Origin of the sequence: Streptomyces sp. NPDC048664 (assembly GCF_040650555.1) — a bacterium.
Classification (GTDB): Bacteria; Actinomycetota; Actinomycetes; order Streptomycetales; family Streptomycetaceae; genus Streptomyces.
The window spans coordinates 283,521-393,765 of sequence record NZ_JBEZHK010000001.1 but is presented as its reverse complement, the minus strand read 5'-3'; the positions used below and the strand labels follow the sequence as shown (position 1 = coordinate 393,765).

The following is a 110,245-nucleotide window of genomic DNA, read 5'->3' as shown; positions in this document are numbered from 1 at the left end:
GTTGATAGGCCAGATCTGGAAGCACGGTAACGTGTGGAGGTGACTGGTACTAATAGGCCGAGGGCTTGTCCTCAGTTGCTCGCGTCCACTGTGTTGGTTCTGAAACCACGAACAACCCCATGTGCCACACATGGTGCGGTTGACAGTTTCATAGTGTTTCGGTGGTCATAGCGTGAGGGAAACGCCCGGTTACATTTCGAACCCGGAAGCTAAGCCTTACAGCGCCGATGGTACTGCAGGGGGGACCCTGTGGGAGAGTAGGACGCCGCCGAACAAATTGTGGGAAGACCCCGCACCTCATGGTGCGGGGTCTTCTGCGTTTATGATCAATTTCATGCGCTACGACCTCGTCATATTCGACAACGACGGTGTGCTCGTCGACAGCGAGCCCATTTCCAACCGGGTGCTGGCCGCGTACCTCACCGAGCTCGGGCATCCCACGACGTACGAGGACTCGATCCGCGACTACATGGGATCGGCCATGCACCGCATCCACGAACTCATCGCGGAACGCACCGGACGAGCGCTGCCCGAGGACTTCGACGACGTCTTCCACACGCGTGTCTTCGACGCCTTCGAGCGGGAGTTGAAGCCCGTCCCCGGCGCCGCGGAGATCCTGGAGAAGCTGTCCGCCGACGGAGTCCCGTACTGCGTGGCGTCGTCCGGCAGCCATGAGCGGATCCGGGTGGGGCACCGTACGACCGGACTCGACCGGTGGTTCGAGAACGAACGGATCTTCAGCTCTCAGGACGTGGGCAAGGGGAAGCCGGCACCGGACCTGTTCCTCCACGCGGCGGAACGCATGGGTGTCGCGCCGGGTCGGTGCGTCGTGATCGAGGACAGCCCGTTGGGCGTCCAGGCCGCCGTCGCCGCCGGGATGGACGTCTACGGGTTCACCGCGATGACCCCCGCCTCCCGGCTGGCCGACGCCTCCCACCTGTTCTCCGCCCTGGGCGAGTTGGCTGACCTGCTGCGATGAGGCCGGGCCTGACCGGAGCCACCGGGAGGCCGCTGACATTTGTCATGCCGGGCTCCGGACGATCGTTTCTACTGCCGGACCCCCGACAGCGGCGAAGCTGAGGGCATGACGACGAACACGGCATCCCAGGGTCAGAACAAGAAGAACGCCTTCGCTCCGCTGATCGTGGACGTGGCGCTGCCGCTCGGTGCGTACTACCTGTGCAAGGACGCCCTCGGCCTGAGCACCTTCGCGGCGCTCGCCTGCAGCAGCGTCGTCCCGGCCGTGCGGACCCTGTGGGGCGCGGTCACCGAGCGGAAGCTCAACGCGCTCGCCGCCCTCATTCTCGTCGTGAACGTCGTCGGGCTGGTCCTCAGCTTCGTCTCCGGCGACCCGCGACTCATGCTCGTCAAGGACAGCGCCGTCAGCAGCACCATCGGCATCGGGATCCTGGTCTCGGTGGCGCTCGGGAAGCCCATGATGACCGCGGGCATGAAGCCCTTCCTGGTCAAGGGCGACGCCACCAAGGAAGCCGCCTGGGAACGGCTGATGACCGGATCGCCGGCCTTCCGGCGCTCGGAGCGGATCTTCTCCCTCGTCTGGGGCGCGGTGCTGCTCGGCGAGTGCGTCGTGCGGATCGTCGGCGCCTACACGCTGCCGGTGGACACCATGGTCTGGCTCGGCACGGTGATCATGATGGGCGCCATGGGCCTCGGCTTCGTGGTCGGCGGCGCCCTCGGTGCCGGACCGATGCACGAGCAGCTCCTGGCCGAGCTCAAGAAGGCCGACGCCCAGGAGCCCGCGTACGCACTCGCCCGGTAGGACCGGCGGCGAAGCCGAGGCGAAGGTGAGCGGCATTCATCTTCTACTGGATCTACCCAGCAGTAAGCAGGGGCCCTACGCTCGCCGCCATGACCGATGTGCTGCGGCGCGGTAGGGCCTCGCTGGCGTTCAGCTTCTTCGCCCAGGGCGTCGCCTTCGCCCTGCTCGTGACCAGGATCCCGGCCATCCAGGACCGATACGGGATCTCCGACGCGCTGCTTCCCGTCTTCCTCGCCGCCGTGCCGGTCCTGGCGGGCGTCGGCAGCGTCACGACCGAACAGCTCGTCAAACGCGTACCCCCCAGCCGGGTACTGCGCTGGTCGCAACCCGTCGTGCTGCTCGCCCTCCTCGCGGCGGGCGCCGGCAGCGGCATCACCGAGATCGCCGTGGCGCTGGCCGCCTTCGGGCTGGCCGTCGGCGCTCTCGACGCCTCCATGAACATGCTGGGGGTCAGCCTTCAACGGGCTTACGGGCGCAGCATCATGCTGGGCTTCCACGCGACGTGGAGCCTCGGCGGGATCGTGGGCGCCTCGCTCGCCTGGGTGGGGGCGCACGGGCATCTGGCGCTGTGGGTGTCGTATCTGCCGGTGGTCGTGGTCCTGCTGCCGGCGGTCCTCCTCGGCAGCAGGTGGTACGTCGACGGGGGCCGGCCCGGACCCGCGGCCGGCTCGGCCGGCGAGGCCGGGGCGCCGGTGCAGGCGGGGGCGCTGGTGTTCCGGCTGCTGCTGCCGCTGTGCCTGGTGATGACGTTCGCGTACATCGGCGACTCGACCGTCTCCAACTGGAGCGCCAAGTACCTCCAGGACACGCTGGGCAGTTCGGAGCAGCTGGCGACGGTTCCGTACAACGTCTACATGGTGACCACCCTGCTCGGCCGGTCCCTCGGGGACTTCGGCGTACGGCGGTTCGGGGCCGCGGCCGTCGTACGGCTCGGTGCGCTGGTCGCGGCGCTCGGCTTCGCGGTGGTCGCGGGAGCGCCGGGGGCGTGGACCGGGATGCTCGGCTTCACCCTGCTGGGCCTGGGCCTGTGCGTCCTCGTACCGCAGACGTTCGCCGCGGCCGGACGGCTGTTCCCGGAGGCGTCCGACGCGGCCGTCGCACGCCTGAACATCTTCAACTATGTCGGCTTCCTGGTCGGTTCGCCGCTCGTGGGCGCGCTCGGGGACGCCTGGAGCTACCGGGGGGCCATGCTCGTGCCGATGGCGCTGGTCCTGCTGACGCTGGTGTACGCCCGTTCGTTCTCGGCCGGTGGCGCCCGATACGGTGACGGGCATGAGCGGCCGCGCACAGCTGATGTGGGACGAGGCAGTAACGGGCTATGACTTCGGTCCGGATCATCCGATGGATCCGGTCAGGCTCGCGCTGACCAGGAAACTCGTCGACGCCTTCGGGCTGGACCGGGACATCGAGGTGGTCTCGGCGAAGCCCGCGGGTGACTCGACGCTGCGGCTCGTGCACCGCGAGGACTACATCCAGGCCGTGAAGGCGGCCTCGGCCGACCCCGGTGCCGCCGACGGCTCGTACGGGCTCGGCACCGTGGACGATCCCGCGTTCGCCTCGATGCACGAGGTGTCCGCCCTCATCGCGGGCCAGTCCGTGGGGGCGGCGGAGTCCGTGTGGCGCGGGGACGCGCTGCACGCCGTGAACTTCGCCGGCGGACTGCACCACGCGATGCCGGGCGCGGCGTCCGGGTTCTGCGTCTACAACGATGCCGCGCTGGCCATCGCCAGGCTGCTGGAGCTGGGCGCCGAGCGGGTCGCGTACGTCGACGTGGACGTGCACCACGGGGACGGGGTGCAGGCGGCGTTCTGGGACGACCCGCGGGTGCTGACCATCTCGCTGCACGAGTCCCCGAGCACGCTCTTCCCGCAGACCGGCTGGGCGACGGAGACGGGCGGGCCGGGGGCGGAGGGCAGCGCGGTGAACGTGGCGCTGCCCGCCGGGACGGGGGACGCGGGGTGGTTGCGCTCCTTCCACGCTGTCGTGCCGGAGCTGATCGCCGACTTCCGGCCGCAGGTGCTGGTCACCCAGCACGGGGCCGACACCCACTTCGAGGATCCGCTGGCGCATCTCGCCGTGTCGCTGGACGCGCAGCGTGCCGTGCAGTTGGCGTGCCACACGCTGGCGCACGAGCACGCCGAGGGGCGGTGGGTCGCGCTGGGCGGGGGCGGGTACGCGGTGGTGGACGTGGTGCCGCGGTCGTGGACGCATCTCGTCGCCATCGCGGCGGGGGTTCCGGTCGAGCCGGTGACCGTGATTCCGGAGAGCTGGCGGCAGGAGGTGTACGCGCGGACGCGGCAGCTTGCGCCGGGGCGGATGACCGATGGGCGGTGGCCGGTGCTGTACCGGGACTGGGAGTCGGGGTACGACCCCGCCGACCGGGCGGATCAGGCTGTGCTGGCGGCTCGTCGGGCGGTGTTCCCCTTGCGGGGGTTGCTGACCTGACCGCGCGGGGGCCGGTGTGGGGGTGGGGCTTTTGCGCAGTTCCCCGCGCCCCTTGTCGGGTGCGTCGTGGCTGGTCGCGCTGTTTCTCGTGCTCCTGAGTGGGGTGGCCCGTTAGGCCGACTGTGGGGTGTTTCTGGGTTCTTGGGGTGTTGGGCCGGGGGCTGCGTCAGCATCGCTCTCGTGTTGAGCACCGGAGCCCTGCGCGCCCATCTGCTGGCCTCTCGCCTCGCCGGCCCCGTGGCCACGACGAGGGAGAGCAGCCTGCGCAGCTACCGGGCCTTCGTCGCCCGGGACCCCCGCGTGCTGATCGGGCTGGATCCCGAGTGGACCTGGAGGCAGCGCGATGTGATCGAGCTGATGGCGTACAAATGCGGGGTCTCGGCCGACCCCCGCTGCGTCACGGGCCATGATGTGATCGACCCCGAGCGCACGCTGGAGGGCCTGGAGGCCTTCGCGGAACGCATCGCCAGGGCCGCGCGCGAGCAGGCGGCGGTGCTGTTCGGCACCGGCCACCCGCATCGCCTGCTCGGCTTCTACGTCGCGCTCGCGGACGCCCTGTCGGCGGGGGGATGTACTGTCCTCACCCCGGCACAGGGTCGCCGTGTCGACATATTGACCCGGTTCGGACTACGCACATACACCCTCGACTACGTACGGGGCGTGGCGTTCGTGCGGAGCCCGAAGCCCGGGGGAGCCGGTTGTGAGCCCGGCGCGCACACGCACTCGCCGCTGCCGGTCCGCACCGCGCTGGCCGCCGCCGCGGAGGCCGGCGGCCCGCTGCCGCAGCTGGTGATCGGGGACCACGGCTGGGTCTGCGGAGCAGGTCAGCTGGGGTTCGACGCGATCGGCCTGGCCGACACGGACGACCCGGCGCTCTTCGTCGGGGAGGCGGAGGGGCGCGTGTCCGTCGTCGTGCCCCTGGATGACGCTGTGCGGTCCGATTACTACCGACCGCTTATGCGCTATGTACTCGATCGAGCGTGTCTGTCACAGTAGGCCGCCGATACCATCCCCTCTTCCCCACTCGCATCACCCGCCCCTACATTGGGGAGTGAGCACGCAACGACGAAGAGTCACCGGAAGGGGAAGCCGGTGGCCGTCGAGTGCGGAAGGTTCAGGTGTGTCATGGCTGCAGCTGGCGAGAGGCCTCTGAACGAGGTTCAGTTCCTGACCGTGGCGGAAGTCGCCTCGGTGATGCGCGTATCGAAGATGACCGTGTACCGGCTGGTGCACAGCGGTCATCTGCCGGCGATCCGGGTGGGGAGGTCCTTCCGGGTGCCGGAGCAGGCGGTTCACGAGTATCTCCGCGAGAGCTACGTGGGGGTGGAGACAGCCTGACAAGGGCCCGGTGGAGCCCCTCGGGGCCTCGCCGGGCCATCTCCACGTCACCTCGATTACGACCTCAGCTCCCGGGCGGGTAGGCTAGCCCCTCGTAGGTCGTATGGGCCCATGGCGCCCAGCACCGAGTGATGAGAAGTGAGCGAGGGTAGTCGTGGGCTCTGTTATCAAGAAGCGGCGCAAGCGGATGGCTAAGAAGAAGCACCGCAAGCTGCTCAAGCGCACGCGCGTTCAGCGTCGTAACAAGAAGTAAGACGCGAACGTACGCGTGCGAATGCGCGTCGTGGCCCCCTGCCTTCCGGTGGGGGGCCACTGCGTTTTCCGGGCACCCGCGCGGCAGGGGTTGGACTTCGGCCACTCTGGCCGTAAGTTCACGGCTGCGGTCACGTCACGCATCGGGTGGTCATCACAGCGCAACATCGAACCGCTAAGTTGGCCCCTACGGGGAACGCGGCACTACGCGGACACTGGACCGGACTGGACGGGACGGGAAGAGAGGCGCTGATCTTGGGCAAGGTCGTGCTCGTGACCGGGGTGGCTCGCCGCCTCGGGGGCCGGTTCGTACGGCGCATCCAGCGTGACCCGGAGGTCGACCGCGTCGTCGCGGTCGACGCGGTGCCCCCCGAGCACCATCTGGGCGGCGCGCACTTCATCCGCGCCGACATCCGCCAGCCCGCCATCGCCCGCGTGCTCGCCGAGCACTCCGTGGACACGGTCGTCCACATGGACGTGACGGGCACCCCCCTGGGCAGCGGCAGCAGGGCCACGGTCAAGGAGACCAACGTCATCGGCACCATGCAGCTGCTCGGTGCGTGCCAGAAGTCCCCGACGGTGAAGCGACTGGTGGTGAAGTCCAGTACGAACGTGTACGGGTCCGCGCCCCGCGACCCGGCCGTCTTCACCGAGACCACCCCGCCCAAGTCCCTGCCGAGCGGCGGCTTCGCGAAGGACACCGTCGAGGTCGAGGGGTATGTGCGGGGCTTCGCGCGCCGTCGTCCCGACGTCGCCGTCTGCGTCCTGCGGTTCGCCAACATCCTGGGCCCGGGCGCCGATTCGCCGCTCGCCTCGTACTTCTCGCTGCCGGTGCTGCCCACCGTCCTCGGCTACGACCCGCGCCTGCAGTTCGTGCACGAGGACGACGTCGTCGACGTGCTGCGGATCGCCTCGCACGAGCCGCGCCGCGGCACCCTGAACAGCGGCACCTTCAACGTGGCCGGCGACGGCGTGCTGCTGCTGTCGCAGTGCGCGCGGCGGCTGGGGCGTCCCACCGCGCCCCTGCTGCTGCCGGCGGTCACCTGGATCGGCTCCGCGATGCGCACCCTGGGCATGACGGACTTCTCGCCCGAGCAGATCCGGCTGCTCACCCATGGCCGGGTCGTTCGGACGCAGCAGATGCGTGAGACGCTCGGGTACGAGCCGGCGTACACGACCGCCCAGACGTTCGCGGACTTCGCGCGCAGTCGCGGGCCCGGACTGCTGCCGCCGGAGGCCCTCGCGGGGGCCGTCGACCGGATCGCCGCACTGCCCGTTCTGGGCGGTGGCCACCCCCCGACGCACAGCGCCAACTGAGGAGCGGAGCAACGATGGCGGACGCCAAGGTCATTCCGTTCGACGACGACCGGTCCCGCGGGGCTGCCGTGCAGCGGCCCCCGCGCCGCCGCGGCGGCGGGAGTCGGCGCGGGGGTGAGCCCGGGGCGGTCCGCGGGGTGCAGCCCCTGCCGGCCCCGCAGCTCCCGCAGGATGATGGTCCTGTGACTCCTGCGACCTCTGCGACTTCAGCGACGTCCGTTCCGCCGGTGGCGGCCGCCCAGCAGGCCTCGGCCGCGGCGCCGTCCGAGCGGGGGGCCGGCGTGGGCCTGGAGCAGCGCGTCGCCGCCGGCCTCGCCTTTCTGCGCCGCCGTCTGACGGGCGACTACGAGGTCGACGAGTTCGGCTACGACGAGGAGCTCACCGACCAGGTCCTGATGTCCCTGCTGCGCCCGGTGTACGAGAAGTACTTCCGCGTCGAGGTGAAGGGGATCGAGAACATCCCGTCGAAGGGCGGGGCGCTGATCGTCGCCAACCACTCGGGCACCCTGCCCATGGACGGCCTCATGATGCAGGTCGCCGTGCACGACAACCATCCGGCGGGCCGCCATCTGCGGCTGCTGGCGGCCGACTTGGTCTTCATGCTTCCGGTGGTCAACGAACTGGCCCGCAAGGCCGGCCACACCCTGGCCTGCGCCGAGGACGCCCAGCGGCTGCTGGAGCGCGGCGAGGTGGTCGGGGTGATGCCGGAGGGCTTCAAGGGCATCGGCAAGCCGTTCGGCGAGCGCTACAAGCTCCAGCGCTTCGGCCGCGGCGGTTTCGTCTCCACCGCGCTGCGCGCCGGCACGCCGATCATTCCCTGCTCGATCGTCGGGGCGGAGGAGATCTACCCGATGATCGGCAACGCGAAGACCCTCGCCCGGCTGCTGGGCTTCCCGTACTTCCCGCTCACCCCGACGTTCCCCTGGCTGGGACCACTGGGCGCGATTCCGCTGCCGACGAAGTGGATGATCCAGTTCGGCGAGCCGATTCCCACGGACGGCTATCCGCCGGAGGCGGCCGAGGACCCGATGCTGATGTTCAACCTGACGGACCAGGTCAGGGAGCAGATCCAGCACACGCTGTACAAGCTGTTGGTGCAGCGGCGGTCGGTGTTCTTCTGAGGAGTACGAGGCGGTACGAGGTCGGGGGCACCCCCCGTGCGTGGGTGCCCCCGACCTCTTTCCGTGCCGCTCCTACCTGTTCTCCTCGCCGTTGATGCCCAGCCCCGGCAGGAGGCCCGGCAGCAGGGGAGGCAGCGTCACGTCCGGCCCGGAGGACGGGCTCTGGCTGGTGGACGGGGTGCTGCTGGCACTGTCCTTCGGCGGGTCGAGCAGTCCGCCCGTGCTGCCGCCCAGCAGGCCGTCGTCCGCGCTCCTGGAGGCAGACGGCTGGGGCGAGCCGCTGCCGCTGCTCCGGTCGCCGGGGGCGGAGCCGCCGGTGGGGCTGGGAGTGGCCGGGCTGTCCGTGCCCGCGGAGCCGGTGGTGGCGCCCGGTGTGGAGCTCTGGGACCGGCCGGCACCGCCGTGGGACGGGGACTGCGGAAGCAGTGACCGCAGCGGGGCCACTTCCTGGTCTATGGCTTCGAAGACCGACGTCACCTGCTGACTGACGTCGCCGAGTTGGACGGGCAGCCGCTCACGCAGGGTTCCCCAGGTCTCGCGGTGGGACTGGGAGAAGCTGGAGAGGGCCTGGATGGGGGCGAGTGACCCGTCCTGCTCGTAGGCCTCGTGCAGCAGGCGATGCCCTTCGGCCGCGTCGTGCTGCACGCCGGACAGGGTGCGGCGGATCTCGCCGAGGGACTCGTGGTCGAGGTGGCCACCGCGCCCGCGCTCCATGAGCCGACGGGCCTCGTTCAGCCGGGTCGACGCCTGGTCCAGGTAGATCTGCCCGCGGTCGCTGTCGCCGTCGGCCATGCCGAGTTTGACGTCCTCGATGCCGCGTTTGAGGCCGTAGAGCGAGTCGCCGGGCAGAGCGTCGGAACTGGCTGCCGCGACCCCGCCGAAGGAGGCCGCCGCCACGCCGACGCTGAGCCCGCCCGCGGCGAGGGTCTTGCTGAGTCGTGAACGCGGTCGCAGCTTCCCCAGCGGGCTCGCGCGGTGCGCACCGCCCCTGGCCCGGTGGGACCGCTGGCCGGGCACCGACGGGTCCGCCGCTTCGCCCCCTGCGGCCTCCTCCTGCAGCATGGCCTCCATGGCGGCCACCAGCCGCGCGCGCTGGACGACCTTCACCTCGGGATCGAGCCCCGGCCTCGGCAGATCGTCGAGCCGGGTCGCCAGGGCCAGTAGAAGGCCCTGTTCGCTCCCTTCCACGGCCGCCGGTGCCGGATCCGGTCCTCCGGATCCGGGCTGCTCGGCCGCCGTGCCCCGGTCGTCGGACTGGTCCTCCAGGGCCTGGGCGAAGGCGTTCGCCCGCCGGTGCGCCGATACGTTCGCGATCACTGGCGGCACCTCCTCTCATCATGACGGTCGACTCCCCAGGGGATCCTGAGGGTTGCACTCCTTGACCGCATCCACACGATCGAGTGGCAGAGATCGGCCAGGGGTGACCACAGGGAGCCTGTATCCCGCACAACGAGCGGCTCGGCACTTGGGTTACGGACGGCGGATGATCGGACCGCGAACTCAACGGGCATGTACGGAAGGTGAGTTGAAGTAGCAGAGAGTGTGCGGCGGCCGAGGGCCGCTCAGCGGGCGTCCTCGGGCAGGAGTCTGGCCAGGGTGCGGACGGCCCGGTACTGGAGGGTCTTGATCGCGCCCTCGTTCTTCCCCATAACCCTGGCCGTCTCGGCGACGGAGAGCCCCTGGAGGAAGCGGAGCGTGACGCACTCCTGCTGCTGGGGGTTGAGCCGTCGTACGGCGTCCAGCAGCGCGGCGTTGGAGAGGGACTCCAGGACGGAGTCCTCCGGGGACCGCTCCACCTCGTTGGCGTCGAGCATCTCGCCGGTGGTGACCTCCAGGCGGAACCGGCTCGACTTGAAGTGGTCGGCGACCAGGTTGCGCGCGATCGTCACGAGCCAGGCGCCGAAGTCGCGGCCCTGCCAGGTGAAGGTGCCGATGCGGCGCAGGGCGCGCAGAAAGGTCTCACTGGTGAGGTCCTCGGCGGTCGCCTTTCCCCCTACCCGGTAGTAGATGTAGCGGTAGACGGTGTCGCTGTACTGGTCGTACAGGCGCCCGAAGGCGTCGGCCTCGCCGGCCTGGGCGCGCTCGACCAGTTCCATCATGCGGGCGCTGTCGCTGTCCGCGGCCGGTCGGCGTGCGGTTGTGGTGGTGGCGGCCGTTCCGGAGCGCCCCCGTCGGCCGCCGACCGCGGCGCGACCGTCGGCCAGTGCGTAGCACGGGCCGACCGGGGCGGCGGTGGCGAAGGCGGGGACGGCCCAAGCGGTGGGGACGCAGCCGCGCAGCAGGTCATGGACCGTTGCGCGGAGCGTAGCCAGGCCCGAGGCGTCAACCCCGACATGTGGGTACACGAGACTCCCAGAGGCAGAGCTTCCATCACGTACAGTGCGGGACCTTTCACCCGTCGTAGCGACGGAGGGGTACCGGATTGCGTCTGAGGAGAATAACGCTTAGTGCAGGCGGCGCTACACCCAGTTGCTCAAATCTTCGATTACAGCGCTTCTCTGGTCGCTTCCCGCCCGTCCAAGTGCCGCAGAATGACTATTTGTTGACCGAATCGTTCCGGGTTCCGTATGGGTGCGGGGCGTGTTGCGGTCGGGTGGGCGCGGCGCGAGTGGTGGGGCGGGGAAAGGGGTAAGACCCGCAGAATGCGGGCGCGCCGCGGGAGGGAAACGCAGAGGGACACAACCCGAGCAAGGACGTCACTTTCCGGCCACACCCGACCACGGCAACCCCTCACACAGAGTCACACCTCACCGGGCGAGGGGCGCAGGGAACTGCGCGAAAACCACGACGCACCCGCACCCGACAACGCACGTGAAGCCCCCGATTCAGGGGCGCGGGGAACTGCGCGAAAACCCCAACGGACCTGCACCCTGCAACGCACGTGATGCCCCCTGTCAGGGGCGCGGGGAACTGCGCGAAAAGCCACAGCGAACCCGCACCCGGCAGCGCAGGTGCACTCAGCCCCCCCCAGACCCCCAGCCCCCGCCGGCCAGGCGCTAGCGGCGCCGCCGGTGCAGCGCGATCGCCGCCACCGTCCCCCCGGCCACCGCCCCCACCCCGGCGGCCGCCGGCAACCCGACCTTCGCGGCCTTGCGGGCCGTGCGGTAGTCGCGCAGCCGCCAGTCATAGGTACGGGCGTGCTTGCGCAGCTTGCTGTCGGGGTTGATGGCGTAGGGGTGGCCCACCAGCGACAGCATCGGGATGTCGTTGTGGGAGTCGCTGTACGCGGCGCAGCGCGCGAGGTCCAGCCCCTCCGCCGCCGCGAGGGCCCGCACCGCCTCCGCCTTGGCCGGACCGTGCAGCGGCTCGCCCACCAGCTTGCCGGTGTAGACGCCGTCGACCGACTCCGCGACCGTGCCGAGGGCGCCGGTCAGGCCGAGGCGCCGGGCGATCACCGTGGCGATCTCCACCGGGGCCGCCGTGACCAGCCACACCGGCTGCCCGGCGTCCAGGTGCGCCTGCGCCAGCGCCCGCGTGCCCGGCCAGATCCGCTCGGCCATGTACTCGTCGTAGATCTCCTCGCCGATCGACATCAGCTCGGCGACCCGATGGCCCTTCACGATGGACAGCGCCGAATCCCGCGCGTCCTGCATGTGCTCGGGGTCCTCCACCCCGGCCAGCCGGAACCACGCCTGCTGCCAGGCGAACCTCGCCAGGTCGCGCGTCTCGAAGAACTTCCGCTTGTACAGGCCCCGCCCGAAGTGGAACAGCGCGGCGCCCTGCATCACGGTGTTGTCCAGGTCGAAGAACGCCGCGGCCCGCTCGTCGCCGAGGACCGGGAACTCCGGTTCCCGCGCCTCGTCGGTGCCGTCGTGCGCGGCGGCGTCCTGTGTGGACTTGCGCGCGGCCTCCGCCGAGGCCTCGCCTGCCAAAACGCTCCGCGCCGTGGCGGAGCGCCTACGGGGAGTGAGCCATCCGAGAGCGGCCATGTCGTGAGCATAGCCAGTCTGTTCGGTGGTTCCGGAGTCGAGAGGTTCGGGGGGTGTGAACTCTCCGCGACCGTGTCGTTAAACAGGCGGTCCGCGCGGCGTGGCGGCGGGGCGCGAGCCGCCCGTCCGGGGCCCCGGGCCGGACGCCCCCTCCGGTGCTCCGCCGAGTGAGAATGGCCGACATGAGTCCTCTCTTCCGCCGCACCGCCGCCCGCAGCCCCCAGGAGCGGCTCGTCACCCTGATCCGCAAGCCCGGCTGTCACCTGTGCGACGACGCGCAGAGCGTGATCGAGAAGGTCTGCGGCGAACTCGGTGTGCCCTGGGAGCGGAAGGACATCACCGAGGACGAGGAGCTCCACCGCCGCTACTGGGAGCAGATCCCGGTCGTCCTCGTGGACGGGGAGCAGCACACGTTCTGGCGCGTGAACGAGGATCGCCTGCGCAAAGCCCTCGGGTGACCCGGCCCGGTCGGAGCCGGCCGGCTCCGGCCGGGTTCGCGCCGCCGGAATCTGACCAGCCAGTACAAGTGGCTGGAAAAGTCGCTTAGGATCGTCGGCGACCAGCCGTGGGGGGCGGGATCGTCAGAGGAGAGTGTGCGGTTTTGCCCCCAGAAGAAAAGGAACGGCGGCGTGGATGCGCCGGTTCCCGATCAGTGCGACGGGGGTGCGTGACCCCGGTCACGTTGGCCGGGCAAATCGGACACAATCTTTGTGCACGCGTTCACAAAGACATAGCCTGCATTCGACGGGGCGGTCCGGGGACGTGTGACCGCCCGCAGCCCCGCTCTACCCGCAGGAGCACCGTGGCAACTGGCCGAACTCACCGACCGGCGACCCGCAGCCGAGGGATTCCCGAGGCCACCGTCGCCCGTCTTCCGCTGTACCTCCGAGCCCTGACCACGCTGTCGGAGCGCTCGGTGCCCACGGTCTCCTCCGAGGAACTGGCCGCCGCCGCGGGAGTCAACTCCGCCAAGCTGCGCAAGGACTTCTCCTACCTGGGCTCCTACGGGACGCGGGGTGTGGGCTACGACGTCGAGTATCTCGTCTACCAGATCTCCCGTGAACTGGGTCTCACCCAGGACTGGCCGGTTGTGATCGTCGGTATCGGCAACCTCGGCGCGGCGCTGGCCAACTACGGCGGGTTCGCCTCGCGCGGCTTCCGGGTCGCGGCGCTCATCGACGCCGATCCCCACATGGCCGGAAAGCCGGTGGCGGGCATCCCGGTCCAGCACACCGACGACCTGGAAAAGATCATCGAGGAGAACGGCGTCTCCATCGGCGTCATCGCCACCCCGGCCGGCGCCGCGCAGCCCGTCTGCGACCGGCTCGTGGCCGCGGGCGTGACCTCCATCCTCAACTTCGCGCCGACCGTGCTGTCCGTCCCGGACGGCGTCGACGTACGCAAGGTCGACCTCTCCATCGAGCTCCAGATCCTCGCCTTCCACGAGCAGCGCAAGGCCGTGGAGGTGGCCCCGCCCGACGGTCTGCCGGCCGCCGCGACCACGGAGTCCGACCAGGGACCCGACGGGGACCGTCCCGCCGTGATGCCGGCATGAGTCTCCTCGTCGTAGGGCTGAGCCACCGCAGCGCCCCGGTCAGCATCCTGGAGCGGGCCGCGCTGACCGGCGACACCCAGGGCAAGCTGCTGCAGGACACGGTCGCCGCCGAGCCGGCCGCCGAGGCCGCGCTGCTCGCCACCTGCAACCGCATCGAGCTGTACGCCGACGTCGACAAGTTCCACGCCGGTGTCGCCGAGCTGTCCACCCTGCTCGCCCAGCACAGCGGGGTGAGCCTGGACGAGCTGACCCCCCATCTCTACGTGCACTACGAGGACCGGGCCGTCCACCACCTGTTCTCGGTGGCCTGCGGACTGGACTCGATGGTCGTCGGCGAGGGCCAGATCCTCGGCCAGATCAAGGACTCCCTGGCCACCTCGCAGGACCAGCAGACCGCCGGACGCCTGCTGAACGAGCTGTTCCAGCAGTCCCTGCGGGTCGGCAAGCGGGCCCACTCGGAGACGGGCATCGACCGTGCCGGGCAGTCGCTCGTCACCTTCGGCCTGGAGCAGCTGACCGACGGCGCCCCGGTCGAGAGCTGGGCCGCGGGCAGGCGGGCCCTGGTGATCGGCGCCGGTTCGATGTCCTCCCTGGCCGCCGCGACGCTCGCGCGCGCCGGGATCGCCGAGGTCGTGGTCGCCAACCGCACGCTGGAGCGGGCCGAGCGCCTCGCCCGGATCCTGACCGAGAACGACGGCACGCACGTGTCCGCGCGTGCGGTACCGATGGACACGGTGCCGGACGAGCTGACACGTGCCGACGTCGTGGTCTCCTGCACCGGCGCGACCGGCCTGGTCCTGACCGCCCAGTCGGTGGCGCGGGCGGTCGAGGGGCGCGTGGGCGAGCCCGTGCGCATCCCGGAGACCCGCGCCGTCGTACCGCAGGCCGAGCAGGGCGCCGCGCCGCAGGACGGCGAGCGCGGCACCGGCACCGGCCTCGGCGCCGACGAGGACTGCCCGCTCGACCTGTCGGCCGTGCAGAGCACGGCGGGCTTCTCCGTGCTGGGCGAGTCGGCCGTCGCCGGGATGGCCGCCGCCGAGCTGGAACAGCACGCGGCGTGGGTCGACAAGGGCGACCGGGAGCGCAGCGGCCGTCCCGCCGCCAGCGCCGTCCTCGACCCCGAGGCGGAGGCCGAGGTGATCACCGCGCTGGCCGCGACCGTGGCCACCGTCGGCCGTATCCCCGAGCGCCGCCGCCCCGAACCCGTGGTGCCCGCCCCGCGCCCCGCGCCCGTGCTCTCGATCCTCGACCTCGCGATGCCGAGGGACGTGGACGCCGCGGTGCACCGGCTGCCCGGGGTGCGGCTGGTCGACATCGAGTCGCTCGCCGAGGCGTCCGCGGACGCCCCCATGGCCGCCGACGTCGACCAGGTCCGCCGGATCGTCTCCGACGAGGTGGCCGCGTTCGGCGCCGCCCAGCGCGCCGCGCACATCACCCCGACCGTGGTGGCCCTGCGCACCATGGCCGCCGACGTCGTGGCCGGCGAGATCGCCCGCCTGGAGGGCCGGCTGCCCGGCCTGGACGACAAGCACCGCGCGGAGATCAACCAGACCGTGCGGCGCGTCGTGGACAAACTGCTGCACGCGCCGACCGTACGGGTCAAGCAGCTGGCCGCCGAGCCCGGCGGAGCCGGATACGCGGACGCGCTGCGCACCCTGTTCGACCTCGACCCCGAGACGGTCGCCTCCGTCTCCCGCGCCGGGGACAGCAACACCGCCGAGACTGTCGAGAACGCCGAGAACCGAGGGCGAGCATGAGTGAGCCACATGAGCCACAGGGGAGCGCACCCCCTCAACCAGGGGCACTGAGGCTCGGGACCAGGCGCAGCAAGCTGGCCATGGCCCAGTCCGGGCAGGTCGCCGAGGCGGTGCGCCGGGTGACCGGACGGCCCGTGGAGCTCGTGGAGATCACGACGTACGGGGACACCTCCCGCGAGCACCTCGCCCAGATCGGCGGCACCGGTGTGTTCGTGACCGCGCTGCGCGACGCGCTCCTGCGGGGCGAGGTCGACTTCGCGGTCCACTCCCTCAAGGACCTGCCCACCACGCAGCCCGAGGACCTGGTGCTGGCCGCCGTCCCGCCGCGCGAGGACCCGCGTGACGTGATGGTCGCGCGGGACGCCCGCAAGTTCGCCGACCTGCCGCGCGGCGCGCGCATCGGCACCGGTTCGCCGCGCCGCATGGCGCAGCTGAACGCGTACGCGCGCACCCACGGGCTCGACATACGGACGGTCGCGATCCGCGGCAACGTCGACACGCGGATCGGGTACGTCCACGACGGCGAGCTGGACGCGGTCGTCCTCGCCGCCGCCGGACTGAACCGCATCGGCCGGATCGACGAGGTGACCGACTTCCTGTCGGTCGACACGGTTCTGCCCGCCCCCGGCCAGGGGGCACTGGCGATCGAGTGCACGGCGGCCAACGCCGACCTCATCGCCGCGCTCGCCGAGCTCGACGACCCGCACACGCGGGCCGCCGTGACCGCCGAGCGGTCCCTGCTCGCCGCCCTGGAGGCCGGTTGCAGTGCCCCCGTGGGCGCGCTGGCCGACCTTCCGCCCCTCTCGGCTCCGCTGGAGCGGGGGGACGGCCAGGCCGACGAGCAGATTGTCAAGGAAATGCGCCTGCGCGGCGTCGTCGGTACGACCGACGGCCGCACGCTGGTGCAGTCGTCCACCACCGGTCCCGTGCCCGGGACGCACGAGCAGGCAGTAGCGCTCGGCCGCGAACTCGCCGCCGAGATGCTTGCCCAGGGCGCGGCCGGTCTGATGGGGGAGCGAGCACAGTGAGCCCCACCACCCTTCCCACCGGCCTTGAACACGGGCACGTCACCTTCCTCGGTGCCGGACCCGGGGATCCGGGGCTTTTGACCCTGCGCGCCGTGGAGGCGCTGGCGAACGCGGACGTCGTCGTCGGCGAGCACGACGTCCTCGACGTGGTGCGCGCGCACACACGGACAGGCGTCTCCTGGCTGCACACCGACCCGGACCCCGCCACAGGCGTGTATCCGGGCGTGGGCACCCCCCAGCTGACGGTCGTTGACAGCACGTCAACAGCCGCTGCTGTCCCCGCGTTGAGGGATGCGGCACATCTTGTCATGGAGGCTGTGAGGAGCGGCAAGCGGGTCGTCCGAGCGGTCTCCGGGGACCCCGGCCTGGACGCGCACGCCGCCGAGGAGATGCTGGCGTGCGCCACCGAGGGCGTGCCCTTCGAGGTCGTGCCCGGCGTCGCGACCGCCGTGGGCGTGCCCGCCTACGCGGGTGTGCCGCTGCGGGACGCGCAGGGCGTGGACGTGCGGTTCGTCGACGCCAAGACCGCCTCGGACCGCTGCTGGACCGAGGTCGGCGCCTCCGACGGCACCGTCGTCGTCTCCACCACGCTGGACTCGGTGGCCGCCGCGGCCGGCGAGCTGGTGGCGGCGGGCCGCAAGCCCGACACCCCGCTGACGGTGACCGTCGCCGGCACGACGACGCGGCAGCGCACCTGGACCGCCACCCTCGGTTCGATCGCGCAGACGCTGAAGCAGGCGAAGGTGCTGCCCTCGCCCGAGGGCGGCCGCCCGGTGATAGCCGTGGTCGGCGAGCGTTCCGCCGCGGCCCAGCGCGACCAGCTGTCGTGGTTCGAGAACAAGCCGCTGTTCGGCTGGCGGGTCCTGGTCCCGCGCACCAAGGAGCAGGCGGTGTCGCTCTCCGACCAGCTCCGCTCGTACGGCGCCGTGCCGCACGAGGTGCCGACGATCGCCGTGGAGCCGCCGCGCACGCCCCAGCAGATGGAGCGCGCGGTCAAGGGTCTGGTGACGGGCCGCTACGAGTGGATCGCGTTCACCTCGGTCAACGCCGTCAAGGCGGTCCGGGAGAAGTTCGAGGAGTACGGGCTCGACGCGCGTGCCTTCGCGGGCATCAAGGTGGCCGCGGTGGGCGAGCAGACGGCGCGGGCCCTGGTCGAGTTCGGTGTGAAGCCGGACCTGGTTCCCAGCGGGGAGCAGTCGGCCGCCGGCCTGCTGGAGGACTGGCCGCCGTACGACCCGGTGTTCGACCCGATCGACCGGGTGTTCCTGCCGCGCGCCGACATCGCCACCGAGACCCTGGTGGCCGGGCTGATCGAGCTGGGCTGGGAGGTGGACGACGTCACCGCCTACCGCACGGTCCGTGCCTCGCCCCCGCCGGCCGAGACCCGTGAGGCGATCAAGGGCGGCGGCTTCGACGCGGTCCTTTTCACGTCCTCCTCCACGGTCCGCAACCTGGTGGGTATCGCGGGCAAGCCGCACAACGTGACGGTGATCGCCTGTATCGGCCCCGCCACGGCGAAGACGGCCGAGGAGCACGGTCTGCGGGTCGACGTCATGGCGCCCGAACCGTCCGTGCACAAGCTGGCGGAGGCGCTCGCGGACTTCGGTCTCAAGCGCCGTGCCGCGGCCCTGGAGGCCGGGGACCCGGTGACCCGGCCGAGCGAGCGGCGCCCCGGCGCGCGCAGGCGGCGTACGACCTGACGCGGTGAAGCGCCAGACGGCACAGGGGCGTCCCCGGGTTCGGGGGCGCCCCTGTGCCGCGTTCCCGGGAGCCTCCCGGCGGGGCCTCCCGGCCCGACGGGCCGTCGGCAAAAGGACCCCGGCGGCGGGCGTAGCGTAGAAGGCATGACGAAGTACGGTTCCTTCCCCGGTAGCCGTCCCCGGCGGCTGCGCACCACGCCCGCCATGCGCCGTATGGTCGCGGAGACCCGGCTGCACCCCGCCGACTTCATCCTTCCCGCCTTCGTGCGGGAGGGCGTCAGCGAGCCGGTGCCGATCGCCGCGATGCCCGGCGTCGTGCAGCACACGCGGGACAGCCTGAAGAAGGCGGCCGCCGAGGCGGTGGAGGCGGGAGTCTCCGGGATCATGCTGTTCGGTGTGCCGGAGGAGTCGAAGAAGGACGCGGCGGGGACGCCGGGCACGGACCCGGAGGGCATCCTCCAGGTGGCCATCCGCGACGTGCGCGCCGAGGTCGGCGACGACCTGCTCGTCATGTCCGACCTCTGCCTGGACGAGACCACCGACCACGGTCACTGCGGCGTCCTGGACGAGCAGGGTCGGGTCGACAACGACGCCACGCTGGAGCGGTACGCCGAGATGGCGCAGGTGCAGGCCGACGCGGGCGCCCATGTGGTGGGGCCCAGCGGGATGATGGACGGCCAGATCGGCGTCGTCCGAGACGCGCTCGACCAGATCGGACGCGACGACGTCGCGATCCTCGCCTACACCGCGAAGTACTCCTCCGCGTTCTACGGCCCCTTCCGCGAGGCCGTCGGCTCATCGCTCCAGGGTGACCGCAAGACCTACCAGCAGGACCCGGCCAACTGGCGCGAGTCCCTGCGGGAGCTGGCCCTGGACCTGGAGGAGGGCGCCGACATGGTGATGGTCAAGCCGGCGGGTCCCTACCTCGACATTCTCGCCCGGGTCGCGGACGAGGTGGACGTGCCGGTGGCGGCGTACCAGATCTCCGGCGAGTACTCGATGATCGAGGCGGCGGCGGAGAAGGGCTGGATCGACCGCGACCGCGCGATCATCGAAACCCTCACGGGCATCAAGCGCGCCGGCGCCCGCTCCATCCTCACGTACTGGGCCACGGAGGCGGCGCGCAAGCTGGCGTGACCCCGTCGTCGGTGGAGCCTCACCCGCTCGTGCCGAACCACAGGTCCGCCAGGGCGTCCAGGCGGGGTTCCTTGGGGGTGGGGAGGATCTGGAGGTAGAGCGGGAGGTCGCTGTACACGTGCAGGAGCGTGTAGGCGAGGAGCTGGCGGGGGTCGTGCGGGGCGCGGCCGTAGGCCTCGTGGAAGCGGCGCAGCAGGCGGGGGTCGGCGCAGGTGATGAACAGGCCCACGCTCACGAAGTCGTAGGCCGGGTCGCCGATCATCGCCGGCTCGAAGTCGAACAGGCCCGTCAGACGGCGTCCGTCGCGCATGTCGACGGTCAGATGCTCCCGCATGAACTCGGTGTGCAGCAGCACCCGTTCGCCTGAGGCGGGCAGGGACACCGAGGCCAGGAACGCCGGGATGCGGCTCAGCCACGGCTCCCGCACCCCGCCCGCCGCATGGTGTTCCAGGGCCCGGGCGCGCCGCCGGGCCAGGAAGGCCTCCCAGTCCACGGGGCCCACCACGTCCGACAGCGGCTTGTGGTCCATCGCGTGCAGCGCGGCCAGCATCTCGGCCGACTCCGTGACGACCCGGTCCTGCTCCGCCGCCGTGAACCGGTGCCACACCTCGGCCACGCTGTAACCGGGCAGCCGGGACATCAGGACGAAGCGCCAGCCGTTGCCGCACTCGTCGGTGGCGAGCAGGCGGGGTGTGGGCAGCGGGAGTTGACCCCACAGGTGGGACAGCACCCGCGCCTCCCGGACGGCCTTCGCCACCTCCACCCGCGGATACAGCTTCAGTACGAGGTCCCCGCCCACCGCGTAGACGGGCAGGGACCCCTGGTCGAAGCGGCGCACCGGCAGCCCCACCAGGCCCAGTTGACCGCAGATGTCGAGGACGGCCGGGCGGAGCACCGCCTCGTCGTCGGCTATCGCTTCCAACTCGTCGATCGTGTCCACGCTCGGCAGCATGCGCCGCATGCTAGGGCTCACCGGTGCCGTGCGCGGGGCGAAAGCGGTTTGTTCGCCCGTCCGTGTCAGACCGGTGAGCGGAGCGCCCTCAGTCCCACCAGAAGGACCACACGTGCCGCCCGAGCAACTCCTCCTCGGCGTAGGCGCGCAGGGAGTCGTGGTAGCCCTGGGTGATGTTGTCCGGGCAGAACGCGAAGTGCTCGGCGGCGACCGCCTCCGCCTCCGCGGCCGTGGCCGGCGGTGCCGCGACCGACAGGACGAGCCGGTCGAAGGTGAGGGCGAGGACCCGTATGCCGAAGCGGTCCTCCCAGGAGCGGAGCACCGAGCACAGGACGGCCGTGTCGCTCTCGTAGTTCATCGGCCCCGTCCAACCGATGGCCGCCGGAATGTCCGCCGAGCGGCGGGCCGGCACCAGGGCCAGGCGAGGGTCGTGGAACCACGATCCCGAGTCCAGCAGCCCGTCCACGACCTCGGCGGCCCTGCTGTCGGGGTCCGCCTCCAGCTTGAGCGCGGCGGCCGCGCCCGGCCAGTCGGCCCCGTACGGCTCGAGGATGTCCTCGATGTCCTCGCCGTCCGCCTCGCCCTCCCAGAACTCGGCCAGCAGCTCCGCCCCGTCGTGGTCCCCCGGGTACGACATGGAGCCGGGCGCCAGGTTCCACTCCCGCGGCCCCCCGTGCGGTCCGCCCACGTCCAGGAGCACCGGCAGCAGCCCCACCCGTACGCCGCGCGCACCGAGCCGCGCCCAGTTGCCGGACGAGGCCGTGCGCCCGGCGTGCCACAGCAGCGGCTCGGGCCAGCGGCCCTCGTCCGTGGTGTCGATCAGTGCCCCGGGCGGGAGTTCCAGCCCGAGCGCGCGCCCACTCGGATCGGACGCGAGGCCGGGCAGCGGATTGGGAAGTGTCGCCATGTCGGGTGACTGTAGGCGCCCCCACTGACGACTCCCCCGCAGGGGCGTCTAACCAGCCGCGTAACCGGTGAAGGCCGCCCAGCCGGCGGGGCTGATCCGGAGGGTGGGGCCGTCCTCGGGGTTCTTGGAGTCACGGATGTGGACGGCGTGGGAGCAGGTGGCGACCTCTACGCACTGGCCGCCTTCGCTGCCGCTGTAGCTGGATTTGCGCCAGGTGTACGCGACTTCGAGGCACTGGCCGCCTTCGTCACCGCTGTAGGACGACTTGAACCACTGGCGCGCTTCGGTGCTCATTACTCTCCTAGCAGGCGGTCGAGCAGGCCCATGGAGCGCTGAGGCGTCAGAGCCTGTGTCCGCAGCATCGCATATTTGCGTGCCAGGATGGACACTTCGTCCGCGTCCGAGATCCACTGGCTACCGCGCTGTGTCTCGGCGTAGGCGAGGTGCTGGTGGTCCGGGGTTTCCAGGAGGGTGAACGGGCCGTTCAGGCCTGCATGGTCCGGGCTGTCCAACGGCAGGAACTGGAGTGTCACGGCGGGGAGTTCCGCGACCGTGCGCAGATGGCGGAGCTGCTCCCCCTGCACCTCCGGGCCGCCGATCCTCAGGCTCAGCACCGGCTCCCAGACGACGAAGCTCAGCGTCGGCGGAGTCTTGCGGAAGAGGATCTCCTGGCGTTCGAGCCGCGCGGCCGTCTTGGCCGTCACCTCGTCCTCGTCGTAGGCGGGCACGCGGTTGCGCAGTACCGCGCGGGCGTACGCCTCCGTCTGGAGGATGCCGGGGATCACCAGCGCGTCGTACCAGGACAGGGCGATCGCCGCGTACTCGTGGTTGATGTACGCCTCCACGTAGAACGGGAACGGGTCGATGTCGGGCAGCTCCTGCGCCCCGGCCGTCAGCGTGCCCTTCGTGTCCAGGATGTCGTCCAGGACCCCGGCCGTGTCCGTCGGCAGGTTCCGGCGGCCCTGTTCGTACGACGCGATCGTCTCCTCGTCCGCGCCGAGCCGGACGCCCAGCTCCCGTTGGGTGAGGCCCGAGGCCCGTCGTGCCCTGCCGAGCTGACGGCCCAACATCGTCATGGCCGTGGAGTTCCTCTTCCGCGGCTGCTTCCTGGGTGTCATGCCGGTTCAACTCCCCGTGCCGCCCGCGCGTGACGCTCTGGGTGCTCGTACACATCTCGGAGAACCCGTACAAAAACCGGTGTACGGGGTGGCGCACTGCCTCACTCTAGTCACGCACAGCGACACTCGTCCCGTGATCGAGACAACCCAACTGCCACCCCTGCGCGAGCGGTTCTTCCCGCGCGAGCGCCGTTCCGTGCCCGCCGCGCGGCAGTTCACCCACGAGACGCTCACCGGCTGGGGGCTCGCCGGCACCGAGCGCGGCGACGACATCCTCCTGTGCGTCAGCGAGCTGGCGACCAACGCCCTGCTCCACGGGGTGCCGCCCGGGCGGCAGTTCCTGGTGTTCCTGCGGTACGACGGGACCCTGCTGCGGCTGGAGGTGCACGACAGCGGGCCCGGCACCCCGCGCCTCGCCGATCAGGCCGACGAGAGTGAGCGCGGGCGCGGGCTGCTGCTGGTCGCCGCGCTCGCCGACAAGTGGGGAGTCGGCGAGCGCGCGCTGGGCAAGGTCGTGTGGTGCGAGTTCGCCTCCGCACCCGGGCGGGACCTCAGGAGGTGAGGGCGTCGGCGGCGCTCGTCAGCCAGTAGGTCGACGTCAGCTTGCTGTCGTAGTACACGCCCTTGGCGGGCAGGGAGACACGGGCCGAGGCGCCGCCGTCGCTGCCGGGGGTCGTCCCCTGGAACATGACGGCCAGGCTGTGGCCCGTGGTGCCGTTCTCTCCGCTGCCGTCGGCGGCGGAGAGGAGCACACCCGCGTAGCCGGACTCGCCGGGCGCCAGCGTGGTCACGGCCTGCGGCCGGCTCTCCTTGAACGCGCCGGGCGCCCACTGCATCTCGTCGAACCGCAGGTAGGGGTAGTACATCAGGTTGCACGGCTTGGACCCGATGTTCTTGGCGGTGAGCAGCATGTGGTTCAGGGGGCGGGACACGACCTGCGCGGTCACCCTGATGTCGGCGCCGTTGCAGATGGCCGAGACCGCGGAGGACGATCCGCCGCTCTGGCCGCCCTTGCCGCTTTTGCCGCCGGACGCGGAGGTGCCCGAGGAGCCCTTGCCCGTCCCGGCGTTCGCGCCCGTTCCGGTGCCGCCCGTGGAACCGCCGGACGTGGAAGCGGAGTCCGTACCTGTGCCGGTGCTCCCCGCGCCCTGCCCGGACGTGCCCTGCGACACGGACGACGCAGGGGGCACCGACGCCTGCCCTTCGTCCTTCGTGCCCGTGCCGTCGTCGCACGCCGTCAGCGTCAGTGCCGCGAGCGCGGCGGTGGCGAGCAGAGCGGTACGGGTGCGGGTGCGGGCGGTACGGATGGTGCGCATGGCGGGCGGTCCCCGTTCGTGGGTCGGGTGGGTGTACGTCGCCCAGCCGGTGGGCGGGGGCGGCGTGCTTGGATGACAAGAGCGTGCGGGGGGCCTTGTCCCGGCCGCCAGACCCTGCGGGCCATCAGGGACACTGGGACGCCTTTGGCGCCTCTGAGCTGCGAGAACGACCTGTCCCCGGGACGCCGAACGGGACACGAGGAGTGGAGGAACGGTGCCGGGGGTGGACGAGGCTGCCGAGTTCGGGCGCCTGCTGAGGGGCCTGAAGGAACGTTCCGGACTGAGCTACGGCGTGCTGGCCAAGCGGCTCCACCTGAGCACGTCGTCGCTGCACCGGTACTGCAGCGGGGAGGTCGTGCCGACGGACTACGGGCCCGTCGAGCGGCTGGCCCGGCTCTGCAGGGCGTCGCCGGAGGAACTGGTCGAACTGCACCGCTGCTGGGTGCTGGCGGACGCGGTGCGGGACCGGAAGGCCGGCAAGGGGAACGCCGTACGGGAGGCGGGGCGCGGGAGCGCGGTGGGGGCCGTGGCTCCGGACGCCCCGGAAGCCGTCGCCTCCGAGACCCCCGAGGTCCCCGAACCTGGGGTGACCGCTCCCGAGCCGAGCGCCTCCGCACCGGTAGCCCCTTCGGTTGCCGAGACTCCTGCGACTTCTGAGGTTCCCGAGCCCCACGCGTCCCGTGCCCCCCGCACCCGGCGGGGACGTCTTCGCCCGGCCGTGCTCCTTCCCCTCGGCGCGCTCGTCGCGGTGGGCGCCGTCCTCCTGGCGTGGCAGCCCTCCCTGGGCCTGGGCTTGGGCGGGGGCGACGCGAGGCCCTCCGCCGCGGCCTCGACCGCCGGGGCGGGCAAGGAGACGGACGGCATACCCGGGACCCGGCCGGGGGAGCGGTCCCCGGGCGCGACGTCCGGTGCCGCCGCCGGGGCCGCCGTCCCGCTGACGTACAACGCACGCCCGTACGCCTGGGAAGACCCCTGCAGCCAGCACTACCTCATCGACCGCTCCCCGGAGCACGTGTCGCCGCCGCCCACCGAACAGGACGCACCGGGCTGGGTGTCGGCGTTCGGCGCGGTGTCCTCGGGGGAGCAGTACGTCGCGCTCACCCTTCAGGGCAAGGGCGCCGAGACCGTCGTCCTGGAGCATCTGAACGTGCGGGTGGTGTCGTCGGGCGCCCCGCTGGCGTGGAACGACTACAGCATGGGCGTCGGCTGCGGCGGCGGCGTGCCCTCCACGGCGTTCGACGTCGACCTGGACGCGGGCCACCCGGCCGCCAAGCCCGCCGGGGGCCAGCGCGACCTGCCGCTGAAGGTGAGCGAGTCCGACCCGGAGGTCTTCTCCGTCCTCGCCCGGACCACCGCGCACGACGTGCGCTGGTACCTGGAACTGGAGTGGTCCAGCGGCTCCCGGCACGGGGTCGTGCAACTCGACGACCACGGCAGGCCGTTCCACGCCAGCGGCGGCGCGGGCCGGCCCGGCTACGACTTCCCGCTCGGCGCCAACGGCTGGATCAGCCGGACGTCCCCCCAGTGAGCCGGACCCGGGTGAGCTTGTCGGGGTTGCGGATCAGCCGGATCGCGCTGATGGTGCCGTCCGCCGCCAGGTCCAGGCAGGCGACCGTGTCCAGACGGGTAGCCGAGGTGAACAGATGCCCCGGCTCGCCGTTGACCAGCACCTCGCGCACACCCGCGTCCGGTACGGGGACGGAGAGGACCCCGAGCAGCCAGCGGGCGACCTTGTCGGCGCCGTGGATCGGGCGCAGCGCGGCACGGACCTTCCCGCCGCCGTCCGTCCAGGCGGCCACGTCGGGGGCGAGCATGGCCATCACCTGGTTGATGTCCCCGCCCAGGCACGCGGCCTGGAACTCGGCGGCGACCTTGCGCCGTACCTCGGTGGGGGCGTCGTAGCGTGGCCGCCGGGCCCGCACATGGGCGCGGGCCCGGCTGCCGACCTGGCGCACCGACGCCTCGGTGCGGTCCAGCATCCCGGCGATCTCGGCGAACCCGAAGTCGAACACCTCCCTGAGGACGAACACCGCCCGCTCCAGCGGCGACAGCGTCTCCAGCACCACCAGCATCGCCAGGGAGACCGCCTCCGCCCGCTCGACGTCGCCACCGGCGTCCGGCTCGGTCACCAGCGGCTCCGGCAGCCAGGGGCCGACGTACGACTCGCGCTGGACGGCGGCCGACCGGGCCCGGTTGATCGCCAGGTTGGTGACGGTGCGGCAGAGGTAGGCGCGCGGGTGCGTGACCGACGCGACGTCGACGGCGCTCCACTTGAGCCAGGCGTCCTGGAGGATGTCCTCGGCGTCCACGACACTGCCCAGCATCCGGTAGGCGACACCGAACATCACCGGCCGGTGCTCCTCGAAGAGTTCAAGCGCGCTCACGCAGGTGACGGTACCGCGCAGCGATCGGAGAAGCCCTGGCCGGTCAGGCCGAAGGCGCTGTTCATGCGGGAGCGCAGGTTCTCCACGGCGACCATGGCGGTCAGCTCGACGAACGCGGGCTCGCCGAGCCGCTCGACCAGCCGGGCCGCCAGGTCGTCGGTGACGGACGGCTGCGTCTGACACATCGCCTCGGCGAACTCCATGACGTCCTGCTCCAGTGCGGTGAACACCTCGCGCTGCTGGCGCCAGGCCGGCACGGCGCGCAGCTTCTCGGTCGGCACGCCCTGGTTGTGGGCCTCCCAGTAGCCGAAGTCGGTGCACCAGGAGCAGCCGATCGCATGCGCACTGGCCATCACCGCGAGCGTCTTGAGCCGCGGGTCCAACGCGTCCCACTTGGCGAGCGACAGCTCGAACCGCAGGTCGCTCAGCATGACCTTGCGGTTGTGGGCCAAGGCCCGAGCCGGGTCGAGGACGGTGCCGTAGGTGCGCCTGGAGTACCACTCGCCGATGCGGTACAGCAGGGTGCGCGGCGGATCGAGCGAGACACGGGCCATGGGGTCGCCTCCGGTCGGACGTGTGCGTTCCTGGGTCACCGGAGAAGACAGAAGAGGCCGCCGGAGTGTGACATGTCTGGCGGGTCTCGGGCGCGACCGTGCTCTGAACTGTGATGCCCCAGGCCGTACGTGCTGTGCACGTCGGGCCTGGGGCATCATCGGGCTCAGAGCTTTGCCGGTGTCCTGATGCCCAGGAGGGCCATGCCCTCGTGGAGGGTGCGGGCCGTGATGTCGCACAGGAACAGGCGGTTCTCGACCTGTGCGGGCGTCTCGGCCTTCAGGACCGGGCACTTGTCGTAGAACGACGTGTACAGCGACGCCAGCTGGTAGAGGTACGCGGCCAGCTTGTGCGGCGCGTACTCCCGGGCCGCCTCCGCCACCGTCTCCGCGAACTGGTCCGCGTGCAGGCCCAGCGCGCGCTCGGCGTCCGACAGGTCCAGCTCGGGGTGCGCGGACGGGCGGACCTCGCCGGCCTTGCGCAGGATCGACTGGATACGGGCGTAGGCGTACTGGAGGTAGACCGAGGTGTCGCCGTTCAGCGACACCATCTGGTCCAGGTCGAACTTGTAGTCGCGGCTCGCCGACGTCGACAGGTCCGCGTACTTCACCGCGCCGATGCCCACCGGGGTGCCGCGCTCGGCGATCTCCTGCTCGGACAGGTCCTGCGCCTTCTCCCGGACGACGGCGCTGGCGCGCTCCACGGCCTCGTCCAGCAGGTCCTGGAGCTTGACCGTCTCACCCTCACGGGTCTTGAACGGCTTGCCGTCCTTGCCCAGCACCGTGCCGAACGCGAGCTGCTGCGCGGTCACGTCGTCGTTGAGCCAGCCCGCCCGGCGGGCCGTCTCGAAGACCATCCGGAAGTGCAGCGCCTGCCGCGCGTCCACGACGTACAGCAGGGTGGTCGCCTTCAGGTTGAAGACACGGTCCCGGATCGCGGACAGGTCGGTGGCCGCGTAGCCGAAGCCGCCGTCGGACTTCTGCACGATCAGCGGGACCGGGTTGCCGTCGGGGCCCTTGATGTCGTCGAAGAACACGCACAGGGCGCCCTCGGAGCGCACCGCGACGCCGGACTCCTCCAGCAGGCGGCAGGTCTCGTGGAGCATGTCGTTGTAGCCCGACTCGCCGACGATGTCGGCGTCGCGGACCTCCATGTCCAGCTTCTCGAAGACGGAGAAGAAGTAGATCTTCGACTCGTCCACGAACTTCTGCCACATGGCGAGCGTGCGCGGCTCACCGGCCTGGAGGTCGACCACCCGGCGCCGGGCGCGCGTCTTGAACTCCTCGTCGGAGTCGAACAGCCTCCGCGCGGCCTTGTAGAGGCGGTCCAGGTTCGACATCGCCTCCTCGCCGCTGATCCCGCCCGCCTTGTGGTCCAGCTCGTGCGGGTGCTCGTCCAGGTACTGGATGAGCATGCCGAACTGGGTGCCCCAGTCGCCGATGTGGTGCCGGCGCACGACGCTCTCGCCGGTGAACTCCAGCAGCTTGACCACGGCGTCACCGATGACCGCGGACCGCAGGTGCCCGACGTGCATCTCCTTCGCCACGTTCGGCTGCGCGTAGTCGATGACCGTCGTGCCCGGGTGCTCCGCGAACGGCACGCCGAGGCGGCCCTCGGGGTCGGCGGCACGGGCGGCGAGGGTCTCGGTGATCGCCCTGTCGGTGAGCGTGATGTTGAGGAAGCCGGGGCCGGACACCTCGACGTCCCTGATCAGGTCACCGGCGACGACCTGCGCCACGACCTGGGTCGCCAGCTCGCGCGGGTTCGCCTTCGCCTTCTTGGCGAGCGCCAGGATCCCGTTGGCCTGGTAGTCGGCCCGGTCGCTTCGTCGCAGCAGCGGGTCCGCACCGGCGGCCTCCGGCAGGGCGGCCGTGAGGGCGGTGGCGAGACGCTGGTGGACAGAGGCGGTGAGGGACTGGACCGAGGCCATGGGGTGGATGCCGTTCTCCTCGTGCGTACGGATAGACACGGCCAGTATCCCATGGGGGGTAAAGCGGTTTTCCCGCGCTCGGGCGGGGTCCGGCGCGTGTGGCGCCCCGGGGTGAGGGCGATCACGGTAAGGGTTTGAGAAGGGGTTTTCGCGGATGACCGGGCGGCAGGGACAATGGAGCGGTCAGCCGTGTGACCACACCGGTTGGTTCGAGGGAAACTTCCAGGAAAGAAGGACGTGCCGATCGTGGCTCAGAGCACCGAGACCACCGACTGGGTCTCCCGTTTCGCGGATGAGGTCATCGAGGAGTCGGAGCGTCGGGCCCCGGGCAAACCGGTCGTCGTCGCCTCGGGCCTGTCCCCCTCCGGACCCATCCACCTGGGCAACCTGCGCGAGGTCATGACCCCGCATCTCGTCGCCGACGAGGTCCGCCGCCGGGGCCACCAGGTGCGGCACCTCATCTCCTGGGACGACTACGACCGCTACCGCAAGGTGCCCCGGGGCATCGACGGTGTCGACGAGTCCTGGGCCGCGCACATCGGCAAGCCGCTGACCTCGGTCCCGGCCCCCGAGGGCTCCGCGTACCCGAACTGGGCCGAGCACTTCAAGGCCGCCATGGTCGCCGCGCTCGCCGAGATGGGCGTCGAGTTCGACGGAATCAGCCAGACGGAGCAGTACACCTCGGGCACTTACCGCGAGCAGGTCCTGCACGCCATGAAGCACCGGGCCGACATCGACGCGATCCTGGACCAGTACCGGACCAAGCCCAAGGCCGTCGGCAAGAAGCAGCAGCAGAAGCCCGTGGACGAGGCGGAGCTGGAGGCGGCCGAGGGCTCGGGCGCCGCCGCCGAGGACGACGGCAGCGCGGGCTCCGCCGGCTACTTCCCGTACAAGCCGTACTGCGGCGGCTGCGGCAAGGACCTCACCACGGTCACGTCCTACGACGACGAGACCACCGAGCTGGCGTACACGTGCACGGAGTGCGGCTTCGCCGAGACCGTGCGGTTGAGCGAGTTCAACCGCGGCAAGCTGGTCTGGAAGGTCGACTGGCCGATGCGGTGGGCGTACGAGGGCGTCGTGTTCGAGCCGAGCGGCGTCGACCACTCCTCGCCGGGCTCCAGCTTCCAGGTCGGCGGCCAGATCGTCGGGATCTTCGGCGGGCAGCAGCCCATCGGCCCGATGTACGCCTTCGTGGGCATCAGCGGCATGGCGAAGATGTCCTCGTCCAAGGGCGGCGTGCCGACGCCCGGCGACGCGCTGAAGATCATGGAGCCGCAGATCCTGCGTTGGCTCTACGCCCGCCGCCGCCCCAACCAGTCCTTCAAGATCGCCTTCGACCAGGAGATCCAGCGGCTCTACGACGAGTGGGACAAGCTGGAGGCCAAGGTCGCCGACGGCTCCGCGCTGCCCGGTGACGTGGCCGCGCACACCCGGGCGACCGGGACGGCCGCCGGTGCGCTGCCCGCCACCGCGCGCCCGCTGTCCTACCGCACCCTCGCCTCCGTCGCCGACATCACCGCCGGGCACCAGGACCAGGCGCTGCGCATCCTGTCCGAGCTGGACCCCGCGAACCCGCTCGGCTCGCTGGACGAGGCCCGGCCGCGGTACGACAAGGCCGAGGCCTGGATCAACACCCAGGTCCCGGCCGACCAGCGCACCATCGTGCGCGCCGAGCCCGACGCCGAGCTGCTGAAGTCCCTGGACGAGCAGGACCGGGGCTCGCTGCGCCTGCTGCTCGACGGGCTCGCCGAGCACTGGTCGCTGGACGGGCTCAGCCACCTCGTCTACGGCGTCCCGAAGGTCCAGGCCGGCTTCTCCGCCGACGCGACGCCCAAGGAGCTGCCGCCGGAGATCAAGACGGCCCAGCGGACGTTCTTCGTGCTGCTGTACACCCTGCTGGTCGGCCGGGACACCGGCCCGCGCCTGCCCACGCTGCTGCTGGCCGTGGGCCAGGACCGGGTGCGGACCCTGCTGGGCGCGTGACGACGCGCTGACGGCCCCGGGCCGAGCGACACGAGGCCCCCGTACGGTGCGATGACGCCGTACGGGGGCCTCGCGCTGTGCGCGGCGGCCTGTCTCCCCTTCTTCTTGTCCGCCTGACGAACCGATGGAGTGTGCCGAGCATGCGTGTCCGGATCCTTCCCCGTCGATCGGCCGTGGCGCTCGCGCTGTCGGTCGCCGCCGCCCTGTTCGCCGCCACGGCCTGTGCGAGCGGTGGGCACCCGGGGGAGGCGCCGCCCTCGTCCGGGGGCCCGGCCAAGGGCCCCGCCGAGGTGGCGCCTCCGCCCGTCCACGCGGGCTTCGACTACCAGCTCGGCGGCCCCTCCACCCCGCCGGCCGGGGTGTCCGTCGTGGTCCGCGACCACACGGCGCCGCCCGCGCCGGGGAAGTACAACATCTGCTACGTCAACGCCTTCCAGGCCCAGCCGGGCGCGGAGAAGGAGTGGGACGCCGATCTGCTGCTGCGCGACACGGCGGGCAAGGTCGTCATGGACAAGGAGTGGGGGGAGGCGATGCTCGACGTCCGCACCGGCGCCAAGCGCGAGCGGATCGCGCGGAAGGTGAACACCTGGATCGACGGGTGCGCGGCCAAGGGCTATCGGGCGGTCGATCCGGACAACTACGACAGCTACACCCGTGTGCCCCGAGGGCTGCTCGCCGCGGACGACGCGAAGGCGCTCCTCTCCCTGCTGGCCGCCCACGCGCACGCCAAGGGCCTGGCCGTCGGCCAGAAGAACACCCCGCAGCTCGCTGCCGCCCGCAGGACGGTCGGCGCCGACTTCGCGGTGGTGGAGGAATGCGGCCAGTACGACGAATGCGGGGACTACGCCGCGGCGTTCGGCGACCACGTGCTCGTGATCGAGTACACCGAGGGCGGCATGAGGAAGGCGTGCCGGGGCTGGGGCGACAGGATGAGCATCGTCCGACGGGACCTGGACCTCGTGCCCGGCGGCGACAAGGGCCATCTGCGCGAGACCTGCGACGAGGTCGGCTGAGGGCTGTCCCGTAATCCCGCGCGCCCGCTGGGGATTGCGGGACCGCCCTCAGAGCCGGACAGCCCCAAGGACTGCCGCCCATGCGCCGCAAGGGTGTAGCGGGGCCGTAGGCGGTCGCCGGCCGGATGTGACACGCGTGAGGCCGGGACCCGGGTCCCGGCCTCACGCCGCGCCACCGGCGCTACGCGATGTGGTCCTCCATCAGCTCGCTGTTGAGGCGGGCGGCGAACTGGTCCATGTACTGGTTCAGTTCACGGGACTTCAGGCGCAGCCCGTAGGCGGCCTCGACGTTGGCGGCGAAGGCGCCGGGCGTCGGCATGCCCTCGCCCGCGATCGACTGCCGGAAGACCTGGTACAGCTCCTCGTCCGAGGGTGTCGCCTCCTGCACGCCCTCGCCCATGGGGCGCATGCCGCCGGCCCCGTTCGGCACCTGGAACGGGGGCTCGGTCGCGTCGGTCGCCTCGGAGTCCTGGGGCCGGGGGGCCGCCGTCTGCTCCTGCGCCTGCCCCTGCGCCTGCCCCTGCGCCTGGGCCTGGGCCTGGGCCTGGGTCTGCTGGGTCTCGGCGTCGGGTTCGGGTGAGCGGGGCTGGGGCACGGGGATGTGCTGCAACTGGTTCTCGTACCACCAGGGCTGGTCCTGCTGCTCCGGGTCGTACGAGGGCGGCTGGAAGTTCGGGTCGTAGCCGCCGTGGTACTGCTGCGCCTGCGGATGCGTCTGGAACCACTGGCTCGACGCCTCCGCGCCGGCCGGGGGCTGCCCCGGGGCTCCGGAGGGCTGCGGCGCTTGGGGTGCCTGCGGTGCCTGCGGTGTCTGGGGTGCCTGGGGCGGCTGCGGTGCCCCGGACTCCAGCTCGCCGGCCGCGGGCGCGGCGGCCGGAGCGACCGCGACGGTCTCGGGCTGCGTGGCCGCGACGGCCGGGATCAGCTGCGGCTCGATGCCCGCCGCCGCGAGACCCGAGGGGGCCGTCTCCGCCAGCGGGACGCCGTAACGCGCCAGGCGCAGCGGCATGAGCGACTCCACCGGAGCCTTGCGGCGCCAGGCGCGGCCGAACCGGGAACGCAGCCGGGCCTGGTAGACGAGACGTTCCTGCTCCAGCTTGATCACCTGCTCGTAGGAACGCAGTTCCCACAGTTTCATCCGGCGCCACAGCAGGAACGTGGGCAGCGGGGAGAGCAGCCAGCGGGTGAGGCGCACGCCCTCCATGTGCTTGTCCGCGGTGATGTCCGCGATCCGTCCGACCGCGTGCCGGGCCGCCTCGACCGCGACCACGAACAGCACCGGGATCACCGCGTGCATCCCCACACCCAGCGGGTCCGGCCAGGCCGCCGCGCCGTTGAACGCGATGGTCGCCGCCGTCAGCAGCCACGCGGTCTGACGCAGCAGGGGGAAGGGGATGCGGATCCAGGTCAGCAGCAGGTCGAGGGCCAGCAGGACGCAGATGCCCGCGTCGATGCCGATCGGGAAGACATAGCTGAAGTCGCCGAAGCCCTTCTTGAGGGCCAGGGCGCGTACGGCGGCGTACGAGCCCGCGAAGCCGATCCCGGCGATGACGACGGCACCGGTGACCACCACGCCTATGAGCACGCGGTGCATCCGAGTCAACTGCAGTGGCGCGGCCACCTGGACTCCCCTCCCTTTGCGTGTTGTTGCGCGCAACAGGGTGGCACATGCCTGCCGCGCACGGGTGGCCGGTTCGGGTGGAACCCGGTCCGGTCAGTCCTTCTTCGCGGCCGAAGCGGAGGCGGACGGCGACGCGTCCTTCGCCGAGCCCTTCGCAGCGCTGTGGGACGGGTCCGCCGACGCGGACTTCGACGGGGACGCGCCCTTCGACGGGGCCTCGCTCGCGCCGCCGTCGCCGTGGTTGGCCGCCGTCACCGCGGACACGGCCTCCTTGGCGGCCCGCACCGCCGCCTTGGCCAGGTCGTCGGCGTCCGGGGTCTTGTCCCCGGCCAGGCCCGCGCCGTTGTAGTCGACGCTGATGACGACGTTCTGGGCGCGTGCCACCACCGTCTGCTGCTTGAAGGCGCCTTCCTTCTTCTTCAGGTCGTAGCGCACCGCCGTCGCCTGGTCGCCCACCCCGGTGGCCGCCTCCGCCTTGGTGTTCTTCGCGCCCGTGGCGGACTGGGCGTCCTTCACCTGGTCCGCGTAGTACTCCTGCGCCCGCTTGTTGCCGTCGCCGCGCGCGGCGTCCGAGTCGAAGCGCAGCAGGGATATGTTCAGCCAGCGGAACTGCGAGCCCTTGACGCCGTTGTTCTGCAGGCTCGTCCACGAGCAGCTGCCACGGTCGGACGGGTCGTTCGACGACCCCTTCTTGCCGGACTTGGCGCTCTTCGGCACCAGGTCGCCCAGTGTCTTGCCGGACACCGCCGAGCACGGGTCGGGCAGCTTGCCGTAGACGGCCGGCCGCACCGCGGGCGCCGACGAGGTGCTCTGCGAGGGCTGCCCCGCGGAGCTCTGCTGCCCGGTGCCGCTCGGCGTGGAGCCGGCGTCGGAGGACGAGGAGGAGGAGGAGCAGCCGGCGGCGACGAGCACGGCCGGCACGGCCGCCGCGCAGACGAGGAGGCGGCGAAGGCCGGCGCCCCGGCGGTCCGGCCGGCGCTCGCCCTCACCGAGGGGATCGAGCCGGTCGCGCTGATCTCGCTGGTCGAGCTGGTCTCGCTGTGCAGGTCGGTGCATGGTTCCTTCACTCAATGACGCTCGTGGATCGTGCGGTCGGATCGGGTCCGAGGGGCCACGGTACGCGGTGGTGACGTGTGCGGTACGGGGTTCGGTTCCCTGGCCGGCCGTGGACGCCGGGGTCCGTCAGCCGAGCGAGCCGTCCAGCTGCTGAGCCAGTTTCCTGGCCTTGTCCTGCATGTCCTTGCTGTCCGGGACGGTCGTCGTGGTGGCCGGCTGCTCGTCGTACTCGATGGTCACGATCACGTTGGACGTGCGGAACACCACAGTCACCGTGCGCTGCTGGGTGGTGCCGAGCCGGTCGTCCAGGAACGCCTCGTCGCCGAGGTCGTCCAGCGTCCGCGGCTGGAGGTCCGCGGGGGGTCCGGAGGGGGTGGCCGTGGACGGCGAGGCGGACCCGGAGGGCGCGGAGGCGGACGAGGAGGGGGTCACGGACCGGGACGGCGGCGGGGAGGACGACGAGGACGCGGACCCGGAGGGGGTGCCGCCGGCGTCCGCCGTGCCGCTGCCGCCCGGGGCGCCGCTGGTCGCGCTCGCGTCCGGGATGTTCGCGGCCTTCGCCTTGCCCGCGTACACCTGGTCGGCCCGGTCGTCGTCGGAGACCGTGTTGTCGTACGACACCACGCGCTCGAAGTCGACGGACAGGTGGTCCGTCGCGGAGCCGGACTCGGCCTTCCAGCGGCAGGCCGAACGCCGGTCGTTGTTGTACGTGGGCACGGCGTCGCCCTGGTAGGCCCGGTCGCGCTGCTCCTGGTCCGGCGTCTGCCTGATCCCCGGCAGGAGCGCGTCGAGGGTGTCGTGCCGCACCGCGGCGCAGGCGTCGGACAGGCTGCGGTACCGGCCGGGCTGGGCCGCGGGCGCGCTCGCGGTGGAGTCGCCCGCCTTGGAGTCCGGCGCCGCGTCGCCGCTGCCGGAACCGCCGGTGCAGGCGGTCAGCAGGGCCGCGAGGAGGGCCGCGGCGCCCGGTACGTACGCCTTCCGCTGCACGGTGAGGCTCCTCTCGACGGCGTCGGGGTGGGGTGTGTCCGCTGCTTATTCGGTTGCCGCACGGGGCGGCACCCTGGAGACAATGTGTATCGCACGCACTGCCGTGGATGCCGGTCCGCTGTCCGTTACGTAGACCTGTGCTCCGGTTTTGCGTTACAAGACTTTTGTTTTACTTCTGTTGGTTGCCGGGGGAATGAGGGTGAAATGTCATACATAGAGATGCCGGGGGCGAAGGTACCCATCCGGATGTGGACGGACCCGGCGACGGTCGAGGACGTCGCGCTGCGGCAGCTCCAGAACGTGTCGACGCTGCCGTGGATCAAGGGCCTCGCGGTGATGCCGGACGTCCACTACGGCAAGGGCGCGACGGTCGGCTCCGTGATCGCCATGCAGGGGGCCGTGTGCCCTGCGGCGGTGGGGGTGGACATCGGGTGCGGGATGTCGGCGGTGAAGACGTCGCTGACCGCGAACGACCTGCCCGGCGACCTGTCACGGCTGCGGTCGAAGATCGAGCAGGCGATCCCGGTGGGCCGGGGCATGCATGACGACCCCGTGGACCCGGCAGGGTTCCACGGCCTGGCCACGGCCGGGTGGGACGGGTTCTGGGGGCGGTTCGACGGCGTCGCGGAGGCGGTGCGGTTCCGGGAGGAGCGGGCCCACAAGCAGATGGGCACGCTGGGGTCGGGAAACCACTTCGTGGAGTTCTGCCTCGACACGGAGGGCTGCGTCTGGTTGATGCTGCACTCCGGGTCCCGCAACATCGGCAAGGAGCTCGCCGAGCACCACATCGGCGTGGCGCAGAAGCTGCCGCACAACCAGGGCCTGGTCGACCGGGACCTCGCGGTCTTCGTCTCGGACACCCCGCAGATGGCGGCCTACCGCAACGACCTGTTCTGGGCGCAGGAGTACGCCAGGTACAACCGCACCCTCATGATGGCGCTCCTGAAGGACGTGGTCCGCAAGGAGTTCAAGAAGGCGAAGCCGCTGTTCGAGCCGGAGATCTCCTGCCACCACAACTACGTGGCCGAGGAGCGGTACGAGGACATGGACCTGCTGGTCACCCGCAAGGGCGCGATCCGCGCCGGGGTCGGCGAGTACGGCATCATCCCGGGCTCCATGGGCACGGGCTCGTACATCGTGAAGGGCCTCGGCAACGAGAGGGCCTTCAACTCCGCGTCGCACGGTGCGGGCCGCCGGATGAGCCGCAACGCGGCCAAGCGCCGGTTCACGACCAAGGACCTGGAGGAGCAGACGCGGGGCGTGGAGTGCCGCAAGGACTCCGGTGTCGTGGACGAGATCCCGGGCGCGTACAAGCCGATCGAGCAGGTCATCGAGCAGCAGCGGGACCTGGTGGAGGTCGCGGCGCACCTCAAGCAGCTCGTCTGCGTCAAGGGCTGAGCGGTTCCGGGTCCCGGGGAGACGGGGGGACCCGGGACCGGTCACTTCAGGGCGGCGCCGGGGTCACAGTTCCCGGTGGACCTTGGTGTTCGAGGCCTGGGCGCGGGGGCGCAGGACCAGGAGGTCCACGTTGACGTGGCTGGGGCGGGTGATCGTCCAGGCGATCGTCTCCGCCACGTCCTCGGCGGTGAGCGGCTCCGCCACGCCCGCGTAGACCTTCTCCGCCTTCTCCGTGTCGCCGCCGAAGCGGGTCAGGGCGAACTCGTCGGTCTTGACCATGCCGGGGGCGATCTCGATGACGCGCACCGGCTTGTCGACGATCTCCAGGCGGAGGGTCTCGGCGAGGACGTGGGCGCCGTGCTTGGCGGCGACGTAGCCCCCGCCGCCCTCGTAGGTGCCGTGGCCCGCGGTGGAGGACACGACCACCACCGTGCCGTCGCCGCTCGCCTCCAGCTTGGGGAGCAGGGCCTGGGTCAGGTTCAGCACGCCGATGACGTTCGTCTCGTACATCGTGCGCCAGTGGCCCGGGTCGCCGGTGGCGACCGGGTCGGCGCCGAGCGCGCCGCCGGCGTTGTTGACCAGGACGCCGATGGTCTGGAACGCGGTGGCGAACTCGTCCACCGCCGCGCGGTCCGTCACGTCCAGCTGGTAGGCCGTCGCCGAGTGCCCGGCCGTGCGGATCTCCTCGGCGACCGCCTCGATGCGGTCCTTGCGGCGCGCGGTGAGCACGACGCGGTAGCCGGCTTCGGCCAGCGCCCGCGCGGTGGCGGCACCGATGCCGCTGCTCGCCCCGGTGACGACGGCGATGCGGGATGCGGGGGCGGGCATGGGGTGCTCCTCGGGTCGGCGCGGGGCATACGGGCGGTGCGGTGCGGGGGCCGGTACGGCGGCCCTCCTGACGACCAGCCTAGGTCGTCGCCCTCAGGCGCCGCTTCTCGGTGCCCACATGATCATGGCCATGCCCGCCAGGCAGATCAGGGCGCCGGTCACGTCCCAGCGGTCCGGGCGGTAGCCGTCCGCGACCATGCCCCAGGCCAGCGAGCCCGCCACGAAGATGCCGCCGTACGCGGCCAGGATGCGGCCGAAGTGCGCGTCCGGCTGGAGGGTGGCGACGAAGCCGTAGGCGCCGAGCGCGATGACGCCCGCCCCGATCCACAGCCAGCCGCGGTGTTCCCGCACTCCCTGCCAGACGAGCCAGGCGCCGCCGATCTCGAACAGCGCGGCGACGACGAACAGGGTGATCGAGCGCAGGAGCAGCATGCGGTCACTGTCGCACGCCGCCCGCCCCGGGCCGTGGGTCACCTGCCCGGCGGCGCCTGCCGTGCCGGTCGCGTGGCATACATGCGGTGAGACCAGGGCGTACGCGGACGATGTGACGGGAGTGGCGGCAGTGGTGGCAGCGGCGAGCAAGGCGTGGGTGTCCGGCGTGGTGGGTGCGGTCCTGGCCGCGGGGTCGGCCGTGCCCGCGGTGGCCCTGCCGGGCGGGGCCGGGCTCGGGCTCGCGTATCACGGGTACGTGGACATGGGGCGCGGCGAGGTCAACGTACGGCTCACCCCGTGGAACAGCGGTGCCGCGCCCGTCGTCGGCGCCACCGTGCGGCTGCGCTGGTCCGTGCCGCTCGCGGACGAGCAGCGGCTGCCGGACGGCTGCGAGCGGCACGACGCCACGAGCGTGGTGCTGTGCCGTGCGGGGGCCGTCGCCGGGCACGGCAGGGGCGCGGAGATCCATGTGCGCGTGCGGCTCGCGGATCCGACGGCCGACGAGGTGAGCATGGAGATCGACTCCCTGGCGGCCGGGGACGCGGCGGACCGGGACCCCGGCGCCGACCGTCAGCAGGTGGTCGTCCTGGAGACCGGGGTCCGGTACACCTTCTGAGCCCCCGGCTGCCGGGTGTCGGGCGCGGAATAGCGCGGAGGGCTCTGTCGTTCCGAGTGTATAGTTGAATTATCAACCACTCGGAAGGTGTGAGCGGACATGCAGTTCGGGATCTTCAGCGTCGGTGACGTCACCATGGACCCGACCACGGGGCGGACGCCGACCGAGCGCGAGCGGATCAAGGCCATGGTCGCCATCGCGCTGAAGGCCGAGGAGGTCGGCCTCGACGTCTTCGCCACCGGCGAGCACCACAACCCGCCGTTCGTGCCGTCCTCGCCGACCACCATGCTCGGCTACATAGCCGCGCGGACCGAGAAGCTGGTCCTCTCCACCTCCACCACCCTCATCACCACCAACGACCCGGTGAAGATCGCCGAGGACTTCGCGATGCTCCAGCAGCTCGCGGACGGTCGGGTGGACCTCATGACGGGGCGCGGCAACACGGGCCCCGTCTACCCCTGGTTCGGTCAGGACATCCGCCAGGGCATCAACCTCGCGATCGAGAACTACGCCCTGCTGCACCGGCTGTGGCGCGAGGACGTGGTGAACTGGAAGGGCACGTTCCGCAGCCCGCTCCAGGGCTTCACCTCCACGCCCCGCCCCCTGGACGGCATACCGCCGTTCGTCTGGCACGGCTCCATCCGCTCCCCGGAGATCGCCGAGCAGGCCGCGTACTACGGCGACGGCTTCTTCCACAACAACATCTTCTGGCCCGCCGACCACACCAAGGCCATGGTCGAGCTGTACCGGGAGCGCTACGCGCACTACGGCCACGGCACCCCCGAGCAGGCGATCGTGGGCCTGGGCGGACAGGTGTTCATGCGCAGGAACTCCCAGGACGCGGTGCGCGAGTTCCGCCCCTACTTCGACAACGCCCCGGTCTACGGGCACGGGCCGTCCCTGGAGGAGTTCACCGAGCAGACCCCGCTGACGGTGGGGTCGCCGCAGCAGGTGATCGAGAAGACGCTGGCCTTTCGCGCGTACGCGGGCGACTACCAGCGCCAGCTCTTCCTGATGGACCACGCCGGGCTGCCCCTGAAGACCGTGCTGGAGCAGATCGACCTGCTCGGCGAGGAGGTCGTGCCGGTGCTGCGCGAGGAGTTCGCCAAGGGCCGCCCGGCCGACGTGCCGGACGCCCCCACCCACCGGTCGCTGCTCGCGGCCCGGGGCTCCGCCGAGGAGGTGGCCGCGTGAAGCTCGTCGTCGTCTCGGCGGGGCTGAGCGTCCCCTCGTCCACACGGCTGCTGGCCGACCGGCTGGCCGCCGCCGTGGCGGAGCGTGCCCCCGTGGACGTCCGGGTGGTCGAGCTGCGCGACCTCGCCGTGGAGATCGCGCACCACCTCACCAACGGGTTCCCGGGGCGGGCCCTGGCCGAGGCCCTGGACGCGGTGCGGCGGGCCGACGGGCTGATCGTCGTCACCCCGGTGTTCGCGGCGTCGTACAGCGGACTGTTCAAGTCCTTCTTCGACGTCCTCGACAAGGACGCGCTGGAGGGCAAGCCCGTCCTCGTCGCGGCGACCGGCGGCACCGCCCGCCACTCCCTGGTCCTGGACCACGCCCTGCGCCCGCTGTTCTCCCACCTGCGGGCCGTCGTCGCCCCGACGGGCGTCTACGCGGCCTCCGAGGACTGGGGCGCCGAGGGGCTGCCCGAGCGGATCGCACGGGCGGCGGGGCAGCTGGCGGGCCTGATGGGCGCCGCGCCGCCCGCTCCCCGGGAGCCCGAGGGCGCGCACGGCTTCCGGGTGGTGCCGTTCGAGGAGCAGCTGGCGGCGCTGGCGTCGCGCGCCGGGGGCGGGGCGTCGTAACCGCCCCGACCGCCCGCCGGACGGACCGGCGCGGCCGACCGCACCCGCCTCGGGCCCCAGCGGTGAGATGCCGGTAAGAAGGGGGCTGGGGACTGATCCACCCGCGGGTGCGGCGCCTGGGGCTTGGCAGACTGGTGGGGTGACCCAGACCGTGCTGCTCGCCGAGGACGACCGCGCCATCCGCCATGCCCTGGAACGCGCGCTGACGCTGGAGGGTTACGAGGTGAACGCGGTGGCCGACGGGGTGGAAGCCCTCGCCCAGGCCCACCGCACCCAGCCCGACGTGCTCGTTCTCGATGTGATGATGCCCGGCATCGACGGCCTCCAGGTCTGCCGGGTCCTGCGCGCCGAGGGCGACCGCACCCCGATCCTGATGCTCACCGCGCTGGTGGAGACCGCCGACCGGATCGCGGGCCTGGACGCGGGCGCGGACGACTACGTGGTGAAGCCGTTCGACGTCGAGGAGGTGTTCGCCAGGCTGCGGGCCCTGCTGCGCCGCACCCACGGCGCCCCCCTCGACCAGGCCAAGGAGGAGGAGAAGATCCCCACCGGCCAGGTGTCCGTCGCCGGACTGCGCATGGACGTACAGGCGCGCCGCGCCTGGCGGGGCGAGCGGGAGCTCGAACTCACCCGGACCGAGTTCGACCTGCTGGAACTGCTCGCCCGCAACGCCGGCATCGTCCTCGACCACGCCACCATCTACGACCGCATCTGGGGCTACGACTTCGGCCCCGGCTCCAAGAACCTCGCCGTCTACGTCGGCTACCTGCGGCGCAAGCTCGACGAACCGCAGGCGCCGGCCCTCATCCACACGGTGCGCGGCGTGGGGTACGTCCTGAGGGAGGACTAGTGCCTCCCCCCTCCGCACCGGGCGAGCGGCCGGGCGCCGGATTCTGGCTGCGCCTGTGGCGGCGCCTGCCGCGCGGGATCCGGGCCCGGCTGCGCCTGCGGTCCCGGCTGCGGCAGGTGTCCTCGCTGCGGACCACCTTCACCGTGTCGTTCGCGGCCGTCGCCGCCGGTGTCACCGTCCTCGTCGGCTTCCTCAGCTACGACGCCGCCGCCCGCCTGGTGCGGGTGGACCAGCAGACCGTCTTCGCGCAGGTCGTCGCCGACCTCCAGGACCAGGTCGGCGAGAAGCAGCTCAAGCCGGACGACTTCGCCATCTCCGTCAAGGACCACGACACCCCGCGCGACGACATCATCCGGCCCGCCCGCACGGTGGTGCAGGTCCTCGGGCCGGGCGGTTCGGTCGTGGACCACTCCAATCCGGCGCTGCCCGTCGGCGGCGACGACACCCGGATCGCCGAGGCCGCCACGGCGGGCAAGCTCGTCGAGCACAAGAACGTCGACGTCGACGGGGACGTCTACCGGGTCGCCACCGTCGCGCTCGGCCGCGGCAAGGGCGCCGTGCAGGTCGCCCAGGAGCTCAGCAGCACCGAGGACCTGCTGCGCAGCCTCCAGCAGCGCACGGCCCTGCTGATGGGCGCGGTCGTGATCGCCGCCGGCCTGTTCGGCTGGTGGCTCGCCCGCCGCATCACCCGGCGGCTGGTGCGGCTGGCCGGTGCCGCCGAGGACGTGGCCCGCACCCGGCGGCTCGGCAACATCGAGGTGCCGGTCACCGGCAACGACGAGGTGGCCCGGCTCGGCCGCTCCTTCGACCGGATGCTCGGGCGCCTGGCCCAGTCCGAGGAGGACCAGCGGCGCCTGGTCCAGGACGCGGGACACGAGCTGCGGACCCCCCTGACCTCGCTGCGGACCAACATCTCCCTGCTGCGCCGGATCGACGAGCTGCCGCCGGCCGCCCGCGAGGAACTCGTCGCCGACCTGGCGCTGGAGTCCCGGGAGCTGACCGACCTGGTCAACGAGCTGGTCGACCTGGCGGCCGGGCAGTCGGACACGGAGCCGGTGCAGCGGCTGTCGCTCGCCGATCTCGCGGAGGACGCGGCGACGATCGTGCGGCGCCGCACCGGACGCGACATCGTCGTCCACGCGCGGGGCGACACGACGGTCGACGGTCGGTCCACGTCCCTGCAACGGGCGGTGTCGAACCTGCTGGAGAACGCGGCGAAGTTCGACCGGGACGGTGAGGCGCCGATCGAGATCGCCGTCACGGGCCCCCGGCGGCCGCTCCCGCACGAGGACGCCGCCGAGCCGAGGACCGGGGTGCGGGGCGAGCCGAGGAGGACGCCGCAGGCCGGCGGCGTCCGGGTGGAGGTGCTCGACCGCGGGCCCGGCATCGAGGAGGTCGACCTGCTGCGCGTCTTCGACCGCTTCTACCGTGCGGCGGACGCGCGCAGCCTGCCCGGTTCGGGGCTCGGCCTGTCGATCGTGCAGGACGTGGCCGTCTGGCACGGCGGGGCGGCGTTCGCCTCCCGGCGCGAGGGCGGCGGGGCCGTCATCGGCTTCACGGTCCGGAGCGGGGGCGCGGCGAGCGGCGAGGAGGCCCACCGGCGCCGCCGATGAGGGCGCTTGCCGGGCCGGCGGTGAGGCCGGGTTCGGCGGCGAGGGCCGGGCTGGCGGCGAGGGACAGGCGGGCGCTGAGGGCTGCACCGGTGGTGAGGGCGGGTTCGGTGGTGAGGGCGGGGCCGGTGGTGAGGGCCGGCTGGGGTTGTGGGCCGGACCGTTGGTGAGGGCCGGGCCGGTGGTGAGGGACAGAGGCCGGTGGTGAGGGACAGAGGCCGGTGGTGAGGGCCGGATCGGTGGCGAGGGGGGCGCCGGTCGCGTTCAGCCGACATGGACGCGGGGGCGGCGGGTCGGGTCGGGTTCGGCCTCGCGCAGGACCTCCCGGGTGACGGGGGCGACTTCGCCCTGGCCGAAGAGGAAGAAGCGCAGGAAGTTGGCGAACGGATTGCCCTCGGTCCACTCGAAGTAGATGTGGGGGATGCAGCCGGTGGTGTCCCGCACGTGCAGCATGAACGCGGCCAGGGCGTTGGGGATGGACGCGGACTCGAGGCTGAGGACGCGGTAGCGGCCGTGGAGCACCTCGCCGTGGACGGTCAGACAGCTCTCGAACTCGGAGGGGTCGCCGATGGTGACCTCCAGGAAGACGAGGTCGTGTTCGGGGGTGAGGTCGTTGTCGGCGCGGATCTGCTCGATCTTGGAGCGGTATTCGGTGAGGTCGCGGTTGTCGGGTTCGTTGGCGATGAAGCGGATACGGCGGCTGGCGGTGTCGCGGACGAAGCGTTCGGCCATGGAGTCGAGGGCCACGCTGGTCACCCGGAGCTCGAAGGAGCGCGCGAGGCGGGAGAGCAGGGAGATCAGGATGATGCCGGCGATGAAGCAGGCACCGATCTTGACGCCGTCGGGGCGTTCGATGACGTTGGCGACGGTGGTGTAGAGGAACACGGCGGCGATGGCCGCGAAGGCGACGGTCCAGGCGCGTTGGCGCGCCTTGCGGGCGGCGATGGTGACGGCGATGGCGGCCGAGCTGATCAGGACGAGGACGCCGGTGGCGTAGGCGCCGCCCTGGGCGTCGACGTTCGCGTCGAAGATCCAGGTGACGAGGAACGCGATGAGGATGAAGACCAGGACCATGGGGCGGACGGCCCGGGCCCAGTGGGGGGCCATGCCGTAGCGGGGCAGGTAGCGGGGCATGAGGTTGAGCAGGCCGGCCATGGCGGAGGCGCCCGCGAACCAGAGGATGGCGATGGTGGAGGCGTCGTAGAGGGTGCCGAAGGCGTTGCCGAGGTAGGTGTGGGCCAGATAGGCCAGGGCGCGGCCGTTGGCCTGTCCGCCGGGCCGGAACTCCTTCTCCGGGATGAGGAGGGTGGTGATGAAGCTGGTGGCGATGAGGAAGACGCTCATGACGACGGCGGCCGTGGTCAGGAGCTTCTTGGTGTCGCGGATGCGGCCGGCGGGCCGTTCCTCGGTGTCGGCGGGTCCGCCCCTGACGTGCGGCATGACGGCCACGCCGGTCTCGAAGCCGGACAGGCCGAGGGCGAGCTTGGGGAAGACGAGGAGCGCGACGCCGACCATGACGAGGACGTCGCCGTGCTGGGCGGTGAGGGCGGTGCCCCAGTCGGTGACGACGTGCTCCGCGGTGGCCACGTGCCACAGGCCGGTGACGACCACCACGGCGTTGAGGGCGAGGTACAGGGCGACCAGGGCGAAGGCGACGCCCACGGCCTCGAGGAAGCCCTTGAGGAAGACCGCGCCGAGCAGGGCGACCAGGACGAGGGTGATCAGCGTCTGGTGGCTGTGGAGGGCGGAGGTGAGATGGGGGTTCTCGACGAGGTGGGTGGCGGCGTCGGCGGCGGAGAGGGTGATGGTGATCAGGAAGTCGGTGGCGGCGAAACCGAGCAGGGTCAGGACGAAGAGCTTGCCCTGCCAGAAGGACAGCAGGCGTTCGAGCATCGCGATCGAGCCCTCGCCGTGGGGGCTCTCCTCGGCGACGCGGCGGTAGACGGGAAGCGCCCCGGCGAGGGTGACGAGGACCAGCACGAGGGTGGCGATCGGGGAGAGCAGCCCCGCGGCGAGCGCGGCGATACCGGGCTGGTAGCCGAGGGTGGAGAAGTAGTCGACACCGGTCAGGCACATCACCCGCCACCAGCGCTGCCCCTGGTGGCCCACGGGTTCGGGAGCCGCGTCCTGGGCGGGGGCGGCGTGCGGGCCGACCTTCGCCATGTCGGACAGCCCCTCCAGCATCCACGCCCGCAGACGCCTGGGACGGTCCTGCTCGGCGGCGGCCGTCGGCGTGCTCTTTCGGCGTGCTCCGCCCACGTGCTCTCGCTCCCTCGGCACACGGCGTGAGGCATACGGGGTGAGGCATACGGCGCTGCTTCGGCCTCGGCTCCCGCTCCCACCAGCCTAGGCAGCGGGCGCGCAGGCGCCACCGGGGCGTGCGCGGGCAGGGCGTGCGCGCGGGCTCAGTGGTGTCCCGCCACCCGGTTCCCCGGCTCGCCCCTGCGCACCGATCCCGGTGCCCGCCCGGCGGGCCGGGCCGCGGCACGGGCCGAGGACGTCAGCTGCCAGGGCACGCTGATCACCATCACCCCCGGTGTGAACATCAGACGGCTCTTGAGCCACAGCGCCGACTGGTTGTGCAGCAGGTTCTCCCACCAGTGGCCGACCACGTACTCCGGGATGAAGACGGCGACCACGTCGCGCGGGCTCTCGCGGCGGATCGAGCGCACATGGTCGAGGACCGGCCGGGTCACCTCGCGATACGGCGAGTCGAGGACCTTCAGCGGCACGCCGATGCCGTACTCCTCCCACTGCCGCTCCAGTTCGGCCGCCTCCCCGCGGTCCACCGCGACCGTCAGCGCCTCCAGCCGGTCCGCTCTGAAGGCCCGCGCGTACGCCAGCGCCCGCAGCGTCGGCTTGTGGACCCGCGAGACCAGGACGAGCGCCAGCACCCGGGAGGGCAGGGTCAGCTCGTACCGAGGGTCGGTCACCGCGAGTTCCGCGGCCGTGGTGTCGTAGTGCCGGCGGATGCCCCGCATCATCACCCACAGCACGAGGACCGCCAGCACCGCGAGCCAGGCACCCTGGGTGAACTTCGTGGCCAGCACGATCACCAGGACCAGCCCCGTGACCACGGACCCGACGGAGTTGACGGCCCGCGCCCGGTGATGGCGGCGGCGCGCCCTGGTGTCGTGGGTCGCGCGCAGTTCGCGGTTCCAGTGCCGGACCATGCCCAGCTGGGAGAGGGTGAACGCGGTGAACACGCCGAGGATGTAGAGGTGGATGAGGCTGGTGACGTTCGCCCGGAACCCCCACAGCAGCAGCCCGGCGACGACGGCGAGCGCGAGGATGCCGTTGGAGAAGGCGAGGCGGTCGCCCCGGTTGTGCAACTGGCGGGGCAGATAGCGGTGGTGGGCGAGCAGGGAGGCCAGCAGCGGGAAGCCGTTGAAGGCCGTGTTCGCGGCGAGGATCAGGACGAGCGCCGTGGCCGCCTGGATGACGTAGAAGCCGACGCTGTGCTCCCCGCCGAGGACCGCCGCCGCGAGCTGCGCGATCACCGTGCGCTGCGTGTAGGCGTGGCAGTCGCCCTTCAGGCCGGTCAACCGGCAGGAGTCGGTGGCCACGTGGACGTGCGCGAGCAGCGCCAGCGCGGTGACCCCGGCGAACATCGCCAGGGCGAGGGCGCCCATCGCGGCCAGGGTCGCCGCCGCGTTGCGCGCCTTCGGTACGCGGAAGGCGGGCACACCGTTGGAGATCGCCTCGACACCCGTCAGCGCCGTGCAGCCGGAGGAGAACGCCCGCAGCACCAGCATCGCCAGGGCCACGCCGGCGAGGCCCGTGGTGCCGGGCTCGGGGGTGACGCCGTAGCGCGCGGTCTGGGCCAGGGGCGGGTTCCCGCCCGCGTACTGGATCAGGCCGGTGACCACCATGAGCAGGACACCGCCGGTGAAGAGATAGGTCGGCACGGCGAAGGCCCGCCCCGACTCGCGGACGCCGCGCAGGTTCGCCGCGGTCAGCAGCGCCACGAAGGACAGCGCCGACAGCACGCGGTGCCCGGCGAGTTCGGGAACCGCCGAGATGATGTTGTCGACCCCGGAGGCGATCGACACGGCCACCGTCATGACGTAGTCCACGAGCAGCGAGGCGGCCACGAGCAGCCCCGCGGAAGGGCCGAGGTTGGTGGACACCACCTCGTAGGAGCCGCCGCCCGTCGGATAGGCCCGCACGACCTGGCGGTACGACAGCACCACCACCGCCAGCAGCACCACCACCCCGATCGCGATCCACGGCGTGAAGTGCAGGTACGCCAGCCCGCCGAGGGTGAGGACCAGCAGGATCTCCTGGGTCGCGTACGCCACCGACGACAGCGGGTCGGAGGCGAAGATCGGCAGGGCGAGCCGCTTGGGCAGCAGCGTCTCGTGCAGCTCCTCGCTGCGCATGGCCCGGCCGATCACCAGCCGCTTGAGGATCTCCGTGATGGTGGGCACGGCCGGAGCGTAAGCCGCGCGGCGGGAGCGGGACGGCAGCGACCCGCACGGGGTGCACGGGGGCGCACGGGGGCGGAACGCGGGCTGCGGGCGGGGTCGTGGCCGGGGTCGTGGGCGCGCGCCGAACGCGGTTTCCCGGACCGGGAAATGAGGCGAGGGTAAGAAAATCAGGCCGGCCGGTGACCCGCCCACCTGCGCTTCTGACGCTGGGTAGCCGGATTTCGGTCGCTCTCCGTCGCGGTGCGTCACTCTCCGGGTCGCCACCCGTTCGGTTCCATGTGAGCCTCGAAGGAGCGCGCGCCGGGGGAGTCCATCACTGGGGGATCTGTCGTAGGACAGGAGAGAAACGTGAAACTCACACTTCGCACCCGTTCCAGCCGAGCGCTCGCCGTCTGCGCGGTCTCCGCCGCGCTGGTCGCCTCCGGAGCGACCGCGGCGTTCGCGGTAGACCCGGTCGTGCCCAACACGGACAACTCGTCCCAGAGCTCGTCCGACACCGGCTCGCTGGTGACGAACCCGGGCCGCGCGCTGGCGGCGGCGATCATCGTCAAGACCGACCGCACCCAGGTCAGGTCCGGTGAGCTGGTGACCCTCTCGGGCACCACCCGGGGCCTGAAGATCGGCAGCCCCGTGGTGCTCCAGCACTTCGACGGCGTCAAGTGGGTCAACCTGCCCGACCGCGCGATGGTCAGGACGGGCTCGACCTACCGCCTGGCCTTCAAGCCCACCATCCGGGGCAAGCAGCAGTACCGGGTGATGGTCAGCAGGACGATGTCCCTCCCGGTGTCGATCAACGTGATGTGACGTCACGCTGAGCCGACCCCATGAGGTCGAGGGGTGCCCCGGTCCCGGGGCACCCCTTCCTCGTGCTCCCGCTCTAGTCGGTCTCGCCGCAGAACGTCGTGGCTGCGAGGGCCGCTCCGGCCTTGAAGCCCGACTCGTAGTTCGGGTCCACCGCCGTCAGGCCCTGCGGCAGCTTGGCGTCGCAGGCCTTCTTGACCGCCGCGAACCCGTCCGAGAAGCCCTTCTTGAACTGCTTCTTGGCGTCCTGCTTCTCGCCGTTGTCGGTGGTCTTGGCGCCGGGCGTCTTACCGCACTTGACCGTGCCGTCCTTGTCGCCCGTGATCGTGTAGGTGCCGGGGTTGAGACCGCTGAAGGAGATGGCACCGTCCGTGACCTTCGAGAAGCCCCCGCCGTTGCCGCCGGAGAAGGAGACCCCGTCGGACTTGAGGCCCGACGCGAGCAGCGTGAACTTCGGGTCGCCGGGCTTGGAGTTGGCCGCGTCCTGCGTGAGCAGGCATCTCGCCTTCGCCGGAACGGCGGCGGGCGAGTGCGCCGGCCCGCTCGCGGCGTGTGCGGCGGCGACGGGTGCGAGGGCCAGTGACGAGACCACCAGCGGGGCGAGTACCGCGAGACGACGAGTACGGATCATCGTGCATCCTCCCAGGGCGGGACGAGGACGGCCCTTGCTGTGGCCGCCCTGCTTGCGAAAGGCACGCCGGGAAGAGGGCCGGACCGGGGCGGCCGGGCCCGCATGGTCGCGATCGGGGACCGGATCGAAGACGTAGGGGATCGCACACGCCGAGGGCGGTGCGGGGCGGCCCTTGCCTGCCGCCGGGGGCTTCCACACGGTCAGCGTCGAACCGGTGTGCCATCCCTCCCCATGCTCCGACTCCGGGGTGGAGGTGTCCACCGGAGCCTCGGGGGCCGGGTCCGGGGGGCCTGCGAAACGGTGCCCTCCCCCCCGGTGTCGCGGGCCCGCGGAGTGTGCGCAGGCCGGTGTACCGGCTCAGTGCCGGGGCCTACTCCACTTCCACGCCGTAGTCGACGACGAGTTCCTCCAGGCCGCCTGCGTAGCCCTTGCCCCCGACGACGAAGTCCCAGTCGCCGTTGGACCTTCGGCGGAACGAGCCGAGTGTCAGAGCGGTCTCGCCGGGCCGGCCGTCGGAGACGTCGAGCCGCCCCAGCTCGGCCATCCTCGGGTCGAGGAGCCGGATGCACGCGTCCGTGAAGCCGGAGAGATCCGCGTGGGGATTGACCTCCGGGTCGACGGCGGCCACGAGCACGAACCTGTCGGCCGCCTCCGGCAGCGCGTCGAAGGCCACACAGATCGCGGCTCTGTCAGGCGCGGTGGGAGGAAGAGCCCGCACGGTCCCGTCGGGCGTCCGCTGGTTGTTGAAGAAGACGAAGTGGTCGTCGCTGAGCACACGGTTGCCGCGGCAGACGAGCGCACACACGTCCAGGGCGACGCTTCCGGTCCACGACATGCCCAGGATGTTGTAGTCGACGGGCAGACGCGGGTCCGGAACCGTCGGCGTCCGCCGCGCCGCGGGGCGGCGGGCACCGTCACCCAGGCGCCCACGGAGTCCATGGCGGTGCAGCAGGTCGACGAGCTCGGTGCCCGAGATCAGTTCCAGGGGCTTGCCGTTGGCGAAGGTGTGCGAGCCAGGTCCGAACCTCGACGTCGTCACGAGGACACCCTTGTTGGCTCCGGTGTCCTGCACGGTGCCGTACAAGTCGCGTACGGCGGTGGGCGGCACCGTGTTGCGGTAGCGCTTCACCTGCACGACGATCTTGCCGCCCCGGATCGGTGTCGGATCCACCGCGTCGACGTCCACCCCGCCGTCGTTGGAGCGTTGGGTAGTGACCGCCCGCATCCCCATGGCGCGGAACAGGTCGGCGACAAGGTCCTCGAAGTGGATCGGGTCCATCTCGTAGAGGTCGGGCTCCTCGCCGCCGCCGTGCGCGACGACGTGGTTCCCCACATCCGACGGCCGGCGGCTCGGCCGCACCGGTGCGAGTTGGTCGGGGCGGGTCGAGAGCTGCCCCCGCAGGGCATCGGCAAGGCAACTGCAGGCGTCCACCTGCGCCAGGTGCAGGTCCTGGAACGTCGAGCGCGGAGCCATCACCGTCGCCAGGTAGAGGTGACCCGGTCGGCCCGTGGTGGGGTCGTGCCCGTCCACGAACCCGTTCAGGATCACGGAGTCGAGAGCGCCCGTCCCGTCCGCGGCGAAGAGTTCGCGCAGGGTGAGCAGTACGCACTGCGCGACGACCTCCCGGTACAGGGCCCGGCGCTGACCTACCGGCCGAGGGGTCTCCTTGTCCTGGTCCACGCTGGGCATGTACCGGACCGACTTGGCTTCCGGGACGATGCTGTAGGCAGGCAGTTCCCAGTCCAGTACGAGTTGCCCGGCCGCCGGGTCGTAGGCCGCCAGCACCTGCCGTGGGAACCCCTCCGGCCACGCCGACGAGGCGTAGAGGGCGGCGGAGAAGTACTCGACCACGGAGTCGGGATCGCGGCGCCTCACCCCGTCGGCGAGTTCGGCGACGCCGACGTTGTGTCCTCGCACCTCGGCCAGCCGGGTGTCCGCCCACTGCTGGTGGTCCCGCTGGTATGCCGCCAACCGGTGCTGACGCTCGGCCTCGGCCGCCTGAGCCGCGCGCCAGTCCCGCTCGAAGCGCTCCTGGGCCTCGGCGTGTGCCTGGGCGCGGCCTTTCGCCGTCCAACCGGTCTGTGTCTGGTAGTGATCGAAGCTCGGCATGGGTACGGGCTGTGCCAACGCGCCCGGAGCGAACGGCAGGATCTCCTCCGGCCGTATGAGGGAGGAAGTCCTGAAAGCCGGCGCCTGGCATCCCGCGGCGAGGAGCCCCTGCAACGACGCTACCTGTGCGTCCAGTTCCTCCGTGCGCCGCAGTGCCTCGGCCTGCCGGTACTCGCGGTGGCTCTGGGCGGCACGCCGCTGGAAAGCACGCGCCTGCTGCTCCTCCTGTCTGCGTCGTCGGGCTTCCGCCTCCGCCTGGCGCTGCTGCTGCCTCTGCATCTCGGCCCAGACCCCGACCAGGCCACTAGAGCGACGACCCATATGGCGCAAGCCCTCCCCAAGGCAGGGTGGTTGTCCCCACAACCACCGGTAAAGGGACGACTCTATCCAGCGACAGCGGCGACGCACATCCGTCGCGGCACCACCTCGTGGGGTGGAACGGCCGAAGCATGGACCATGGCAGCGTGACGAAGCCGATGAACGACCCCCTGGTCGAACAGCCAGCCCCTGAGCCGGAGTTCTCCGCGTATCAGCAGGCGATGCGCGCGAGGCTCCTCGCGGCCCCCGTGGTTCCCGCGCCCGAGCCGTGGCGGCGCGTCGCCTGCGCCCCGGTCGGTGGACTGCTCGGGATCGGCTTCGCTTCGCACCCCGACAGCGGCCACGATCTCGTGATGGTCGTATCGGGCGACGGGCACGGACTCTTCGACGCCGTCACGGGCGAGAGGATCGCACGGGAGCGCGATCCCGACCCGGACGGCAGCACTCCGGAGGCGACCGCCGACCTGTCCTGCCCCGGGCTGGGCCCCATCGCCGGAGGCAGGGTGCGGATCGCCGGGCTCTTCGGCGGAGGGCTGCACGCCGGCACCGGGGACGGCTGGGCCGTGCAGGTCGTCGCCCCGGACTGGCCCCGCGACCGCGTCCTGCTCTCTCGTGGGAGCGCCTTGCCCCACTCCGGCCCCCACGCAGAGCGGTGGTGGCACATCCTCCACGCCGCCTACTCCGAGTTCCGGGCCGCCGGCTTCTCGCCCTCCGGGCAGACCCTCGCCGTGGCGACGAGCAGCGACCTGTCCCTGTGGACGCGGCGGACGGACGACCGGGCACGGAAGCCGTGACCGTCCCCGTACGCCGCCCGCACCGCACCGCCTCAGCCGTCAACCGGGAGTCCGCGTGAGTGATCACCCAGGCCGGCAGACCGAGAAGCCCTTCCTGTACGTCGTCGTGTGCGCGTCCGGCATCGCCGGCGAGGTCGGCACGCTCATCACCGCCGCGCACGAGCGGAACTGGGATGTGGGCGTCGTCGCCACTCCGCAGGGCCTCGGGTTCATCGACGCCCGCGCGGTCGAGACGCAGACCGGGTTCCCGATCCGGTCGGCCTGGCGCGCCCGGCGAACCACGGCCGTTGCCGCCCGCCGACGCCATCGCGGTGGCGCCCGCCACCTTCAACACGATCAACAAGTGGGCGGCGGGCATCTCCGACACCCTTGCCCTCGGCATCCTGTGCGAGGCGTACGGCTTCGGCATCCCCGTCGCCGCCCTGCCGTACCTCAACTCCGCCCAGGCCGCCCACCCCGCGTACCGGCAGAGCCTGGACCGGCTGCGGGCGATGGGTGTCCTGATCGGCTCCCACGAGCCGCACCGGCCCCAAACCGACGGCGGCGGCCGCTTCCGCTGGCAGGAGGCCCTGGACCTGCTCACACCCCGACTGCCCGCCCGGCAGTGATCAGCCACCACCCGGAGGGCGGGGCCCGAGAACCCCGCCCGTAGCCGCCGCGGCTCGACTCAGGGCCACACCAAGCAGTAGGGCTGGTGGCCGGCCTCGTGCAGTCGGTGGGAGAAGTCCTGCCACTCGTGGAGGAGCTGGTAGACGTTGAACGCGTCCCTCGGGCCGCCGCGGTCCGGGACCGTCGACCAGATGAACGCCGCCGCGCCGACCGCTTCCTCGCCGATCCCGCGCAGCGGGTCCACGACCGTCATGGGGAGCTTGACGACGGCGTAGTCGGGGTGCAGGACCACCAGTTCAAGCGGCGGGACCTTGTTCAGCGGCACGCCCTCGATGCCGGTGAGGACCATCGCGGCCATCGTCTCCGGCTTGATCTTGGTGAACATGCCGCCCATGCCCAGTTCGTCGCCGCCGAGTTCCTCGGGGCGCATCGAGATCGGGACGCGGGCCGCCGTGGCGCCGTCCGGTGCGCCGAAGTACTTGTATGTCACCCCCACCCGACCACCATTTCCGCTTCCTGAGCTGAGCCGATCCACCCTACGGTTCGCATGGTCCATGCCATCCATACGCGAGGACCGCTCGATTCGCTCAGGTCCGCTCTGTGCCCCCTGCGCACCCCGGGTCGGGCGGGTCTCCGCCGTCTCCTCCGCGTCGCGCCGGTGCCTTCCCCGCCGGGCACGCCGAGGACCGAGGTCATCGGTCCCCTCGCCCAGTCCGCCACCGCGATGCATATCTCCACCCGACTGCTGTTCTAGGCCGCGTGGCCCCCGCCGCGCAACCCGATCATCGTGTCAGTGACCTCCCCCACGGCCGCCCGCCGAAACGTGCGTCTAAACACCTGTCCGCGGGATCTTCGCAGCCTCTGACACCATGGCTCGTGTGAGCTATCCGTACGAAGCCCCAGTTTCGCAGACTCTTTTCGAGCGCGCGGCGGCCGTCACGCCCGGAGGCGTGAACTCTCCGGTGCGCGCCTTCCGCGCCGTGGGCGGTACGCCCCGGTTCATGGTGTCGGGGGACGGCCCCTGGCTGACCGACGCCGACGGCCGTGAATACGTCGACCTTGTGTGTTCGTGGGGGCCCATGATCCTCGGGCACTCCCACCCCGAGGTGATCGCCGCCGTCCAGGAGGCCGTCTCGCGCGGCACCTCCTTCGGCACCCCCGGTGAGGGCGAGGTCGCCCTCGCCGAGGAGATCGTCGCCCGGGTGGCGCCGGTCGAGCAGGTGCGCCTGGTCTCCAGCGGGACGGAGGCCACCATGTCGGCGATCCGGCTGGCCCGCGGGTTCACCCGGCGGGCCAAGGTGATCAAGTTCGCCGGGTGCTACCACGGTCACGTCGACTCGCTGCTGGCCGCGGCCGGGTCCGGCCTCGCCACCTTCGCGCTGCCCGACACCCCCGGCGTCACCGGTGCCCAGGCCGGCGACACGGTCGTCCTCCCCTACAACGACCTCGACGCCGTACGGGCCGCCTTCGCCGCCCACCCCGGCGAGATCGCCTGCCTGATCACCGAGGCCTCGCCCGGGAACATGGGCGTCGTGCCGCCGCTGCCCGGCTTCAACCAGGGGCTGAAGGACCTGTGCCGCGAGCACGGCGCGCTGTTCATCTCCGACGAGGTCATGACCGGCTTCCGTACCAGCCGGGCCGGCTGGTACGGCGTGGACGGGGTCGAGCCCGACCTCATGACCTTCGGCAAGGTCATGGGCGGCGGCTTCCCGGCCGCCGCGTTCGGCGGGCGCGCGGACGTCATGGCGCACCTCGCCCCGGCCGGCCCCGTCTACCAGGCGGGCACCCTGTCCGGTAACCCGGTCGCCACCGCCGCGGGCCTCGCCCAGCTGCGCCTGCTCGACGACGCCGCGTACGCCACGGTGGACGCGGTCTCCGCCGAGATCCAGGCGCTCGTCACGGGCGCCCTCACCAAGGAGGGCGTGGCGCACCGACTCCAGCACGCCTCGAACATGTTCTCGGTGTTCTTCACCGAGAGGCCCGTGCACAATTACGAGGACGCGAAGAGCCAGGAGTCCTTCCGGTTCACGGCGTTCTTCCACTCCCTTCTCTCGCAGGGCGTCTACCTGCCGCCCTCGTCCTTCGAATCCTGGTTCGTCTCCACCGCTCACGACGAGCGGGCGGTCCAGAAGATCGCCGACGCCCTTCCGGCGGCGGCCCGTGCGGCAGCGGAGGCCACAGCAGCATGAGTGACATCACCGTCGTCCATCTGATGCGACACGGCGAGGTGGCCAACCCCGACGGGGTGCTGTACGGGCGGCTGCCCGGCTACCACCTGTCCGAGCTGGGCCGGCAGATGGCCGACCGGGTCGCCGAGCACCTCGCCGAGCGGGACGTCACCCATGTCGTCGCCTCGCCGCTGGAGCGGGCTCAGGAGACGGCCACCCCGATCGCCAAGGCGCACGGCCTCGACCTCGCCAGCGACGAACGCCTCCTGGAGGCGGGCAACGTGTTCCAGGGCAAGACCTTCGGGGTCGGGGACGGGGCGCTCAGGCGCCCCGAGAACTGGAAGCACCTCGTCAACCCGTTCAAGCCGTCCTGGGGCGAGCCGTACGTCGAGCAGGTCGTACGGATGATGGGGGCGCTGGACGCGGCCAAGGACGCGGCGCGCGGGCACGAGGCCGTGTGCGTCAGCCACCAGCTGCCGATCTGGATCGTGCGCAGCTTCGTGGAGAAGCGCCGGCTGTGGCACGACCCGCGCAAGCGGCAGTGCACGCTCGCCTCCCTCACCTCGTTCACGTACCAGGGCGACAAGATCGTGTCCGTGGGGTACTCCGAGCCCGCCCGGGATCTGGTCCCGGCCCATCTCCTCGCGGGCGCCAAGCCCGTGAAGGGGAAGAACAAGGCGTTCGGGGCTTGAGGAAGGACCCTTGAGGGAAGCCTGAGGGGAGCCCGGAGGAAGCCCGGAGAGAGCCATGGGGGAGTCCCGTGGCAGGCGTCATGTGACGTACGCCAAAGTGCATGTTTCGTCACAAGGCGTGTTCAGGCTCTTCATGTGAGCTTATTTTCGTAAAATCCAGCCCAGGGGGGCGGGTTGAACGGAACCTGTGGCTCTCATGTGCCCTCTCAGTGGGTGACCACCGAGAGGGCGCGATGAGATGGGGACGCGATGCGGGACATCAGTCGGCGAGGACTGATAGGACTCGGGGCGGGCGCGGCGGCAGCGATGGGGCTGTCCGCGTGTGGCTCCGACCACCATGACGGCGCGGCACCGGGCAGTGGTTCCGGCGGAAAGAGTTCCGGCGGCGCCGACGCCCCCACGGCCACCGCGAAGCCCATCGGTGACGGCTCCACCGCCGACACCGGCAAGCAGCCGAACCAGCCCGGGAAGCCGGTCCCCCTGGAACCCGGCCAGACCCCGCCGCAGTTCGTCGTCTTCTCCTGGGACGGCGCCGGCGAGGTGGGCAACGGGCTCTTCCCCCGCTTCCTCGACCTCGCCAAGCAGCACGGCGCGCACATGACCTTCTTCCTCTCCGGGCTCTACCTGCTGCCGGAGTCGAAGAAGCGCAAGTACCTGCCGCCGAACAACGCGCCGGGCGCCTCCGACATCGGCTATCTCACGGACGAGCACATACGCCTCACGCTCAAGAACGTCCGCCGCGCCTGGCTCGAAGGCCATGAGATAGGCACGCACTTCAACGGCCACTTCTGCGGCGAGGCCCACGGCTCGGTGAAGTGGTGGACGCCCAAGCAGTGGCGCAGCGAGATCGAGCAGGCGAAGGCGTTCGTCAAGGAGTGGCGCACCAACACCGGGTTCACCGATCTCGAACCGCTGCCCTTCGACTACGACAAGGAACTGGTCGGCGGCCGTACGCCGTGCCTGCTCGGCCAGGACAACCTGCTGCCGACCGCCCGCGAGCTCGGCTGGCGCTACGACGCCTCCTCGCCCGGCGGCACCCAGGTCTGGCCGGTGAAGCGGCAGGGCGTGTGGGACTTCCCACTCCAGTCCATACCGTTCCCGGGGCACAGCTTCCAGGTGCTGTCCATGGACTACAACATCCTGGCCAACCAGTCGAACAACTCGACCCACGCGCCCCCGGCCAACTACCCGGGCTGGCGCACCCAGGCGACCAACGCGTACATAGCCGGATTCGACCGGGCGTACAAGTCGAACCGTGCCCCGTTCTTCATAGGCAACCACTTCGAGAAGTGGAACGGCGGCATCTACATGGACGCCGTCGAGAACGCGTTCAAGCACATCGCCCGGGAGAAGGAGAACGGCGCGGACGTGCGGCTCGTCTCCTTCCGGCAGTTCGCGGACTGGCTCGACGTCCAGCGTCCGGAGGTCGTGAGCAAGCTGCGGACCCTCGGGGTGGGGCAGCAGCCGACGGGCGGCTGGAAGCAGTTCCTGGGGGCGCCCTCCTCGGACCCGTCGAAGGCTGCCTGAAAAGCGGGTTTCCGCCCGCGAGGGGGGTGCGCAAGATCCCCGGATCGGACATGCGAAACTTTTCACATGAGTGCCGCCTTCCGCGCCCCCCAGCGCCTGAACCGCACCCGTAGCCGTAGCCGCCGACGTGCCGCCCTGGCCGGCGCCGGGGCCGCCGTCGCGGCGCTCGCGCTGGCCGCCTGCGGCTCCGGCGGCGTCTCCGGGGGCGGCGGCAACACCAACTTCGTCACCGGCAGCGACGGCATCGCGACCGTCAGGAAGGGCGAACGTGCCGCGGCCCCGGACCTGTCCGGCGCGACGATCGACGGCGGCAAGCTCGACCTCTCCGCCTACAAGGGCAAGGTCGTCGTCGTCAACGTCTGGGGCTCCTGGTGCCCGCCCTGCCGTGCCGAGGCCCCGAACTTCGTCAAGGTGGCCAAGGACATGGCGGGCAAGGGCGTGCAGTTCGTCGGGATCAACACCCGCGACACCAGCGCCGAGCCGGCCCGCGCCTTCGAGAAGCAGTACGGGGTGACGTACCCGAGTCTGTACGACCCGACCGGCAAGCTGATGCTCCGCTTCAAGCGGGGCACCCTCAACCCGCAGGCGATCCCCTCCACCCTGGTCATCGACCGGGACGGGAAGATCGCCGCGCGCACGCTGCAGGCCCTCAGCGAGGACAAGCTGCGCGAGATGCTCAACCCGGTCGTCGCGGAGAAGTGACGTGACGGCAGTGACCCCCCTCGCCGCCGCGGCGGCCACCACCGGCGCCGGCCTCAACGACACCGTGCTGAACGGCGGCCTGCTGGTCGCCCTGCCCCTCGCCCTGCTCGGCGGGCTCGTCTCGTTCTTCTCCCCGTGCGTGCTGCCCCTCGTCCCCGGCTACCTCTCCTATGTGACCGGGGTCACCGGAACCGACCTGGCCGAGGCCCGGCGGGGCCGGATGGCCACGGGCGCCGCCCTGTTCGTGCTCGGCTTCACCGCCGTCTTCGTCTCCGGCGGCGCACTGTTCGGCTACGCGGGCGACTCGCTCCAGGAGCACAAGGACGTCCTGTCCAAGGTGCTGGGCGTGCTGATGATCGCCATGGGCGTGTTCTTCATGGGCCTGATGCCCTGGTTCACCCAGCGCGAGTTCCGCTTCCACCGGCGGCCGGCCGCCGGCCTCGCGGGCGCCCCGTTCCTCGGCGCGCTCTTCGGCATCGGCTGGACGCCGTGCATCGGCCCCACCCTCGCCTCCGTGCAGGCGCTCGCGATCGACCAGGCGAGCGCCGGGCGCGGGGCCGTACTGACCATCGCGTACTGCGTCGGCCTCGGCCTGCCCTTCGTGATCGCCGCGGTCGCCTTCCGCAAGGCGCTCGGCGCGTTCGGCTGGGTCAAGCGCCACTATGTCTGGGTGATGCGCGTCGGCGGCACGATGATGATCGTGACCGGTCTGCTGCTGCTGACGGGAGCCTGGGACAGCATCATGCAGGACATGCGGAGCTGGTCCGACCACTTCAACGTGAGGGTCTGACCCATGAGCGACAGCGACACACGGAGCACCGACGTGCACAGCGACAGCGACGAGACCGTCAAGACCGCCGAGGCCGCGGAGCCGCTCGGCAGCGGCACCGACCCGGATCTCGGCGCCGCCGGCTCCCAGTTGTCCACCGCTCCCGTCGAGACCGCCATGCCCGGCTCGTTCGGAGGCTCCCGCGCCCCGGGAGCCAAGGGCTGGATCGTCTGGAGCGCCCGCGAGACGATCGGCTGGGCCCGCTGGTTCTGGCGGCAGCTCACCTCCATGCGGGTCGCCCTGATCCTGCTGTTCCTGCTCTCCCTCGGCGCGATCCCCGGTTCGCTGATCCCGCAGACCGGTGTGGACGCGCTCAAGGTGCGGCAGTTCATGAGCGACCACGACATCCTGGGGCCGATCTACGACAAGCTCGGGCTCTTCCACGTCTACAGCTCGGTGTGGTTCTCCGCGATCTACATCCTGCTGTTCGTGTCCCTCATCGGCTGCATCGTGCCGCGCACCTGGCAGTTCGTCGGCCAGCTGAGGGCACGGCCGCCGGGCGCGCCCAAGCGGCTCGGCCGGCTGCCCGCCTACGCGACCTGGCGGACCGACGCCGAGCCCGAGCAGGTCCGCGAGGCCGCGCTGAAGGTGCTGAGGCAGCGCCGCTTCCGGGCCCATCTCGACGGGGACGCGGTCGCCGCCGAGAAGGGCTATCTGCGCGAGGCCGGCAACCTGGCCTTCCACATCGCCCTGATCGTGCTGCTGGTCTCCTTCGCCTCCGGCCAGCTGTACAAGACGGAGGGCTCCAAGCTGGTCGTCGAGGGCGACGGCTTCTCCAACACGCTCACCCAGTACGACGACTTCAAGTCGGGCAGCCTCTTCTCCGACGACGACCTGGTGCCCTTCAGCTTCAACCTGAAGAAGTTCATCGGCACCTACGAGCGCACCGGGCCCAACAAGGGCACCCCGCGCAGGTACCAGGCGGACGTCACCTACAGCGAGGGTGCGTACGGCAAGGACAGGGCGACCTCGATCAAGGTCAACGAGCCGCTGGAGATCGGCGACGCCAAGGTCTACCTCGTCAGCCACGGGTACGCGCCCACCGTCACCGTGCGGGACGGCAAGGGCCAGGTCGTCTACCACGACGCCGTGCCGCTGCTGCCCCTCGACGGCAACGTGACCTCGCAGGGCGCCATCCAGGTCCGCGACGGCTACCGCAACGCCCAGGGCAGGTCCGAGCAGCTCGGCTTCTCCGCGTTCTTCGTGCCGACGTTCGCGGGGGCGGGCAAGGGCACGATGTTCTCCCAGTTCCCGGCCCTCGACTTCCCGGTGCTGGCGCTGAGCGGGTACCACGGTGACCTGGGCGTCGACGCGGGCATCCCGCAGAACGTGTACCAGCTGGACACCAAGAACCTGAAGCAGTTCAAGGACTCCAAGGGCAAGATCCTCGCCTCCCGGCTGCTGCCCGGCGAGACGATGACCCTGCCCGGCGGCAACGGCTCGATCACCTTCGACAAGGACATCAGGCAGTGGGCCCAGTTCCAGATCGTGCAGCAGCCGGGCACCGACTGGGCACTGGGCGGCTCGATCACCGCGATCCTCGGCCTGGCCGGCTCCCTGTTCATCCAGCGCCGCCGGATCTGGGTGCGCGCGAGCACCGGGGACGACGGTGTCACCGTCGTGGAGATGGCCGGCCTCGGCCGCAGTGAGTCCGCGAAGCTCCCCGAGGAACTCGGGGCGCTGGCCGCCCTGGTCCACGACCGGGCTCCCACGAGCCCCTCCGGCTCCAGCCCCGACACGGGCCCGGACGCCGCCCCCGACACCGCCCCCGGTACAGAGCCGGAGGGCGGCCCAGACGCCGACCCCGATCAGGAGCCGGGCGCCGATACCCCCGTACCCGCCGCCGAAGGGGCTCAGGAGAAGTGACCCTCGCCACCGCCACCAACGAACACCTCGCGAACCTCAGCAACACACTGATCTACTCCGCGATGGCCGTCTACACGCTGGCCTTCTTCGCGTACATCGCCGAATGGCTCTTCGGCAGCCGCAGCAAGGTCGCCCGCACCGCCCAGGCGCTCACCGCCGACGCCCCGCGCACGGCACAGGCGCCCGCCGTCACCGTCACCAAGGCGGGCGGCACGGCGGTGCTGGAGCGGCCCAAGGTCGTCACCCGCGCCGCAGCCGGCGCCCGTGACGTGCCGGACGGCCCCGGCGCGCACGGCGGCGACGAACAGGGCGACCTGTACGGCCGGATCGCCGTCTCCCTCACGGTGCTCTCCTTCCTCGTCGAACTCGCCGGCGTCGCCGCCCGCGCGGCCTCCGTGCAGCGGGCGCCGTGGGGCAACATGTACGAGTTCAACCTCACCTTCTCCACGGTCGCGGTCGGCGTCTACCTCGTGCTGCTCGCGCTGAAGAAGAACGTGCGCTGGCTCGGCCTCTTCCTCGTCACCACGGTCCTGCTCGACCTCGGCCTCGCCGTCACCGTGCTGTACACGGCCAGTGACCAGCTCGTCCCCGCGCTGCACTCGTACTGGCTGTACATCCACGTCTCCACCGCCATCTTCTGCGGCGCGGTCCTCTACGTCGGCGCGGTCGGCACCCTGCTCTACCTGTTCAAGGACGCCTACGAGACCAAGCTGGCCGAGGGCGGCACACCGGGCACCTTCGCCACCTCCGTCCTGGAGCGGCTGCCCTCCGCCGGCTCCCTGGACAAGTTCGCCTACCGCGTGAACGCCGCCGTGTTCCCGCTGTGGACGTTCACGATCATCGCGGGCGCCATCTGGGCCGAGTCCGCCTGGGGCCGGTACTGGGGCTGGGACCCCAAGGAGACCTGGGCCTTCATCACCTGGGTCGCCTACGCCTGCTACCTGCACGCCCGCTCCACCGCCGGCTGGAAGGGCCGCAAGGCCGCCTACATCGCGCTGATCGCCTTCGGCTGCTGGCTGTTCAACTACTACGGCGTCAACATCTTCGTGGGCGGAAAGCACTCCTACGCGGGAGTCTGAGCCCCCACCGGCGTCCGCACCAGGCGCCGAGCCACCGTGCACCACGGCATCGAGCCGCGGCCGGCACCGCGGCTCGGCGCCTGAGTCATGACGGGGGCAGGCACTCCTTCGCCGGAGGCTTCCCCTCCGGCCAGGCGATCCGCACGAAGCGCGAGCCGCCCGACGAGGTCAGCTCCACGATCGGTACGGCCTTGTCGTACGGGTTGGCGTGCACGTCGAGGCAGATCCAGCCGCTGGCCCCGTTCACCCGCTGCGAGCCCTTCATCAGCGGCCACTCGTTGACCACGTCCGCCAGTTCGGGCGCCGTACGGCCGCTGGGCGTGGCCTCCCGTACGCCCTGCACCGCCAGCCAGGTGGCGTCGTACGCCGTGATCAGCTGACCGTCGTCCAGCGACACCGGCCCGATCGGCCCGACCGGCTCCTTCGCGCCCTGCGCCACGAGCCGGTCCAGGGCCGCCGCGTCCGCCGCGCTGCCGCCCGTCCGCGCCGGGTCCCTGCGCCACGCGTCCGGATGGGCCAGGGCCGTGTACCGCACGGACAGGGTGGAGTTCAGGGCCGTCCAGTCGAGCTTCCTGTCGCCGATGAGATACGACCCCTCGTCGCCCGTCAGCACCGTCAGCCGGTGGTCCACACAGCCGCGCGCGCCCAACGCGTTGACGAACTGCCGCAGCTGGGTGTGGCGCCCGGCGAACAGGATCGTGTCGGTGGTCTTCGGGGTGTCGCACACGAGCTGGGTGATCTGCCGGAACTGGTTCGCCGTGGTGCCCTCCTGGGTCCGGTCGGCCGGAGGGGTGAACGGCTGCGCCTGGTAGGGCGATCCGGTCGTCAGCTTCTCGAAGGCGCTCTGCAGGGTGCGGGTGTACGGGTCGCCCGGCTTGTCGTACACCAGCAGCGCCCGCCCGGCCGTGACCTGGGCGAAGGAGGCGAGGGCGCGGGCCGAGTCGCTGTTGGTGGGCGCGACCCGCGCGAGCCCGGGGTACGGGTCCTTGCCCCCCTGCCCGTTGGCGAGGGAGTCGGCCGTGATGGACGAGCCGACGACGGGGATGCCGCGGTGGGTCAACTCCTTGACGGCGGCCCGGTTGTTGTCGGTGCTCAGCCCTATTCCGGTGACCGCCCGCAACCGGTCCGGGCCCTTGGCCATCGTCGTCAACCGGTCCACCACGTCCCGCCAGTGCGCCCCGTCCCGACCGGTGTTGGCGAGCACGAGCCGGATCGCGGGCGTCTGCCCGGTGGAGTCGTGGTTGGCGCGGTACTGCGCGAGATAGGCGCCCTGGAGCTCGTGCACCGTGTCGTCGACGCTGTCCGGGTCGGTCTCGGTGAACGGCTCGAACAGCGCGACGGTGACGTAACTCCCGGGCTTGAGCCGGCTGTTCTCCCGGTCCACCGCCCGGGCGGTCGGGGCGAACTGCGGCACCCCGAAGTCGTACGCCGTCGTGGACACCCCCACGCAGTCGTCGCTCCCCTCGGGCCGGGCCACCCCCTCGGCGCACGAGCGGTCCTCCTGGGCGAGCCGGAGCACCGCCAGGACGGCGGCGGCCAGGACCACGGCGGTGAGCAGCAGCGCCACATAGCGGCGGAAGCGGATCTCCCAGACGTCCTCGCGCAGCCACCGCCACCATCGTGCCGCCATCACCGGCCCCCGTTCCTGTCTCTGTCCCCGTCGTCGTCCTCGTCCTCGTCCCGGCGTCCGCCCCCGCCGGGTCCGCTCCCGTCCTCCGTGTCGCGTGGAACGCGCAGCGGCCGGCCGGCCAGCGCGTCCGAGGGCCAGTCCCGGGAGGCCCGCCACAGCAGGGAGGTGCCGCCCGGGCGCAGGTTCGACAGCTGCTCCAGCTCGAAGCGCAGGCGCTCGGCCACCTCCGGGTCGGGCAGCACCAGCGGGTCGGTGAGCTGCCACACCGCGTGCAGCAGGCGCCGTACCCGCAGGTGCAGGGCGGCGTCCACGCCGTCGGGCGGCTGGTGGTCCGCGTCGCGGCGGCCGAGCGCGACGGCGATCCGGCGGTCGTGTCCGCTGGCGTCGTGGCCCTCGTGATCGTGCGCGTGGTAGTACGGCGCGGACGCGATGAAGAGGAGGGACGCCAGCCAGCGGCGGACGCCCGGGACCTCGGCCCCGCCCGACCCGCCCGACCCGCCCGACCCGCCCGACCCGCCCGGGCCGGGCGGGCCGGGCGGTCCGTGGAACGCGTCCCGCAGCTGTGCGACGGCGACGTCGGCTTTCCCGAGGGCCAGTTCGTGGTAGACGCGGTAGCGGGCCGCGGTCGTGGAGTGCTGTTCGGCGTAGTGGTCGACCAGTGCCCGGTGGGTGGCCCGCCACTGGGCGTGGTCGGGGTCGAGGTGGTGCAGCCGCAGCAGGAGCAGCGCCCGCAGGAACGGGTCGCCGACGAACTGCCCGGCCGCCGGCAGCCACCCCTCCTCCGCGAGCCGCTGCTGGAGCCCGAGCACCCCGGCCGCGCCGAAGTCGTCCGGCAACCGGTCCCGGGCCAGGGCCAGCGCCGAGTCCTGGTCGTGGGCGGCGGCCAGCACGGTCAGTTCGTCGAGCCGCCCGCCGGGCACGAGCCGGTCCAGCAGCTCCTGGTAGGCGGGGCGGCCCTCGCGGTCGTCGCGCAGGGCGACGTCGGCGGTGAGCAGGGCGCCGAGGGACGCGGCCCCGCGGGGCAGGTTCTGGCGCGCGGACTCGGCGAGCAGGGTGATGCCGAGCGGGCTGCCGACGGTCAACCGGTGGGTGGCGTGCGGGAGGTCGGGCGGCATCGGCAGGCCCTGGCAGGCGGCGCCGACGAGGTGCAGGGTGTCGTCGGGGGTCAGCGGCGGCAGCGCCACCAGCAGGGCCCGGGAGGACGGGGAGGGCCCCGGCTCCCACCCGCTGTCGCGGGAGACCTCGGCCAACGTGCGGCGGACGGTGTTGCGCAGGGCCGGATGGGTGTGCCCGCGCAGGGCGGACAGGAAGACGACCTGGTCGCGGATGCCCGCCGCGCGGTCGCGCAGCACGTACTCCAGCAGACCGCGTCCGGCGGGCGCCTGCACGTTGTCGATCAGGACCACCGGGCGGCCCAGCCGGTGCGAGCGCTGCATCACCCCCGCGTACGCGTCCTCGACGTCGGCCAGCAGGGCCCGGACGAGATGGCGCTCGGCGTGGGTGCGGGAGTCACCGCCGGCCCGGAAGTGCCCGGACAGGAGGATGAGGCCGAGTTTCGGGTTGCCGCCCGCGTTCGGGTAGTCCCGGTACCAGGTGGCCGCCCTGCGCAGCCGCCGGTGCGTGGGGGAGACGCCCTCGCTGAACGCCTCCAGGGTGGCCTCGATGATCGGTTCGACCACGGGCCCGGTGTGCGACATGGACGCGATGAGCTTGGAGACCACCTTGCTCGCCCAGCGTCCCGCGAAGCCGTCCAGGAAGGAGCGGGAGTCGTTGAGCAGCAGGATCCGCTCCGCCTCCTGCCGGATGCGCGGCACGTCGCGGTCGCTCCAGCCGCCCGCCGCGACCGCCAGCAGCCCCGAGGCCAGCCGGGGGAACCCGATCCGGCGGGCGCCGGTCACCGGCTCGGCGAGCTGTTCGGCGACGGTCGTCAGCGCCTGCGCCACCGGCGACCACGCGTCGGCCGGGCGGTCCGGCGGCGGCCCGCCGAACTGCTTCTCCTCGCCGTCGATCAGCGCCACGGGCGTGTGCTTCTGGTAGGCGTCCCGCACCTCGGCCAGCGTCGCGCTCTTGCCGAGGCCGCGTCCGCCCGTGAACACCACGAACGGCAGATCGCCCTCGTGCTCGTAGGCGGTCGAGCGGATCTGGTGCGGGCGCAGACCGATCAGTCGCGCGGCGAGTCCCGGAGGCTCGGTGTCGAACAGCGGCCCCCGGCCGTGCAGCCCTGCGTGCACCGCATCTCCCCCTGGCGCGGTCCGATCCGATCCGATGTGCTGCTGTGAGGTCTACCAATACCAGGGTAAAAAGGGGGAGTTGCTTCGGACTAGAGCGCGGTATGACCATTTGGGTTACGAACGTTGCGTATCAGCTGTCTACACGCGATCGCTTTGTTGCGACGTCATGCCGTCTTCGACTCTCCGGGTGCCGCGCCGGGTGCCGCGCCGGGTGTCGGCGTTGCCCCGGGGCCGCCGCCGTCGGAGAGTGGGGGCATGGACCGGGCACAGGCACGCGCGTGGCTCGCCACCGCCCTCACCGAGGCCCGCGCGGGCCTCGCCGAGGGCGGCGTCCCCGTCGGCGCCGCGCTCTACGGAGCGGATGGCACCCTGCTCGGCCGCGGCCGCAACCGCCGGGTCCAGGACGACGACCCGTCGACCCACGCGGAGACGTCCGCCTTCCGCGCGGCCGGGCGACAGCGCTCCTACCGCGGCACGACGATGGTGACGACCCTGTCGCCGTGCTGGTACTGCAGCGGCCTGGTACGCCAGTTCGGCATCTCCCGGCTGGTCGTCGGCGAGGCGCGCACCTTCCACGGCGGCCACGACTGGCTCGCGGAGCACGGCGTGGAGGTGCTCCTCCTCGACGACGCGGACTGCCGGACGCTGATGCGCGCCTTCATCCGGGACGCGCCGGAACTGTGGAACGAGGACATCGGCCGCGACTGAGCACCCGCCCCCCTCGGCACCGCCGGCGGGTCAGTCCTTCGGGTCCTCGCCGCGCTCCCGCCGGCGCAGGTCCTCCTCGCGGCGGCGCAGATCGGCCTCCCACTCCTTCAGCAGCGCCTCGTCCTTCGCGTCGCCCTTCTTCCCGCTTGCGCTCCCGTTCCCGCTCCTCAGCGAGTCCAGGAACTCGGGATTGTCGTCCGGCGCGACCCACCGCGCCTCGTCCGCCGCGTGCGCACGGGGACCGCGGGGCCGTGCGGAGGCCGGGGAGCCGTCCGCCGGGGCGGTGCGCGTCTTTCCGGCGACGAGCCAGGCGACGGGGCCGACCAGCACCTCGCCGAAGAGCAGGATGACGATGACCCAGATCACCTTCGGCAGCCCCCGCACCCGCTCCTCGGGCGTGTTCAGGCAGTCGATGAAGGCGTATATCCACAGCCCAAGGACCAGCAGGTAGGGCAGATACCTGAACATGGCGGTGCGATCCCCCAGGAGGCGGTGAGCCGGCGACGGAGCACGGGAAGGACGGCCCCGGTGACGGGGCCAGGGTAGCCCTTGCCCGATACTGGAACGCATGGCTTACGACGATCTTCGGTCCCTGCTCAGGGCGCTGGACCGCGAGGGCGACCTCAAGCGTGTCAAGGTCGAGGTCGACCCGTATCTGGAGGTCGGGGAGATCGTCGACCGGGTGCAGAAGGCCGGTGGCCCCGCGCTGCTCTTCGAGAACGTGCGCGGCTCGGACATGCCGTTGGCGATGAACGTCTTCGGGACCGACCGCCGACTGCTCAAGGCGCTGGGCCTGAAGTCGTACGACGAGATCTCCGGCAAGATCGGCGGACTGCTCAAGCCGGAGCTGCCGCACGGCTTCGTCGGGGTGCGCGAGGCCTTCGGCAAGCTCGGCGCGATGGCGCACGTGCCGCCCAAGAAGGTCAAGGGGGACGGCGCGCCCGTGCAGGAGGTCGTGCTGCGCGGCGACGAGGTCGACCTCGACGCCCTGCCCGCCCTGTTCACCTGGCCGCAGGACGGCGGCTCCTTCTTCAACCTGGGGCTCACGCACACCAAGGACCCCGCCACGGGCGTCCGCAACCTCGGGCTGTACCGGCTCCAGCGCCACGACAAGCGCACCATCGGCATGCACTGGCAGATCCACAAGGACAGCCGCAACCACTACCAGGTGGCGGCCCGGCGCGGCGAACGGCTCCCCGTCGCCATCGCCTTCGGCTGCCCGCCCGCCGTGACCTACGCCTCCACCGCGCCCCTGCCGGGCGACATCGACGAGTACCTCTTCGCCGGGTTCCTCGCGGGCAAGCGGATCGAGATGGTGGACTGCAAGACGGTCCCGCTCCAGGTCCCGGCGCACGCGGAGGTCGTCCTGGAGGGCTGGCTGGAGCCGGGCGAGATGCTCCCGGAGGGCCCGTTCGGCGACCACACGGGCTTCTACACGCCGCAGGAGCCGTTCCCCGCCCTGACGATCGACTGCGTGACCATGCGGCGGCGCCCCCTGCTCCAGTCGATCGTGGTCGGCCGCCCCCCGACGGAGGACGGCCCCCTCGGCCGGGCCACCGAGCGCTTCTTCCTGCCCCTGCTGAAGATCATCGTGCCGGACATCGTGGACTACCACCTCCCCGAGGCGGGCGGCTTCCACAACTGCGCGATCGTGTCGATCGACAAGAAGTACCCCAAGCACGCCCAGAAGGTGATGCACGCGGTCTGGGGCGCGCACATGATGTCCCTGACCAAGCTGATCGTGGTCGTCGACTCCGACTGCGACGTGCACGACCTGCACGAGGTCGCCTGGCGTGCCCTCGGCAACACCGACTACGCCCGTGACCTCACGGTCGTGGAAGGCCCCGTCGACCACCTCGACCATGCCTCGTACCAGCAGTTCTGGGGTGGCAAGGCGGGCATCGACGCGACGAGGAAGTGGCCCGAGGAGGGCTACACGAGGGACGGCGGCTGGCCGGAGATGGTGCTGTCGGACCCGGACACGGCGGCGAAGGTCGACCGCCGCTGGAAGGAATACGGACTGTGACCAGCGCCGCCGCCATCCCCCAGCCCGGACGCACCAAGGCGTTCCTGCGCCTGGTGATGATCGAGCACTCCGTCTTCGCGCTGCCCTTCGCGTACATCGCCGCGCTGACCGCGATGTACGAGGGGGACAGGAGCGTCCACTGGGTGCGACTGCTCCTGGTGACCATCTGCATGGTGGGCCTGCGCACGTTCGCGATGGCGGTCAACCGGATCATCGACCGCGAGATCGACGCCCGCAACCCCCGCACCGCCCACCGCGAGCTGGTCACCGGCGCGATGTCGGTGAAGCACGCCTGGACGGGTGCGCTGATCGCCGTGGCGGTCTTCCTCGGCTCGGCCGCCCTGCTCAACCCGCTCTGCCTGGCGCTCGCGCCCGTCGCCGTGATCCCGATGGTGGTCTACCCCTACGGCAAGCGGTTCACGAACTTCCCGCAGGCCATCCTCGGCCTGGCCCAGGCGATGGGTCCGGTCGGCGGCTGGCTGGCGATCAGCGGCACGTGGTCCTGGGACGCGGTCGTCCTCGGCCTCGCCGTCGGGATCTGGATCGGCGGCTTCGACCTGATCTACGCCTGCCAGGACGTGGAGACCGACCGGGAGATCGGGGTCATGTCGGTCCCGGCACGCTTCGGCATCCCGGCGGCGATCCGGGGCGCCCGGGTGTGCCACGCGCTGACGACGGCCCTGCTCGCCTGGTACGGCGTGGCCACCGGCGCGGGCGTCTTCTTCTGGCTGGGCCTCGCGATCGTGGCGGGAGCCTTCGTCTACGAGCACAGGATCGTGCGCCCGCACGACCTCAGCCGGCTGAACAGGGCGTTCTTCAGCGTCAACGGCTTCATCGGGATCAGCCTCTTCGTGTGCGCGCTGCTGGACCTCGTGGTCCGGGGCCTGACGGTCTGAGCACGGCCGGGTCCGCGATGGCGCCCCCCTTGGCCGAATCCTGTCGGACGGCGCCGGATAGGCTCGTGCCGTGAATGCAGCCACGCCAGGACAGACGCCGCGTACGCCGTGGGTCGTGGGCGTCTCCGGTGCCTCCGGGACCCCGTACGCCGCCGCCGTCCTGCGCGCGCTGCTCGCCGCGGGGGAGAGCGTCGACCTGGTCGTCTCGCGCGCCTCGCGGCTCACGCTGCTCGACGAGACGGGGATCGCGTTCCGGGACGCGCACTGGCGGGACGATCTGCGGGAGTGGCTGGAACGCGGCGCGGACGGCAAGCCGGGCGCGTTCACGGTCGACGTCGACGGCGATCGCGTGCGGCACTGGAGCGCCGGTGACCTGGCCGCCGGACCGTCCTCGGGCTCCTACCCGGCGAAGGGGATGCTGATCGTGCCCGCGTCCACCGCCTGTGTGGCGGGCGTGGCGCTCGGGCTGTCCAAGGACCTGCTCCAGCGGGCCGCGAGCGTCACGCTCAAGGAGCGCCGGCCGCTGGTGGTCGCGGTGCGGGAGACCCCGCTGGGCGGGCAGACCCTGCGGCAGCTGGTGGCGCTGGACGAGGCGGGCGCGGTGGTGCTGCCCGCGTCCCCGGCGTTCTACGCGGGGGCCACGCACATCCAGGACCTGGTGGACTTCGTCGCAGGGCGGGCCCTGGACGCCGTGGGCGTGCCGCACGGGCTGTACCGGCGCTGGCGGGGCGAACTCGGGGGCGGCTCCCGGTCCGACGAGTAGACACCGGGCCGGGCGCGGTCCCCCGGTGTGCGCGAGGCGGGCGGACGCGAGGCGGGCCGCCCCGCACGTCGGGCCATCGATCGTATGAAAGATTCACAGGGGCCATGCCCTGAGTGCCTTGATTTATCTATATAAGCTTGCGGGAACGCTGAACAATGAAAGGCTTCGGATCTATGGATGCCGTTGACAGGCAGCTCATCCAGGCCCTGCGCGAGAACGGCCGGGCCTCCTACGCCGAGCTCGGCCGGCTCGTGGGCCTCTCCGGGCCCAGTGTCACCGACCGTATCAACCGGCTCGAGGCGGCCGGGGTCATCACCGGCTACCGGGCCACGGTGGACGCCGCCTCCCTCGGCCTGGGGGTCACCGCGCTGATCGGCATCTCGCTCTCCGACGCCACCGACCACGAGGACGTGGCCCTTCGGCTGAGGGACCTTCAGGAGATCGAGGACTGCTGGTTCATCGCCGGCGACGACTCGTACATGCTGAAGGTGCGGGCGAGCGACGTGGACGGCCTGGAGAAGATCATCCGCCGGCTGTCCGGCACCAAGGGCGTCTCCCGGACGCGCACCACGATCGTGCTCTCCACGAAGTGGGAGAACAGGGTGGGTGAGCTGCCGGAGGAGGTGTAGGCGCGAAGCGCCGGTGGGGCCCGCCCGGCCGGGGGCGGGGGAGTACGGTGGGGCGAGCTGTCGGAGAAAGGTGTGGGTATGGACGTCGGGCTCAAGCGCGAGCTGGAGGAGAAGGTCCGCTCCGGTGAGCGGCTGACCCGTGAGGACGGCATCGCGCTGTACGAGTCGGACGACCTCGCCTGGCTCGGCGGTCTCGCGCACGAGGTGCGCACCCGCAAGAACGGTGACGTGGTCCACTTCAACGTCAACCGCCACCTCAACATGACCAACGTGTGCACGGCGTCCTGCGCCTACTGCTCCTTCCAGCGCAAGCCGGGCGAGAAGGACGCGTACACGATGCGGATCGAGGAGGCGGTGAAGCTCGCCAAGGCGATGGAGTCGGACAACCTCACCGAACTGCACATCGTCAACGGCCTGCACCCGAACCTTCCGTGGCGCTACTACCCGCGTTCCCTGCGCGAGCTGAAGGCCGCCCTGCCGGACGTCTCGCTGAAGGCGTTCACGGCGACGGAGATCCACCACTTCGAGACCATCTCCGGGCTGTCGGCCTCGGAGATCCTGGACGAGCTGATCGACGCCGGTCTGGAGTCGCTGACCGGAGGTGGCGCGGAGATCTTCGACTGGGAGGTCCGGCAGCACATCGTCGACCACCGCACCCACTGGGAGGACTGGTCGCGGATCCACCGCCTGGCGCACGAGAAGGGTCTGAAGACCCCGTCGACCATGCTCTACGGCCACATCGAGGAGCCCCGCCACCGCGTGGACCACGTGCTGCGGCTGCGTGAACTCCAGGACGAGACCGGCGGCTTCCAGGTCTTCATCCCGCTGCGCTACCAGCACGACTTCGTGGACATGAAGGACGGCAAGGTCCGCAACCGCCTCCAGGCGCGCACCCAGATGGCGACCGGCGCGGAGGCCCTGAAGACCTTCGCGGTGTCCCGTCTGCTGTTCGACAACGTCCCGCACGTCAAGGTCTTCTGGGTCATGCACGGCGTGCAGACCGCCCAGCTCGCGCTGCAGCACGGCGCGGACGACATGGACGGCTCGGTGGTCGAGTACAAGATCACCCACGACGCGGACAACTTCGGCACGCCGAACAAGCTGACCCGCGAGGACCTGCTGGACCTCATCCGCGACGCGGGCTTCCGCCCGGTGGAGCGGAACACGCGCTACGAGATCATCCGCGAGTACGAGGGCCCGGACCCCGCCCGCCGGGACGCGCCGCAGCCGATGCGGGTCTGAGTTCCCGCCCGCCTTCCCCGCCGCGTGGACAGGCCCCGTCGCCCCGTGCGACGGGGCCTGTGCCGTTCCGGGGGTGAGGGGTGTCATAGAGGCTTGAGGGAAGGGTGATGTAATAGGTACTCTCCCGTCATGCCTCTTACGTTCACCCTTGACCCGGCCGTCACCCCCGAGCTCCGCGACGGTGTCCTGGAGTTGTGGGCGGACGTGTCCAACGCCGGTGGCGCCGTGGGGTTCGTGGCACCGGTCACCGTCGAGGAGATACGTCCGGCGCTGGTCAGGCAGCTGGCCGAGATGAGCGAGGGGCGCACCCGGCTGCTGGTCGGGCACGACGAGGACGGACGGGTGGCGGCCACCACGTTCCTCACCCCCAACGCGCACCGCCTCCTCACCCACTGGCTGTGGGCCTACACCGTGATGGTCCATCCACGCCACCAGGGCAAGGGGTACGGCCGCGACCTGATGGCGGCGGCGGCCGACGCCGCACGCGGCCTGGACGGCGTCGACGCGATACGGCTCAGCTGCCGGGGCGGGCTCGGCCTGGAGCGGTTCTACGCGTCCTGCGGCTACAAGGAGGTCGGCCGGGTGCCCGGCGCGATCCGGGTGGCGCCCGGGGACGACCGCGACGAGATCACCATGCTGCTGCCGCTGCTCTGAGCCGCTCGGCGAGCGGCGCCCGCACCCCGCACCCCGGTGCAAGATCGGGCATACGGCGTGCTTCACTGGACGGTGGCCTTTGGGACACCCGCGTTCTCGCCTCTGCTCGGAGGCGGGGCTCCCGGAACGGAAGAGTGGATTGAGATGCTCCGCTACACACTGATGCGCCTCGCCATCCTCGTGGGCTGCCTCGTGGTCGTCTGGGGCCTCGTCTACACGGGCGTCGCCCCGCGCGGCCTCGGCGACTCCAACGGCCTCTGGATCCTGCTGCTCGCCCTCGTGATCTCGGCGCCGATCAGCTTCGTGGTCCTGCGGGGCGAGCGCGACCGGGCGTCCGTGCAGGTCGTCGCGCGGGTCGACCGCATGAAGGCGAACCTCGACGCGAACCGCAGCCAGGAGGACGAGCCGGCGACGGCCGACGCCCCCAAGGCCGGGACCCAGGCGTCGTAACCGACTCCGCTCACCCTCCCGGGTTCCCGCCCCTGTCCGGTGCGCGCCGTCTCAGCCGATGGTGACTGCCGCCAGGGCTGCGGCGGATGGAACACCTCGTCGGCCCACCGGCGCCACCCCGGCGGTGCCGTGCCGGGCTCGCCCCTGATGCCGTGCGCGCCCCGGAAGCGGACCGCGTCCCGCTGCCGCCGTCCAGCCGGGCCAGGCCCGTTCGCGCGCCGCGGAACGCCCAAGGCGCCTGCCGTGGAGGGGTATTCGGGCCCGAGTGCGGCGGTGTGGGGAGCGCGCGAGGTTCGGGTGTGGTTCGCTGCGGGGGTGACCGAGGACCTGGAGAGCGTCGCGTTCGCGTCCGCCGAGGCGTTCGAGGCCTGGCTCGGCGAGCACCACGCCGACTCGCCCGGCATCTGGCTCAAGCTGCGCAAGAAGGGCCCCGGGGTCGTCGCGCTGGACTACGCGCAGGCGCTGGACGTGGCCCTCTGCTACGGCTGGATCGACGGCCGCAAGGCCGCCCTCGACGAGCACTGGTGGCTCCAGCGGTTCACCCCGCGCAGGCCGCGCAGCACATGGTCCAAGGTCAACCGGGACAAGGTGGCCGCGCTGACCGAGCAGGGCCGGATGCGTCCGCCGGGGCAGGCCGAGATCGATCGCGCCAAGGCGGACGGGCGGTGGGACGCGGCCTACGACGGCGTGCGGACCGCCACGGTGCCCGACGACCTGGCGGCCGCCCTGGCCGCCGACCCGGCCGCGGCCGCGTTCTTCGAGACGCTGGACCGGCGCAACCGCTTCGCGATCCTGTACCGGGTCCAGGAAGCCAAGAAGGCCGAGACCCGGGCGCGCCGGATCGAGAAGTACGTCGCGATGCTGGCCAAGGGCGAGAAGCCGCACCCGTAGAGCCCCTGGCCCGGACCGGTCCCGGTCCCCGATCGGGTCCGGTCCGCACGAGGCGCGCGGCGGCGGCGCAGGCTCCACAGCCCCGGCCCCGTACCCTCCCGGAACCCGCACAGGCTCGCCACGCGCGAGCCGTACGATCGCGGCCTGACCGGCGGTAACAGCGAGCCGCGACCGCCGACCGGTGAACATCCCGGTGCGTACCGCCCGTACCTCATGCAGCAACAGCAGTGCGTGGCTGCCGTCCCCAGGAGCTGCCCCATGCCCATCTCGTACTCGTCGGCGCCCCATCCCGCCGCCCCGGCCGAACCCGAGCCCGAACTCGCCCTCGATCTCGACCGCGACGGCGGGCCCGTGCTCATGGAGCCGAGGACGCGGCGGCTCAACGGCGAGGTGCGGGAGGCGTACGTGCCCCCGCTGGTGCCGCGGGTGACCCACGGCTCGCTCGCCGACCTGCCGTTCGAGAACGCGGACGAGGCGCCGGGCCACCGGGCACTCAGCCGCCGTGACGCGGACGGGCGTTGGACGGACGTGACGGCCGTGGAGTTCGCCGACCAGGTGCGGGCGCTGGCGAAGGGGCTGATCTCCGAGGGCCTGATGCCGGGCGACCGGATCGCGGTGATGGCCCGCACGACGTACGAGTGGACGCTGCTCGACTTCGCGGCCTGGGCGGCCGGCCTGGTGACCGTGCCCGTGTACCCCACCTCCTCGCTGTTCCAGACGCGGTGGATCCTCCAGGACTCCGGTGCGGTGGCCCTGCTCACCGAGACGGCCGACCAGGCCGTGGCTCTCGGCCCCGAACTCGGCCACCTGCCCGGGCTCCGCCACATCTGGGCGATCGACCAGGGGCATGTCGAGCGCCTCGCGGAGCTCGGCGACCGGGTCCCGGACCAGGAGGTGGACGTACGCCGGGGCGTCCTCGGCCCGGACACCCTGGCCACCCTCATCTACACCTCCGGCACCACGGGCCGCCCCAAGGGCTGCGCGCTGACCCACGGCAACTTCCTGGCGGAGGTGGACAACGCCACCGAACTGCTCGACCCGGTGTTCAAGGGGAGAGGCGGCGACGAGCCGTCCACGCTGCTGTTCCTGCCCCTGTCGCACGTCTTCGGCCGCATGGTGGCCGTCGCCTGCGTCCGCGCGCGGGTACGGCTCGGGCACGCGCCGAGCCTGACGGGCGAGGACCTGCTGGCCGACCTGGCGAGCTTCAGGCCCACCTTCCTGCTGGCCATCCCGTACATGCTGGAGAAGATCTACAACAACGCGCGCGCCTCGGCCGAACGCGGCGGCAAGGCGGTCCTGTTCGACCGGGCGGCCGGTGTGGCCCGCCGCTACGGCGAGGCGCTGGAGGCCCAGCAGCACGGCACCGGGAACGGGCCGGGCCGCGCCCTGAAGACGGCGCGCGCCTTCTACGACCCGCTGCTCTACCGCCGGATCCGCAACGCCCTGGGCGGCCGGGTCCGCCATGTCATCTGCGGCGGTTCACCCCTCGGTCGCGGCCTCGCGGCCTTCTACGCGGGCACCGGAATCTCCGTCTTCGAGGGCTACGGGCTGACCGAGACCACCGGCGCGGCGACGGTGACACCCCCGCTGCGGCCCCGCCTGGGCACCGTCGGCTGGCCCCTGCCGGGCACGAAGGTGCGTATCGCGGCGGACGGCGAGGTGCTGCTCTCGGGCGCGCAGGTGTTCCGCGGCTACTGGGACCCGCACGCGGGCGGTGTGGTCCCGGCGACCCCCGACGGCTGGTTCCCCACGGGGGACATCGGCCGCCTGGACGACGAGGGCTATCTGACGATCACGGGGCGCAAGAAGGAGATCCTCATCACCGCGGGCGGCAAGAACGTCGCGCCCGCCCCCCTGGAGAACTGGCTGCGCTCCCACCCGCTGATCTCGCAGTGCCTGGTCCTCGGCGACGGCCGCCCCTATGTGAGCGCCCTGATCACCCTGGACCCGGAGGGCGTCGACCACTGGCGCCAGATGAACGGCAAGCATCCGGTTCCGCCGGAACTGCTCATGGGGGACGAGGAGTTGTACGAGGTTCTGCGGCAGGCCGTCCAGGAGGCCAACAAGCTGGTCTCCCGCCCCGAGTCGATCCGCCGCTTCACCGTGCTGCCGGTGGACTTCACCGAGGAGGCCGGACAGGTGACCCCGTCGATGAAACTGCGCCGGGAGGCGATCCTTCGGGACTTCGCCCCGCAGGTGGAGGAGCTGTACGCCCAGTAGGGGGACGGACGGCGGTGCCGCGCGGGGCGGGGCGCCCCGGGGGAAATCACCCGCTTGCCGCGTCCGGTTAGCCCAGCCGGATTCCGCGGGGCGCGGGGCTGCCGGATGCGGGTGCCCGGTGGCGCGATCGGCCACGGCGGGCCCGCGGGTGGCAGCCGGCCGTACCTGGTCCTCCCCGACGGAGTCGGATCGCGCGGCGGGTGCAAAGGACATATCCATGGATTGCCGACCCCGCCGAGAAGGGAGCCCCGCGCGATGAGCTCAGACGGCGAAGTGACCGCTTGTCCGTTCGATTTCAGTGACGCCATGGAGTTCGACCCCGCCCTGGCCGCACTGATGGACCGCGAGTCCATCACCCGCATCCGGCTGCCCTACGGCGACGCCGACGCCTGGCTCGTCACCGGGTTCGACGCCGTGCGCCGCGTGACCACCGACCAGCGGTTCAGCCGGGCGGGGATCATGGGGTTCGACTATCCCCGGCTGACCCCCGAGCCCATCGTCTCCCCCGAGTCGATCAACGTGATGGACCCGCCCCACAGCAGCCGCCTGCGCCGTCTGGCGTCCCAGGCCTTCACCAAGCGGCACGTGGAGCTGATGCGGCGCAGGATCACGGTGCTGGCGGACACCCTGCTGGAGGAGATGGCCGAGCAGGGCCCGCCCGCGGACCTGGTCCACCACCTGTCGAACCAGCTCCCCCAGCAGACCATCTACGACGTCCTCGGCATCGGCCGCGAGGACTGGCCCCGGATGCAGCGGAACGCCCACGACCTGCTCGCCACCGGCCCGGACAGCCGCGAGAAGGCCGCGCAGGCCAAGGCCGACCTGCGCGCGTACTTCGGCGACCTCGTGGAGCGGCGCCGGCGCACCCCCGGGGACGATCTGATCAGCGCGCTGGCCGCCGCCAAGGACGGCGAGGACGCCCTGGACGACCAGGAGCTCGCGGTCATGGCGCTGACCCTGGTGCTGAGCGGGCAGGACACCGCCACCTGCCAGATCAGCAACATCGCCTACCTGCTGCTGACCCGCCCCGAACTGGTCGAGCACCTCAGGGAGCGGCCGGAGAGCCTGACGGAGGTCATCAACGAGCTGCTGCGCGTCATCCCGTTCCGCAAGGGCGTCGGCATCCCCCGGGTGGCGCTCCAGGACGTGGAGATGGAGGGCGTGCTGATCCGGGCCGGCGAGTTCGTCCACGTGTCCTACCTGGCCGCGAACCGCGACGCCGAACGCTACCCGGACCCGCATGTCATCGACCCGGCCAGACCCCCGGCGCCGCACATGACGTTCGGCTGGGGCGGACACCGGTGCATCGCCGTGCCGCTGGCCATGGCGGAGCTGGAGGTGGCCGTCGGGCGGCTGCTGGACCGGTTCCCGGGGCTGCGGCTCGCGGTGCCGCCCGAGCGGGTGCGCTGGGACACCGAGACGATCCGCCGCTTCCCGCACGAGCTGCCCGTGGCCTGGTAGCCCGGCGGCCCGTGCGCGTCACCCGACTGGAGGACGCATGCCCCGCCGGTGCTCGGGCAGACGAACAGTGCACGAGAGAGACGGTGGCACAACACGGAGGTCTCAAGGTCGACGCCCCGGCGAGAGGAGGGCGTATGGGCATAAAAAGCAGGAGCCCCCTGCGCCGAACCGGCGCGCGGGGCTCCTTGGGTACTGCTGTCCGTTCCGAATCCCGGCACACGGGCTCAGGGAGCCGAATGCCGGGAACCGGAGTCCGAAACTCCGAGACCGAGGGCTCAGATGGCGGTGACGTTCTCCGCCTGCGGGCCCTTCGGGCCCTGGGTCACGTCGAAGCTCACCTGCTGGTTTTCCTCGAGCGAGCGGAAGCCGTTCGCGTTGATCGCGGAGTAGTGGACGAAGACGTCGGGACCGCCGCCTTCCTGGGCGATGAAGCCAAAGCCCTTTTCGGCGTTGAACCACTTCACGGTTCCGGTAGCCATAAGCCCTCCTTGGGCCCAAAGGGTTGCCCTGCTCCAGAACCTGCAAGTGTGAAAACTGAAGCGCCGCACAACTGCATGTCTCTGAAAACGACGAGAGCCCGCGGTCACATGCTCCGCAGGCTCTGTACTGCAAGGAAACCAAACTGCAACTTGCGGCGAGCCTAGCACGCAGGCAGCAGGAAGCAATAGAGGTCAAGATCACTTCACCCGGATGTTTGAGTGGGTGGTGAGCCGGGTTGACGACCCGCGTCGCTTCGTAGTCGCGGAGGTGGACACCAGTGGTCCGCGGGATATCCGGAATCCTCGTGCGGAGCCGTCCGCACCCTGGGGCGAGCACCGTATCGCATGGGGGCTAGTCTCGCGATGTGGACAATTCTCGCAACCGGCCGCGCGTCGGTCACATCCAGTTCCTGAACTGCCTGCCCCTGTACTGGGGGCTCGCGAGAACCGGCACGCTCCTCGATATCGAGCTGACCAAGGACACCCCCGAGAAGCTCAGCGAGCAGCTGGTGCGGGGCGACCTCGACATCGGCCCCGTCACCCTCGTCGAGTTCCTCAGGCACGCCGACGAACTGGTCGCCTTCCCCGACATCGCGGTCGGCTGCGACGGCCCGGTGATGTCGTGCGTGATCGTCTCCCAGGTCCCCCTGGACCAGCTGGACGGCGCCAGGGTCGCCCTCGGCTCCACCTCGCGGACCTCCGTCCGCCTCGCCCAGCTGCTGCTCGCCGAGCGGTACGGCGTGACGCCCGACTACTACACGTGCCCGCCCGACCTCAGCGTGATGATGCAGGAGGCCGACGCGGCGGTCCTGATCGGCGACGCCGCCCTGCGCGCCAACCTCCACGACGCCCCGCGCTACGGCCTGGACGTCCACGACCTCGGCACCCTGTGGAAGGAGTGGACGGGACTGCCGTTCGTCTTCGCCGTGTGGGCCGCGCGCCGCGACTACCTGGAGCGTGAGCCGGTGATCACGCGCAAGGTCCACGAGGCCTTCCTCGACTCCCGCAACCTCTCCCTCGAGGAGGTCGGCAAGGTCGCGGAGCAGGCGGCCCGTTGGGAGGCCTTCGACGAGCGCGTCCTCGAACGCTACTTCACCACGCTGGACTTCCGCTTCGGCGCCCCGCAGCTCGCGGCGGTCACCGAGTTCGCCCGGCGGGTCGGCCCGACGACCGGATTCCCGGCGGACGTCTCGGTGGCACTGCTGGAGCCGTGACGCCGCGAGTCCGCGTGCCGCCGGACCCGACGCACTACCCTGCTGGGAGTCGTACGGGGGAGGGGTGGAGGCCATGCGGCCGCTGGAGGAGGGCGAGCCCACCACCGTGGGGCCCTACCGGCTGCTCGGCCGGCTCGGGTCCGGCGGGATGGGACGCGTCTACCTGGGGCGCAGCACGGGCGGGCGCACGGTGGCCGTCAAGGTCGTCCACCCGCACTTCGCCCAGGACGAGCAGTTCCGGGCGCGCTTCCACCGCGAGGTGGACGCCGCGCGCAGGGTGGGCGGCGCCTGGACCGCGCCGGTCCTGGACGCCGACCCCGAGGCGCCCGTGCCGTGGGTCGCGACCGGCTACGCGGCGGGCCCCACCCTGGCCGCGGCGGTCACGGACGGCGCGGCGCTTCCGGAGCAGTCCGTGCGGGTGCTGGGCGCGGGACTCGCGGAGGCTCTGACGGCCGTGCACGGGCTGGGCCTGGTGCACCGCGACGTGAAACCGTCGAACGTCCTGCTCACCCTGGACGGGCCGCTCCTCATCGACTTCGGCATCGCCCGTGCCATGGACAGCGCCGCGTCGCTGACCTCGACGGGCGTCTCGGTCGGCTCGCCCGGCTACATGTCCCCCGAGCAGATCCTCGGCGAGGGCGCCACGGGCGCGGCGGACGTCTTCTCGCTGGGCGCGGTGCTGGCGTACGCGGCCCTGGGGAAGCCGCCGTTCCCCGGCGACACCTCCGCGGCGCTGCTGTACAAGGTCGTCCACACCGAGCCCGAACTCGGCGCTCTGCGAGGCGAACTGAGGGAGCTGGTCGGCGCCTGCCTCGCCAAGTCCCCGGCCGCGCGGCCCGCACCCGAGGAGGTGGCCGGGCGGCTCGCGCCGCGGGGCACCGCCCGTCTGGTGTCGGCCGGCTGGCTTCCGGGCCGCCTGGTGGAGCAGCTCAGCCGAAGCGCCGTGCAGCTGCTGAACCTGGAGGCGGGTCAGGCGGAGCCCTCGGGCCCGGTGGGGTTCAGCAGGGTCTCGGAGGCGGGGCCGTCCGCCGTCCCGGAGTTGTCCGCCGCCCCGCAGCCGTCCTCCGGCCCGGCCCCGGCCACCGACCGCGCCGCTGTCGACAAGCTCTCCGTGAGCCTCGCCGCCACCTCGGATCCGGGCGCCGCGGGCCGCGGCCGACGGGTGAGCTGCACCGTCGCCCTGGCGATCGCGGGGGCGTTGGCCGTGACGGTCGGAGCGGGGCTCGTCCCGGGACTGGGGCTGTTCGGCAAGGGCGGGGCGGGCGGGGCCGGCGACGCGTCCCGGGTGCCCCGTTCCCCGGCCGCGACCGCCGAGGGCACCGCGCCGTCCGCCGTGCCCGGCCGCTACCTCGGCACCTGGGAGGGCGACGCGACGGCACTGGGCGGCACCCTGCCGATGGGCACCTTCCGCGTCACGATCCACCAGGCGGCCGCGGGCGAGGAGTTCGGGACCCTGCGGCAGACCGACCAGCTCGGCGGGGACTGCGACGACGTGCTCGTCCTGAAGAAGGCCACCAGGGCCCAGCTCTACGTGACGAGTGTGGCCGAGGCCGGCAACCGGGACGTGTGCACCAAGGGCCGGCACCTCGTACGCCTGACCCCGACGGGCACCGACCTGCGGCTTCAGATGAACAACACCGAGGCGGGCAACCCGGTGGCGCGGCTGACACGGGTCGGGTAGCCGCGCCGCGCGGGCGCCCGTCTCAGGAACGGAGCCGCGTCAGGGTCACGGACCTGGACGCCCCCACGACCGTGGCCCGGAACAGCGTGCCGGCGAACTCGACCGTGTCTCCGGTGGCGACGTCCTGGTAGTCGGCCGCGGGGATGCCCGCGCAGGACGCCCCGAGGTGGGCGGTGCCGTCGGCGGAGCTGACGAAGTAGACCGCGATCGACCAGCCGGTCGGGAACTGCCGCCGACCGCCGTTGGTGACCAGGGGCAGCGCCTGGCCCTCGGCCGGGAATCCCCGCCCCGCGGCCGTCAGCGCGGAGCGGTTGGTGGTGTAGCACAGCCCGTCGTCGGCCGAACCGCCCGAGGAGCGCGTGGACGCGGGCTCGGCGGCCAGCGCCGCCCTGGCCTCGGCGTCGTCCGGTGCGAGGACGACACGGTAGGAGCAGATCTGGCGGACGGTGTAGGCGTGCCCGGACACCGTGAGCCGCGCGCCGGTCCTGACGGTCCACTGCCGCGCACCGGAGCGGTAGCGCGCGCCGTCGGCGAGGGTGGCCGTGCGCGTCGTGCCGTCGGCGCTTGCCCCGGTGTACCGGACACCTCCGCCACCGGGCAGCGTGAAGCCGCCACCGCGCAGGACGTGCGGCATGCCGGCGGCCGCCGTGCCCACGCACAGCGGGCCCTTGTCCCGCGCCGGTGAGGCGTCGGCGGAGGGGCCCGCCGCCGGCTTCCGCGACTGGCAGCCGGCCAGTGCCAGCAGGGCCACGGCGAAGCCCACCGCGGCGTGCCCCCGCATCCGCCCGTGCCTACGCGGACCTGTCGCCCTGAACACCGTTGACCTCCTGGTCGTCGTCGCTCTCCCGGCCGCCTGTCCGGCCGGTGCCGTCCACCCCGTCCACCCGCTCCAGTTCGACGCGGGTCCGGTAGTCCACCGCCGTGACACGCCAGGTGTCGCCCGTGATCTCCACCGGGTCGCCCGGCGTGAGGTCGTCGTACTCCGCGACGTGCCGCCCACCGCACGAGATCCGGATGCGGGCGTGCACCCTCGGCTCGGCGAAGATGGACGCGACGACGAGATGGGCTCCGCCCTCGTGCTCGACGGAGTACGGAACGTGGTAGCGCAGCACCCAGCGCCCGTCGAACGCGAGCGGATACTTCACCTGGTCATGCTCGGACACGTCACTCACCTGTGGTCGTCATGGGGCGTCGGGGAACGCCGTCAGTGGCCGCCCGCGGCGGCCTTGTCCTTCTCCGTTGCCTGGTGGTCCAGTTCGTCCGCCTGCTGCTCCCAGCGCCGGGCGTCACCCAGCAGCGAGGTCGCCATGACGCTCAGCGTGTTCCGCCGCTTCTGGAGTGTCAGGGTGCACTGGTCGGCGAAGGGCCCGAGCCAGATCGCCCCGCTCCCGGGGCCCGTGCCGCGCGGCGTGGCCTTCTTGACGGCCTGGTCGAGATAGGGCCCCAGCCGGCCCGCCAGCGCGCGTGCCTGCCGCGCGCACTCACGCAGCCTCTTCGCCCGCGCCTTCAACTCAGTGGTGTCGACGCCCTGCGGATGCCCCATGTGCCGCCCTTCCCCCGTCGGTCGACCCTGTTCATGACGGGGTCCAGAACATCGCCGGTGAGTATACGGGCGGCTTCGCCGCCGCCTCGGGCTTCACGGGGCGTGGAAGGCCTCCGGATTGTGGAAGTACTTGTCGAAATCCTCCTGCGACACCTCGATCGGGGGAGCGCTTTTCTTTCCCCAGGGATTGCCGAGGATGATTTTCCCGTCACCGGTGAATCCGCGTACGTAATAGGCGTGATTGGTGACATAGCTGCCACCGAACGAGGCGGGGTGATTCTTGTCCAGATCCTCGTCGTCCGGTGAGGAGACGGTGATGACCTGGCCCGAGTCGAATTTCTTCCTCAGGGTGTCGATGTTCATGTCTTCGTGCTTGCCGATGCCCAGGAATCCGCCCGTTTCCAGGTCCTCTCCGCCGTGTCCGGTGAGATACGGTGCGGACCGTTTCGGGTCGTCCCCCTCTATTCCGCCGTAGCCCTTGTTTCCGTCCTCGTCCGTGTAGCTGAGGGCGAAGGCCTTCTCGTAGTAGGCCGGCCACGTCTCCCCGTTGCCGTAGGCGCTGAGCGGGGTGCCGTTGCGGTCGCTGGGCAGCTCCGCGGTCATGGTCACCCAGTGGTAGTCGCCGCCCTGGTTCCAGACGCGGACGCTGACCGTGCCGTTCGGGTTCTGCCTGATGCCGTCCTGGACGAACTGCGGGTCCTTCTGGGCGAGTCCCGCGAGCGAGGCCATGTACCAGCAGTCGCCGAACTGGCGCTGGTTCACGTCGTCCACCGAGACGCCGTCGTCGAACAGCGGGTTGGTGGGCGTGGCCCAGCGGATCCCGTCGTTGGTCTGGCCGTTCTGGTCGTTGCCGTGGTTCAGGTACGCGTTCGAGTTGGTGAAGTCCGGCTGCACCTGCGGGAACGCCGTCGTGAACTTGGCCATGTTGTCCTGGCTCACCTTGGACAGCATCAGGGCGACGGTGTCGCGGCACCGGTCGGCCGGCAGGCCGTACAGGCCGAACCCGAACACCCCGAGCCCGCCGCCGGTGTCGCCGATGAGCCTGTTGTAGTCCGCCAGGTCCTGGGGCGACGCCTTGGCGACGACCGAGTCGAGTTCGGCCGCGGTGAGTCCGTCGAGTTCCTTGGAGACCCGCTGCAGTTCCTCCTGGTTCCCGGTGATCCCGAAGTGCGCCGACCCCAGCCCGTGCAGGTCGTCGTAGGCGTCCTGGATCCTCTTGGCGTCGGGGGCCTTCTCGTCCAGGAAGACGGTGTCGTCGCCGACCGGGTAGCCGTGGTCGGCCAGGTCCTTGGCGCCCTTGAGCTGCGCCAGGCGGCGTTTCATCGACGCCTGCATGTCGCCGAGTTCGCCGCCGAGGGAACCGGGCAGCTGCCGGTGCCCGAAGAAGGGCATCGGTATGAGGTCGCCGACGAGGTTCTGGAGATCGGGGTCGTACGACGCGCGCTGACCGGGAGGGAGGTTCTGCTGGACCGCGGTCATGAGGGTGGCGAGCTGGGTGTGCAGCGAACCCGAGTTCCGGGCCAGCGCGTCCAGGTCCTTCGCGAGCGCGTCGACACCGTCGGTGTCGAATCCCCTGAACTCCGTCATGTACCGCCCTTCCCCCGTCGGTCGACCTGTTCAAGACGTGGTCAAGAACATCGCGGCGAGTATACGGTCGCCCCGTTTCCCTCGGGCGGCGCATTCAGCGGCTTGTCCATCAATGTCCCGATCCGCTGTTTTTCGCCGCAGGGGCGTCGCGGAACTCGTGTATCCGGGGGTGGGAAGCGGAACCAAACCGCCTGTAGAAGACGTGTGTTGAGGCGGAGCCGAATGATGCGGCCGGTGAACCCGGGGCGTAGAGTACGGTTCTGCGCACGGGCGGTGTGCCCGTGATGTCGTAGAAGCAGATACGGGGAGGAACGGCCACCCATGGCAGGTATAACCGGTGCCGATCTTGAGGCGCTGAACAAGCTGGTCACCCACTTCAAGACCCAGCGGGGCAACCTGGAGACGGTGTTCAGTGGTCTGAACTCGGCTTCCGACGAGAGCCACGCCTACTGGACCGGACCTCTGGCGGACAAGTTCCGTCAGGAGTGGGCCTCGATGAAGCCGCACCTCCAGAAGATCGTGGACCTCCTGCACGACGCCCACCAGGCGTCGCAGACCCACCACGACAACATCCGCAGGGCGACCGTGGGTCACTGACCCCGTCAGACACTGCCGCGGGAGTGCCCCGCTTCGGCCCGGGGTGGGCCGCCCGATCCGGTCGGGCGGCCCACCCCGGGCCGTTCTCGTCAGTCCGCCACGACCGCCTGGACCTGTACGGCCGCGCCCCCGTGGACCAGCACGCCGCGCCCCGCCGGGTGGGCGGCACCGGTGCGCGGCAGCCGCACACCGAAGAGCTGCTCGCCGGCGTCCGGGGTGGGGGCCAGCAGCAGACCGTGGCGGTTGCGCCGCGCCTCCACCACGAAGCCCCGGTACTGCGACCCCAGTTGCTCGGCCGAGCCCGCCACGACGACGGCGTGGTCCCCGTCCATCCCGCTGCGGACGATCTCCTCCAGCGGTGAGTCCAGCGCGGAGTCGTACAGCAGTTCCGCGTCGTCCACGACGACCGCGTAGCGCCCGCCGGCCGTCCGCTCCAGCAGCTCGGTGAGATCGCTCTGCGACGCGTCGGAGCCGAGCACGCCGAGCACCCCCGGCTCGCCCTCCAACTCCTTCAGCGGGGAACGCTTCGGCGTGATCAGCACGACGGGCAGGCCGCCGCCGGTCAGCGACCGGGCGATGGTGATCAGCGTGCTCGACCGGCCGGACTTCGACGGGCCGGCGACGACGAAGCCGGGACCCGACTCGGACAGGTCGGCCCCCAGGGGGCCGAGTTCGTCGCCTCCCACGCCCACCAGCGCCCACAGGTCCGAGGCGCGCGTGAAGTCCGGGTCCAGCGCGAGGGCCTCACGGGCCGTGCAGCGCAGCGGAAGGGCGTCCACCCGCATGGGCCGCAGCGCCCGGCGGGGCCGCGGATGGCGCTCCACGGCCTCGGTCGCGATCCGTTGCAGCGCCTCGACCTGCGCCCTGCCCGCCGGGTCGGTGGCGAGCAGCGCCAACTGGCACTCCTGCACCCCGTCGTCGGTCAGCCGCAGGGCGCGCCCGGGCGGCATCTCCTTGGGCACCGCGCGGGGGTTGATGCCGACCATGCCGTAGTCGTTGGGGTCCGTGAGCCTGAGGATCAGCCGCTCTCCGAAGGCACTGGTCATCGAACCGCTCATCCCGCTGCGGTCCGTCGTCATCACCACGCGCAGGCCCACCGCGGGACCCTCGCGGAACAGCCGGGTGATGGCCTCGATCAGCTTTCCGTAGTCGTAGCCCTCGAACGTCTGGACGTAGCTCTCCCAGCCGTCCAGCAGCAGCACCATCCACGGCAGCCGGTCCTCGCCCTCGGCCGACGCCCGCTGCTCGGCCACGCTGGAGACGCCGAGGTGGGCCAGCAGCTGCTGGCGCCGCGTCACCTCGCCCTGGAGCCGGCCCAGCAGCCGCACGAGGCGTTCGGTCTCGTCCCGCGTGATGACGGCACCGCAGTGCGGCAGCCGGGTCAGCGGCAGCAGGATGTTGGCGCCGCAGTCGATGCCGTAGAGGTGCACGTCGCTGGGGGCCGCCGTCGTCGCCAGCGACGCCGCCACCGTGCGCAGCGTGGTCGAGCGGCCGGACCGGGGGCCGCCGACGATCAGCAGGTGCTCACCGCTCACCAGGTCCAGGGTGAGCGGGGAGCGGGCCTGGCGGGAGGGCACGTCGATCACACCGAAGGCGGCGGGGGGCACGTCCCCGTGCGGCGCGGGGGCCGGCCGGGGGAGGTCGGCGACCGCGACGGCCTCCGGCAGCGGCGGCAGCCACGGCTTGTGCGGCTCGCCGAACCCCATGCTCCGCGAGCCCGCGGAGATGGCGTCCACCAGCACCGCGAGGTCCGTCACCATGGTGCCGTCGTCGCCGTCGTCGGACTGCTTGGGCAGGGGCCGCCCCACGGAGGTCCACGGCAGCGGGAGCAGTCCGACGGCCGGCCGGGACGACAGTCCGGGACGCCGGCCACCGATGCGCGCGGACTGGACCGCGACCAGCGCGTTCGCCCCCGAACGCACATACATGCGGCCCGGGGTCGACTTCGCGATGCCGCCCGCGTCCGGGGCGTCGATGACGTCCGCGGACTCGTCCCGGTTGGTCACCCGCAGCGCGATCCGCAGGTTGGTGTTGGCGCGGATGTCCTGGCTGACGACACCCGCCGGGCGCTGGGTGGCGAGGATCAGATGCACGCCGAGCGACCGGCCCCGGCGGGCGATGTCGACCAGGCCCGCCACGAAGTCCGGCAGTTCGGCGACCAGTGAGGCGAACTCGTCGATGATCAGCACCAAACGCGGCATCGGCTCCAGCTCGGGCCGCAGCCGCCGGGTGTCGGTGTAGTCCTCGATGTCCTTGGCGCCTGCCGCGAGCAGGATCTCCTCGCGCCGCCGCAGTTCGGCGCCGAGCGAGGCCAGGGCGCGCTCGGTCAGATGCGCGTCGAGGTCGCTGACCATGCCGACGGTGTGCGGAAGCCGGGAGCAGTCCTGGAAGGCGGCGCCGCCCTTGTAGTCGATCAGCACGAAGTTCAGCGCGTCGGGGCGGTTGTGGACCGCCAGCGAGGTGATGAGCGTCTGCAGCAGCTCGGACTTGCCGGCGCCGGTGGTGCCGGCGACCAGGCCGTGCGGGCCGTCCATCCGCAGGTCGAGGAAGAACGTCCCCTCCGCGCCGACACCGACCGGGAAGCGGGTCGTGGCGCCCCCGGCCCGCCAGACGCGCTCGATGTCGCCGCCCGTCGGATCCGGCATCTGCAGCAGGTTCAGCAGCCGGGCGGCCGAGGGCAGCGCGCTGTCCGCGTCGTCGCGGCTGACGTCGCGGATCGGAGCCAGGGAGCGGGCCACCAGCTCGCACCACGAGTGGGAGACCTGGTCGGCCAGCACCTCGCCCAGGGCGTCGAGGCCCGCGCCGCGCAGCACCACGCGGTCGGTCGAGCCCAGGGGCCAGCACACGGCGGCCCGGCACTCCTCGGGCAGCAGCCGCTCGTCCTCGTCCACGCACAGCGCGAACATCCCGTGCAGCGGCCCCTCCTGGAGCAGCTGCGGCACACCGGGCACCCGGCGCAGCAGGCGGGCGCCGTCCAGCACCATCAGGACGTGCGGGTCGGGCCGCAGCCGGGCCCCCGCGCCCATCGGGGAGGCGGCCTCCTTGCGGCGGTTCAGCTCGGCCAGCAGCTCGGCGACGCGCCGCCCGACGGTCTCCGAGTCCGCTCCGACCAGGGCGACGCAGTCCTGCCCCTGCTGCGGCGCGACGTGGGGGAGCCAGCGCACCCAGTCCCAGGCGCTCGCGGCGTCCGGGGCGGAGGAGAACAGCACCATCTGGAGGTCGCGCGGGCTGTGCAGCAGGGCGGCCTGCGTGGTGAACCACTGTGCCGAGGCCAGCGCCTGGGGCCGGGCTCCGGCCAGACCCACCACGCCCAGTTCGGTGAACGGCAGGGGAACCGGCACGTCATGGACGAGCGGCGGCTTCGGCGGCTCCTCGTCCGCCGTCCGGTGGGACGAGGCCACCAGCTCGATGTTGGCGGTGAGGCTCGCGACGCCGACACGCAGCACCAGGGCGTCCGGGTCGGTGAGCCGGCGCTCCCAGAGCCGGCGCCGCGGCCCCGTCGCGAACAGCAGCAGCGAGGCGGCGTCGGGGTAGGCGCTGCGCCGCGCCCGCTGGTCCGCGGCGGTCAGCCGGCTCAACTCCTCGTCGTACTCGGCCTTCTGGACCTTGTACTCCTTCATCGAGGTGCGGTGCTTCTTCTTGCCCTCGCGGTTGTGGCTGAACCACTCGCCCATCATCATGACCGGGCTCATCAAGCAGAACAGCAGCGTGTACGTCTGCTTGGTCATCAGGTACATCGCCACGCCGAGGACCAGCGGGGTGAGGGACGCGATGAGCTGGAAGCGGGTCCGGTCGGCCTTGCCCGGCGCGCTCGGGACCACCAGGCGTGCCCGCGGGGGGAGCGAACCGAGCCGGGGCGGGCGGTTGTAGGCGAGGCCGCCCTCGCCCATGGGCGCCAGGTGCGCGTCGGGTGCCACCGGATCGTCCAGCACCAGCAGGGATCCGCCGCACTTGACGAGGGCGCCCCGCGGCCATTCCCGCTCTTCCGTGAGGGGCGCGTCGTCCAGCAGGACCTCGGTGTCCTTCGCCCGCGGTGCCAGGGTGACCCCGCCGTCGACGCCGACCCGTACCCGCAGCGCCTCCGCGGGGAGGCGGGGGTCGTCGATCACGATCGTGCAGCCGTGCCCGGAGCCGATGCTCGTGACACCGGCGGCCAGCCGTGCCACGCGACCCGAGCCGGGGCCCGCGGTGACGCGCAGCTCGTACCGCCCGGTCGGCTCACCCGTCCGCAGATAGGGCCCGACGGCGGCGTCGACGGATATCCGCATGCCGTCGCGCAGTACGTCGCCGGCCCGGACGTCGGGCGGGCAGTGCACGCCGTCCGCCCACAACCGGGTCGCCTCGGGGGCGGGGATCGCACCGGCGAACCGCGGATCGCGGGTGCCGCCGCGCATCGCGGTGACGGTGGACGGGGCGGGGACCGGCGCGAGCGTCGTGATCACCTCCGCGACGCTCGCGTCCTCCCCGAAATCAAGAATGACGTCCTGTGGATCCGTGTCCTGCCGGACCACCGTCACGGACACCCGCATCGACCGCGTTCCTCCTTCGGGACCCGTGGTCACACCACGCTGATAGGCCCGGACAGGCTATCCCGGCGCTCTCGGCGAACGGGCGCTGCATCAGGGGCGGGTGGAGACCGGGTGAAGAGGGGAACCACGGGCGCACGGTGTGCGTGGAGATGTCTGAGGTTCGGTCACCCATGCGGGATCCGGCCAACCTTGAGGGGGTCAGGTGCTGCTGATACGGTGCGTTGGCTTGACGTATGCGCCGGGCTGGGGCATCGCCCAGGTCACGCGTCGCGACCCGAGATGGCGCGCACCGCGGCCGAAAGCCGTGCGTACGCTGAGCCTTGCGCTCGTCGCAGAGCGACTTTTGACGAAGTTTGAGCGAAGTAAACAGTTTCTGACTGTACGGGGAGCGGTCGCGTGAAGATCCAGGAGCGTTCGGGGGCGGGCAACCACCGTACGGCCCCACCGGTCCAGCCACCGATGGGCGAGCGTCTGCCCACCGCGCCTCGCGAACGCAAACCCGCGCTGGCCGCCCTCGCGGTCCTCCTGATCCTGGTGGGCGCGCTCGGAGCGACCATGCTCGTGCTGCGCGCCGGCGACCGTGTCGAGGTCGTCAAGGTCACCAGGAACATCGAGGCGGGCCAGTCCGTCGACTCGGGCAGCGCCACGTCGGTGATGGTCGCGGCGGACGACAGCGTCCACTACGTCAGGTGGTCCCAACTCGGCGCGCTGCAGCGGCTGAAGGCCAAGTCCACCATCTACGCGGGCACCGTGGTCGTGGGCGAGATGTTCGCCGCCGAGGAGGACGTGCCCGCGGGCAAGAGCTCCGTCGGCCTCTCCCTCAAGGAGGGCCAGTACCCGGCCGGTCTCCAGTCGGGCGACGTCGTCGCCGCCTACCGCGTGGGCGACGGGACCGGCTCCGGCGCGAGCGGACGCACGTCCGCCCCCAGCACGGCCGCCGGGACCGACACCTCCCCGATCGTGGCCAAGGCCCGCGTCGGCAGCGTGGCCGAGCAGAGCGACTCCACGATCAGCACCGGAAACCTGAACATCACGGTCCTGGTCGACCAGGCGGACGCCGCGGCGCTGGCCCAGGCGGCCGCCGGCGGCAACGTCGCCATCGTCCTCGTCCCCTCCCACTGAGCGTGACGGCCGACAGGAGACCACACGCGACATGGCGCTCATAGCTCTCGCCGCCGACAAGGGGTCACCCGGTGTGACCACGGCGGCCCTGGCCCTCGCCGCGGTCTGGCCCCGGCGGGTACTGCTCGCCGAGACGGACCCCGCGGGCGGCGATCTCGTCTACCGCAGCACCGCCGCGCACGGCGGCCCGCTCAACCCCAACACCGGCATGCTGTCCATCGCGGCGACCGCACGCCGCGGGCTCGTCCCCGACCAGCTGTGGGACCACGTCCAGCCCATCAGCGGCGGCCTGGAGGTGCTCGTCGGCCTCGGCAACGCCGAGCAGTCCGCCGGGCTCGCCGGGCTGTGGCCCACGCTCGGCCGCACCTTCGCGCAGCTCGCGGGCTCACCGCACGCGAGCGCCGACGTGATCGCCGACTGCGGGCGCGTCAGCGGGGAGGTGCCCGTCGTGGAGCTGTTCCCGCACGCGAGCCTCGTGCTGCTCCTGACGCGCACCGAGCCGGAGGCGCTCGCGCGCGTCCGCGACCGGGCGGGTGCCCTCTCCACCCGGCTGCACGGTGGTTCCCGCGGCGCGGGTGCCCTCGGCACGCCGCTCATCGGTGTCGTCCTGATCGCCGACCCGGGAAACTCCGGCAAGCTCGTCCACCAGGTCGACGAGATGCTCATCGCCGCCCGGACCGGCGCCCGCGTCATGGGCACCATCGCCCATGACCCGGCCGGGGCCGAGCAGTTGGCGGGACGGCGGCGCGGTCGGCTGGACAAGTCGCTGCTCATCCGCTCGGCCCGCAAGGTGACCCAGGACCTCTACCAGCAGTACGGCTCGGCATGGACCCTCACCCCGACCGGCCCGACGGTCCCGGTCACCCCGACAGCCCCGACCGGCCCTAACCCGCCGACCGGACCGGCCGGACCCGGCGGACAGAACGCACCGGCCGGACCGGCCGGGCCCGGTGGGTACGCCGGCGGCGGGGCGGTCACCGGGGTGGCCGGGCGATGAGTGCCGTCGATCACCAGCTCGTCAAGCGCTTCCGGCAGGATGCGGGCGACCGGATCGCCGAGCAGCGCCGCCTCGACCAGGTCTCCGGCGTCGCGCCGATGTCCACCGAGGACGAGCGCCAGTACGCCCGCGCGGTCATCGCCCAGATCCTGGAGGACTACGCCCGCGCCGAGATCAACGCCGGGCAGACCCCGCTGGACGCCGAGACCGAGGAGCAGTACGCGGCGGCCGTGCACGCCGCGCTGTTCGGCGTCGGCCGGCTCCAGCCGCTGCTCGACGACCCCGAGGTCGAGAACATCGACATCAACGGCTGCGACCAGGTCTTCGTCGGGTACGCCGACGGCCGCGAGGTCAAGGGCGAGCCGGTCGCCGAGACCGACGAGGAGCTGATCGAGCTCATCCAGGTGCTCGGCGCCTACTCGGGCCTGTCCTCGCGCCCGTTCGACGCGGCGAACCCGCAGCTCGACCTCCGCCTCCCCGACGGCTCGCGCCTGTCCGCCGTGATGGACGTGGCACGCCGTCCGGCACTGTCCATCCGACGTGCCCGCATGGGCAAGGTGTTCATCTCCGACCTGGTCGGCAACGGCACGATCACCCCGCAGCTCGGCCACTTCCTGGCCTGCGCCGTGCGCGCCCGCAAGAACATCATGATCGCGGGGGCCACCAACGCGGGCAAGACCACGCTGCTGCGCGCGCTCGCCAACGAGATCCCCCCGCACGAGCGGCTGATCACGGTCGAGCGGGCCCTGGAACTCGGCCTCGACCAGTTCCCCGAACTCCACCCCAACGTCGTCGCGTTCGAGGAGCGCCTGCCCAACTCCGAGGGCCAGGGCATGATCTCGATGGCGGAGCTGGTGCGCCGCTCGCTGCGCATGAACCCCTCCCGGGTCATCGTCGGCGAGGTGCTCGGCGACGAGATCGTCACCATGCTGAACGCGATGTCGCAGGGCAACGACGGCTCGCTGTCCACGATCCACGCCAACAGCTCCAGCGAGGTCTTCAACCGCATCTCGACCTACGCACTCCAGGCGCAGGAGCGACTGCCCATCGACGCCAGCCAGATGCTGATCGCGGGCGCCGTGAACTTCGTCGTCTTCATCCAGCGCCGCAACGACTACCAGAGCGGCGGCAGACTCCAGCGCATGGTCACCTCGATCCGCGAGGTCAACGGCGTGGACGGACGCGTCCTGTCCAGCGAGGTCTTCGCGGAGGCAGCGGACGGCCAGGTCGTCCCCCACGCCCCCGTCGCCTGCCTGGAGGACCTGATGCCGTTCGGCTACCAGCCCGCCGGAAGCTGGGGGTGAGCGGCGTGACGACCCCCGCCTCCGCCTCCCTCTCCGCCCCCGCGCACCTCGCCCTGCAGCCGCTCGGCTCGCTGGGCGGACTGTTCTCGACCACGGTGCTGTACGCGCTCGGCTGCGGTGTCGCGGTCGGCGGGGGCCTCGCCCTGCTCGGCGCCGCGATCCGCGGACTGCCCGTCAAACCCGAGCACGAGAAGCAGCGCGCGAGCGAACGCGCCGGTGAGCTGCTGCGCTTCGCGGGTAAACGCGGTTCGCTCGCGGTCGGCACCGGACTGGTGATCCTGCTCCTCACCCGCTGGGCGGTGGCGGGACTGGCCGCCGGCGTGCTGGTGTTCTTCTGGGACAGGCTCTTCGGCGGCGCCGCCGAGGAACGCTCGGCGATGCTGCGGATCGAGGCCCTGGCCTCCTGGACCGAGTCGCTGCGTGACACCATCGCGGGCGCGGTCGGCCTGGAACAGGCCATCCCCGCCTCGGCCCGCGCCGCCGCCCCCGCCCTGCGCCCGCATCTGGACGCCCTGGTGGACCGGCTGCGCTCCCGCACCCCCCTGCCCGACGCGCTCCAGGACCTGGCCCAGGAGATCGACGACGCGTCCGCGGACATCATCGTGGCGGCCCTGATCCTCAACGCGCGCCTGCGCGGCCCCGGTCTGCGCCAGGTGCTCGGAGCGCTCGCCAAGTCGGCCCGTGAGGAGGTCGACATGCGCCAGCGCGTGATGGCGCAGCGCGCCTCCACCCGGCGCTCGGTGCAGATCGTCGTCGCCGTCTCGGTGCTGTTCGTCCTCGGCCTGTCCATCTTCAACCGCTCGTTCGTCGAGCCCTACGGCAGCCCGATGGGACAGCTCGTCCTGGCCCTCGTGTGCGGTCTGTTCGCGCTCGGCTTCTGGTGGCTGCGCAAGCTGTCGACGATCGAGACACCCGAACGCTTCCTGGTCCGCGACGACCCCGGCGTGCAGTTCGTCTCCCCGCGCACCGCCGCGGGACAGAACCAGGACGGCCCGGCGCAGCAGCAGGCGCCCGTCTACGACGAAGGGACACGCCGGTGGACCTGACGATGCCGATCCTCGTCGGCGCCGTACTGGGCCTGGGGATCTACGCCCTCGTACGCGCCCTGATGCCCTCCCGGCGCAGCGCCGTGGCGACCGTGGCCCGCATCGACGCGATGCGGGCGCGCGGCGTCGCCCACGAGCAGGCCCGCGGCCCGCGGAACGCGGAGACGGGACGGCTCGCGACCACCCGGGCCCGGGTCGGCCGGCGGGTCGCGGAGTTCTATCTGCAGCAGGGCTGGGAACTGCGCTCGCTGCGGGCGGACCTGGCGGTCCTGGACCGCAGTTGGGAGCAGTTCCTCGCGACCAAGGTGCTGCTCGCCTGCGCGGGCCTGGTCTTCGGACCGTTCCTGTTCGCCGTCGCGTGGACGATGGGCGTCGGAAAGAGCCCGACGATCCCCGTGTGGCTGGCACTGGCCTGCGCGGCGCTGTTCTTCTTCCTGCCGGACCTGGAGGTGCGCCGCGACGCCGCCGACAAGCGCCGGGACCTGCGGCGGGTCGTCGGGGCCTACCTCGACCTCGTCTCGATGAGCCTGGCCGGCGGGCGCGGTCTGCCCGAGGCGCTGATGGCGGCGGCGGACGTGTCGGACGGCTGGGCCAACCGGCGCATCCGCAACGCGCTCGCCGACGCCCGCATCACCGGCGTCAGCCAGTGGCAGGCGCTGGGCCAGCTGGGCGAGGAGCTGGGCGTCGACGAGCTGAAGGACCTGTCGGCGTCCCTGGCCCTGGTGGCGGACGACGGCGCGAAGGTGCGCGAGTCGCTCGCCTCACGCGCCGAGACGATGCGGCACCGGGAACTGGCCGAGATCGAGGGCAGCGCCGGCGAGAAGTCGCAGTCGATGCTGGTCGCCCAACTGCTGCTCTGCGCGGGGTTCCTGGTGTTCCTCATCTACCCGGCGGCGATCCGCGTCTTCCAGGTCTGATCCATCCCCTCCAGAAAGCTAGAAAGGACGACTCCCCATGAACGGTCGGAACATCAGCACGGGAATACCGGCTGTCGACTTCCTGGTCACCTTCTTCCAGGGCCGCGTGCAGCGTGCCCGCTCCGGCGAACTCGACCGCGGCGCCTCGGCCGTCGAGTGGGTCATCATCTCGGCCGTCGTGGTCGCGATCGTCGGAGTGGTGGCCGGTCTCATCTCCTCCGCGCTGAAGCAGGGCGCGACCAAGGTGGGCACCTGCGTCAGCGGAGCCACCGACAGCAAGACCTGCTGACGCGGCAGGGTCCATCGGGGAGAGTCGAGATACGGGGGTGCTCGTGCGGCGTGTGCGTACGTGGGTGCGAGGGCGCGTGGCAGTCGCCAGGGGAGCGGCGGGACCGCGCCGTGACTCCGGCATGACCGCGATCGAGTTCGTGCTGCTCACCCCCGTCCTCTTCTTCATGATCTTCGCGACGGTGCAGTTCGCGCTGTACTTCTTCGCCGACCACGTCGCCCAGGCCGCCGCCCAGGCCGGTGCCCGCAAGGCCCGCGCCACGGCGCACGACGCACCGGCGACCTGGCGGGGCCAGGCCCGCGAGACCGCGGACACCTACATCCGGCAGCTCGGCCCGCAGCTCGTGCTCTCACCGGACGTGACGACACTCCAGCCCGACCCGAACACGGTCGGCGTGGAGGTCACCGCCCGTATCCCCGCGGTCTTCCCGGGCCTCGACCTGACGGTGCACGCGCGCTCGCAGGGGCCGGTGGAACGGTTCGTGAACGACAACGAGGGGGGCGGCTGATGGACCTCTCCCGTCTGGCGGACCGGGTGAGCGGCGAGGACCGCGACCGCGGACTGTCCACGGTCGAGGTGGTGATCCTCGCCCCGGTGATGATCCTCTTCATCCTCGTCCTGGTCGCCTTCGGCCAGCTCGTGGACGGTCGCGGCGCCGTCGACGGCGCCGCGCGCGACGCCGCCCGCGCGGGCTCAATCCAGAAGACCCACGCGCTGGCGCTGAGCGAGGCGAGGAAGGCCGCGGAGGCGGACCTCGGCGACGTCTGCTCGGGCCCCGTGTCCGTCGCGCAGACCAGCTCAGGCTTCGCCCCCGACACCCTGTTCACGGTGGAGGTGAGCTGTGAGGTGAGGGGCCTGGCGACGCTGGGGCTCGACATCCCCACGCGGCTGTCCGCGCGGTTCAGCTCCCCCCTGGACCCCTTCCGGAGGGCCGCGTGAAAGACCTCGTACGCAGGGGGTGGTCCGGCCGCGTGGCGCGGCTGGACGACCGCGGCTCGGGCGCCGGGGCGGTCATCATCTTCGCCGCGGTCTTCCTGACGCTGGCGGCGTTCGTCATCGACGGCGGACTGTCCATCTCCAAGCGGGAGCGCGCGAGCGACATCGCCGAGCAGGCGGCCCGCTACGCGGCCCAGGACATCGACCTGGACGCCCTGTACGCGAACCAGGGCGGCGAGGCGCCCATCCGCGCCGGGGACTGCGACGCCCGGGTGAAGGCCTACGCGCGCGAGGCGGGGATGTCGAACGACGACATCGCGGCGAGCCACTGCGTCAGTGCCGACACCCAACGGGTTTCCGTCCAGATCCAGTTGACGTACGACCCGGTGTTCACCGGGCTCTTCTACGGTGGCGCGGTGTCCGTCAGGGGACAGGCCACGGCCACGAACCAGGTCGGCTGAGCCCACCCGCGACCGCACCGACGACCCGCCCACCCCCACCTCCAGACCCAGGACCAGGACACCGCATGGCGCGCACCTCTTCACGTTCGGAAGGCCATCCGGCGGGCCCGAGGAACCGGACCCCGCAGGCCGTGACGCTGCACCGCCGTTCCCTCGGTGACTACCTCAAGGCGCTCCTCGCCTTCGCGGCCCTGCTCGTCCTGGTCGTCGGCGTGCCCGCGGCGCTGGCCGTCAGCGTCGGATGGCCGCTGCCGCACGGGGCGCCGAGCCTGGACTGGCTCCAGCAGCAGATCACGGTCATGACGTTCCTGCACGTGCTGACCGTGGTCGTGTGGCTGGCGTGGGCGCAGTTCACCGCGTGCGTGCTCGTCGAGGTCAAGGCCGCGGTGTCGGGGGTCGGGCTGCCGGGCCGGGTGCCCGGGGCGGGGCCCAGCCAGCTGCTCGCCCGGCAACTCGTCGCGGCCCTGCTGCTGATCGGCGCCACCGCCGCGAGCCTCACGCCGGGGCTCTCCCAGCTCGGGCAGAACCTGGAGGGCAACCACAAGGGCACCGTCGCGGCCGCGCACCAGACCCCCGGCCTGATCGCGCAGACCCAGGAGGGGGCCGCCGAGTCCGCCGCCGCCGTGGCCGAGCAGGCCGCCCACGCCGCCACCCACGCCACGCACGGCGATACCAAGTACTACCGGATCCAGCCCCCCGAGGGCCGGCACCACGACTCCCTGTGGGAGATCGCGCAGCGCCAACTCGGCGACGGGCGCCGCTACAAGGAGATCTACGAGCTCAACAAGGACCGTGTGCAGCCCGACGGTTCGCGCCTGTCCGAGGCGAGCCTCATCCGGCCCGGCTGGATCATGGAGATGCCGGGCGACGCCCACGGCGGCGAGGTCGTCGAGATGCCCGACGACGCGCACCAGGTCTCCCCGCAGGTGCGGCACCAGATCCACGACTACGCCCGGACCGGCGACCACGCGCGGGGCGGCGGCCATCACGCCGCCGATGCCGCACGGCCGGCCGAGCAGCCCGCCGAACGTCCCGCCGAGCAGCCGGCGCAGCAGCCCGCCGAGCGTCCCGCCTCCGGCACCGGCCACGCGGCACAGCCGCACACCACCGAGGCCGCCGACCGGTCCGCCGGCCACGGCCTCGGCCTGCCGGAAGCCCTCCTGGCGTCGCCCCTGCTGGCCGCCGGGCTGCTGGCCGCCCTCGGCCACCGCCGCCGCCAGGCGCTGTGGCAGTCGGCGCTGAGCACCGTCGCCGGGCGGCGCGGCATGACGCCGCCCGTGCCCACGGGCGACGGCCTCGACGCCCAGGACGCCCTGCTCGTGGGGGCCGACCCGGAGGGGGTACGGCTGCTCGACCGGGCCCTGCGCGGCCTCGCCGCCTCGCTCGCCGACGAGTCCCGCCCGCTGCCCACCGTCCACGCGGCCTGGCTCAGCGGCGCCGGCCTGCACCTTCAACTGGCCCAGCCCGCCGGCAAGCCGCCCGCGCCGTGGCGACTCGGCCAGGACGAGACGTACTGGACGCTGTCGGGCGCCGACGCGGAGCGCTACGAGGACATCGAGGCGGCGGCCCCGTACCCCGGGCTGGTCAGCCTGGGCACCATGGACGGCTCCCGGCTCCTCCTCAACCTCGAAGCCGTCCCCGGCATCGTGTCGGTGCGCGGCACCGAGCAGGACCGGGCGGGCGTCTTCGCCTCCGTCGCCGCGGAACTGGCCACCAACGGCTGGTCGGACCGCATGACCATCACGCTGGTCGGGTTCGGTGAGGACCTGACCCCGCTCGCGCCCAACCGGCTGCGCCACCTCGACGGTATCGAGGCCCTGATCGAGACGATGGACGCGGAGACCCGGCAGCGGCGCGGAGCGCTCGGTGCCGCGGGGCACGACTCCGTGCTCACCGGCCGCACCGGCCCCGCCCAGCACACCCGCTGGGCTCCCCATCTGGTGCTGCTGGCCTCCGTGCCGTCGGCCGAGGAGGCGGCCCGGCTCGCGGAACTCGCCGCCGACGCCAGCCGCCTGGGGATCGGCTACCTGGTGGGCACCGAGTCCGGGGACCTGCCCGGTGCCGCCTGGGAGCTGGAGGTGACGGCCGAGGGCCGGCTCCTCGCGCCGCTGCTCGGACTGGAACTCGACGCCCAGGTGCTGCCCTCCTCGGTGCGCCGGGCCGTCGTCGAGCTGTTCGCCGAGGCCGACCCCGAGGGCGGCCCGGACGGACCCGCCTCCCCGCCGTTCCTCGTCGACATCAGCGAGCAGGGGCGCCCGGCGGTCTACGCGCGGCTCGTGGGAACGTACGAACTCATCGGCCTGGACGAGCCCGACGACGAGCGCGCCCCCCTGCTGCGCGAGGCACTCGCCCTGCTGCTCCTGCACCGGGAAGGAGTGCACCCGCGGGTGCTGGCCTCGGCCCTGTGGCCGAGGGGCGTCACCGAGGACGTGCGGGACGCGCTGATCGAGCGGCTGCGCGACTGGCTGGGCCAGGACCCGGACGGCACGGTGCGGTTGAGCACCGACGCGACCGGCCGCCTCAGGCTGGCCCGGTCGGTCGTCTCCGACCTGGACGTCCTGCGCTCCCTGTACCACGAGGCCACCCAGGGCAAGGGCGCGGACAGCCGGGCCGTGCGCGGCCGGCTGCTCACCGACGCGATGGTCCTCGCCCGGGGGCCGCTGCTCGCGGACCGGCCCGAGAGCCGCTACGCGTGGCTCGCGCACGAGATCGTGGACGCGCAGCTCCCGCTGCTCGTCGCGGACATCGCGCTGGCGCTCGCCGCCTTCCACCTGGAGCGGGACCGGGCCGAGAAGGCCATCGAGGCGCTCGACGCCGCCCTGCGCTCCGCCCCGACCGACGAGCGGTTGTGGAACGAGCTGCTGCGCGCCACCCACACCGGTGGCGACACGGACCGGCTCCGGCAGGTCGCCGCCGATCTCGTCGCGCGCAGCGGGGCCCGCGGCCTGCCGCCGCGTACCGAGGCGCTCCTGGACGAGCTGCTGCCGAGCTGGCGCACCGCCCCGAGCGCCGCGGGATGAGCGGCCGGTGCCGTCGAGGGCGGGGGAACGGGGCCCGTTCGGCGGGGCGCGGCGTGCGTAGGGTGGGCGCGTGGACCTCGATCTCTGGCTGACCGCCGGCGCGGCGGTGTGGGGCGCGGCCGTCGGGACGCTGGTGCCCCGGGCCGCCTACCGGCTGTCCGTGGAGCCCGGGCAGCCGTGGCGGCAGGAGTGCCCCGACGGGCACCCCCTCGGCGGCTGGCTCGGTCCGGCGCGCTGCGCGCAGGGCACGGCGTACGGCCCCCTGACCGCGCTCGTGTGCGCGGTCACCGCCCTGGTCTGCGCCGCCCTCGCCCTGGCGACCGGCGCCCGGCCCGAACTCGTCGTCTGGCTGCTGCTGGCCCCCGCCGGAGTGCTGCTGGCGCTCGTGGACTTCCGGGTGCAGCGGCTGCCGGACGTGCTCACCCTGCCGGTGGCGGCCCTGGCCCTGGTCCTGCTCGGCGCCGCCGCCGTCCTGCCCCGGCACGCGGGCGACTGGCCCACCGCGCTGCTGGGCGCGCTCGTGCTCGGCGGCGTCTACTTCCTGCTCTTCCTCGTCAACCCGCGGGGCATGGGCTTCGGCGACGTCAAACTCGCCCTGGGCCTGGGCGCGGTGCTCGGCTGGTACGGCTGGCCCACCGTGGTGCTCGGGACGTTCGCCGGGTTCCTCCTGGGCGGGCTGTACGGGCTCTGGCTGGTCGTGCTCCGGCGGGCCGGGCGGCGGACCTCGATCCCCTTCGGCCCCTTCCTCATCGCGGGGGCCCTCGCGGGAGTCCTGGCCGGGGCGCACGCGGTCTGAGGGCGGGCGCGCACGGGCCGCGTGCCCCTGTGGGCCCCGCTCGGGCCGGTCGAGCCGCTGGCGTAGGCTGGTCCGGTCCGTCCGTGACCCTTACGTCCGTCCGTAATCCACCTGAAGGGGACGCCCGGTGACCGAGAAGGCCGACCTCACGCCCATTGATGTCACAGCCGTCCTCGACCGCGCCGCCGCAGGCGGACGGATCACCCCCGAAGAGGCGCTCGTCCTCTACCGGGACGCGCCGCTGCACGCGCTGGGCGCCGCCGCCGACGCCGTACGCCGCCGCAGGTACGCCGGCACCGAGCACATCGCGACGTACATCATCGAGCGGAACATCAACTACACGAACGTGTGCGTCACGGCGTGCAGGTTCTGCGCCTTCTACGCGGCCCCGAAGGACAAGGACAAGGGCTGGACCCGCGACCTGGACGACATCCTGCGCCGCTGCGCGGAGACCGTGGAGCTCGGCGGCACCCAGATCATGTTCCAGGGCGGCCACCACCCGGACTACGGCGTCGAGTACTACGAGAAGCACTTCCGGGCCATCAAGGACGCCTTCCCGCAGCTGGTCATCCACAGCCTGGGGGCGTCCGAGGTCGAGCACATGGCGCGGATCTCCGGGGTCTCGGTGCAGGAGGCCATCACGCGCATCCACGAGGCCGGGCTCGACTCCTTCGCCGGCGCCGGCGCCGAACTCCTGCCCGAGCGGCCGCGCAAGGCCATCGCCCCGCTCAAGGAGAGCGGCGAGCGCTGGCTGGAGATCATGGAGATCGCGCACGGCCTCGGCGTCGAGTCGACGTCCACCATGCTGATGGGCACGGGCGAGACCAACGCGGAGCGCATCGAGCACCTGCGCATGATCCGCGAGGTCCAGGACCGTACGGGCGGCTTCCGGGCCTTCATCCCGTACACCTACCAGCCCGAGAACAACCACCTGAAGGGCCGCACCCAGGCGACCCTGTTCGAGTACCTGCGGATGATCGCCATCGCCCGCCTGTTCCTGGACAACGTCCAGCACATCCAGGGCTCGTGGCTGACCACCGGCAAGGAGGTCGGCCAGCTCTCCCTGCACTACGGCGCGGACGACCTCGGCTCGATCATGCTGGAGGAGAACGTGGTGTCCTCCGCCGGGGCGAAGCACCGCTCGAACCGGCTGGAGATCATCGATCTGATCCGCAAGGCGGGTCGCGTCCCCGCCCAGCGGGCGACGACGTACGAGCACCTCGTCGTCCACGACGACCCGGCGAACGACCCGGTGGACGAGCGGGTCGCCTCCCACATCTCGTCCACGGCTCTCGCGGGGGGCACGGCGCACCCCGAGCTGAAGCTGCTCACCTCCAACTGACCCGCCCGTGCTGACGATCCACACCGCCGATCTCCTCCTCACCGGGGACCGGCGGCCCGCCCTGCCCGGCGGCGCCGTGCTGGTCGACGGCCGCGCGTGCGCGGACATCGGCCCGTGCGAGGAGCTGCTGGCGGCGTGTCCCACCGCCCGGGTCCGGCGCTGGTCGGGCCTCCTCACCCCGGGACTGCTCAACCCGTACGGGCCCGAACTGCTGGAGCAGGCCTATCACCCCGACCCCCGCGAGGCCGACGGCCTGGGCACCGGGCCCCTCACCGGCGCCGCCCTGGCCGCCCTGGCCATGAGCGACGCCCGCTGGGGCGCGAGCGCGCGGCGCGGGGTGCAGCGGATGCTGGCGCACGGGACGGTCGCCGTGGCGGGGGAGATGCGGCGGCCCGCCGTGGTGGACGCGGTGCGCCGGGCGGGGCTCGTGGTCCAGGAGCGCGTCGAGGCTCCCGTGCCGCCGCCGTCCCTGGACCCGCTGGCCGGACGCACCCTGGCGGAGGCGGCGGCGCTGCCGCTGCCGCCCCGCGGGGTCCTGGGCCAGGACGCGACCTTCGCCGTGTTCGACGTCCCGGACGAGGCCGCGCTCGCCGCACGCGGGGCGGGCACCTGTGTGGCCACGGTCGTCGCGGGGCGGCTGGTGCACCGGCGCCGCTGACCGGCGGCACGGCCCGGGCACCTGATCCGCGCCGGGACCGTACTGCCACAATGGGGACCGTGAGCCGAGCATCCCTGGACAAACAGCCGCACGAAGTCGCTTCGATGTTCGACGGCGTGGCGGAACGGTACGACCTCACCAACGACGTGCTGACGTTCGGCCTGGCCCGGGTGTGGCGCAAGGAGGTCGCCAAGGCCGTCGACGCGCGGCCCGCGCAGAAGATCCTGGACCTGGCGGCCGGCACCGCGACCTCGTCGCTCCCCTTCACGCGCTCGGGCGCCTACGTGGTGCCCTGCGACTTCTCGCCCGGCATGCTCCAGGTCGGCAAGAAGCGGAACCCGTGGATGCCGTTCACGGCGGGCGACGCGACGAGGCTGCCGTTCAAGGACGACACCTTCGACGCGGTGACCATCTCCTACGGGCTGCGCAACGTGCACGACACGGACGCGGCGCTGCGGGAGATGTACCGGGTGACCAAGCCCGGCGGGCGGGTCGTGATCTGCGAGTTCTCGTATCCGACCTGGGCGCCGTTCCGGATGGTCTACATGGAGTACCTGATGCGTGCGCTGCCGCCCGTGGCCCGCGCGGTGTCCTCCAACCCCGACGCGTACGTCTACCTCGCCGAGTCCATCCGCGCCTGGCCCGACCAGCCCGCCCTCGCCGAGCGGCTGCGCGGGGCCGGCTGGTCCGGTGTGGCCTGGCGCAACCTGACGGGCGGCATCGTCGCCCTGCACCGGGGCTTCAAGAAGAGCTGAGCGGCGGCCTGCGGGCCGCCCTCACCCGAGCACCTCGAACGCGTCGCCCGGCTCGGCCAGTTCCCGCCGCAGTCCGCCGGGCGGCGGCTTCGGCAGCCGTGGTTCCCGCACTCCGGCGCCCCCGCCGCCCTCGCCCCCGCCGCGGTCGAACCACACGGTGACGACGGCGCCGAGCGGCACCTCGGCGCCGGGCGACGGGTACTGCCGTACCACGTGGTCCACGACCGTGCGGTGGAAGTCCGGCCGGTCGGGCGCCGCGAGCAGGACGCCCAGCCGCGCGGCGGCCTCGCGCGCGTCCGCCGCCATCAGTCCGACCAGTCGCGGTACGCGTACTTCGGGTGTCTCGGGTGGTATGCGCACAGATGTCACCCCCAGCGGTACGGGCAGAGTAACCGCCGGGGGTGCCGTCCGGAAGCGTTCCGTGCCGTTCTGTGACACTCGCTCACGCAGCGTCAGTGCGCCGCGGTGTCCGGCCCCTCCTCCGCAACTCCCGTCACAGCTCCAGCCGGTAGCAGTGCGCCGGATCCCCCGATCCGGGACGCGGGAAACTCTCGGCCCGCTCCATGCCGAGGCGCCTGGCCACCGCCACCGACCGCTCGTTCCCGGCCATGACCATCGCCACCACCCTCGGCACGCCCGCCTCCCGCAGCCGCCGGATCGTGGCGAGCGCCGCCGCGGTGGCGTACCCCCTGCCCCAGTGCTCCCGCCCGAGCCGCCAGCCGATCTCGATCTCCCCCTGCGGGCCCCACGCGCCCGGCCAGGGCTGCGCCCCGGTGAAACCGAGGACCGCGCCCTCCTCGTCGAGCACGGTCCACAGGCAGTAGCCGCGCTCGGCGTCGTGCCGCCGCTGGCGGGCGGTGAGCTCCTCGTAGACGAAGAGTTCGGCGGCCCGGCCGCCGTGGAACCTCATGACCTCGGGGTCGTCGAAGACCCGGTGCCACGTGACGGCGTCCTCGTCGGTGGGGACGCGCAGCCGTACGGCGGGCAGAGCTCGGTTCACTGGGGCAGCCCTTCGGCAGGGGGATCGATACCGCTGAATAGACTGCCCATGTCCCGCGCCCGTCAGCACGCGCATCACGCCGAGGATCTCGGCACCGCCGCCGCTGCCGGCACGGGCGCCGTCCTCGTCACCTCCGAGTCTTGGGGAGAACCCGCCGTGACCGAGCCCCAGCCCCTCACCGAGCACACCGCCGATGTGATCGTCGTCGGGGCCGGACCAGCCGGTTCCACCACGGCGTACTACCTCGCGAAGGCGGGACTCGACGTCCTGCTGCTGGAGAAGACCGCCTTCCCGCGCGAGAAGGTGTGCGGTGACGGACTCACGCCCCGCGCCACCAAGCAGCTCGTCTCCATGGGCATCGACATCTCCGAGGAGGCGGGCTGGCTGCGCAACAAGGGCCTGCGCATCATCGGAGGCGGTGTGCGGCTCCAGCTGGACTGGCCCGACCTCGCCTCCTTCCCCGACTACGGGCTCGTCCGCAAGCGCGACGACTTCGACGAGCAACTCGCCCGCAACGCGCAGAAGGCGGGCGCGCGCCTGTACGAGCGCTGCACGGTGGGCGCCCCGATCACCGACGACCGCACCGGGCGCATCACGGGCGTGCACGCCAAGCTCGGCGAGGACAAGCGCGAGGTCACCTTCCACGCGCCGCTGGTCGTGGCCGCGGACGGCAACTCCTCGCGGCTGTCGCTGGCGATGGGCCTGCACCGCCGCGAGGACCGCCCGATGGGCGTCGCGGTCCGCACGTACTTCACCTCGCCGCGCCACGACGACGACTACCTGGAGTCCTGGCTGGAGCTGTGGGACCGGCGAGGCGCCCAGGACCGGCTGCTGCCGGGCTACGGCTGGATCTTCGGCATGGGCGACGGGACGTCGAACGTCGGCCTCGGCGTCCTGAACACCTCGACCTCCTTCAAGGAACTGGACTGGCGCGAGGTGCTGAAGGCCTGGTGCGCCTCGATGCCCGAGGACTGGGGCTACACCCCCGACAACATGACCGGCCCGATCCGCGGCGCGGCCCTCCCCATGGCCTTCAACCGCCAGCCGCACTACACCAAGGGCCTGCTGCTCGTCGGCGACGCGGGCGGCCTGGTGAACCCCTTCAACGGCGAGGGCATCGCGTACGCCATGGAGTCGGGCCAGATCGCGGCGGACGTCATCGTCCAGGCCGCCGCCCGGGCGACCCCCGCCCAGCGCGAACTGGCGCTGCACAACTACCCGAAGGTCCTCAAGGACACCTACGGCGGCTACTACACGCTGGGCCGCGCCTTCGTGAAGCTGATCGGCAACCCCAAGGTGATGAGGGTCGCGACGCAGCGGGGTCTGACCCATCCGATGCTGATGAGGTTCACGCTGAAGCTGCTGGCCAACCTGACGGACCCGACGGGCGGCGACGCGATGGACCGGGTGATCAACGGCCTGTCGAAGGTGGCCCCCAAGGCGTAGCCGCCGGGGGCGACCCCCGCCCGTACGAGTGAAGGCTGCTGCCACGACGGCCCGTGGCAACAGCCTTCACTCTTCTGTGTCCGTGTACTGGTGTGCCTCCACGCCCTGGGCGGGCGCGGAGGCAGGCTCAGGGGCCGCCGAGGGGTCCCAGGCCCCCGGGTGGCCCCTGGAGGGTCACAGGACCCGCACCGCGCCCGTCGGCGGGTCGTACGACAGCGGCTTCTCCACGACGCCGGTGGAGGGGTTCTGCGCGCCGACGAACTCGCCGCCGCCGACGTACACCGCCACGTGGTACGCGCTGCCCGCGCTGCCCCAGTAGAGGATGTCGCCCGGCTGCAGGTTGTCCAGCGAGACCTGGGTGCCCACGGTCGACTGGTCCTGCGAGACGCGCGGCAGGTCGACGCCCACCTGCTTGAACGCGGCCTGGACCAGGCCCGAGCAGTCCCACGTGTTCGGCCCGGTGCCGCCCGAGATGTAGGTGTCGCCTATCTGCGCCTTGACGAACGCGACGACCGCCGCGGCCGAACCGGTGGCCGTGGAGGGGCTCGACGCGGTGCTGCCGGAGGCGGCGAGTACCGTGCGCTCCGAGCTGCGCGAGGCCGCGGCCTCGGCGGTCTTGCGCTCGGCCTCGGCCTTGCGCTTGGCCTCCGCGGCCTTCTTCTTGGCCGTGGCGAGGTCCGCCTCGGCCTGCTTGGCGGCCTTCGCGGCGGCGGCGTCGCGCTCGGTCTGGAGCTGGTAGTTGTCCGCGTTCTGCTGGGTGGCTTCGGCGGACTGCGCGACCTGGGTCGACAGATCGGTGGTGAGCGTGGGGAGCTCAAGGGTCTGCGTCACCGGCTCGGCGGCGCTGGCTGAGGCCGATGCGCCGGCCGCGGCCAGGCTGAGAACGCCACCCGCGACTCCGGCCCGCATCGCGATCGTCGACGCGTTGCGGTTCCGGGGTTTCCGGTGGCTGCGTATGTGAGCGGTGTGGGACATGGGTACAAGCGGTATCAGGGGCTCCTCCATACCTTCAAGAAACGTGTGGTGCGCCACAGTTGTTCAACCGAGACCTCGAAACCCGGGTGCGCGGCTCTTTATTGACGCCGTAACGGGCATTACGGACAGCGATGATCAAGACTGTGATCATGGGGTTTCTTCGTTTGGTCCGTATTTGCTCCGCGCCTACCACTGGGCAGGACACGTGGCCAAGCCCGCTTTGTGGAGCATCCGTGGCCGTGTGACGCAGGTCACGGAACGGCCCCCGTCGTGGCGGCGTCCCGCGCGGGCGTCGCGTCGCGTGCCGGTCGGCGGGTGCGCGCGCTCGCGAACCCCCGTCGCTCGTGAACCCGTGCACACGTCCACTTCCGTCCCCGGTCCTCCCTCTCACGTGTGAACGGGTGCCTTTATCAAGGGATCTGGTCCAGCGCCAATTTGCCTGCCCGGCGCTTGGCTTGATAATGCGCCACGCCTCCGACCAGCGGTGATGAGCGAAAATGTCACCCCTTGGTGATCACTTGACTGCTTCGCGTATGTAGATCACCGCTCATCCGACTTCATGATCCTTCGCCGGGTGGTGGAGATCACAAAGTACGTGAGGACCCCCGTGTCGCAGATCACACACCGGCGGGCATAGGATGCGGGGCAGTTGGGCTTGTGACCTGCTTCACATGTACGCGATCTTCGCCGGGGCGAGTGGGGCTCGTGGGACGGACGGGGCGGGTGTGAGTCCACGGCAAACCGCCAGTCAGTGCCGACTGAGAGGAGCGAGGAGCGGTGAACGCCTATGCGCCCATCCTCGTACTGGGAGCCCTCGGGGCAGGCTTTGCGATCTTCTCCGTGGTCATGGCCACGCTGATCGGTCCGAAGCGGTACAACCGCGCCAAGCTCGAAGCCTACGAGTGCGGAATCGAGCCGACCCCCACGCCGGCCGGCGGCGGGCGTTTCCCGATCAAGTACTACCTGACGGCGATGCTCTTCATCGTCTTCGACATCGAGATCGTCTTCCTCTACCCGTGGGCCGTCACCTTCGACGCCCTCGGGATCTTCGGGCTCGTGGAGATGCTGCTCTTCGTGCTCACCGTCTTCGTCGCCTACGCCTACGTATGGCGACGCGGCGGTCTGGAATGGGACTGAGGGGCCTTTAGTCATGGGACTCGAAGAAAAGCTGCCGAGCGGATTCCTTCTGACCACCGTCGAGCAGGCCGCGGGCTGGGTGCGCAAGGCGTCCGTCTTCCCCGCCACCTTCGGCCTCGCCTGCTGCGCCATCGAGATGATGACCACCGGCGCGGGCCGCTACGACCTGGCGCGCTTCGGCATGGAGGTCTTCCGCGGCTCGCCCCGCCAGGCGGACCTCATGATCGTGGCGGGCCGGGTCAGCCAGAAGATGGCGCCCGTCCTGCGGCAGGTCTACGACCAGATGCCCAGCCCCAAGTGGGTGATCTCCATGGGGGTCTGCGCGTCCTCGGGCGGCATGTTCAACAACTACGCGATCGTCCAGGGCGTCGACCACATCGTCCCCGTGGACATCTACCTGCCCGGCTGTCCGCCGCGGCCCGAGATGCTGATGGACGCGATCCTCAAGCTGCACCACAAGATCCAGAACTCCAAGCTCGGCGTCAACGCCGAGGAGGCGGCCCGGGAGGCGGAGGAAGCGGCGCTCAAGGCCCTCCCGATGATCGAGATGAAGGGGCTGCTGCGATGAGCGACGGATCGAACACACCGGGCGACAGCGCGAACGGCGCGAACGGGTCCGCGCGCGGCAACGGCGTCAACCCCGAGAAGGACCTCGCGGCCGCGAACCTCCCCGGCATGCGCGGCGCGGGCGGCGAGGAGATCCGCGTCCAGCGCGGCATGTTCGGCGCCGCCGGCGGCGCCGACACCTCCGGCTACGGCGGCCTCGTCCGCTCGATCCGGCTCCCGGGCGCGGCCACCCGCCCCTACGGCGGCTGGTTCGACGAGGTCGCCGACGAGCTGGAGGGCGCCCTGGAGGAACAGGGCCTCGTCGTCGGCAACGCCCTGGACCGGACGGTCGTCGACCGCGGCGAGCTGACGTTCCACGTCGAACGCGAGTACCTGGTCACCGTCGCCCAGACCCTCCGCGACGACCCCGCGCTGCGCTTCGAGCTGTGCACGGGCGTGAGCGGAGTGCACTACCCCGGTGACAAGGGCCGCGAGCTGCACGCCGTCTACCACCTGCGCTCGATCACCCACAACCGGTTGATCCGGCTGGAGGTCAGCGCCCCCGACAGCGACCCGCACATCCCCTCGCTCGTCGGCGTCTACCCCACCAACGACTGGCACGAGCGCGAGACCTACGACTTCTTCGGCCTGGTCTTCGACGGGCACCCCGCGCTGACGCGGATCATGATGCCCGACGACTGGCAGGGCTTCCCGCAGCGCAAGGACTACCCCCTCGGCGGCATCCCCATCGAGTACAAGGGCGCCCAGATCCCGGCTCCGGACCAGCGGAGGTCCTACTCATGAGCACGCAGACTCCGTCCTCCGCCTCCTCGCGCGAGACGACCGAGGGCATCGTCCACACGGTGACCGGCGGCGACTGGGACGAGGTCGTCCGGTCCGCGGCCCGCGCCGACGACGAACGCCTCATCGTCAACATGGGGCCCCAGCATCCGTCCACGCACGGCGTGCTCCGGCTCATCCTGGAGATCGACGGCGAGACCGTCACCGAGGCCCGCTGCGGCATCGGCTACCTCCACACCGGCATCGAGAAGAACCTCGAGTACCGCACGTGGACCCAGGGCACCACGTTCGTGACGCGCATGGACTACCTGACGCCGTTCTTCAACGAGACGGCCTACTGCCTCGCGGTCGAGAAACTCCTCGGCATCGAGGACGAGGTACCGGACCGCGCCACGATCCTGCGGGTGCTCCTGATGGAGCTGAACCGGATGTCGTCGCACCTGGTGTGCATCGCCACCGGCGGTATGGAACTCGGCGCGACCACCATCATGATCTACGGCTTCCGCGACCGCGAACTGATCCTCGACATCTACGAGCTGATCACCGGCCTGCGGATGAACCACGCCTTCGTCCGGCCCGGCGGCCTCGCCCAGGACCTGCCGCCCGGCGCGGTCGACCAGATCCGCGAGTTCGTCAAGAAGATGAAGAAGAACCTCCCGGAGTACGACAAGCTCGCCACCGGGAACCCCATCTTCAAGGCCCGCATGCAGGACATCGGCTACCTCGACCTGGCCGGCTGCATGGCCCTCGGAGTCACCGGCCCGATCCTGCGCTCCGCGGGCCTGCCGCACGACCTGCGCAAGACCCAGCCCTACTGCGGCTACGAGACCTACGACTTCGACGTCCCGACCGCCGACACCTGCGACGCCTACGGCCGCTTCCTGATCCGCCTGGAGGAGATGCGCCAGTCGCTCAGGATCGTCGAGCAGTGCCTGGACCGGCTGCAGCCCGGCCCGGTCATGGTCGCCGACAAGAAGATCGCCTGGCCGGCCCAGCTCGCCCTGGGACCGGACGGGCTCGGCAACTCCCTCGACCACATCAAGAAGATCATGGGCACCTCCATGGAGGCCCTGATCCACCACTTCAAGCTGGTGACCGAGGGCTTCCGCGTCCCGCCGGGCCAGGCGTACACGGCAGTCGAGTCGCCCAAGGGCGAACTCGGCGTGCACGTCGTGTCCGACGGCGGCACCCGTCCCTACCGGGTCCACTTCCGCGACCCGTCCTTCACCAATCTTCAGGCCATGGCGGCGATGTGCGAGGGCGGCCAGGTCGCCGACGTGATCGTCGCCGTCGCGTCCATCGACCCCGTGATGGGAGGCGTCGACCGGTGACCACCAGTTCTTCGGAGCGGGGCGTCAGCCTGGGCATGCCCGAACTGCCCGCGCCCGACTACCCGGACGACGTGCGAGCCCGGCTGGAGGCGGACGCGCGCGAGATCATCGCGCGCTACCCCGACTCCCGTTCCGCGCTCCTGCCGCTGCTGCATCTCGTGCAGTCGCAGGAAGGGCATGTCACACGCACCGGGATGCGGTTCTGCGCGGACCTGCTCGACCTGACCACGGCCGAGGTCACCGCGGTCGCCACCTTCTACACCATGTACCGCCGGGGGCCCGGCGGCGACTACCAGGTGGGCGTCTGCACCAACACCCTCTGCGCCGTGATGGGCGGGGACGCGATCTTCTCCGCCCTCCAGGACCACCTCGGCGTCGGCAACGGCGGGACCACCGAGGACGGCAAGGTCACCCTGGAGCACATCGAGTGCAACGCGGCCTGCGACTTCGCGCCGGTCGTGATGGTCAACTGGGAGTTCTTCGACAACCAGACCCCCGACGGCGCCAAGCGGCTGGTGGACGACCTGCGGGCGGGACGCCCGGTCCAGCCCACCCGGGGCGCCCCGCTGTGCACCTTCAAGGAGACCTCCCGGATCCTCGCCGGCTTCCCCGACGAACGGGACGGCGCCACCGAGGCGACCGGCGGCGCGGGTCCCGCCTCC

101 protein-coding genes, 1 rRNA gene and 1 pseudogene (1 of these 103 running past the window's edge) are annotated in these 110,245 nt (G+C 71.7%); 70 read left to right on the top strand and 33 right to left on the bottom strand.

Annotated elements, in window-relative coordinates:
* Nucleotides 1-157: 157 nt before the first annotated feature.
* The 10 genes from rrf (at nt 158) to AB0C59_RS01790 (ending at nt 8,253) form a co-directional block, all read left to right on the top strand.
* Nucleotides 158-274: ribosomal RNA gene (gene rrf, locus AB0C59_RS01835) — 5S ribosomal RNA — on the top strand.
* Between the two features lie 60 nt (nt 275-334).
* Nucleotides 335-979: an HAD family hydrolase gene (locus tag AB0C59_RS01830; RefSeq protein ID WP_363000130.1), complete on the top strand. Its 645-nt coding sequence runs from the start codon at nt 335-337 to the stop codon at nt 977-979.
* 105 nt (nt 980-1,084) lie between these two features.
* Nucleotides 1,085-1,780, top strand: a complete 696-nt coding sequence (locus tag AB0C59_RS01825; RefSeq protein WP_363000129.1) for a VC0807 family protein — start codon at nt 1,085-1,087, stop codon at nt 1,778-1,780.
* A gap of 89 nt (nt 1,781-1,869) precedes the next feature.
* Nucleotides 1,870-3,102 (top strand): MFS transporter, encoded by a 1,233-nt coding sequence (locus AB0C59_RS01820; protein ID WP_363000128.1) that lies wholly within the window; start codon nt 1,870-1,872, stop codon nt 3,100-3,102.
* Nucleotides 3,053-4,225: an acetoin utilization protein AcuC gene (locus tag AB0C59_RS01815; protein WP_363000127.1), complete on the top strand. Its 1,173-nt coding sequence runs from the start codon at nt 3,053-3,055 to the stop codon at nt 4,223-4,225. Before AB0C59_RS01820 ends, AB0C59_RS01815 begins: the two co-directional genes overlap by 50 nt.
* 180 nt (nt 4,226-4,405) lie before the next feature.
* The gene (locus AB0C59_RS01810) at nt 4,406-5,221 is read left to right on the top strand and encodes a phosphatase (RefSeq protein ID WP_363000126.1); all 816 of its coding nucleotides are present in this window, start codon (nt 4,406-4,408) and stop codon (nt 5,219-5,221) included.
* Nucleotides 5,222-5,350: 129 nt separating this feature from the next.
* Nucleotides 5,351-5,563 carry a helix-turn-helix domain-containing protein gene (locus AB0C59_RS01805; RefSeq protein WP_004984898.1) on the top strand — a complete coding sequence of 71 codons (213 nt, stop codon included), beginning with the start codon at nt 5,351-5,353 and terminating at the stop codon, nt 5,561-5,563.
* 154 nt (nt 5,564-5,717) lie between these two features.
* The gene (locus tag AB0C59_RS01800) at nt 5,718-5,816 is read left to right on the top strand and encodes an AURKAIP1/COX24 domain-containing protein (protein ID WP_003948845.1); all 99 of its coding nucleotides are present in this window, start codon (nt 5,718-5,720) and stop codon (nt 5,814-5,816) included.
* A gap of 254 nt (nt 5,817-6,070) precedes the next feature.
* Nucleotides 6,071-7,132, top strand: a complete 1,062-nt coding sequence (locus AB0C59_RS01795) for an NAD-dependent epimerase/dehydratase family protein (RefSeq protein ID WP_363000125.1) — start codon at nt 6,071-6,073, stop codon at nt 7,130-7,132.
* 14 nt (nt 7,133-7,146) lie between these two features.
* Entirely contained in the window at nt 7,147-8,253 is a 1,107-nt protein-coding gene (locus tag AB0C59_RS01790) for a lysophospholipid acyltransferase family protein (RefSeq protein ID WP_363000124.1), read from the top strand.
* Between the two features lie 72 nt (nt 8,254-8,325).
* On the opposite strand, the gene AB0C59_RS01785 is transcribed toward AB0C59_RS01790, so the two are convergent.
* The 3 genes from AB0C59_RS01785 to AB0C59_RS01775 all read right to left on the bottom strand — a co-directional run bounded on the left by AB0C59_RS01785 (nt 8,326) and on the right by AB0C59_RS01775 (nt 12,182).
* Nucleotides 8,326-9,570, bottom strand: coding sequence for a DUF5667 domain-containing protein (locus AB0C59_RS01785; protein WP_363000123.1), 1,245 nt, complete (start codon nt 9,568-9,570; stop codon nt 8,326-8,328).
* Nucleotides 9,571-9,815: 245 nt separating this feature from the next.
* Nucleotides 9,816-10,598 (bottom strand): ECF subfamily RNA polymerase sigma factor, BldN family, encoded by a 783-nt coding sequence (locus AB0C59_RS01780; RefSeq protein WP_363000122.1) that lies wholly within the window; start codon nt 10,596-10,598, stop codon nt 9,816-9,818.
* 651 nt (nt 10,599-11,249) lie between these two features.
* Nucleotides 11,250-12,182 (bottom strand): HAD-IB family hydrolase, encoded by a 933-nt coding sequence (locus tag AB0C59_RS01775; protein ID WP_363000121.1) that lies wholly within the window; start codon nt 12,180-12,182, stop codon nt 11,250-11,252.
* A 173-nt stretch (nt 12,183-12,355) separates the two neighbouring features.
* Here AB0C59_RS01775 and AB0C59_RS01770 point away from each other — a divergent pair, with 173 nt between their 5' ends.
* The 6 genes from AB0C59_RS01770 (at nt 12,356) to hemB (ending at nt 19,359) form a co-directional block, all read left to right on the top strand.
* Nucleotides 12,356-12,640, top strand: coding sequence for a glutaredoxin family protein (locus AB0C59_RS01770; RefSeq protein WP_363000120.1), 285 nt, complete (start codon nt 12,356-12,358; stop codon nt 12,638-12,640).
* A gap of 344 nt (nt 12,641-12,984) precedes the next feature.
* Nucleotides 12,985-13,737, top strand: a complete 753-nt coding sequence (locus tag AB0C59_RS01765; protein ID WP_363000119.1) for a redox-sensing transcriptional repressor Rex — start codon at nt 12,985-12,987, stop codon at nt 13,735-13,737.
* A complete protein-coding gene (locus AB0C59_RS01760) occupies nt 13,734-15,494 on the top strand; it encodes a glutamyl-tRNA reductase (protein ID WP_363000118.1) in 1,761 nt (586 codons plus the stop codon). The genes AB0C59_RS01765 and AB0C59_RS01760 overlap by 4 nt, the downstream gene beginning before the upstream one ends.
* Nucleotides 15,491-16,522, top strand: coding sequence for a hydroxymethylbilane synthase (gene hemC / locus AB0C59_RS01755; protein ID WP_363000117.1), 1,032 nt, complete (start codon nt 15,491-15,493; stop codon nt 16,520-16,522). Before AB0C59_RS01760 ends, hemC begins: the two co-directional genes overlap by 4 nt.
* A complete protein-coding gene (locus AB0C59_RS01750) occupies nt 16,519-18,222 on the top strand; it encodes a uroporphyrinogen-III synthase (RefSeq protein WP_363000116.1) in 1,704 nt (567 codons plus the stop codon). The genes hemC and AB0C59_RS01750 overlap by 4 nt, the downstream gene beginning before the upstream one ends.
* A 144-nt stretch (nt 18,223-18,366) precedes the next feature.
* Nucleotides 18,367-19,359, top strand: coding sequence for a porphobilinogen synthase (gene hemB, locus AB0C59_RS01745; RefSeq protein WP_363000115.1), 993 nt, complete (start codon nt 18,367-18,369; stop codon nt 19,357-19,359).
* A 19-nt stretch (nt 19,360-19,378) separates the two neighbouring features.
* Here hemB and AB0C59_RS01740 read toward each other — a convergent pair whose 3' ends face one another.
* The 4 genes from AB0C59_RS01740 to AB0C59_RS01725 form a co-directional block, all read right to left on the bottom strand.
* Complete coding sequence (locus AB0C59_RS01740; RefSeq protein ID WP_363000114.1) at nt 19,379-20,311, bottom strand: aminoglycoside phosphotransferase family protein; 933 nt, start codon at nt 20,309-20,311, stop codon at nt 19,379-19,381.
* 88 nt (nt 20,312-20,399) lie between these two features.
* Nucleotides 20,400-21,218 (bottom strand): DUF4253 domain-containing protein, encoded by an 819-nt coding sequence (locus AB0C59_RS01735; RefSeq protein ID WP_363000113.1) that lies wholly within the window; start codon nt 21,216-21,218, stop codon nt 20,400-20,402.
* Between the two features lie 48 nt (nt 21,219-21,266).
* Entirely contained in the window at nt 21,267-21,512 is a 246-nt protein-coding gene (locus AB0C59_RS01730; protein ID WP_363000112.1) for a DUF397 domain-containing protein, read from the bottom strand.
* Nucleotides 21,512-22,294 (bottom strand): helix-turn-helix transcriptional regulator, encoded by a 783-nt coding sequence (locus tag AB0C59_RS01725; RefSeq protein WP_363000111.1) that lies wholly within the window; start codon nt 22,292-22,294, stop codon nt 21,512-21,514. Before AB0C59_RS01725 ends, AB0C59_RS01730 begins: the two co-directional genes overlap by 1 nt.
* A 175-nt stretch (nt 22,295-22,469) precedes the next feature.
* Here AB0C59_RS01725 and AB0C59_RS01720 point away from each other — a divergent pair, with 175 nt between their 5' ends.
* Nucleotides 22,470-22,898 (top strand): ATP-binding protein, encoded by a 429-nt coding sequence (locus AB0C59_RS01720; RefSeq protein ID WP_363000110.1) that lies wholly within the window; start codon nt 22,470-22,472, stop codon nt 22,896-22,898.
* On the opposite strand, the gene AB0C59_RS01715 is transcribed toward AB0C59_RS01720, so the two are convergent.
* Nucleotides 22,888-23,652, bottom strand: a complete 765-nt coding sequence (locus AB0C59_RS01715; protein WP_363000109.1) for a DUF4232 domain-containing protein — start codon at nt 23,650-23,652, stop codon at nt 22,888-22,890. The genes AB0C59_RS01720 and AB0C59_RS01715 overlap by 11 nt on opposite strands.
* A 223-nt stretch (nt 23,653-23,875) precedes the next feature.
* Here AB0C59_RS01715 and AB0C59_RS01710 point away from each other — a divergent pair, with 223 nt between their 5' ends.
* Nucleotides 23,876-25,180, top strand: coding sequence for a helix-turn-helix domain-containing protein (locus tag AB0C59_RS01710; RefSeq protein WP_363000108.1), 1,305 nt, complete (start codon nt 23,876-23,878; stop codon nt 25,178-25,180).
* On the opposite strand, the gene AB0C59_RS01705 is transcribed toward AB0C59_RS01710, so the two are convergent.
* The 3 genes from AB0C59_RS01705 to argS form a co-directional block, all read right to left on the bottom strand.
* On the bottom strand, nt 25,158-26,036 hold the full coding sequence (locus AB0C59_RS01705; RefSeq protein WP_363000107.1) for an RNA polymerase sigma-70 factor: 879 nt from the start codon (nt 26,034-26,036) through the stop codon (nt 25,158-25,160). The two genes, AB0C59_RS01710 and AB0C59_RS01705, sit on opposite strands and share 23 nt — an antisense overlap.
* Nucleotides 26,033-26,590 (bottom strand): carboxymuconolactone decarboxylase family protein, encoded by a 558-nt coding sequence (locus tag AB0C59_RS01700; protein ID WP_363000106.1) that lies wholly within the window; start codon nt 26,588-26,590, stop codon nt 26,033-26,035. The genes AB0C59_RS01705 and AB0C59_RS01700 overlap by 4 nt, the downstream gene beginning before the upstream one ends.
* 164 nt (nt 26,591-26,754) lie before the next feature.
* Nucleotides 26,755-28,518, bottom strand: coding sequence for an arginine--tRNA ligase (gene argS / locus AB0C59_RS01695; RefSeq protein ID WP_363000160.1), 1,764 nt, complete (start codon nt 28,516-28,518; stop codon nt 26,755-26,757).
* Between the two features lie 237 nt (nt 28,519-28,755).
* On the opposite strand from argS, the gene lysS reads away from it, so the two are divergent.
* Together lysS and AB0C59_RS01685 are read left to right on the top strand one after the other, a co-directional pair.
* Entirely contained in the window at nt 28,756-30,501 is a 1,746-nt protein-coding gene (gene lysS / locus AB0C59_RS01690; RefSeq protein WP_363000105.1) for a lysine--tRNA ligase, read from the top strand.
* Between the two features lie 140 nt (nt 30,502-30,641).
* Nucleotides 30,642-31,514 (top strand): endo alpha-1,4 polygalactosaminidase, encoded by an 873-nt coding sequence (locus AB0C59_RS01685; RefSeq protein WP_363000104.1) that lies wholly within the window; start codon nt 30,642-30,644, stop codon nt 31,512-31,514.
* Between the two features lie 181 nt (nt 31,515-31,695).
* Here the strand turns inward: AB0C59_RS01685 and AB0C59_RS01680 are convergent, their stop codons facing one another.
* The 3 genes from AB0C59_RS01680 to AB0C59_RS01670 form a co-directional block, all read right to left on the bottom strand.
* A complete protein-coding gene (locus tag AB0C59_RS01680; protein ID WP_363000103.1) occupies nt 31,696-33,135 on the bottom strand; it encodes a DUF2637 domain-containing protein in 1,440 nt (479 codons plus the stop codon).
* Between the two features lie 93 nt (nt 33,136-33,228).
* A complete protein-coding gene (locus tag AB0C59_RS01675; protein ID WP_363000102.1) occupies nt 33,229-34,191 on the bottom strand; it encodes a DUF3558 domain-containing protein in 963 nt (320 codons plus the stop codon).
* 126 nt (nt 34,192-34,317) lie between these two features.
* A complete protein-coding gene (locus AB0C59_RS01670) occupies nt 34,318-35,178 on the bottom strand; it encodes a DUF3558 domain-containing protein (RefSeq protein ID WP_363000101.1) in 861 nt (286 codons plus the stop codon).
* A gap of 204 nt (nt 35,179-35,382) precedes the next feature.
* Here AB0C59_RS01670 and AB0C59_RS01665 point away from each other — a divergent pair, with 204 nt between their 5' ends.
* Nucleotides 35,383-36,576 carry an RtcB family protein gene (locus tag AB0C59_RS01665; protein WP_363000100.1) on the top strand — a complete coding sequence of 398 codons (1,194 nt, stop codon included), beginning with the start codon at nt 35,383-35,385 and terminating at the stop codon, nt 36,574-36,576.
* Between the two features lie 63 nt (nt 36,577-36,639).
* On the opposite strand, the gene AB0C59_RS01660 is transcribed toward AB0C59_RS01665, so the two are convergent.
* The gene (locus AB0C59_RS01660) at nt 36,640-37,404 is read right to left on the bottom strand and encodes an SDR family oxidoreductase (protein WP_363000099.1); all 765 of its coding nucleotides are present in this window, start codon (nt 37,402-37,404) and stop codon (nt 36,640-36,642) included.
* 93 nt (nt 37,405-37,497) lie between these two features.
* Complete coding sequence (locus AB0C59_RS01655) at nt 37,498-37,836, bottom strand: YnfA family protein (protein WP_363000098.1); 339 nt, start codon at nt 37,834-37,836, stop codon at nt 37,498-37,500.
* Between AB0C59_RS01655 and AB0C59_RS01650 the strand changes: the two genes are divergently transcribed.
* From AB0C59_RS01650 to AB0C59_RS01630, 5 genes are all read left to right on the top strand, one after another.
* Nucleotides 37,835-38,452: a hypothetical protein gene (locus AB0C59_RS01650; protein WP_363000097.1), complete on the top strand. Its 618-nt coding sequence runs from the start codon at nt 37,835-37,837 to the stop codon at nt 38,450-38,452. The two genes, AB0C59_RS01655 and AB0C59_RS01650, sit on opposite strands and share 2 nt — an antisense overlap.
* A 99-nt stretch (nt 38,453-38,551) precedes the next feature.
* Nucleotides 38,552-39,646, top strand: a complete 1,095-nt coding sequence (locus AB0C59_RS01645) for an LLM class flavin-dependent oxidoreductase (RefSeq protein ID WP_363000096.1) — start codon at nt 38,552-38,554, stop codon at nt 39,644-39,646.
* The gene (locus tag AB0C59_RS01640) at nt 39,643-40,257 is read left to right on the top strand and encodes an FMN reductase (protein ID WP_363000095.1); all 615 of its coding nucleotides are present in this window, start codon (nt 39,643-39,645) and stop codon (nt 40,255-40,257) included. Before AB0C59_RS01645 ends, AB0C59_RS01640 begins: the two co-directional genes overlap by 4 nt.
* A gap of 151 nt (nt 40,258-40,408) precedes the next feature.
* On the top strand, nt 40,409-41,107 hold the full coding sequence (locus AB0C59_RS01635) for a response regulator transcription factor (RefSeq protein ID WP_363000159.1): 699 nt from the start codon (nt 40,409-40,411) through the stop codon (nt 41,105-41,107).
* A gap of 77 nt (nt 41,108-41,184) precedes the next feature.
* Entirely contained in the window at nt 41,185-42,720 is a 1,536-nt protein-coding gene (locus tag AB0C59_RS01630; protein WP_363000158.1) for a HAMP domain-containing sensor histidine kinase, read from the top strand.
* A 261-nt stretch (nt 42,721-42,981) separates the two neighbouring features.
* Here AB0C59_RS01630 and AB0C59_RS01625 read toward each other — a convergent pair whose 3' ends face one another.
* Together AB0C59_RS01625 and AB0C59_RS01620 are read right to left on the bottom strand one after the other, a co-directional pair.
* Complete coding sequence (locus AB0C59_RS01625) at nt 42,982-44,901, bottom strand: amino acid transporter (RefSeq protein ID WP_363000157.1); 1,920 nt, start codon at nt 44,899-44,901, stop codon at nt 42,982-42,984.
* A 221-nt stretch (nt 44,902-45,122) separates the two neighbouring features.
* Complete coding sequence (locus tag AB0C59_RS01620; protein ID WP_363000156.1) at nt 45,123-47,099, bottom strand: APC family permease; 1,977 nt, start codon at nt 47,097-47,099, stop codon at nt 45,123-45,125.
* A 396-nt stretch (nt 47,100-47,495) separates the two neighbouring features.
* Between AB0C59_RS01620 and AB0C59_RS01615 the strand changes: the two genes are divergently transcribed.
* Nucleotides 47,496-47,951 (top strand): hypothetical protein, encoded by a 456-nt coding sequence (locus tag AB0C59_RS01615; protein ID WP_363000094.1) that lies wholly within the window; start codon nt 47,496-47,498, stop codon nt 47,949-47,951.
* Between the two features lie 73 nt (nt 47,952-48,024).
* On the opposite strand, the gene AB0C59_RS01610 is transcribed toward AB0C59_RS01615, so the two are convergent.
* Nucleotides 48,025-48,579 carry a hypothetical protein gene (locus AB0C59_RS01610; RefSeq protein ID WP_363000093.1) on the bottom strand — a complete coding sequence of 185 codons (555 nt, stop codon included), beginning with the start codon at nt 48,577-48,579 and terminating at the stop codon, nt 48,025-48,027.
* A 370-nt stretch (nt 48,580-48,949) separates the two neighbouring features.
* Nucleotides 48,950-51,010: a restriction endonuclease gene (locus tag AB0C59_RS01605; protein ID WP_363000092.1), complete on the bottom strand. Its 2,061-nt coding sequence runs from the start codon at nt 51,008-51,010 to the stop codon at nt 48,950-48,952.
* Nucleotides 51,011-51,165: 155 nt separating this feature from the next.
* Here AB0C59_RS01605 and AB0C59_RS01600 point away from each other — a divergent pair, with 155 nt between their 5' ends.
* Together AB0C59_RS01600 and AB0C59_RS01595 are read left to right on the top strand one after the other, a co-directional pair.
* Entirely contained in the window at nt 51,166-51,801 is a 636-nt protein-coding gene (locus tag AB0C59_RS01600) for a hypothetical protein (RefSeq protein ID WP_363000155.1), read from the top strand.
* Between the two features lie 55 nt (nt 51,802-51,856).
* Nucleotides 51,857-52,409, top strand: a pseudogene (locus AB0C59_RS01595) (flavoprotein).
* Nucleotides 52,410-52,468: 59 nt separating this feature from the next.
* On the opposite strand, the gene AB0C59_RS01590 reads toward AB0C59_RS01595, so the two are convergent.
* Nucleotides 52,469-53,140 (bottom strand): hypothetical protein, encoded by a 672-nt coding sequence (locus tag AB0C59_RS01590; RefSeq protein WP_363000091.1) that lies wholly within the window; start codon nt 53,138-53,140, stop codon nt 52,469-52,471.
* Between the two features lie 139 nt (nt 53,141-53,279).
* Between AB0C59_RS01590 and hemL the strand changes: the two genes are divergently transcribed.
* From hemL to ccsB, 7 genes are all read left to right on the top strand, one after another.
* A complete protein-coding gene (hemL, locus tag AB0C59_RS01585; RefSeq protein WP_363000090.1) occupies nt 53,280-54,599 on the top strand; it encodes a glutamate-1-semialdehyde 2,1-aminomutase in 1,320 nt (439 codons plus the stop codon).
* Nucleotides 54,596-55,270, top strand: a complete 675-nt coding sequence (locus AB0C59_RS01580) for a histidine phosphatase family protein (RefSeq protein WP_363000089.1) — start codon at nt 54,596-54,598, stop codon at nt 55,268-55,270. Before hemL ends, AB0C59_RS01580 begins: the two co-directional genes overlap by 4 nt.
* A 249-nt stretch (nt 55,271-55,519) precedes the next feature.
* Nucleotides 55,520-56,797 (top strand): hypothetical protein, encoded by a 1,278-nt coding sequence (locus AB0C59_RS01575; RefSeq protein WP_363000088.1) that lies wholly within the window; start codon nt 55,520-55,522, stop codon nt 56,795-56,797.
* Between the two features lie 66 nt (nt 56,798-56,863).
* The gene (locus AB0C59_RS01570) at nt 56,864-57,499 is read left to right on the top strand and encodes a TlpA disulfide reductase family protein (protein ID WP_363000087.1); all 636 of its coding nucleotides are present in this window, start codon (nt 56,864-56,866) and stop codon (nt 57,497-57,499) included.
* Nucleotide 57,500: 1 nt separating this feature from the next.
* Nucleotides 57,501-58,289, top strand: a complete 789-nt coding sequence (locus tag AB0C59_RS01565) for a cytochrome c biogenesis protein CcdA (RefSeq protein ID WP_363000086.1) — start codon at nt 57,501-57,503, stop codon at nt 58,287-58,289.
* A 3-nt stretch (nt 58,290-58,292) separates the two neighbouring features.
* Nucleotides 58,293-60,194, top strand: coding sequence for a cytochrome c biogenesis protein ResB (locus AB0C59_RS01560; protein ID WP_363000085.1), 1,902 nt, complete (start codon nt 58,293-58,295; stop codon nt 60,192-60,194).
* Nucleotides 60,191-61,273: a c-type cytochrome biogenesis protein CcsB gene (gene ccsB / locus AB0C59_RS01555; protein WP_363000084.1), complete on the top strand. Its 1,083-nt coding sequence runs from the start codon at nt 60,191-60,193 to the stop codon at nt 61,271-61,273. Before AB0C59_RS01560 ends, ccsB begins: the two co-directional genes overlap by 4 nt.
* A gap of 85 nt (nt 61,274-61,358) precedes the next feature.
* Here the strand turns inward: ccsB and AB0C59_RS01550 are convergent, their stop codons facing one another.
* The gene (locus AB0C59_RS01550) at nt 61,359-62,903 is read right to left on the bottom strand and encodes a hypothetical protein (protein WP_363000083.1); all 1,545 of its coding nucleotides are present in this window, start codon (nt 62,901-62,903) and stop codon (nt 61,359-61,361) included.
* Complete coding sequence (locus AB0C59_RS01545; RefSeq protein WP_363000082.1) at nt 62,903-65,134, bottom strand: hypothetical protein; 2,232 nt, start codon at nt 65,132-65,134, stop codon at nt 62,903-62,905. The genes AB0C59_RS01550 and AB0C59_RS01545 overlap by 1 nt, the downstream gene beginning before the upstream one ends.
* A gap of 255 nt (nt 65,135-65,389) precedes the next feature.
* Here AB0C59_RS01545 and AB0C59_RS01540 point away from each other — a divergent pair, with 255 nt between their 5' ends.
* Complete coding sequence (locus AB0C59_RS01540; protein WP_363000081.1) at nt 65,390-65,842, top strand: nucleoside deaminase; 453 nt, start codon at nt 65,390-65,392, stop codon at nt 65,840-65,842.
* Between the two features lie 30 nt (nt 65,843-65,872).
* Here the strand turns inward: AB0C59_RS01540 and AB0C59_RS01535 are convergent, their stop codons facing one another.
* Nucleotides 65,873-66,310 (bottom strand): PLD nuclease N-terminal domain-containing protein, encoded by a 438-nt coding sequence (locus tag AB0C59_RS01535; protein WP_363000080.1) that lies wholly within the window; start codon nt 66,308-66,310, stop codon nt 65,873-65,875.
* A gap of 100 nt (nt 66,311-66,410) precedes the next feature.
* On the opposite strand from AB0C59_RS01535, the gene AB0C59_RS01530 reads away from it, so the two are divergent.
* The 10 genes from AB0C59_RS01530 (at nt 66,411) to AB0C59_RS01485 (ending at nt 77,074) form a co-directional block, all read left to right on the top strand.
* On the top strand, nt 66,411-67,868 hold the full coding sequence (locus AB0C59_RS01530) for a menaquinone biosynthesis decarboxylase (protein WP_363000079.1): 1,458 nt from the start codon (nt 66,411-66,413) through the stop codon (nt 67,866-67,868).
* Nucleotides 67,865-68,764, top strand: a complete 900-nt coding sequence (gene mqnP / locus AB0C59_RS01525) for a menaquinone biosynthesis prenyltransferase MqnP (RefSeq protein ID WP_363000078.1) — start codon at nt 67,865-67,867, stop codon at nt 68,762-68,764. Before AB0C59_RS01530 ends, mqnP begins: the two co-directional genes overlap by 4 nt.
* Nucleotides 68,765-68,834: 70 nt before the next feature.
* Complete coding sequence (locus AB0C59_RS01520) at nt 68,835-69,527, top strand: UbiX family flavin prenyltransferase (RefSeq protein WP_363000077.1); 693 nt, start codon at nt 68,835-68,837, stop codon at nt 69,525-69,527.
* A 173-nt stretch (nt 69,528-69,700) separates the two neighbouring features.
* A complete protein-coding gene (locus AB0C59_RS01515; protein ID WP_363000076.1) occupies nt 69,701-70,156 on the top strand; it encodes an Lrp/AsnC family transcriptional regulator in 456 nt (151 codons plus the stop codon).
* Between the two features lie 78 nt (nt 70,157-70,234).
* Nucleotides 70,235-71,398, top strand: coding sequence for an aminofutalosine synthase MqnE (mqnE, locus tag AB0C59_RS01510; protein ID WP_363000075.1), 1,164 nt, complete (start codon nt 70,235-70,237; stop codon nt 71,396-71,398).
* A gap of 129 nt (nt 71,399-71,527) precedes the next feature.
* On the top strand, nt 71,528-72,052 hold the full coding sequence (locus AB0C59_RS01505) for a GNAT family N-acetyltransferase (RefSeq protein ID WP_363000074.1): 525 nt from the start codon (nt 71,528-71,530) through the stop codon (nt 72,050-72,052).
* A gap of 144 nt (nt 72,053-72,196) precedes the next feature.
* Entirely contained in the window at nt 72,197-72,502 is a 306-nt protein-coding gene (locus AB0C59_RS01500) for a DUF4229 domain-containing protein (RefSeq protein ID WP_363000073.1), read from the top strand.
* A gap of 297 nt (nt 72,503-72,799) precedes the next feature.
* On the top strand, nt 72,800-73,393 hold the full coding sequence (locus tag AB0C59_RS01495; protein ID WP_363000154.1) for a YdeI/OmpD-associated family protein: 594 nt from the start codon (nt 72,800-72,802) through the stop codon (nt 73,391-73,393).
* A 258-nt stretch (nt 73,394-73,651) separates the two neighbouring features.
* Nucleotides 73,652-75,613: an AMP-binding protein gene (locus AB0C59_RS01490; protein ID WP_363000072.1), complete on the top strand. Its 1,962-nt coding sequence runs from the start codon at nt 73,652-73,654 to the stop codon at nt 75,611-75,613.
* A 255-nt stretch (nt 75,614-75,868) separates the two neighbouring features.
* A complete protein-coding gene (locus tag AB0C59_RS01485; RefSeq protein ID WP_363000071.1) occupies nt 75,869-77,074 on the top strand; it encodes a cytochrome P450 in 1,206 nt (401 codons plus the stop codon).
* A gap of 275 nt (nt 77,075-77,349) precedes the next feature.
* On the opposite strand, the gene AB0C59_RS01480 is transcribed toward AB0C59_RS01485, so the two are convergent.
* A complete protein-coding gene (locus AB0C59_RS01480; RefSeq protein ID WP_043442843.1) occupies nt 77,350-77,553 on the bottom strand; it encodes a cold-shock protein in 204 nt (67 codons plus the stop codon).
* A gap of 365 nt (nt 77,554-77,918) precedes the next feature.
* Between AB0C59_RS01480 and AB0C59_RS01475 the strand changes: the two genes are divergently transcribed.
* The gene (locus AB0C59_RS01475; RefSeq protein ID WP_363000070.1) at nt 77,919-78,767 is read left to right on the top strand and encodes a menaquinone biosynthesis protein; all 849 of its coding nucleotides are present in this window, start codon (nt 77,919-77,921) and stop codon (nt 78,765-78,767) included.
* Nucleotides 78,768-78,840: 73 nt separating this feature from the next.
* Nucleotides 78,841-80,448, top strand: a complete 1,608-nt coding sequence (locus AB0C59_RS01470; RefSeq protein ID WP_363000069.1) for a serine/threonine-protein kinase — start codon at nt 78,841-78,843, stop codon at nt 80,446-80,448.
* Between the two features lie 22 nt (nt 80,449-80,470).
* Here AB0C59_RS01470 and AB0C59_RS01465 read toward each other — a convergent pair whose 3' ends face one another.
* The 4 genes from AB0C59_RS01465 to AB0C59_RS01450 form a co-directional block, all read right to left on the bottom strand.
* Nucleotides 80,471-81,229 (bottom strand): hypothetical protein, encoded by a 759-nt coding sequence (locus AB0C59_RS01465; RefSeq protein ID WP_363000068.1) that lies wholly within the window; start codon nt 81,227-81,229, stop codon nt 80,471-80,473.
* 10 nt (nt 81,230-81,239) lie between these two features.
* A complete protein-coding gene (locus AB0C59_RS01460) occupies nt 81,240-81,611 on the bottom strand; it encodes a DUF6406 domain-containing protein (protein ID WP_363000067.1) in 372 nt (123 codons plus the stop codon).
* Nucleotides 81,612-81,652: 41 nt separating this feature from the next.
* Nucleotides 81,653-81,991, bottom strand: a complete 339-nt coding sequence (locus AB0C59_RS01455; RefSeq protein ID WP_363000066.1) for a hypothetical protein — start codon at nt 81,989-81,991, stop codon at nt 81,653-81,655.
* A gap of 93 nt (nt 81,992-82,084) precedes the next feature.
* Nucleotides 82,085-83,578, bottom strand: a complete 1,494-nt coding sequence (locus AB0C59_RS01450) for a C2 family cysteine protease (protein WP_363000065.1) — start codon at nt 83,576-83,578, stop codon at nt 82,085-82,087.
* A gap of 321 nt (nt 83,579-83,899) precedes the next feature.
* Here AB0C59_RS01450 and AB0C59_RS01445 point away from each other — a divergent pair, with 321 nt between their 5' ends.
* Complete coding sequence (locus tag AB0C59_RS01445; protein ID WP_363000064.1) at nt 83,900-84,175, top strand: WXG100 family type VII secretion target; 276 nt, start codon at nt 83,900-83,902, stop codon at nt 84,173-84,175.
* A gap of 89 nt (nt 84,176-84,264) precedes the next feature.
* Here the strand turns inward: AB0C59_RS01445 and AB0C59_RS01440 are convergent, their stop codons facing one another.
* On the bottom strand, nt 84,265-88,704 hold the full coding sequence (locus AB0C59_RS01440; protein WP_363000063.1) for an FtsK/SpoIIIE domain-containing protein: 4,440 nt from the start codon (nt 88,702-88,704) through the stop codon (nt 84,265-84,267).
* A gap of 396 nt (nt 88,705-89,100) precedes the next feature.
* On the opposite strand from AB0C59_RS01440, the gene AB0C59_RS01435 reads away from it, so the two are divergent.
* From AB0C59_RS01435 to AB0C59_RS01370, 14 genes are all read left to right on the top strand, one after another.
* Nucleotides 89,101-89,826, top strand: coding sequence for a hypothetical protein (locus AB0C59_RS01435; RefSeq protein ID WP_363000062.1), 726 nt, complete (start codon nt 89,101-89,103; stop codon nt 89,824-89,826).
* Between the two features lie 31 nt (nt 89,827-89,857).
* The gene (locus AB0C59_RS01430; protein ID WP_363000061.1) at nt 89,858-90,823 is read left to right on the top strand and encodes a hypothetical protein; all 966 of its coding nucleotides are present in this window, start codon (nt 89,858-89,860) and stop codon (nt 90,821-90,823) included.
* On the top strand, nt 90,820-92,127 hold the full coding sequence (locus AB0C59_RS01425; protein WP_363000060.1) for an ATPase, T2SS/T4P/T4SS family: 1,308 nt from the start codon (nt 90,820-90,822) through the stop codon (nt 92,125-92,127). The genes AB0C59_RS01430 and AB0C59_RS01425 overlap by 4 nt, the downstream gene beginning before the upstream one ends.
* Nucleotides 92,128-92,180: 53 nt before the next feature.
* Nucleotides 92,181-93,173, top strand: coding sequence for a type II secretion system F family protein (locus AB0C59_RS01420; RefSeq protein WP_363000153.1), 993 nt, complete (start codon nt 92,181-92,183; stop codon nt 93,171-93,173).
* Complete coding sequence (locus AB0C59_RS01415; RefSeq protein WP_363000059.1) at nt 93,164-94,090, top strand: type II secretion system F family protein; 927 nt, start codon at nt 93,164-93,166, stop codon at nt 94,088-94,090. Before AB0C59_RS01420 ends, AB0C59_RS01415 begins: the two co-directional genes overlap by 10 nt.
* A gap of 37 nt (nt 94,091-94,127) precedes the next feature.
* Nucleotides 94,128-94,379: a hypothetical protein gene (locus AB0C59_RS01410; RefSeq protein ID WP_363000058.1), complete on the top strand. Its 252-nt coding sequence runs from the start codon at nt 94,128-94,130 to the stop codon at nt 94,377-94,379.
* 121 nt (nt 94,380-94,500) lie between these two features.
* Nucleotides 94,501-94,887 carry a TadE family protein gene (locus tag AB0C59_RS01405; RefSeq protein WP_363000152.1) on the top strand — a complete coding sequence of 129 codons (387 nt, stop codon included), beginning with the start codon at nt 94,501-94,503 and terminating at the stop codon, nt 94,885-94,887.
* Nucleotides 94,887-95,318, top strand: a complete 432-nt coding sequence (locus tag AB0C59_RS01400; RefSeq protein ID WP_363000057.1) for a TadE/TadG family type IV pilus assembly protein — start codon at nt 94,887-94,889, stop codon at nt 95,316-95,318. The genes AB0C59_RS01405 and AB0C59_RS01400 overlap by 1 nt, the downstream gene beginning before the upstream one ends.
* Entirely contained in the window at nt 95,315-95,776 is a 462-nt protein-coding gene (locus AB0C59_RS01395; RefSeq protein ID WP_363000056.1) for a pilus assembly protein TadG-related protein, read from the top strand. The genes AB0C59_RS01400 and AB0C59_RS01395 overlap by 4 nt, the downstream gene beginning before the upstream one ends.
* A 65-nt stretch (nt 95,777-95,841) precedes the next feature.
* On the top strand, nt 95,842-98,796 hold the full coding sequence (locus tag AB0C59_RS01390; RefSeq protein ID WP_363000055.1) for a BTAD domain-containing putative transcriptional regulator: 2,955 nt from the start codon (nt 95,842-95,844) through the stop codon (nt 98,794-98,796).
* A gap of 70 nt (nt 98,797-98,866) precedes the next feature.
* Nucleotides 98,867-99,592 (top strand): A24 family peptidase, encoded by a 726-nt coding sequence (locus AB0C59_RS01385; protein WP_363000054.1) that lies wholly within the window; start codon nt 98,867-98,869, stop codon nt 99,590-99,592.
* A 127-nt stretch (nt 99,593-99,719) separates the two neighbouring features.
* Nucleotides 99,720-100,934, top strand: coding sequence for a cyclic dehypoxanthinyl futalosine synthase (mqnC, locus tag AB0C59_RS01380; RefSeq protein ID WP_363000053.1), 1,215 nt, complete (start codon nt 99,720-99,722; stop codon nt 100,932-100,934).
* A gap of 7 nt (nt 100,935-100,941) precedes the next feature.
* On the top strand, nt 100,942-101,592 hold the full coding sequence (locus AB0C59_RS01375) for a hypothetical protein (protein WP_363000052.1): 651 nt from the start codon (nt 100,942-100,944) through the stop codon (nt 101,590-101,592).
* Between the two features lie 59 nt (nt 101,593-101,651).
* Nucleotides 101,652-102,347 carry a demethylmenaquinone methyltransferase gene (locus tag AB0C59_RS01370; RefSeq protein WP_363000051.1) on the top strand — a complete coding sequence of 232 codons (696 nt, stop codon included), beginning with the start codon at nt 101,652-101,654 and terminating at the stop codon, nt 102,345-102,347.
* Nucleotides 102,348-102,368: 21 nt separating this feature from the next.
* Here AB0C59_RS01370 and AB0C59_RS01365 read toward each other — a convergent pair whose 3' ends face one another.
* Nucleotides 102,369-102,707 carry a PASTA domain-containing protein gene (locus AB0C59_RS01365; protein WP_363000050.1) on the bottom strand — a complete coding sequence of 113 codons (339 nt, stop codon included), beginning with the start codon at nt 102,705-102,707 and terminating at the stop codon, nt 102,369-102,371.
* A gap of 133 nt (nt 102,708-102,840) precedes the next feature.
* Nucleotides 102,841-103,347 (bottom strand): GNAT family N-acetyltransferase, encoded by a 507-nt coding sequence (locus AB0C59_RS01360; RefSeq protein WP_363000049.1) that lies wholly within the window; start codon nt 103,345-103,347, stop codon nt 102,841-102,843.
* Between the two features lie 156 nt (nt 103,348-103,503).
* Between AB0C59_RS01360 and AB0C59_RS01355 the strand changes: the two genes are divergently transcribed.
* Nucleotides 103,504-104,793: a geranylgeranyl reductase family protein gene (locus tag AB0C59_RS01355; protein WP_363000151.1), complete on the top strand. Its 1,290-nt coding sequence runs from the start codon at nt 103,504-103,506 to the stop codon at nt 104,791-104,793.
* A 174-nt stretch (nt 104,794-104,967) separates the two neighbouring features.
* Here the strand turns inward: AB0C59_RS01355 and AB0C59_RS01350 are convergent, their stop codons facing one another.
* A complete protein-coding gene (locus AB0C59_RS01350) occupies nt 104,968-105,768 on the bottom strand; it encodes a C40 family peptidase (RefSeq protein ID WP_363000048.1) in 801 nt (266 codons plus the stop codon).
* 777 nt (nt 105,769-106,545) lie between these two features.
* Here AB0C59_RS01350 and AB0C59_RS01345 point away from each other — a divergent pair.
* The 5 genes in view from AB0C59_RS01345 to nuoE are tightly spaced (at most 13 nt apart) and all read left to right on the top strand, a layout consistent with a single transcriptional unit that may run on beyond the window.
* Entirely contained in the window at nt 106,546-106,905 is a 360-nt protein-coding gene (locus AB0C59_RS01345) for an NADH-quinone oxidoreductase subunit A (RefSeq protein WP_003992243.1), read from the top strand.
* Nucleotides 106,906-106,918: 13 nt separating this feature from the next.
* Complete coding sequence (locus AB0C59_RS01340) at nt 106,919-107,473, top strand: NADH-quinone oxidoreductase subunit B family protein (protein WP_363000047.1); 555 nt, start codon at nt 106,919-106,921, stop codon at nt 107,471-107,473.
* Entirely contained in the window at nt 107,470-108,255 is a 786-nt protein-coding gene (locus AB0C59_RS01335; RefSeq protein ID WP_363000046.1) for an NADH-quinone oxidoreductase subunit C, read from the top strand. Before AB0C59_RS01340 ends, AB0C59_RS01335 begins: the two co-directional genes overlap by 4 nt.
* On the top strand, nt 108,252-109,583 hold the full coding sequence (locus tag AB0C59_RS01330; RefSeq protein ID WP_363000045.1) for an NADH-quinone oxidoreductase subunit D: 1,332 nt from the start codon (nt 108,252-108,254) through the stop codon (nt 109,581-109,583). Before AB0C59_RS01335 ends, AB0C59_RS01330 begins: the two co-directional genes overlap by 4 nt.
* Nucleotides 109,580-110,245 carry the 5' portion of an NADH-quinone oxidoreductase subunit NuoE gene (nuoE, locus tag AB0C59_RS01325; protein WP_363000044.1) on the top strand. Its footprint extends 207 nt past the window's final position, so 666 of the gene's 873 nt are visible here — the first part of the coding sequence; its start codon is at nt 109,580-109,582; its stop codon lies beyond the right edge, outside the window. Before AB0C59_RS01330 ends, nuoE begins: the two co-directional genes overlap by 4 nt.

Bases quoted from the DNA above. Each gene is read 5' to 3' on its own strand.
- AB0C59_RS01830 (WP_363000130.1), top strand. From the start codon at position 335: ATGCGCTACGACCTCGTCATATTCGACAACGACGGTGTGCTCGTCGAC.
- AB0C59_RS01825 (WP_363000129.1), top strand. From the start codon at position 1,085: ATGACGACGAACACGGCATCCCAGGGTCAGAACAAGAAGAACGCCTTC.
- AB0C59_RS01820 (WP_363000128.1), top strand. From the start codon at position 1,870: ATGACCGATGTGCTGCGGCGCGGTAGGGCCTCGCTGGCGTTCAGCTTC.
- AB0C59_RS01815 (WP_363000127.1), top strand. From the start codon at position 3,053: ATGAGCGGCCGCGCACAGCTGATGTGGGACGAGGCAGTAACGGGCTAT.
- AB0C59_RS01805 (WP_004984898.1), top strand. From the start codon at position 5,351: ATGGCTGCAGCTGGCGAGAGGCCTCTGAACGAGGTTCAGTTCCTGACC.
- AB0C59_RS01790 (WP_363000124.1), top strand. From the start codon at position 7,147: ATGGCGGACGCCAAGGTCATTCCGTTCGACGACGACCGGTCCCGCGGG.
- AB0C59_RS01775 (WP_363000121.1), bottom strand. From the start codon at position 12,182: ATGGCCGCTCTCGGATGGCTCACTCCCCGTAGGCGCTCCGCCACGGCG.
- AB0C59_RS01770 (WP_363000120.1), top strand. From the start codon at position 12,356: ATGGCCGACATGAGTCCTCTCTTCCGCCGCACCGCCGCCCGCAGCCCC.
- AB0C59_RS01760 (WP_363000118.1), top strand. From the start codon at position 13,734: ATGAGTCTCCTCGTCGTAGGGCTGAGCCACCGCAGCGCCCCGGTCAGC.
- hemC (WP_363000117.1), top strand. From the start codon at position 15,491: ATGAGTGAGCCACATGAGCCACAGGGGAGCGCACCCCCTCAACCAGGG.
- hemB (WP_363000115.1), top strand. From the start codon at position 18,367: ATGACGAAGTACGGTTCCTTCCCCGGTAGCCGTCCCCGGCGGCTGCGC.
- AB0C59_RS01740 (WP_363000114.1), bottom strand. From the start codon at position 20,311: ATGCTGCCGAGCGTGGACACGATCGACGAGTTGGAAGCGATAGCCGAC.
- AB0C59_RS01735 (WP_363000113.1), bottom strand. From the start codon at position 21,218: ATGGCGACACTTCCCAATCCGCTGCCCGGCCTCGCGTCCGATCCGAGT.
- AB0C59_RS01730 (WP_363000112.1), bottom strand. From the start codon at position 21,512: ATGAGCACCGAAGCGCGCCAGTGGTTCAAGTCGTCCTACAGCGGTGAC.
- AB0C59_RS01725 (WP_363000111.1), bottom strand. From the start codon at position 22,294: ATGACGATGTTGGGCCGTCAGCTCGGCAGGGCACGACGGGCCTCGGGC.
- AB0C59_RS01715 (WP_363000109.1), bottom strand. From the start codon at position 23,652: ATGCGCACCATCCGTACCGCCCGCACCCGCACCCGTACCGCTCTGCTC.
- AB0C59_RS01700 (WP_363000106.1), bottom strand. From the start codon at position 26,590: ATGGCCCGTGTCTCGCTCGATCCGCCGCGCACCCTGCTGTACCGCATC.
- argS (WP_363000160.1), bottom strand. From the start codon at position 28,518: ATGGCCTCGGTCCAGTCCCTCACCGCCTCTGTCCACCAGCGTCTCGCC.
- AB0C59_RS01685 (WP_363000104.1), top strand. From the start codon at position 30,642: ATGCGTGTCCGGATCCTTCCCCGTCGATCGGCCGTGGCGCTCGCGCTG.
- AB0C59_RS01675 (WP_363000102.1), bottom strand. From the start codon at position 34,191: ATGCACCGACCTGCACAGCGAGACCAGCTCGACCAGCGAGATCAGCGC.
- AB0C59_RS01665 (WP_363000100.1), top strand. From the start codon at position 35,383: ATGTCATACATAGAGATGCCGGGGGCGAAGGTACCCATCCGGATGTGG.
- AB0C59_RS01660 (WP_363000099.1), bottom strand. From the start codon at position 37,404: ATGCCCGCCCCCGCATCCCGCATCGCCGTCGTCACCGGGGCGAGCAGC.
- AB0C59_RS01650 (WP_363000097.1), top strand. From the start codon at position 37,835: ATGCGGTCACTGTCGCACGCCGCCCGCCCCGGGCCGTGGGTCACCTGC.
- AB0C59_RS01655 (WP_363000098.1), bottom strand. From the start codon at position 37,836: ATGCTGCTCCTGCGCTCGATCACCCTGTTCGTCGTCGCCGCGCTGTTC.
- AB0C59_RS01645 (WP_363000096.1), top strand. From the start codon at position 38,552: ATGCAGTTCGGGATCTTCAGCGTCGGTGACGTCACCATGGACCCGACC.
- AB0C59_RS01625 (WP_363000157.1), bottom strand. From the start codon at position 44,901: ATGCTGGAGGGGCTGTCCGACATGGCGAAGGTCGGCCCGCACGCCGCC.
- AB0C59_RS01620 (WP_363000156.1), bottom strand. From the start codon at position 47,099: ATGCGCAGCGAGGAGCTGCACGAGACGCTGCTGCCCAAGCGGCTCGCC.
- AB0C59_RS01610 (WP_363000093.1), bottom strand. From the start codon at position 48,579: ATGATCCGTACTCGTCGTCTCGCGGTACTCGCCCCGCTGGTGGTCTCG.
- AB0C59_RS01605 (WP_363000092.1), bottom strand. From the start codon at position 51,010: ATGGGTCGTCGCTCTAGTGGCCTGGTCGGGGTCTGGGCCGAGATGCAG.
- AB0C59_RS01600 (WP_363000155.1), top strand. From the start codon at position 51,166: ATGAACGACCCCCTGGTCGAACAGCCAGCCCCTGAGCCGGAGTTCTCC.
- AB0C59_RS01590 (WP_363000091.1), bottom strand. From the start codon at position 53,140: ATGCATCGCGGTGGCGGACTGGGCGAGGGGACCGATGACCTCGGTCCT.
- hemL (WP_363000090.1), top strand. From the start codon at position 53,280: ATGGCTCGTGTGAGCTATCCGTACGAAGCCCCAGTTTCGCAGACTCTT.
- AB0C59_RS01580 (WP_363000089.1), top strand. From the start codon at position 54,596: ATGAGTGACATCACCGTCGTCCATCTGATGCGACACGGCGAGGTGGCC.
- AB0C59_RS01575 (WP_363000088.1), top strand. From the start codon at position 55,520: ATGCGGGACATCAGTCGGCGAGGACTGATAGGACTCGGGGCGGGCGCG.
- AB0C59_RS01570 (WP_363000087.1), top strand. From the start codon at position 56,864: ATGAGTGCCGCCTTCCGCGCCCCCCAGCGCCTGAACCGCACCCGTAGC.
- AB0C59_RS01560 (WP_363000085.1), top strand. From the start codon at position 58,293: ATGAGCGACAGCGACACACGGAGCACCGACGTGCACAGCGACAGCGAC.
- AB0C59_RS01550 (WP_363000083.1), bottom strand. From the start codon at position 62,903: ATGGCGGCACGATGGTGGCGGTGGCTGCGCGAGGACGTCTGGGAGATC.
- AB0C59_RS01540 (WP_363000081.1), top strand. From the start codon at position 65,390: ATGGACCGGGCACAGGCACGCGCGTGGCTCGCCACCGCCCTCACCGAG.
- AB0C59_RS01535 (WP_363000080.1), bottom strand. From the start codon at position 66,310: ATGTTCAGGTATCTGCCCTACCTGCTGGTCCTTGGGCTGTGGATATAC.
- AB0C59_RS01530 (WP_363000079.1), top strand. From the start codon at position 66,411: ATGGCTTACGACGATCTTCGGTCCCTGCTCAGGGCGCTGGACCGCGAG.
- AB0C59_RS01515 (WP_363000076.1), top strand. From the start codon at position 69,701: ATGGATGCCGTTGACAGGCAGCTCATCCAGGCCCTGCGCGAGAACGGC.
- mqnE (WP_363000075.1), top strand. From the start codon at position 70,235: ATGGACGTCGGGCTCAAGCGCGAGCTGGAGGAGAAGGTCCGCTCCGGT.
- AB0C59_RS01505 (WP_363000074.1), top strand. From the start codon at position 71,528: ATGCCTCTTACGTTCACCCTTGACCCGGCCGTCACCCCCGAGCTCCGC.
- AB0C59_RS01500 (WP_363000073.1), top strand. From the start codon at position 72,197: ATGCTCCGCTACACACTGATGCGCCTCGCCATCCTCGTGGGCTGCCTC.
- AB0C59_RS01490 (WP_363000072.1), top strand. From the start codon at position 73,652: ATGCCCATCTCGTACTCGTCGGCGCCCCATCCCGCCGCCCCGGCCGAA.
- AB0C59_RS01485 (WP_363000071.1), top strand. From the start codon at position 75,869: ATGAGCTCAGACGGCGAAGTGACCGCTTGTCCGTTCGATTTCAGTGAC.
- AB0C59_RS01480 (WP_043442843.1), bottom strand. From the start codon at position 77,553: ATGGCTACCGGAACCGTGAAGTGGTTCAACGCCGAAAAGGGCTTTGGC.
- AB0C59_RS01470 (WP_363000069.1), top strand. From the start codon at position 78,841: ATGCGGCCGCTGGAGGAGGGCGAGCCCACCACCGTGGGGCCCTACCGG.
- AB0C59_RS01465 (WP_363000068.1), bottom strand. From the start codon at position 81,229: ATGCGGGGGCACGCCGCGGTGGGCTTCGCCGTGGCCCTGCTGGCACTG.
- AB0C59_RS01455 (WP_363000066.1), bottom strand. From the start codon at position 81,991: ATGGGGCATCCGCAGGGCGTCGACACCACTGAGTTGAAGGCGCGGGCG.
- AB0C59_RS01450 (WP_363000065.1), bottom strand. From the start codon at position 83,578: ATGACGGAGTTCAGGGGATTCGACACCGACGGTGTCGACGCGCTCGCG.
- AB0C59_RS01445 (WP_363000064.1), top strand. From the start codon at position 83,900: ATGGCAGGTATAACCGGTGCCGATCTTGAGGCGCTGAACAAGCTGGTC.
- AB0C59_RS01440 (WP_363000063.1), bottom strand. From the start codon at position 88,704: ATGCGGGTGTCCGTGACGGTGGTCCGGCAGGACACGGATCCACAGGAC.
- AB0C59_RS01430 (WP_363000061.1), top strand. From the start codon at position 89,858: ATGGCGCTCATAGCTCTCGCCGCCGACAAGGGGTCACCCGGTGTGACC.
- AB0C59_RS01425 (WP_363000060.1), top strand. From the start codon at position 90,820: ATGAGTGCCGTCGATCACCAGCTCGTCAAGCGCTTCCGGCAGGATGCG.
- AB0C59_RS01410 (WP_363000058.1), top strand. From the start codon at position 94,128: ATGAACGGTCGGAACATCAGCACGGGAATACCGGCTGTCGACTTCCTG.
- AB0C59_RS01405 (WP_363000152.1), top strand. From the start codon at position 94,501: ATGACCGCGATCGAGTTCGTGCTGCTCACCCCCGTCCTCTTCTTCATG.
- AB0C59_RS01400 (WP_363000057.1), top strand. From the start codon at position 94,887: ATGGACCTCTCCCGTCTGGCGGACCGGGTGAGCGGCGAGGACCGCGAC.
- AB0C59_RS01390 (WP_363000055.1), top strand. From the start codon at position 95,842: ATGGCGCGCACCTCTTCACGTTCGGAAGGCCATCCGGCGGGCCCGAGG.
- AB0C59_RS01350 (WP_363000048.1), bottom strand. From the start codon at position 105,768: ATGTCCCACACCGCTCACATACGCAGCCACCGGAAACCCCGGAACCGC.
- AB0C59_RS01340 (WP_363000047.1), top strand. From the start codon at position 106,919: ATGGGACTCGAAGAAAAGCTGCCGAGCGGATTCCTTCTGACCACCGTC.
- AB0C59_RS01335 (WP_363000046.1), top strand. From the start codon at position 107,470: ATGAGCGACGGATCGAACACACCGGGCGACAGCGCGAACGGCGCGAAC.
- AB0C59_RS01330 (WP_363000045.1), top strand. From the start codon at position 108,252: ATGAGCACGCAGACTCCGTCCTCCGCCTCCTCGCGCGAGACGACCGAG.